This window comes from Streptomyces sp. NPDC046308 (assembly GCF_055588065.1).
Genome location: NZ_JBVJFB010000009.1, coordinates 225,295 through 338,009 on the forward strand (window position 1 = coordinate 225,295; position 112,715 = coordinate 338,009).

Consider the following 112,715-nt stretch of genomic DNA (forward strand, 5'->3'; position numbering starts at 1 on the left):
CTGCGCCGCCCGCGGCGACCAGAGCGCCGACGACGGCACCTCCCGGGGGACAGAACGGGAAGCGGCGGTCTGGGGCGCCATCCGCCAGTTCTCGATGGCCTTCTTCGTTCCCGTGTTCTTCGTCCTGGTCGGCATGCGCCTCGACCTGGTGCGCGCCTTCGACCCGTTGTTCTTCCTGTGGTTCCTGACGCTCGCCTGCGCCGTCAAGACGGCCGGCATCTGGGCGGGGGCGCGCCTGGCGGGGGAGGACCGGGTGTTCTCCTCGTCCCTCGCGTTCGCCCTCAACGCCCGGGGCACCATCGGCATCGTCCTGGCGGGCGTCACCCGTCAGGCGGAACTCATCAACGACCGCTTCTTCGTGGTGCTGGTCCTCGTCTCCCTCGTCACCTGCCAGATCGCGGGGTTCCGGCTGGCGAGGGCGGCGGACCGGCTCCGGGACACGGCCGGGCCGGACCCTACCGGCCCCCGCCGGCAGCGGGGGAGGCCGACGCGCTCAGGAACGCGCGCAGGTCGATGACCTCGTAGCCGTCGGCCTGCGCCGCGTCGACGATCAGCGGCAGGGCTTCGGCGTCGAGGACGACGCCGTCGCCGTCGCTGCCCACGTGCATCTGGATGATCGCTCCGGGGGTGAAGGCGTCGACGGCCCGCTCGACCGCCTCGTCCACCGTCATGCCGCCGTCCGGCCCGAGGTAGCCGTTGGTGTCCGCGGTGAACTCGATCGCCGCGTAGCCCAGGTCGTTGACGTCGGCTACGGACTGCCGGGTGGTGGAGCTGTAGGGGAAACGGAAGAACGGCAGCGGCTCGGTCCCCGACGCCGTCCGGATCGCCGCGTCGGCGCGGCGCACCTCCTCGGCCCGTTCCGCCGTACTGATCTCGTCGAAGTACGGGTGGCTGTACGAGTGGTTGCCGAGGCCGTGCGCGGCGCCCATGGCCCGCACCGCCGCGGGATGCGCCTGCGCGAACCGTCCGGTCGGGAAGAAGGTGGCGGGCAGTTTCCGCCACCGCAGTTCGGCGAGCACGGTGTCGATCCCGGCCTCGTCCCACGCGGCGTTGAAGGTGAGCGCGATGACCTTGCGCGAGGTGGGCAGCCGGCGGATCTCGCTGCCGAGGAGCGAGGCGGGCGGGCGCGGACCGGCCCCCCGATCACCCGCGGCCGGCGCGGTGGGCTGAGCGCCGGTCCGCGCCGCCGCGGAGCCGGAGCCGGGTACGAGTCCTGCGGCCAGCAGCGCCGCCAGCGCGGCGCGACGTCCGAGCTCCACCACCATCACTCCTCCGGTACGCCGCCGCCGTCACGGGGCCTGCCACGACTATGCGACGGCGCGTACGGGAGCACCCGCAGCCCGTGCCGGGCACGCGGGTGATCTCGCGGCGGGTTTCCGGGCCGTGCGCCGGACTCAGCGGTCCCGGGAGGGGCGTCGGCGCAGGTGCGTCGTGAGGTGGTGCTGCAGCGGCTGCCCCACCGCGGCCATGTCGTGGAGGACCGTCATCTCCTCGCCCTCGACGGTGTAGTGGCGCCGCGTGCCGGTGACCTCCTTGGCCAGCGGGGTCAGCGACACGTCCTTGGTCTCGATCTCGATCTCCGAACCCGACACCCGGCCCACGTAGGTCTCGACGATCCCGGTGGGGTGGGCGAGCACGACCTCCAGGGAGGCGTCGGGCGTCACCCGCCACCACCCCGCCTCGCGTCCCGCCGGACGGATCGGGGCCCCGGAGTCGTCGACCAGCCACGCCCGTGCCTCGTACCGCAGGAAAGGGCGGCCGTCGTGGCTGAAGGTGATCTCCTGCTCGTAGCGGAAGTCCCTCTCCAGCGTCGGGTACTCGCCCCGCCCCTGACCGTGCCAGCGCCCGAGCAGGGGCAGCACGGGCCGCAGCAGCGGGTGCGGCTCCGGGCCCTCGCCCAGGACGTCGCTGTCAGGGTAGGGATTCTCCTGCACCGGCTCGAACATGTTCACCTTGCCTGTCTGCGTGGACCCGAGGGGGTCCACGCAGACTAGCGCGAGGCGGTCAGCGGGCCGGCAGGGTCGCCGCCACCGAGGCCGGGACCGGTGCGAGACCGGCCGGCCGGGTGGTGAACGTGCCCCGGCCCCGGGTGCGGCCGCGCAGCCGCGACGCGTAGCCGAACAGCTCGGCCAGCGGCACGGTGGCCGTGATCACCGCGGTCCCGGACCCCGCCGTGGACCCCGATACCCGGCCGCGGCGAACCGCCAGATCACCGAGCACACCGCCCACCCCGTCCTCCGGAACGGTCACCGTCACCTCCACGACGGGCTCCAGCAGTTCCACCGCGCTCAGCCGCAGTGCCTCGCGCAGCGCGAACCGGCCCGCCGCCCGGAACGCCATCTCCGAGGAGTCCTTGGAGTGGGTCGCCCCGTCGGTGAGCGTGACCCGGAGCCCCGTCACCGGATGGCCGCCCAGCGGGCCCTCGGCGAGGGCGTCGCGGCAGCCGGCCTCGACGGCGCGCGCGTACTCCTGCGGCACGCGCCCGCCGACGACCGTCGACCGGAACTCGAAGGCGGCCTCCTCCAGCGGCTCGACATCGACGACGACGTGCGCGAACTGGCCCGCCCCGCCGTCCTGTTTGACGTGCCGGTAGACCAGGCCCGTCACCCCGCGCACGACGGTCTCCCGGTAGGAGACCTGCGGCCGGCCGACGACGACCTCCACCCCGTGGCCGCTGCGGATCTTCTCCGCCGCGACCTCAAGGTGCAGTTCACCCAGCCCCGACAGCACCGTCTGCCCGGTCTCCGGGTCGGACCGGACCACCAGCGACGGGTCCTCCTCGGCGAGCCGCGCGAGGGCCGCCGAGAGCCGCCCGGTGTCGCCGGCGAACCGCGCCTCGACCGCCACCGACACCACCGGCTCGGCCACCGAGGGCGGTTCGAGGACCAGCCCGGCCCCCGGCGCGCACAGGGTCGTGCCCGCGCGCGCGGCCTTGAGCCCGATCACGGCGACGATGTCACCGGCCACCGCCTCCTCCCGTTCCTCGTGCCGGTCCGCCTGGACCCGCAGGATCCGGCCGACCCGCTCCGTCCGGCCCGTGGCCGCGTCCAGTACGGTCGCGCCCTTGCGCAAGGTGCCCGCGTACACCCGCAGGTAGGTGAGCCGCCCCGTCGGGGTCGCCGTCACCTTGAAGGCGAGGGCCGTGAACGGCCCCGCCGGATCGGGCGCGCGCTCCTGCTCCGCGCCGTCCGCCATCCCCCGTACGGGCGGCATGTCGGCGGGCGAGGGCAGGTACGCCAGGACCGCGTCCAGCAACGGCTCGATCCCGCGGTTGCGGTACGCCGAGCCGCACAGCACCACGACACCGTCCCCGCGCAGCGTCAGCTCGCGCAGGGCGCGGGCCAGCGTCGGCCCGGCCAGCGCCGAGGTGGCGCAGAACTCCTCCAGCGCGTCGGCGTGCAGCTCCGCCACCGTCTCCTCCAGGAGCCGGCGCCGCCGGTCGGCCTCCTCGCGCAGCGGCTCGGGGACCGGCCCCGTCTCGTACGTGCCGGAGCCGGCGTGCCAGTGCAGCGCGCGCATCGCCAGCAGGTCGACGACGCCGGTGAACGCGTCCTCCCGTCCGATGGGCAGCTGCACCACGAGGGGTACGGCGCCCAGCCGTTCGCGGATCGACGCGACCGCCGTGTCGAGGTCGGCGCCGGCCCGGTCCAGCTTGTTGACGAACGCGATCCGCGGCACACCGTGCCGGTCGGCCTGCCGCCACACCGACTCGCTCTGCGGCTCGACCCCGGCGACGGCGTCGAACACCGCGACCGCCCCGTCCAGCACCCGCAGGGACCGCTCGACCTCGTCGGAGAAGTCGACGTGCCCCGGGGTGTCGATCAGGTTGACGCGATGTCCGTCCCAGGTGCAGCTCACGGCCGCGGCGAAGATGGTGATGCCGCGGTCGCGTTCCTGGGGGTCGTAGTCGGTGATGGTCGTTCCGGCATGGACCTCGCCCCGTTTGTGGGTGGCACCGGTCGCGAACAGGACGCGTTCGGTGAGCGTGGTCTTGCCGGCGTCGACGTGGGCGAGGATGCCCAGATTGCGGACGGCGTCGAGGGAAGTGGTGGTGAGGGGACGCCCGTTGGCGCGCATGGCCCTAGGCCTTTCGAGTGAGGAGAGAAAGGGGCGGCGCGATTCCCGTACGCGGTCCTCGGGGCCCCGCAGGCGGCCGCCGCGTCGGCGCCGCCGCGCCCGGAGGAGGTCCGGGCAGGCGGCGGCGTACGGGAAGCGGCGAGCGGGAAGCGGAGGGATCCCGAAAGGATCTAGAAGTGCGTCACGGGGGTACGGTGACGGCCGCGCGGCCGGCACCGCGCGCCGAGAGACACCGGGATCACGTCGTACCGGGACGGGGGAGCGAAGACGGCGGTGCGGTGCGTACGCATGGCCGGACTCCCCTTCTCTTCACTCGGCATGAGGCGCGCGGTGCCCTTTCGGCAGCGCGTACGGCGAGTCTAGATCGCGGGCCCGCCCGGGGGCACCGCATTTTCCGCTTGCCGCGTACCGCATGTACGAACTGCTGCTGAAACTGCGGCAGTTGTTCCTGGTCGGAGGCCCCGTGCCGGGCGGGGAGCGGATCGGTCAGGGCCGGCGCGTCACCGGCAGCCGCAGCACCAGCCGTGCCCCGCGCAGGGAGCCCTCGGCCGTCAGCGTGCCGCCGTGGTGGGCGCTCAGGTCGCGCGCGATCGCCAGCCCCAGCCCCGCCCCGCCGTGGTCACGGCTGCGCGAGTCATCGAGCCGGGTGAAGCGCTCGAAGACCCGCTCCCGGTCCGCCGCGGGGATGCCGGGACCGTCGTCGACGACCTCCAGCACCGCACCGCTCGCGGTGGTGCGCAGGGTGACGTCCACGCTCTGGTCGGCGAAGCGCTGCGCGTTGTCGACGAGGTTGGTGACCACCCGGCCGAGCCACAGCGCGCTCGCGGTGACCTCGACGTCCGCTTCGAGGTCCGTCCGTACGGGCACCCGGTCACCGAGGCGGCCCTCCACCACCTCGCGCACCAGCGCGGTCAGGTCCAGCGGGACGGCCGCCACGGGCTGGGCCGCGTCGATGCGCGCGAGCAGCAGCAGATCGGCGGCGAGGTGCTGGAGCCGTTCGATGTCCTCCAGGGCTCCGCCGATCAGCTCGGGCCACAGCTCCGGGTCCCGGACGGCCAGGGCCACTTCCAGCTGCGTACGCAGGACGGTGATGGGACTGCGCAGTTCGTGGGAGGCGTCGGCGATGAACTGCCGCTGGCGGATGCCGGAGGCCTCCAGCCGGTCGAGGGTGGCGTTCATCGTCTCCGCCAGGCGTGCGACCTCGTCGCGGGTGCCCGGCACCGGCACCCTGCGGTGCAGGTCGCGGTCGGAGATCGCGGCGACCTCGGCGCGGATCTCCTCCACCGGCCTCAGCGCGTGACCGGTGACCCTCCAGGTCACCAGGGCGACCATGGCCAGCAGCAGGGGCATGCCGATGACGAGGGCGGCGGTCGTGGTGTCGTCGGCCGCGTCCGCGTCCCGCAGCGAGGCGCCGGCGTAGACGGTGGCCGGCCCGTCCGGGGTGTCCGTGATGACCTGGGCGACCCGCTGACGGTGTTCGCCGCCGAACGGGCGGACCTTCCAGGTGTGGACGCGCGGCCCCGGCAGCCCGGGGACGGCCGGCGGGAGCGGGGGCGCGTCCAGCAGGTTCGGGCTGGCGAACAGCACCCGCCCGTCGGCGCTCACCACCTGGACGAACTCGACGCCGCGGGCGGGCGCGCGGACGCGCCCCAGCTTGCCGGTGGCGGCGAGCTGGGCCACCGTCTCCGCCTGCCGCCGGGCGTCGTTCTCCGCGTTGCGCAGCAGGTTGGCCTCGAGCAGCCCGAGCAGGGCGAACGAGGCGAGTGACAGCGCCGCGGCCACCACCACGCTGGCGCCCACGGTGGCCCGGGCCCGCACGGTGGTGGGCCACAACCGCCGCAGCGCCGGCCAACGCCCCACGGCCGCGGCCGACAGCGCCCGCAGGGCGCCGCCCGCCCGGCGGCGGAGGCGGGGAAGCGGTCGGGGGCGTGCCCCGGGGCGCTCAGCCACCGTCGACCGCCAGCCGGTACCCGGCTCCGCGTACGGTCTCCAGCGCGGCGCGACCGAACGGAGCGTCGATCTTGCGGCGCACGGCGCTGACGTGGACCTCCACGACATTGGGATCGCCGTCGAAGGCGCTGTCCCACACCTGTTCCAGAATGTCCCGCTTGGGCACCACCTCGCCGGAGCGCCGGGCCAGGTACTCCAGCACCGCGAACTCCCGCGCGGTCAGCCGGATCTCCGCCGCGCCACGGGCACAGGAGTGCCGGGCCGGGTCGATCACCAGGTCGCCGAAGCGCATCACCTGGGGGCGCCTGCGCCCCGTGCGCCGCCCGAGCGCGCGCAGCCGGGCGACCAGGACGAGGTAGGAGAACGGCTTGGACAGGAAGTCGTCGGCGCCGGTGTCCAGGGCCTCCGCCTCGTCGTACTCGCCGTCCTTCGCCGTGAGCATCAGGATCCCCGACTCGTTGCCGGCGGCGCGCAGCTTCGAGCAGACCCGGTAGCCGTTCAGCCCGGGCAGCATGATGTCGAGCACGATCAGGTCGTAATCGTGCTCGGTGGCCATCCACAGGCCCTGGGGCCCGTCGTGGGCCACGTCCACCGAGAACCCCTCCGACTGGAGCCCCCGCTGCAGGGCCACGGCCAGCCGTCGTTCGTCCTCCACCACCAGTACGCGCATGCGGGACAGGATCTCAGGCGCTGTCCACCGCAGGCTGAAGAGGTCTTCAGGTGGCTTCAGCGGGGCTTCAGCAAGCGCTCAGCATGCTCGGGACCGAGCCGGGCGTGGTGCCCGGTTGTTCTGAGGAGTGCCTGTATGTCTGATTCTGTCCCGCCGCCGTCCCAGCAGCCCGAGACCGCGCCGGAGACCGGAGCCCGCAAGCGAGCGGCTCTGGGCCGCCTGGTGCCGCGTACCACGACCGCCCGCTGGGTGGCGGCGGGCGCGGCCGTGGTGGTCGTCGGCGGGGGATTGGCGGCCGTCGCCGTGGCCGAACACCACGACGGGCCCGGGGGCCGGGGTCCGCGCCTGGTGTGGGCCGAGCCCGGGGAGAAGGGCGGGTTCAAGCACGGCCCGCAGGGCGTGGAACCGCCCCACGAGCGCAAGGGCGGCCGCGGCGGTCCCGAGGCGTCCGAGCGCCGCGCGGAGCTCTTCGGCCCCGGCGCGCCGGACGCACCCGGGGTTCCCGGGGTTCCCGGTGGTCCCGGTGGAAAGGGGGGACCGCACAAGGCCGCCCCGGCGCCCCTGCCCTCCCTGGCCATCGGGGAGGCGGCCGACAAGGCCGCCGCGGCCGTGACGGGCGGGAAGGTGGAGAGCCTGCGCGTGATCGCGCAGGAAGGCGGCGGCAGCGCCTGGCTGGCCGTGGTCCTCGGACCGGACGGCGTCCGCCACGCGGTCACGGTCTCCGGTGCGGACGGCGCGATCACCGGCAACACCGTCATCAACGGCCGGTAACCGGTTGGCGGTTGGCGGTCGGCGGTCGGCGGCGGGCGGCCGGTGGCCGAGCCCGGCCGGGTCTACGGAGCCATCGCCCGGCCCCCGATGCCCGGCGCCCCCGCCAGCTGGCCCTGCCACCACGCCGCCATCCCGCCGCCGTCCATGGCCGCCCAGGCCGGGGTCTCCTCGACCTGGGCCCGCCCCAGCCGGCGGGCCAGCGCGACCAGTTCCCGTCCGGCCGTGCCGCGGGACGCCTCGTAGCCGTGCAGCAGCTCCTCGAAGGACCCGGCGCGGCGCCACCCCTCGGCGAGGGCGGTGGCGTCCTGCAGGGCCTTGGCGGCCCCGCTCGTGTTGTGCGGACGTACGACGGTGGCCGCGTCGCCCGCGAGCAGCAGCCGGCCCGCGGCGGTGCGGGCCGTCTCCAGGTCGTAGATGGGCTGCACGAAGGTGTCCGCCGCAGGAGTCAGCGCCAGCGCCCGCCCCCAGTACGGCGGGAACTCCCGGTCGAGCAGCGTGCCGAGGTGCTCCGCCAGTTCGGGTGTCAGCCCACCCGGCGGGAAACTCGTCGGGTCGTCGAAGCGCAGCCCGCCGCCGCGCGGCGGCGGGGCGTAGAGCACCCAGTTCACCCGCGGCCCGTCCGGCCCGGGGATGCGGTAGACCACGCAGGTGCCGCCCGCGAAGCAGACGGTGGTCACCGCCTCCGGCACCGGGTCCGCACCGCTGCCGAGCCCCGCGAGCAGCGCCGCGTCGACGTTCCCGCGCCAGCACACGTACCCGGCGTAGTGCGGCCGGGAGCGAGGGCAGAGGGCTTCGCGCACCACCGAGCGGTACCCGTCGGCGCCGACGACCAGGTCGTACCGCTCGACGGAGCCGCCCGCGAGCCGCACCTCGGCGCCCCCGGTCCCGGCAGCCGCCCCCACGCCCGTCACCGTGTCGCCCTGCCGGTAGACCACCGAGGCCGGAACCGACTCCCGGAGCCCGCGCCACAGCAGACCCCAGTGGTAGGAGTGGAAGGGGAACGGCTGCTCCCACACCACCCTCCCGCCCGGGCCGGCCGCGTCGTCCCGCACCACCCACCGGCGCCGCTCCAGCCGGTGCGCCGCGATCCCCGCGGGCAGCGCCCCGCTCGCGCCGAGCTCCCCGGCCCGCTCGTCGTGGATGCACAGGCCCACGCCCCGGTCCTCGAGCCGCCCGCGCGTGCGCTCCAGCACCACGACCTCGCCGGCACCCGCCCGCGCCGCCGCCGTGGCGACGGCGCAGCCCGCGATGCTCCCGCCGACCACCGCAACCGTTCCGCCCCGCATGTCCGCCTCCCGACGAAGCACCCTGCGCGTGAACCGCGTTCAGAGGCGCATCACGTTACTGAATCCGGGGCGGCGCCACCGGCTCCGTGCGTCGGATTCCCGCCAAGCCCGCCGCCGCCCCGGACCGACCGCGCCGGAGGGGCCGGCGGGGTCGGCTGCGGAGATCCCTGCAGGGCCAGCGCGACCAACACGACCAGCGAGTCCGTCCAGCCCAGGGGCGCGACCGAGGACGGCAGGCCGGCACCGTTCACCGTTTCGGGGAGCTCGCCCAGCCCGTTGCGCTTGGACAGCACCCAGTCGAGCACCCGGCCGGCCCTGGCCTGCTCGCCCGTACCGGACCAGGCGAGGGCGAAGAAGGAGGTGCTGGCCGTCCACGCGTACGACCCCCAGCTGAAGGAGGGGTCGTTGCCGGGCGAGACGCCGCCGTTGGGCAGCAGCAGCGCCCGGTACGTGGAGTCCAGAGCGTCACCGAGACCGGGCGGGGCGGTATTGAATGGGGGCGCCATGAAGGCCACCGCGCTGTCCCGGCCGTGCCGGCCGTCCACGGTCCGCTGGTACCCCAGCGGGGCGAAGCGGGCGGCGATCCCGGCGGACAGCCGCCGCGCCGCGTCCCTCCAGCGCTCCGCGTCCCCGGCCGTGCCCAGCCGGGCGGCCAGGTCGGCGGCGGCGTTGAGACCGGCCAGCAGGGGCGCGGCCGTACCGATATTGGCGGTCGTCGTGTCCAGTTCCCAGTAGTCCGGGGACGCCGGGGGCAGCCCGTCCGGTCCCAGGGAGCCCGCCGCGTAGTCGGCCGCCTTCCGCACCATCGGGTAGAGCCGGCGCAGCCGTTCGTCCCGGTCGCCGGCCGGCGCGGCCCGGTACCACTGCCACGTCGCCCACGGCACCCAGCCGTTGCCGTCCAACTGCCACTTCCGCCCGTCCGGCGGCCCGCTGCCGTCCAGCTTGGTACGGGCCTCCCAGGTCCCGTCGGCCCGCTGGGTGAGCGCGTCGTAGTCCAGGATCCGGTACGCCTCCTCGTCGTGCCCGGTCGCGGCGAAGGCGGCCGCGGCGAAGGCGCCGTCACGCGGCCAGGAGTACTCCCACGGCGGCGACCAGCCCGCCGCGAACGCGCCGTTGGGCTTCAGCAGCGCCCGCATCGACAGCAGGGCGCGCTGCGCCGCGGCCCGCTGTGCGGCGGTGGTTCCCGGCACCTTGCCCGCGGCCAGCCACGCGCGGCTCTCGGTGACCTGCGCGACGGCGCCCGGGTCGTCGGCCTCCACGACCGCCGACGCCGTGGCCCCGTCGGGCAGGTACCGCCACCGGCCGGAGGGCAGGCGCAGCACGTTGCTCCCGTCGACGTACGAGGCGCCCACGGCGAAGGAGGGCGGGACGGCCTCGGTGTCCACCCGATTGGTCAGCAGGCCCGAGGTGCGGGCCGCGAGCGCGGAGGTCGGTACGTAGCAGGGCTCGGTCTCGCCGCACCGCTCGTTGCCGACGGGATTGACGTGGAAGGCCAGCCGGGAGGTGTAGGCGTGCCAGCCGCCCCAGTACGCCCGGTCGTAGTTCCAGCTGGTCAGCGAGCCGGGCACGGAACGCGTGGTGCCGTACCAGGCGATCGGCTTGTTCTCCGTGGTGGTCGCCTGGAGGAACAGGTAGTAGGTGGTGCCCGGGGTGACGGCCGCGTCGACCGGGAATTCGACCCACCCGGCGCCGGCGCCGCCGAGGGCGGAGAGGTTCAGGGTCCGTGAGGCGATGGCCGACCCCGCGTCGGAGCGCACCCGGCGGATCTGGGCGGTCACGGTGCCCGTCGCCGCCCCGCTGCCCAGCCAGACGCTCACCCGGGAGAGCCGGCTGCCGGTCACCGTGAACTCCTGGGCGGCCGCGTTGGTGGTGGCCTTCACGCTGAACAGCGCGGTCTCGTGGCGGACCTGACCGTCGTACAGCGCGGCGGCCGCGGCTTGCGCGGTCTCCGGGAGCGCGGCCGGCAGACCGGTCAGCGCCAGGGAGAGCACGGTGGGCAGCAGACTCCTCGCGAACGCCATGCGGATGCGGGCCCTTCCTCTTCGACGGGCGCGCGGGGAGTGCCGGCGCGCCGGGAGCCTCACCATGCAGGTATCCGGCCCCGGTGACGGGGTAGTCGGGACGTGTCCCACCGGATGGGGCCGCAGCAACATCCGATCGTGTGAAAGAAACAGCGGCGGAGCCCGTACGGGCGCACGTCGGCGGAGGCGGCGCGGCCGGGTGTGCCGGGGGCGTGCGCGGGCAGGCCGGGGCGTGCGGCGAGGCGGATGCGCTTCCTTCCGAAGATTTTCCGGGACCGGCTTGCACGATCCGGCTCGTTTTTCGATGGGGTGGTGAGTGGGAGCGCGTCTGGCGTTCCGCGGCTGCTGGTCCGGGGGCAGGCACGCCGGTTTCGCATGGTCCATTTGGAAGGTTTCGCGCCGAAGTGAATGTTCCCGAGACGGTCGCCCTCGCGCTGTTAGCCGCCATCGCGGTCCGTCGTCGTGAGTTTTCCGTAGTCGATTGTCCCGTAGTCGCCGCGGCCGATGTGGCCGCCCCCGCCGCCCCGGCGGGGAGCGATGAACAGCCGTGGGGGAGCGTATGAGCGAAGGCGAATTCGATCCATCGGGGGACCAGGCGGTCTCCAGCGAGCTGGCCGGAGTGCTTCCGGTGGAGTTCACCGCGTTCCACTCCCAGCAGCACCGCGCCTATCTGCGCTACGCACACCTGCAGCTCGGGAACCCCAAGGACGCCGAGGAAGTCGTCGACGACGTGTTCACCTTCCTGCTGAAGGTGTGGCGCCAGGCGCTGAAGGAGGCGAGCCTGCACGGCTTCGCGTGGGCGGTGCTGCGGGAGCACGTCGAACGGCGGCTGGCGGTCCTGGGCCGTCAGGTGGCCATGGTGGAGACGGCGTGGTTCGCCGCCCTGCGCCGGTCCTCGAGAGAGCGGCTGGAACTGCTGGAGTCGAAGCTCGGACTGTACGCGGCGATCGCGGGCCTCTCCGAACGACAGTACGACGTCGTGCTGTTGGCCTTCCTCCTCGGCAACGACTCCGACACCGTCGCCCGGATGATGGGGATCACTCCCGCGACGGTCCGCTCGCACATCCGCGGCGCGCGCCGAACCCTGTCCCGCAAGCTCGGGGTGGACTGGATCCCCGGAGAGGAGAAGGACCAGTGAGCGACATGCCCTGCAACCGTGACATGCCGCTGTGCGACCTGGACGCGGCCCTGGAGGACGCGACGGTACTCGCGGAGGAGTACGCCGGATACGACGAGGGAGCGGCGCGGCGCCGGATCGCCCGCCGGATCGTCGCCGACCGTGCCCGCTCGGCGAGCGGTGCCACCGCCGGCGGCGCCCTGCCCGCCCGGGGGCAGCCGGCCCGGGCCGCCACCGACGACCTCGTACTGGACGCCGCCTGCCACGTGCGGGCCGCCCGCGGCCTGGACGACCTCACGTGGTCGCTCGTGGAGAGCCGGGACTTCGCCGAACTCGCCCTGGACGCCGGCTCCTGGCCGTACGGCGCGGACTCGGCGCTGCTCTTCGGGTGCCTGCTGCACCTGGCCGACCGGACGGACGGGGCGCAGTTCTGGTTCCAGTACGCGGCCGGGGCGGGCTCGCAGACCGCGGCCCGCTGCCTCTACCTCCACCACCTCGCCCGCGCCGAGGTCGCGACCGCCCGCTACTGGAACCGCCAAGCCCAGACCCTGCCCCCCGACGCACACCTGCCGACCCTGCCGCCGGCCCCGGAACACCTCGAAGAGGCCCTCGAAGCCTCGGTCATCTGGACCTCACCACCCATCACCACCCAGGACCTCACCACCCTCACCGCCGGCCCGGGCCGGGCGGGCCGGCCTCCGCTGCGGCTGCCCGCCCGACTGCGCCAGGCCCTCATGGCCCGCCCGTACGAGGAGCACCCGGACCTGGGCGAGGTCTTCACCCCCGGCCCACAGGTCGCGGTCGCCGTCGCCCAGAACGCCCGGCTCAACCCCCTCCACCTGACGGAGGAAGCGAACGCATGGGCCCTCGAAGCACTCAAACAGCCACACCTGACCCACGCGGCCCGTGGGACCCGCGAAGGGCGCCCGGCGCCCGCCGCACTGGAATCCGTCCACCAGGCGCTGCGCGTCCTGGAAGTCGTCAACCGCTATTCGGGCGGCGTGAACCTGACCCAGATCGCCCGCGAGACGAAGCTGCCGCAGCTGGTCCTCGCCCGGGCCGTGGAGCAACTGATCCGCGCCGACCTGGCCACACCGATCGGACCGGACGCCTACCTCGCCGGCCACGCCCTGCTGCTGGCCGACTCGGTCGACGGTGAGGGCCGCGGGCATCTGCGCGAGACCCTCGCATGGGTGCGGGACGCCGTCGGCGCCGCCGTCTACGTCGCCCGCTACACCGACGGGGAGGTCTCCATCACCCAGTACGCCGACGGCCCCGGCACCCCCGTCGTCGACGAGTGGGTCGACTTCCGCGCCGCCGCCCACGCCTCCGCGGTGGGCAAGGCCCTGCTGACCCAGCTCGACTACGACGACAGGAAGGACCACCTGGCCCGCCACCGGCTCACCCGGTTCACCGCCCACACCCTCACCAGCCAGCAGGCCCTCTTCCACCAGCTCGACGCCCGCCCGCCCAACGCCCCCCTCCTCGACCTGCAGGAGTACGCGCTCGGCACGGTGTGCGCGGCCGTACCGATCACCGCGGGCCCGAACGCGGAGTGCGTGGCCCTGTCCATCCCGGTCCCCGACCCCGGCCGGCTGAAGCAGGCCGCCCGGATCCTGCAGAGCGAGGCGGCCGCGGTCTTACTCGCGCTGATCGTCGCCGGGAGCACCCAGCCCACGGCACGCAAACCGGAGGACACCGTCCTCTCCCCGACCGCCTAGCGGCGCAGGACGCGGGCCCGCCGCCCGACGGGGGCGGCGGGCCCGTTCATTGCGCCGAGCCCGGCCACCCTCCACGGCGCGCCGGACCGTTGCGCCCGGCCCGCCCCCGCTCTGTTCGCGCGCCTCTGTTCGCGCGCCGTCCCCACCGGTTGACCACCAGCGGCTACCTATCGGTAACTTCAGGGTGGCCCAGGAGAGTCGACCGAAGGAGCAGGCACGTGCCAGACCACGACCTGACCGGCTTCACCCCGTCCACGTTCACCCACGACGGCGCCACCCGCCGGGTCCTGCGCAAGGGCACGGGCCCCGCGGTGATCATCATGGCGGAGATCCCGGGCATCACCCCCAAGGTCCTCGAGTTCGCGGAACGCGTGGCGGCGACCGGCTGCACGGCCGTGCTCCCCGTCCTGTTCGGCGTGCCCGGCCGGGAGGCGAGCCCCGGCGCCGCCGGCTGGCCGACCGTGGGCCGCGCCATGGCCTCGGCGTTCTGGCAGGTGTGCGTGAGCCGTGAGTTCACCCTGCTGGCCACGGGACGCAGTTCACGCGTCGTACGGTGGCTGCGGGCCCTGGCCGCCGCCGAGCACGAGCGCTGTGGCGGCCCCGGGGTCGGCGCCGTCGGCATGTGCCTGACCGGCGGATTCGCCCTGGCCATGGCCACGGACGAGCGGCTGGTCGCCCCGGTGCTGTCCCAGCCGTCGCTTCCGCTGGCGTGCACCGCGAGCCGGGCCGGCTCCATCGACATCAGCCCTGAGGAGCTCGCGGTCGTCCGCGGACGCTGCGAGCGCGAGGGGCTGCGGGTGCTGGGCCTGCGCTTCCGCGGGGACCGGCTCGTTCCGGGCGACCGCTTCGCGTACCTGCGGCGCGAGCTCGGCGACGCCTTCGTTGCCGTCGAACTCGAAGACGCCGCCGCGAATCCGGACAGCGCCCTGCCCCCGCACTCCGTCCTGACGGAGCACCTCGTCGACGAGCCGGGACAGCCCACACGGCAGGCGCTCGACACCGTCCTCGACCTGTTCCGCGCCCGGCTGCTCGGTGAGGAGCCCGCCGTCACGAAGTGACGTTCCCCCCAGGACCGCCGGGCCGGGGGCCTCTTGCCCACCCGTCACCGCGTCGAGCTCCGCCTCGACGGCGTGTGGGGCCCTCGGGTGGGGGCCCGCGGCCGGTGGGCGCGGCGCGTAGGCCCACGGCGCACCCGGTGGCAATCTGGTCGATATCGCTAAAATGCCCACACTTTCGGACCCTCCGTACTCGGTCCTGTACGAGAGCAAGGAAGCTCATGCCGCACACGGATCTCTCCGCAGTCGAGGCGGACGCCAGGGCCTGGTTCGACCAGTACGTCAGTACCTTCATCGGCCTGGCCGCCGCCGGCCGTACCGACCCGGCGCCGCTGCTCGACTACTTCGCCGTACCGATCACGATGACCACCGACGCCGTGCACGTGGTGCTCGCCTCCGACGACACGCTCGCGGCGGCGCTCACCAACGAGTTGCAGATGCTGCGCGACGCCGACTACGGCGGCAGTACGGCGCTCGATCCCCAAGTCCGGCCCCTGAACGAGCGGTCGGTCCTCATCGAGGTGACCTGGGTGCGCAACGACAGGGCCGGACGCGAGTTCCAGCGCGTGCGCGTGCTGTACCTCGCGGCCAGGACGGTCGCCGGGTGGCGGACCACGGCCTCGGCGATCCTCTCTCCCTGACCGCACGGATACGGAGTGCTCATGGCCACCAGGAAGAACCTCACCGCCAACCGGGAGTCCCTCGTCCACAAGGTCCGCTACGCGGCGAGCCGCCCCCACCGCATCGCGCCGTACCTGAAGCGGGCCGCCCGAGACCGGTGGCTGGCCTTCAGGCACCCCGACCACGTGAGCTACTACCGGGCCGTGATGGCCTCGGACACCCGCCGCAACCCGGAGGCGGCCGTCGGCAGCCGGACGCACGAACGCTGGCTCGCGCTCGGCCAGATGCAGTTCGACTACCTGCTCGGGCACGGTCTGAAGCCCGGATCGCGCATGCTGGACATCGGCTGCGGAAACCTCCGCGCCGGCTGGCGTTTCATCGACTACCTCGATGCGGGCCACTACTACGGCATCGACATCTCGCCGGACATCCTCATCGCGGCGAAGCGCACCGTGACCGAACGCGGGCTCCAGGCCAAACTTCCGTACCTGACGATCACCAGGAACCTGACACTGGACTTCCTGCCCGAGGGGTACTTCGACGTCGTCCACGCCCACAGCGTGTTCTCGCACTCACCGATCGAGGTCATCGACGAATGCCTCGCCCACGTGGGCCGCGTCCTGGCGCCCGGGGGCCACTTCGACTTCACCTTCGACCGCACGACCGGCGTCGAACACCAGGTGCTGCGCGAGGACTTCTACTACCGCACCCAGACCCTCGTCGACCTCGCCGCCCGGCACGGGCTGGCGGCACGCTTCATGGACGACTGGGAGGAGCTCGGCCACGGCCAGTCCAAGATCCGCGTCAACGTGAGCACGATCGACGCCTGACGGCCGCCGCCCCGCCGTCACGCCGCCCCGGCCCGCCTGACGCCGTCACGCCGAGGGCTCAGGAAATCGCGTACCACTGGCTGGCCCAGCCGGTGTTGATGGTGCTCGTGGACTGCTCGGCTAGGTTCACGGCGGCCGGCAGCGAGGTCTGCCCGGTCAGGAGGGTGCTGTAGCGGAGGCTGGGCGGTGTCAGACCGGCATTGACCGAGATCCCGGCGCCCGTGGACTTCAGGGTGAGGGCGTTGGTCGCCCAGTTCCCGTTGAGGAGGAGCGCGATGAAATAGGTGCCGGGCGCGGCGGTGAACGGCTTGGCGAGGGCCAGCGGCTTGGCGATGGCGTCGGTCATCAGCTGGGGCGAGATGTCCGGGGTGGCCGCGACGAGCTTGCCGGTGGCGTCGTACACGCCGAGGTAGCAGTTGGAGAGCTGGGCGTTCGGGTCGATGCCGGCCAGGCCGAGCCAGATGTTCGACCAGGTGATCTGCTCGCGCAGGACGATCCGCACCAGGGTGATCCGCCCGCCGACCCCGGCGGCCGACTGGGCGGTGACGTGACCCGCGTCGTTGGGATCACCGGTCCACGCCAGGAGGTTCTGATCCTGCGGCCGGGGCCCCTCGAACCCGGCCCCCGCCCCCGTACCCGACCCGGCCGCGGACCCCGACGTGCTGCTCTGCGGGGGGACGGGGGCCGCGGAGCTCACCGCCGTGCCGCGGTTCTCCTTCGGCGCGGTGCAGCCGCCCAGGACGAGCAGCGCCGCGAGCGCGGCGACGAGGCCGGTCGTGGCCGTGGTGGTGCGGGTGCGCATGGTCCCCCCATGAGGTGCGTATGTGCGGACGGACATGATCACACGGTCCACGATCCGGAGCGCACCGCACCGGCCTTGACCGAGGCACCCGGCTGGGGGGGCGAAAAACACAAAGGCGAGGAGAAAACTCTCCTCGCCACTCTCAACTTATAGCGCACCGGGGGGCTTGCGGCAAGACCCGGGGCGTGCCGCAGAATCGGCGGCTCACAGCCTGAAACGGCGGAAACGGGGAGTGCGAAGTGCGTGTGTTGTTGTCGACCTGGGGGTCGCGCGGGGATGTGGAACCGCTGGCGGGACTGGCGGTGGCGGTACGGGAACTCGGCGCGGAGGCGGTGGTGTGCGCGCCGCCGGACGAGGAGTTCGCGACACTGCTGACACGCGTCGGCGTACCGCTGGTGCCGCTCGGCCCGACGGTGCACTCGGTGGTGGCCGGTGCGAAGCCACCCACGGCGCAGGACGCGTTCCGGCTCGCCCCCGAGCTGGTCGCGGCCCGGTTCGACACGCTCACCGCGGCGGCCGAGGAATGTGACGTCCTGCTCGCGACCGGGCTGATGCCGGCCGGCGCACGGGACGTGGCCGAGAAACTGGGCATCCCGTACGTCTACGCGTGCTTCCACGTCTTCGGACTGCCGTCGCGGCACTTCCCGCCGGGCGCGCGGCCGGGCGATCCGTCCCCGCAGGGCGAGACCGACCACCGGGTGCTGTGGGAGCAGGACGCCCGGCGGGTGGACGCGTTGTACGGGGACGCGCTGGCCGGCCACCGGGCGGCGATCGGCCTGCCGCCGGTGGACGGCGTCCGCGACCACGTCTTCACCGGCCGGCCGTGGCTGGCGGCCGACGCGACGCTGTGCCCCTCGCAGGGCATGACGGAGCTCGACCTGGTGCAGACCGGGGCGTGGATCCTGCCCGACGACCGCCCGCTGCCGGACGAGTTGGAGGCGTTCCTGGACGCGGGCACCCCGCCGGTGTACGTGGGCTTCGGCAGCATGGCCGCGCACGCCCCGAAGGACATCGCCCGCGTGGCCATCGAGGCGAGCCGCGCGCAAGGCCGCCGCGTACTCCTCGCCCGCGGCTGGGCGGGCCTGGTCCCGATCGACGACGGCGACGACTGCTTCGTCGTCGGTGAGGTCAACCAGCAGGCGTTGTTCCCCCGGGTGGCCGCCGTGGTGCACCACGGCGGCGCGGGCACCACGACCACGGCGGCGCGGGCCGGCGCGCCCCAGGTGGTGGTCCCCCGGATCGCGGACCAGCCCTACTGGGCCGCCCGCGTGGCCGAGCTCGGCATCGGCGCGGCGCACTACGGGCCGACGCCGACCTTCGACTCCGTGTCCGCCGCGCTCGCCACGGCCCTGAGCCCGCAGACGGCAGCGCGGGCGCACACCGTGGCCGGCGCGATCCGCACCGACGGGGCGACGGTGGCCGCGAAACTGCTGCTCGCCACGGCCGGCCGGCCACAGGACTAGGGGGCCACCGGCCCGGGGCGCCTGCGGCACCGACCAGAACGGGTGGAACCGGTCCGGTTCCGGAACCCCTTGTGGCGGCCTCAGCGAGGCCTCCGTACGCCGGCGATCCGCTGACCGGCGGGAGACGAGTCACGGCGCCGCCGGCTGTTCCTCGCAGGCGGGGATGTCGTGGATCGCGCGGAGGGAGAGGACGGGCGTTCCGCTCGGGGTCTCGGCGGTGACGACCAGGTTCCGGGCGCCCTTGTGGAGTGCCACCGCCGCCGGGGCCCTCCGGCGCTGGGTGACGCGCCAGCCGCGGTCGGCCGGCCGGTCCACGATCACGGTCATCCGGGTGCCGGTCGCCTCGACGGAGTGATTCCGGGCGGCGACGCACCCGGACGCGTTCACCACGCCGTCTCCGGCCATCGCGGCCCACACCTGCCGACTCGGTCGCGGCCCCGAGGTCCTGGAGCACCTCCGCCCGGACGGGTTCCGGACCCGTGTACCCCGGCCCGCGCCCGGCCCCGGGGTATTCGAAGGCGGCCCCGTCGTGCGGATGCGTAGGCTCCCCTCATGTCCGGATCGGAACTTCAGCAGATCAACACCTTTCTGACGGCCTTCGCCCGTCGCCAAGCGGCGCGCTCCGTCGAGCTGCCGGGCGGGTTCGCCGTGTACGACGACGCCCTCGCACACTCCCGCGCGAACAACCAGGTGGTCATCGACGCGCCCGTCGGCGAGGTCGGCTCCGAGGCGCTGCCCGCCATCGCGGAGGAGGCGCTGGGGCACCTGCCGCACCGGCTGGTCTCCGTCCTGGACGACGCCGCCGGAAGGGCGTGCGCCGAGCCGCTGATCCGGGCCGGGTACACGCATTCCACGTACCTGGTCATGCTGCACACCGGACCGGTGCCACCCGTCGCCGGCACCGCGGAGGAAGTGGACCTCGACGCCCTGCGCATCCCGCTCACCCGGCGCTGGCGGAGCTTCCTCCCGACCGTCGACGACGAGGTCCTGCTCCACCTCGTCGACCGACGGGAGGTGCGCCGCCGCGGGGCCGACGCGGTCCACTTCATCGGTGCCCGCGCGGCGGACGGCGAGGTCGCCTCGTGGGCCGACCTCTACCTCGACAGGACGACCGGCACGGCCCAGATCGAGGACCTGATGACCTCGGAGGCCCACCTCGGGCAGGGCCACGCCGACGCCGTCCTCCGCACCGCCCTGCGCCTCGCAGCCGACCAGGGCTGCGCCACCCGCTTCCTGACGGCCGACGCGACGGACTGGCCGCGCCACTGGTACGAGCGCCGGGGCTTCTCCGTGATCGGCCACGCGCACGGATTCGAACGCGGCTGAGCGCGAAACGGCTCGGCCGCCCGACGCGTGGCCGGAATGGTCGCGGCCCCGTCCGGGAAGCGGCCATCCGGAATGCGCCATCGACCGCCGCGCCGATTCCGTCCCCCCTTTGCCGGCAGGGTGGGGGCCGGTGTCAACAAGGCGTGATCGGGCCATTGGTGAGGGAACCGCTTGGCGGTGCCACGCAATACCTCGAGAATCCTTTGCATGACAATTCTGCGTAGCACTACACGTGTCGCCGCTGTTGCCGCAGCGGCCGCCGGCATGTTCGTCTTCGCGGCGTCCCCCGCGAGTGCCTTCTCGCAGTCCTGGGGGGCGGGCTCCTATCACGCGAGCGCGGATTTCGTGCCCTCCTCCGGCAGTATCCGGATCGGTGGCAGCGGCTGCTCGGGCGGCGCCGCCCGCAGCTTCTACACCCAGCTCGTCAAGACCAACGGAAGCACGAAGGTCTTCTCCAGCTACAGCTACGGGGCGGACGGGCAGACCCAGACCGATCCGCGCGGCATCGGCGTGAGCACCAGCACGGCCTACTACCTGCGCTGGTACGGGAAGAACAACAGCGGCGGCGACGCCTCGGCCCCCTGCGCCTCGGCCCACACCGCCTAGCCAGGCACAACGGGCAGCGTTCGGCCGGCCGGTCCCGGGCCGCCGCCCGGGGCCGGCCGTGCCCCACGGATACGGGAGGGTACGCAGTGACTCCGCAGTGGCGCCGCCTCGCCGGCTCGCTCTGTCTCGTGACGGCCCTCACGGGATGCGCGGACGCCGGGCCGGCATCCGACCGGCCCCCCTCCCGCACGGCCTTGGACCAGCGGCACGTCGCCGTCATCGGCCAGGGCGCGATGGAGGGCACCAGCTGGCGGGTGGACCTCGTCTCCGCGGACGGGAAACTGTGCACGCGGGCCACCGTCGGGGGTAACCCGGCCGGCAGCGGCTGCGAACCTCCGGTTTCGAAGGAGGTTCCCGTCAACATTGCCCTGGACGGACTGAATTCCCATGTGCTCTTGGTTTATGGAGCGGCGGATCCCAGTGTCACCCGCCTCGTGGCGCGCACCACGTCGGGTGAAACTCGGGCCATCGACATCGCCGCGCACGAGGGGAAATCGTTCTTCGCCTATGCGATGAAGCCGGGGACCGCGGAAGACCTGATGGCTTTTGACTCCGGCGGGCAACAGGTATTCTCCGCCGCCGAAAAGATTCGCGAGTTCCACACCCCGGCGGGGTGACCCGACCCCCGGTGCACCGGGGGGTTGTCCCTACCAGGGGCCGGGCAGGTAGCAGGATCGTCTTGGGCGTCCGTGCCGGACAGGCTGGGGACCGGTAGAGACCACTGGTTCCCCGGCGATTCCACAGGAGTTGACTCGTGCACGACGCATCAAGGCCCAGGATCCGTTTCTCCGGCCGGCGGCGGAGCGGCCGGCGCAGAGCCGTCGCGGCCGCGATGGTCGTCGGTGTCCTGGCGACCGGTGTCCTGGTGCCGCCCGCGGCCTCCGCCGCCGCCGGACCGGACACCGTCCAGCAGGGTATGAACGCGTTGGTGCGCTCCGACGGCCTGCCCGCCGCGCTGGCGAGCGTCAAGGACGCGGAGGGCCACACCCGCACCTACACGGCAGGAGTGGGCGATCTCGCCACGGGTGCGAAGGTGCCCCGAGACGGTCAGGTGCGGATCGGCAGCAGCACCAAGACGTTCACCGCCGTGGTCGCGCTGCAACTGGTCGGCGAAGGGAGGATCGACCTCGACGCCACGGTCGACACGTACCTGCCGGGGGTCGTCCGCGGCGAGGGCATCGACGGGGGCCGCATCAAGGTCCGCGAACTCCTCCAGCACACCAGCGGACTTCCCGACTACGAACACCTCGTCGAGAACGACATCCTCGCGCGCCGGTACTTCGAACCCCGCGATCTCCTCGACATCGCCTTCCGGCAGGCGTCCGCCTTCGACCCCGGGACGAAGTGGGCGTACAGCAACACGAACTACGTCGTCGCCGGACTGATCATCCAGAAGGTCACCGGCCGACCCCTCGCCGAGGTAATCGACCAGCGCGTCCTCAAGCCCATCGGGCTGCGCCACACCTACTTCCCCGCCTCCGGCGACATGTCCATCCGAGAAGCCCACCCGAAGGGCTACCACCGGGACTCGGCGGACGCCCCGCTGCGCGACATGACGGAGATCGACCCCTCCGTGGCCTGGGCGGCGGGCCAGATGATCTCCACCAACTCCGACCTCAACCGGTTCCTCACCGCGCTCCTCGAAGGGCGCCTCCTCCCCGAGGCCCAGCTCGCCCAGATGCGTACCACCGTCCCCATCGGGGACACCGGCGCCGGCTACGGACTGGGGATCATGAGCAGGCCGCTGTCGTGCGGCGGTGTCTACTGGGGCCACGGCGGTGACATCCCGGGGTACGAGTCCCGGGGCGGGGTCACCGACGACGGCCGCGCCGTCAGCATCGCGGTGACCGCCGTCCCGACCGGCGGGGCGGGTACCCGGCATCTCGAGAGCCTCGTGGACACGGCCCTCTGCCGCTGACGTCCCCTCCCGGGGGCCGTCAGCTCGTCATCGAGGCGGATGGAGGGCGAGGGTCCAGTGGTGGGCCGTGTACTTGCCGGGTCGGTCGGGGTGTCGTTCGGTCAGGGACACCGTGAGCTTGTCACCGGCCTGGTGGAGCCGGCCGTGGTAGCGCCACGTCTCTTCGGGGGCCACCGGCAGCAGTTCGGCGAGCACGGTGTCCTCCAGCCGCCGGCTGACGGCCCGTAGCACCCCGGCGTCGAGGAGCAGGATGGTGCCGTCCGACAGGACGAGCGGCCGCGGGGTCAGCGGGTCGGTGAGCCGTGGTCCGCGTTCGACGGTGCCACCCGGCAGGAGCCTGACCACCCGGCTGTGGGTGGGCAGCCGGCGGTCGGTCTCGACGACGCGGATGCCCGTACCGATGACGTAGTGGCCGTAGCTGCGCCACGAGTCGACCAGGGTGCCGTCGCGGTCGTACTCCCAGGTGTCGTAGACGTCGTAGCCCTCCAGCCCGAGGAGGAAACGGCCGCCGCCCAAGGCCGCGCCGCGTTCCCCGCGCAGCTCGGTGATGATCGTGCCGTCCGCGAGGTCGAGCAGCAGGGCGGGGCCGAGGTTGCCCCACGCGGTGTACGCCAGGGAGTCCGTGGTGACCAGGACCCGGCCGCGGGATATGTGGGCGGCGTTGGGCCTGCCGGAACAGGACGTGGTCCAGAGGGTGCGGCCCGAGGCGTCGATGCAGCTGATCTTGCCCGCGGTGCCGTGGACGCGGAGGTCGTCCCGGCGGGCGAGCGGCTGACCCGGGCGCTGCGAAGGCTCGTACGCCGGCGGGCCCGCCTTGCGCCGTTCCTGCTTCAGCACCGTGACGCGCCAGGCGCCGGAAGCCGCCCCTGGGGTACGGCCGTTCTCCTCGGGTCTCACCATGGACGCAGATGCTAGTGCTGTGACCGGAAAGGTTCACCGGCTCGCGACGCCCGGCAAACCTTCCCGGCCACAGCACTGGCCCGCGCCGGAGGCGGGACGCGCCGGGGCGATCGTGGTGGACTCGGCAAGACACCGTCACCAAGCTGTGAAGGTTCTGCGGGACGCTGGTGCTCGGCTCGGCTCCTCAAGCCCGGCCCACACCCAGCCCAGCCCGGCGCACTTCGCGCGCCTCTCATCGGGGGGACCACACCATGAGCACCGTACGCAGAGCCGCAGTCGTCCTCGTCTCCGTGTCCGCACTGGCCGCACTGACCGCCTGCGGGCCCACCGAAGACGGCGCGGGCGGCGGGGCCGGCGGGTCGAGCGCGAGCCCGGCGAAGTCCGCGACGCCGTCCGCACCGTCGACGCCGACCACGCCGGCCGCTTCGGCCAAGCCGTCGTCGACCTCGAAGCCGACGAAGCCGACGAAGCCGCCGAAGCTCTCCACCGACCCCGACTTCGACGTCTTCCCGTGCAGCACCTTCGACGTGAAGTTCACCGCGAGCCTGGCGGAGCCCACGACGAGCAGCTACCTGCTGAAGATCACCAACAAGGGCACCAAGGCGTGCAGGGCGCTGGGGCACCCGATCGTGACCTTCGGGGACCTGGACGGCCAGGCCACGGAGCGCGGAACGGCTCCCGGAATCGAGGACGCGATCAGGCTCGAACCGGGGGAGTCGGCGTACGCCGGACTGATGGGCGGCGCCAACGACGGCAAGGGGAAGACCGTCAACTCGATCGAGCTGACCATGAACACTGAGTCGGACCTGAAGCAGACCCCGCTGAAGGCGTCGACTCCCGGCCTGTACGTCTCGCCCGACAAGAACTCCGTGACGGCCTGGATGAACAACGCCGAGGACGCCCTCAGCCTCTGATCCGCGTATCGCCCGCGCCCCGTCCGGCCCGCCCCGGCACCTGACCTCAGGCGAAGCGCCAGCGGGTCTGGCTGTACGGGGCCTTGCCGAAGCCGAAGACCGTGCGCGGGGCGACGGCGAAGACCACCGCCTCCCCGGCGCCGGGGTTGACGAAGACGCCGTCGCGGACGTCGAAGCGCCATTGCGCGCCGTACTTCGCCTCCCAGGTCTCGGCGAGCGCACGCAGCCGCCCGGCGTCGGTCACCCGCACCGCCTCGCCCTCGACGACCAGGTCCAGGCCCCCGTGAAGGGAGTTGCTGCCGGTGGTGAGCACGACGTTCGGATTGCCGCGGAGGTTCTCGGCCTTGCGCTCGTGCGGACCCGTGCAGAAGTGCAGCGCGCCGTCCGCCCAGACGCCGATGAGCGGCGTGACGTGCGGGCGCCCGTCGGGACGTACGGTCGTGAGCCAGAACAGCTCGGCCGTGGTCAGCTCCGCCACGGCCGTCGGCCACGGGACGGCGGCCGCCTCCTCGTCGCTGTAGCGCTCGTCCAACCGGGTGCGGGGCATGGGTGACGTGTCCATGGTCCTCCAGCCTCGGCCGCGGGCGCCGGGAGTGCACGGCCGACACACCCCTGTCTCCGGACGTCACCCGATCGGTCAAGCGGGCGCCGGCCGGCGGCCGCGACCGCGGAATCGGGTGGGAGGGATGGCCCCGAGGAGCGGCTTCGGACGATGATCGGTCCGTGAACGCCTTCCACGACGCCGCCCCCCTGCGGCCCGCCCACGGCAGGCTGCACCACGTCGAGCTGTGGGTCCCGGACCTCGACCGCGCGGTCGCCTCGTTCGGCTGGCTCCTCGGGGCACTGGGACACACGCCCCACCAGCACTGGAGCACCGGACGCAGCTGGCGGCTCGGGCCGACCTACCTGGTCATCGAGCGGTCGCCGGCCCTCACCGCCGACGAGCACGACCGCTGCCGGCCGGGACTGAACCACCTGGCCTTTCACGTCGAGGACGACACCGAGGTCGAGCGGCTGGCTCGGGAAGCGCCCCGGCACGGCTGGCGGCTCATGTTCCCGGACCGGCATCCGCACGCGGGCGGCCCCGGGCAGCACGCCGCCTACCTGGAGAACGAGGACGGTTTCGAGGTCGAACTCGTCGCGATCGAGGCAGCGGCCCGCACCTGAGAAGGCGATCTCCGCGGGTACGTCCGGCTCGCCGGGGCGAGGCCCTTGAGCGGCTCGCGGACCTGCGGACTCACCGGCCGTCCGCCCGCGCCTTCACCTTCGTCTCCTCCTGCACCGCCGCGGCGGCCGACGGGGTCCGAACGGCCCAAGCCCGGGGGCCGTGACAGGCCCGCCCCACCCGCTCGCGCCTATCGTGGGAACAGGCCCACGAGGGTACGGACGCGTGCGGACAGGTGGATCGTGAAGGGACCCGGGATCGACTACGAGGCGGTCTTCCAAGCGCTGCCCGGCGCGGTCGCGCTGCTGACCCCCGATCTCGTCTACGTGGACGCCAACGACGCCTTCCTGGCCATGTCCGGCCGCACCCGCGAGCAGCTGATCGGCCGCTACCTGTTCGACGTCTTCCCCGACAACCCCGCCGATCCGGCCGCCACCGGCATGCGGAACCTGCGGGCCTCCCTGGAGCGGGTCGCCACCACCGGGGAACGCGACACCATGGCGCTGCAGCGCTACGACGTGGAGCCCGCCGGCCGGCCCGGGGTGTGGGAGGAGCGGTACTGGAGCCCCGTCAACGTCCCCGTCCTCGCCCCCGACGGCAGCGTGGCGCTCCTCCTCCACCGTGTGGAGGAGGTCACCGAACTCATCCGGGCCCGCGGTGGCACCCGTACCGACACGGTCCGGTCCCAGAAGGTGGCGGCCGACCTCTACATGCGCGCCCGGGAGCTGCAGGAGATCAACGCACGCCTGCGGCAGGCCCACGCCCGCGAACGCGAGGTGGCCCTGCACCTCCAGGAGGCGATGCTGCCCGCGCCCCGGCCCCTCGGCCACCACGTGGCCGCCGTCCGCTACCGGCCCGCCACCGCCGCCCTGAACGTGTGCGGCGACTGGTACGACCTCGTCGACCTGCCCGGCCGCACCGCCGTCGCGGTGGGGGACGTCGTCGGCCACGGACTCCGGGCCGCCGGGGTCATGGGGCAGCTCCGCAGCGCCCTGTCGGCCGCCTCCCGCGTCGTCGGCGGTCCCGCCCAGGCCCTCGAAGTCCTCGGGCTGTACGCCCGCTCCGTCGACGGCGCCGAATCCACCACCGTGGTGTCCGTCTTCATCGACTGGAGCGACCGCGTCCTCACCTACAGCAGCGCCGGACACCCGCCGCCCGCGCTCTGCCACCCCGACGGCACGGTCGCCTTCCTCGACCAGGCGACCGACCCCCCGCTCGGCGCCCGGCCCGAACACACCCGCCGCCCCGAGGCCCGGACCGCCTTCGCCGAAGGATCGGTCCTCGTCCTCTACACCGACGGCCTCATCGAACGCCGCCGCGAGGACATCGACATCGGCCTCCAACGGCTCGCCGACGCCCTCGCCCGCCACCGCGCCGCCGACCCCGAGACCCTCGCGGACGCCCTGTTGAGCGATCTGGTCCCGCCGGTGGGCGTCACCGACGACGCGGCGCTGGTCATCATCCGCCTCTGACGCGGCCGGCCCGCGCCGCCCCCGCCTGTCGCCGCCCCCGCTCCTCGCCGCGGCGCGAGGCCTCGCCGGTCAGCGCGGGAGCTCGACCGACACGTACGGGGACAGCGCCCGGAGGAAGTCCGCCGCGTCGAACATCGCACCGGCCGAAGCCACGCCCGTGGTCCGCGTCCGCCCGGCCAGGATGCGCTCGACCGCCTCCACGGCCAGTGGAGCGGTGACCGCGTAGATGTCCCGGCCACGGGCCGAGGCCCGGCGCTCGACGCCACCCGCGCTCACCACGACCTCGACGACGAAGGTCTGGTCCGACCGCCCCAGGGCGTCGGCCGGCTCCGGCGCCGGCGTCTCCTCGTCGGCGAGGTCCCGCGCGGCCTCGACCGTCATGTAGGTACGGACCTCGGGCACGGCCACATGGCTGGGAACGGTGACCACATCGGCCATCGTGAACTCGGCGATCACCGCCCGCCGGCCCACGGGCTCCGGGAAGACCCAGTCCTGCTCCCACGGCTTGTCGTCGTGGTACCGCAGCGCGCCCTCCGCGAACCGCACCCGGCGGCCCGCTCGCCGCTCCTGGGACACCCGGCCCGCCACCCGGGTGCCCGGCGTGGGATGCCAGCCGTTGAGTCCGTACGCGACGTGCACCGCGTCCGCGGCGGTCCACTCGCCCATCGCCGCGGTCACCAACAGGTCGCCCAGCCCACCGTAGAACGCCATCGCCGGCACCACGGGCGTGTCCGCGGCGCGCGCCGCCTCCGCACGGTCGGCGAACATCGAGGCGTTCGCCTCGATCTCCGCCGCGACGTCGACGTACGGGATCCCCGCGCGCAGGGCCGCCTCGACGACCGGACCCGCCGTCACCGCGAACGGTCCCGCGCAGTTGACGACGGCCGCCGCGCCGGCGAGGGCCCGGTCCAGCGCGCCCGGGTCGTCCACGGTGGCCGGCCGCACCTCCACGTCCCCCCATTCGGCGGCCAGCGCCTCCAACCGGGCCGCGTCACGGCCGGAGACAACGGTGGCGAAACCACGCCTCCGCAGTTCCGCGACGACGAACCGGCCCGTGTGCCCCGTCGCCCCGAAAACCACCACTGCTGCTGTCGCGCCCATCGTTCCCCGCTCTCGACGTCCTGGTGGATCCAGTCTCGGTGCGGCCGCCACCCGACCGTGATGGTCCGGAACGACGTCATGCGTACACTTTCGGACATGCCCACTGTCGCGCTGCCGGCCGCCGGACACCTGCTGCACTTCGAACTGGCCGTGGCCTACGAGATCTTCGGCAATCCCCCGCGCGAGGCCATGGAGGGGTGGTACGACGTACTGCTCTGCGGGCCCGGGCCGGTGCGGGTCGGACCGTTCACGGTCGAGCCCGACCACGGGCTGGAGCGCCTGGCCGAGGCGGACACCGTGATCGTGCCCGCCTGCGCCGACATCGACGAACCGCCGCCGCCGGAGCTCGTCGAGGCGGTGCGCGCGGCCCACGTGGCGGGCGCCCGGGTCGCCTCCCTGTGCACCGGAGCCTTCGTACTCGGCGCCGCGGGCCTGCTGGACGGGCGGCGGGCCACCACCCACTGGGCGCACGCCGAGGAGTTGAGGGCACGTCACCCGCTGGCCGTCGTCGACCCGGACGTGCTCTACACGGACAACGGCAGCGTCCTGACGGCAGCGGGCAAGGCCGCCGCCGTGGACCTCTGCCTCCACCTGATCCACCTCGACCACGGCGCCACCATCGCCAACTCCGTCGCCCGGCGTCTCGTCATGCCACCCCATCGGCCGGGCGGCCAGGCCCAGTTCGTGGCCACGCCGGTGCAGGCCGGGGGAGACCACGCACTGGCGCACCTGCTCGCCTGGGCGCGTCAGCGGCTGGACCAGCCGCTGACGGTCACCGACATGGCGCGCAAGGCGAACACGAGCCCGCGCCATCTCGGACGGCAGTTCCGGTCGGTGATCGGCCAGACACCGCTCCAGTGGCTCCTGATCCAGCGCGTACGCCGCGCCCAGGAACTGCTGGAGGCCACCGACGAGACCATCGAGGCCGTCGCCCTCGCCACCGGCATGGGGACCGCCACGACGCTTCGGCGCCAGTTCAAACGGATCGTGGGGGTACCACCGGACAGCTACCGCCGCTCGTTCCGCAGCGCGGCCCCCGGTCCGGTCTAATGCTGTGACCGGCAAGGTTCACCGGGTTGCGACCCCCGGCACGGCGCCTCGCCGCGTTGTCGGACCGCGCACGTACGTCCAGTACGAGCCGCGGCCCTCCGCCTTGCGATCCACCGCACCGGACGCCGCAACCCGGCAAACCTTTCCGGCCAGAGCACCAGGCCGTCTCTTTCGGATGATGCCGGGGCGCGCGGGGCCCTGCACACCCCGGCCCCCCGGCCGGGGGACCCGGGACTCCGTCACCCACCGGGGCCACTGGCGTTCCGGTACCGAGACGCGGCCAACGGCCGACGTCGGGCGCAGGTCAGCGCCGGCATGTTCCTGCACTTTCACCATCGGCCCGGGCCGTACCGGGCATCCGCGGCAGCCGCCCCGAACGCCGCCACCGCGACCGACCCCGGTCGCCTGGTCTCCACCCAGGCCACGCCCTGACCGCCGGAGACCTGCGGACCCTGCCTGGCCTGCGTACGCGCCGCCCTGGAGCCAGGCGCCACGTCCACGAGCCGGTGCCCGCCGCGGGGGAGGGCGGGACTCGCATGGATGCGCCCGGCCGTCAGCCGGGCGCATCCATTCACTCGGTCGAGCGGGCGCGTGCGCCGCCTCAGTTGCCGATACCGGCGGTGCCCACACCGGAGTTGCCGATGCCGTGGCTGCCGACGCCGGAGTTCGCGATGCCGGCGGTGCCCAGGCCCCAGTTGGCGATACCGGCGTTGCCCACGCCGTGGTTGAAGGCGCCGGCGTTTCCTACACCGTCGTTGAAGACACCGGCGTTCCCGACACCGTGGTTGCCGATACCCGAGCTGCCCACCCCGTCGGCGCCGGCCGCGCCGGCGCCGACGGCGGCCAGCACTGCCGCGCTACCCAGCACGGTCGCCACACGAAGAAGAGTCACACGCATCCTGACATACCTCCTGCTTAGTGGATCTTTTCGCCCATATACCTAACATATGGTCAGGCCTACCGGGGGGACGCCCGAATCCGGCGTGCCATCCCCAGCCTGCGCCCGACGGCGCGGCACGGAGTGGGACGAGAGGGGCGTCGACCGCGCTCCGATGCTGCGAAGGGTGTCCTTCCGCGATACCGCCTGGGCAGGTCCATCCACGGCGGGGCCGTCGCATATCCGCGTGGGCCGGGGATCCGGGTGGTCGCCGCCCGCGGTACGGCCGTACGCCTCGACGGGCTGCACGGGGAAGCCCGGTTTCACGGCGTAGGAGAGGGTCGGGGTCGTGTACCGAGCCGCGCCTGTCGGCTGGCCGGCCGGCCGTCGGGCGGGGACGGCGAGGGCAGTCGCTCGTCGAGCGTGACGGATGACGGACGACAGGTCCACCGCCCAACTGCCGGGCTGGGACGTGTCGAAGACGGGCCGCTTGACGCAGACGGGTGTCCCCGGTCTCACCCGGCGCCGGCTCGCCGGCGCGGTGAGCGGCAGGGGCACCCGGATCGCGACCACGTACGCCATGAGGCATTGGGCACCGGTCAGCGGACGCCGTCAGCGGGTGCACACCGGCGCGGGCCGGCCCCCTCACATGATCGAGGCGTCGGCCGGTTCGTCCCTGCGACCCCATCCGCCCCCGGCTTCACCCCACTTGACCCGCCGGGGTTTCAACTCCCCTCCCCCTGGGGTGCGGTGATCCGGCGCACGGCCTCCACCACTGCCGCCCGGTGCCGGGCGAGCCGGTCGGGGGCCCACTCGGAACCGTTCTCGCCCGCCGCCGTGCCCCCGGGGGCCGTGCCCCCCGCCGCGGGACCGCCGACCGCGCCGAACCAGGCCTGCGACAGGGCCACCACCAGCGTCAGTACGTCGGCGGCGTCCATCCCGGCGTCGATCCGGCCGGCGTCCTGCGCCTGCCGGACGGCCCCGATCTTGCCCTGGTAGGACGCCGCCTCGGTGTCCGTGCTGCCCGGACGCTCCAGCTGCTTCCACAGCACCAGACGCATCAGCGACGGCCGCTCGACCAGGTGGTCGAAGATGGCGCCCGCGTAGCCGGGGAGATCGTCGACGTCGAACGGCACGGACTCCGAGCCCGTCTCCAGCGCCCGCTGGAGCACGGCGTCGAAAAGCTGCTCCTTGTTGCCGTAGTAGACGTAGATGAGCCGTTTGTTCGCCTGTGCGTTCTCGGCGATGCGGTCGATCCGCGCGCCGGCGATGCCGTGCGTCGCGAACTCGGAGAAGGCCGCGTCGAGCAGGCGTGCCTTGGTCGCGCTGGAGTCCCTTGCCATGTCCCGCAGCGTAGCAAGTAACTATCTGGTTATTGACATCCGGCGCAGGTGTGGTGCACGCTCTATCTATCCAGTTAGTTACTTATTGAGGAGAGCACGATGGACACGGCGATGGAGATCCGCGCACTGGGCCGTCAGGGCCTGGAGGTCGGCGCCGAGGGCCTTGGCCTGATGGGGATGAGCGCCCACTACGGAGCCACGGACGAGACCGAGTCACTGGCCACGATCGACCGGGCCCTCGCACTCGGCGTCACCCTGCTCGACACCGCCGAAGGCTACGGCCCCTTCCTCAACGAGCAGCTGCTCGGCAAGGCCCTCGCCGGCCGCCGCGAAGCCGCCGTGATCGCCACGAAGACCGGCATCGAGTTCACCGACGAGGGCGCCTTCCTCGGCCACAACGGGAGCCCCGAGTACATCCGCCGCTCGGCCGACCGCTCCCTGCGCCACCTGGGCACCGACCACATCGACCTCTACTACCTGCACCGCATCGACCCGAACGTGCCCGTCGAGGAGAGCGTCGGCGCCCTGGCCGAGCTCGTGGCCGCCGGCAAGGTCCGCCACATCGGCCTCTGCGAGGCCGCGCCCGCCACCATCGCCCGCGCGCACGCCGTCCACCCGCTGGCCGCCGTGCAGACCGAGTACAGCCTCTTCGAGCGCGGCATCGAGCACGACGGGGTCCTCGACACCCTGCGCGAGCTCGGCATCGGACTCGTCGCGTACTCCCCGCTCGGCCGGGGCTTCCTCTCCGGCGCGATCACCAGCCCGGACGACTTCGCCGCCGACGACTTCCGCCGCACCGACCCCCGCTTCCAGGGCGAGAACTTCGGCCGCAACCTGGCCGTCGTCGACCAGGTACGCCGTCTCGCCGCCGAGAAGGGCGTCACGCCTTCGCAGCTCGCGCTGGCCTGGACCCTGCGCCAGGGCGCGGTGCCGATCCCGGGCACCAAGCGCCGCCGCTACCTGGAGGAGAACATCGCCGCCACCGCGGTGACGATCACCGACGCCGACCTGGCGGCCATCGACGCCGTGGCCCCCCACGGTGTGGCCTCGGGCGACCGCTACGCCCCGGAGCTGATGCGGTCGCTGAACGGCTGAACGGCGGGTGGGTGGGCAAGTGGGCGGATGCCTTGGACACCGTGACCCGCGGCTTCGAGGAGAAGTACGGGTACAGCCCGGGGGAGAACGCGATCCACCCTCCGGAGGCGGCCGACCTGGCCGCAGCCGGGCGGCTCGCAGCGGAATCCGCGGCCTTCGCCGAGCTCGCTCTGTACTACGGCGAGATCGGCGCCGTGCACATGAGCGATGTCGGCAACGCCTACTTCCTGCACTCCGGAGCCGCGGCGCTCGACGAACGCATCCCCCTGCCCGACGCGGGCGGAACCGCACCCGCCGTTCTGATCGGCTCCGACGGCGGCGGAATCCTGTACGCCGTCGGCGCGGACGGGGCCGTCTGGCGCTCGCGCAACGCTTCCGAGGAAGCCGAGTTCGACCGGATCACGAACGGCCTCGCCGAGTTCCTGGACCTCCTGCGACGCTCGGTCCACCGCTTCCACGAGACCGGAGAGCCCGGCTGCGTATAGCCGCCCACGCAGGTCTCGCGGGCGCCCGTCCCGTACGGCAGGGGAGGATGGGGGCGTGCTCCCCTACGTCTACTGCGTCACCGCGTACGATCCCGCCGACCGTGACGAACTCGGCTCCTACACCGGAGCCCAGGACAGCGTCAGCGATCACGGTGTGGTCGAGGCGGCTTACCTCCGGGCGGTCGAGGCGTTCGCCGTCGAGTCCGGGATCGACCGCCTCTCCGTACGCGAGCCGGCCATCCCGTCCTTCGTGCACTTCGGTGCCGAGCCGCCCAGGGACGGGTTCGGGCTGGCCGGACTCTTCCCACGCGACAGCGCCGACAACGCCGACAACGCCAGTACGGTCGACACGGCCACCCCGAAGGGCTTCCACGACGGTGCCGAGGTCTCGCTCGACACGGCGCTCGAACTGGTGCGGATCATGCTGCGTGACGGCGGTGCCTGGTGCCGGCTGGAGGCGGAGGGCGCCTTCGCCGTGCACGTGGGCTGGGACCAGTACCTGTATATCGGCAGCAGCTCGCCGTGCGAGGAGGCGCAGGCCCGGGCCCGCGCGCTCGGGCTGTTCCCGGAACGCGTGGACGCGTCCCCGTACGACATGGAGAACGACGACGCTGAGGTTCAGCGGCCGGGTGACGACGCGTTCTGGGCCCGCTTGCGTTGGGCCGTCGCCGCCCGCCAAGGGGGACTCCTGGAGGAGACGCCCGTCGAAGGCGCTTCCCGCTGGCACCGCCTCGACCCCGAGACCCTGGACGCGGTTCGCGCCGGGCTCGCTCCCCGCGCCCGGCTGGCCATATGGCCGGACCTGTCCTCGGACACCGCCGCCGTCCTCGGCACATTCCCCGCCGACGGCCTCGTCGAGGGGGTCTGGCAGGACGGGGACGGCCGGATCCACAGCGCCGTAGTCGACGAGGACGACTACGCGGAGCTGGCCGCGCGGATCGCCCGCGCCCGGGCGGCAGCACTCTTGCCCGTGTACGCCGACGCACGCGTGCCCTTCATGACCGCCGTCATGCCGGACGCCGACGGAGTGGTACGGGCCCGCTGGCGCACCGAGCCCACCCCGAGCGACCGGAACTGGGCGTTCCTTGAGTCCCAGGCCCTTCGGCGGGGCCAGGTCGTCACCGGCACCGTGATCCACATCGCCCACTTCGGCGTCACGTTCGTGGACATCGGCGGCTTCACCGCGATGATCAACATCCCCGAGCTGTCATGGCTCCCCTTCGACTACCCCTCCGAGGTCGTCTCCGTGGGCCAGGAGGTCACCGCGAAGGTCCTCGACGTGGACCCGGTGCGAGAACGCGTGTCCCTCTCCCTCAAGGCTTTGCAGGAAGATCCGAGGGCGACGGCCGAAGCGGCGGACTAGCCCGGGCGGTCGGATGTGTCGGCCGGGTGCGCCGGGGCGGTCGTGGCCCGGTCGAGTTCCGAGTCGAGGGCGAGCGCCGCCGCGACGAGGGCGAGATGGGTGAAGGCCTGCGGGAAGTTGCCCAGTTGCTCGCCCGTCGGTCCGATCTCCTCGGCGAACAGCCCGACGTGGTTCGCGTAGGTGAGCATCTTGTCGAAGGCGTACCGGGCCTGTCCGACCCGGCCGGCGCGCGCGAGGGCGTAGACGTAGAGGAAGGAGCACAGCGAGAACGTGCCCTCCGAGCCCCGCAGGCCGTCGGGGGAGGCGGCGGGGTCGTAGCGGTAGACGAGGCTGTCGGAGACGAGTTCGGCGTCCATCGCCTCCAGCGTGGACAGCCAGCGCGGGTCCTTGGGCGTGATGAAGTCGACCATCGGCATCATCAGCAGGGAGGCGTCCAGTACGTCGCTGCCGTAGTGCTGGACGAACGCCCGGCGCTCCTCGCTCCACCCGCGCGTCATGATCTGCGTCAGGATGGCGTCGCGGGCGGCGGTCCACCGGGGTACGTCGGCCGGGCGGGCCAGGGCGGTGGCCTGGCGGATGCCGTGGTCGAGGGCGACCCAGCACATGAGGCGGCTGTAGGTGAAGTCCTTCTGGCCGCCGCGAGTTTCCCAGATGCCCTCGTCGGGGCGGTCCCAGTGGTCGCACAGCCAGTCCAGTACGGCGGCGGAGCGCCGCCAGCCGTCGTGGCCCATGAAGTTGTCGACCCGGCCGGTCTGGGCGAGGGCGTAGACGGCTTCCCCGTAGATGTCCAGCTGCAGCTGCCCGGCGGCCCCGTTGCCCGCCCGCACCGGGGCGGAGCCCCGCCAGCCGGTGAGGTGGCCGAGTACCTCCTCGGTCAGGAACGGGTCCCCGTCGACGCGGTACATGATCTGCAAGGGCTCGCCGTTGGGTGCGCCTCCGTCGTGCAGCCGCTGCTGGAGCCAGTTGCGGAAGGCGTCGGCCTCGTCGGTGAAGCCGAGATCGCGCATGGCGCGCACCGAGAGGGAGGCGTCGCGGATCCAGGTGTAGCGGTAGTCCCAGTTGCGCTCGCCGCCCTCCTGCTCGGGCAGGCCCATGGTGGCGGCGGCGATCGGCGCGCCCGTGGGCGCGTACGTCATGAGCTTGAGGGTGATCGCGGAGCGGTTGACGATCTGCTGCCAGCGGCCGCGGTAGGTGCAGTGTCCGATCCATTCGTGCCAGTAGTGGCGTACGGCGCTGAACGCCTCGGCCAGGTCGTCCGCGTTCAGGAGCGGTGGGGGAGCGCTGCGGGCGTCGCACACGGTCAGGACGACGGCAGCCCGCTCGCCCGCCGTCAGGGTCGCCGTGGCGCGCACGTCGTCCCCGTCGGCTTCCAGCGGAAGGGGGCCGAGGGCCTGCAGGTGTGCGGTGATGCCCGGCCCCTCGAAGCGCGCGAGGGCGCCGTCCAGGGCGAGTCGGTGGCGCGCGCGGCCGTAGTCGAAGCGCGGCCGGCACTCCAGGGCGAAGCGCACGGAGCCGCGCACCGCCCGCAGCACCCGCACCACCTGGTGGCGGTCGGTGACGGTGTGCGGATCGTGGACGGGCATGAAGTCGGCGACCTCGCCGACGCCCTCGCGGGTGAGGAACCGGGTGATGAGTACGGCCGTGTCGGCCAGGTAGAGCTGGCGGGTGACGACGCCCGCCCCGTCCGAGGGTCTGCCGGCCCTGGTCCCCGGCCCTCCCGCTCCCGCGGCCTTGCCGTCAGCGACGTCGGGCGCGGCCTCCGCGGTGATGGCGAAGTATCCGCCGTGCTCGTGGTCGAAGAGTCCCGCGAAGACGCTGGGCGAGTCGAAGCGGGGCGAGCAGAACCAGTCCAGCACGCCTTCGGAGGAGACGAGCGCGCACGTCTGCAGGTCTCCGATGAGACCGTGCTCGGCGATCGGCGGATAGGGACGCATCAGCCCTCCACGTCGTGGCGGCAGCTGCCCGGCGGGCAGCGGCGGGCAGCGGCGGGTGCGCGGCCGACGACGATCGGCCGATGCGCCGGGCCCTCCGGGGCCACGGGGCACTCGTCCGGGGACGTCTCATTCTCGGCTCCTGCCCTGGTGATCGCCATGCGGGCAGGGGCGGGCGGTCACCGGGCCTCCCCGGGGGTCCTCGCTCAGGTCTCGACGCCGGAGTGGTACGTGGCGGAGTCGTCGCCGTCGGCTGCGGAGCGCCGCGACGAGGGCTTCGCGGTCGAAGGGCCTGTCCGCGGCCGTGGAGGGGGACCGTCAGGTCAGCGGGCCGTGCGGGTTCGCGCCGATGCGGGCGGCCAGGAGGGCGATGTCGTCGTCCGCGGACGCCGGTACCAGGTGGGTGATGAGGGTGTCGCAGAGGTGGTCCAGGGGCTGCTCCGGTTCGGTGAGCAGGCTGGTGAGTTCGCCCAGGCGTTCGTCGATGTCGCGGCTGCGGGCCTCGATCAGGCCGTCGGTGTAGAGGACGAGCAGGCTGCCCGGGGGGAGGGTGATGTCGGTGGTGGTGAAGGTGACGCCGCCGACGCCCAAGGGGACGCCGGGCGGTGTCCTGACGAGGTACACGGTGCCGTCGGGCTCGGCCACGGCCGGAGGGGGGTGTCCGGCGCGCGTCACGGTGCAGTGGCCGGTGGCGGGGTCGCAGACCACGTAGAGAAAGGTGGCGAGCATCGGTTCGGCGAGGTCGGCGAGGGTCGCCTCCAACTGGTGCAGCAGCGCCGTCGGGGACATGTCCAGGCGCGCGAGGGCGCGTACGGTCGCGGAGAGGCGCCCCATGACCGCCGCGGCCGCGATGCCGTGACCCATGACGTCCCCGATGAGCAGGGCGGCACGGCCTCCCGTGAGGGGGAGGACGTCGTACCAGTCGCCGCCGACCTCGTTGACGTCACTGGCCGCCAGATAGCGGTGGGCGATCTCGATGCCCCGGGGAGGCGTGACGTGCTGGGGGAGCATGCTGCGCTGGAGGACGACGGCGGTCTCGTGCTCGTGGTGGTACAGGCGCGCGTTGTCGATGCTGATGGCGGCCCGGGCGGCCAGTTCGGCGGCGAGCGTGACGTCGTCGGACCCGAAGGGGGCCCCGCCGGGCTGCGCGCGGTAGAACGTGGCGACGCCGAGGACCACGTCCCGCGCGACGAGCGGGATCATCATGAACGAGTGCACGCCCGTTTCGAGCAGTTGGGCCGGCTTGGGCGTGTGGCGGGCGGCCGTGGCGACGACCCGTTCGTCGACGTGGGCGATCAGGAAGGGCTGCCGGGCCGCGAGGGCCTGGGTGTACGGCGCGGCCGCGGGGAAGGTGAGGGTGCGGCCGAGCGGCGCCAGGATCTGGGTGACGGGGGAGCCGGTCAGCGGTGCCTTGCCCAGGCGCCGCAGGCCGACGCCCCCCGCCAGCCCCGGGCCCGGCTCGTTGCCGCTCGCGAGGGAGTCGAGGACGTCGACGGTCACGGCGTTGGCGAGGTGCGGGACGGCGAGGTCGGCCAGCTCCTGGGCCGTGCGCTCCAGATCCAGGCTGGCGCCGATACGGGCGCTGGCCTCGCTCAGCAGCGCGAGCCTGCGGCGGCCCGCCTCGACCTCGGTCTGATCGCGCTGCTGCCGGGTGATGTCGAGCAGGGAGGCGATGACACCGATCGGCCGGCCACCGGGGTCCTCCACGCGCACGTACGAGCACGACCACACGTGGTCGTGCTCCGGGTCGGCCGGGGTCCGGCCGGTGCGGCGCCGGTCGAGGACCGGTGCACCCGTGTCCAGGACCTGGCGCATCGCCTCCTCCATCTGGTCGGCGTTCACCTGGGGCAGGATCTCGGCCAGGCGCCGGCCCACGTGGGCGGATTCCGCGAGCCCGTTCATCTCCTCGAGCGCCGGGTTGACCTGCAGGAACCGCAGCTGTGTGTCGAGTATGGCGATGCCGACGGGGGAGCGGGCGAACAAGCCGTCCCACACCGCCGAGGACCCCCGGATGCGGCGGGCGGCGTGGGCGTCGGCGGCGAAGACCAGAACGGCCGAGGCGCCGTGCCGCCGGTCGGGGACGGGACAGGCCCAGATCTCCAGCTCCAGCGGATGCCCGCTGCGGTGCCAGGCCGTGACCGTACCCATGACCCCGCGCCCGGTGGCGGCCGTCTCCCACAGAGAGCGGCCCAGGCTGCGGTCGGCCCCCGGATGCAGCAGATCGGCGATGTGCCGGCCGAGCACCTGGGGCGGGGTGTAGCCGAGCAGTTCCTGCGCGCCCTGGTTCCAGCGCACGACGACCCCGTCGCTGCTCGTGGCCACCAGTGCCACCGGCAGCGCGCCCAGCCACCCCCCGGCGTCCTGGGCGGCGCCGCTGATCAGGTCCTCGAACGGCATCTCCTCATGCATCGTGTACCCGTTCCTCCCGCGAGGCCCCGGTCCCCGAGGGGTGCCTCGGACAGCGGCAGGCGCCACCGCCGTCCACGGACGCGAAGGGGGCCACGGTCAGCTCCTGCGGCCACCCGCCCGGTGCGTGCCGCGGCTGCGCTTCGTCCACACTCCTCATCGTCGCCCTGGCGGCTCCGCCCCGCCCCCCGGCCGCCCGCTCCTACGGCCGATCGGAGGCCGCCCCGGCCGCCCCGGGCGCGGGCCCGTCGGCGCAGCGGAGGCGGTCGGCGGTCACGGGGGCGCCATCGGCGGTGTTGCGGTCGTAGGTGACGGTCTTCACCACGACGGGCCGCGTGCCCACGGCGACGTCGAAGACCGCGCCGTGATCCGGTCGGGGCTCCAGGCGGGAGCCGGGCAGCGCGGCCGCGAGGGTGGCCGCCTTCTCCTCCTGGCCGGCGGTGAACCGGATGACCGGGGGACCGTCGGGGCGTTCGGCCGGTGCGGACGACGAGGTGTCGACGACGGCGAACCCGTTGCGGCGCAGGGCCGCGGCGACGGCGGCGTCGTCCACGCGGACCGCGATCCCGGCGGGATCGGCCGGCGCCGGGGTCTGCGCGACGGGCTGGATGCGGGAGTCGCCCGTGATGGGGCGGTCCGCGCCCAGGGCCGCCCACAACGCGGCGGAGCGGGCCTCGTCCCACACCAGGCTGGAGCCCACCCCCGGTACGCGGTGGTCGAAGAGCCGGATGGGGACGGTCGCGAACTCGGTCCGGTCCGCCCGGAGGCGGCCGAGCGCCCACGCGATGCGGATCAGGTCGCCCGGCCCGGTCCGGGCGTCGGTGCGTACGGTCTTCAGCAGTGTGTGCACGGTCCGCGCCGTGCGCAGGGGACTGGCCAGGGCGCCTTCCACGGTGAGGCGGGCCAGCAGGTCGTTGACCACGCGCTGCTGGCGGCGGACGCGGCCGAGGTCGCCGGGCCGCAGGTTGACGTGCCGGGCCCGGACGTAGCGCAGTGTTTCGTTGCCGTTGGTGTGGTGGCGGCCGGCGCCGATGTCGAGGCCGGAGTTCTCGTCCGTGAGCGGCCGGTCCGTGCACACGGTCGCGCCGCCGAGGTTGTCGATCGTCCGCTCGAAGCCGCGGAAATCGGTCTCCAGGTAGTGGTCGACGTGGAGGCCGGTGGCCTTCTCGACGGTAGCCACCGTGAGGGCCCCGCCGCCGAGCTTGTACGCGCCGTTGATCTTGCCGCTGCGGGCGGTGGTGGTGTCGCCGGCGTATTCGACGTAGGAGTCGCGCGGGATGGAGACCACGCTCGCCCGCTGCCGGTTCCCCGAGAGGTGTACGAGCATCATGACGTCCGTGCAGTTGCACGCCTGGCCGCCCACGTGGAGCCGGTTCTTCTCGGCGGCGGAGAGGCCGGCCCGGCTGTCGATGCCGACGATCAGGATGTTCGTCCCCCGGCTGCCGCCGCCCCCCGGACCGCTCCCGGAGACGGCCGCCGAGACGGCCTGAGGGCCCAGGAGGGAGCCGCAGGAAAGGGCGGTGAGCAGCGAGAGGGCAACAGTGAGGCGACGCATGCACATCCCCGAAATAGGACGAACCGGCTCAAATTGCGACTCTAAGCGGCCTCCGCACGCCCAGCGGACCTGTACGCGCCGCTTTCACCCCTGCGGTGGGACGTTCCTGCGCCCTGCGGTGAGACGTCGGCGTCGGCCGAACGCACGCGTTGACGTGCGGTCGGCCGACGCTATGGATGAACGGATTACGGACGGGCCCGAAGCCCTACCAGTAATGGCGCCTTCCGCCGACCTCGTGTCCGACGGCCCCGAGGATCCACAGGATGGCGCCGATGACGAGCAGGATGATGCCGATCGTCCAGAGGATCGAGATGCCGAGCAGCCACCCGACGATCAGGAGGATGATTCCGAGCACGATCATGAGGGTCTCCCATCTCCCTTGCCGCCCCTTGCCCGTGTCGGGCGCGCGGTACGTGCACGACTGCGGGTCCAACGGAACGCGGCGCACCAGGCGTCTCACCGATTTCCACCAGCGCAAACCTGGTGGGGTTCGGGTGTTCGCCGAGCAGGAAACCCGCTTGTGGGAGCCGTTCCGGCCGTCTACCTTGCCGATCATGCTGCCCCTGGTGGAAACGGACGAGGAGTGGGACGCGGTCGTCCCCGACGAAACGATCATGCGGCCGGGCGCGGAGGACCTCTGCCGCCGCCTGGGGCTGGGCGGCGCGCCCCTCGTCCGCTTCCCGGACGGTTCCCAACCGGTCTACGCGGTCGGTGACGAACACGTCCTGAAGCTCTTCCCGGCCGCCGCGGCCCGGGACGGCGTCGCCGAAGGACGGGTGCTCGCCCACGTGCAGGGACGGCTGCCGGTGGCGACACCGCGCGTCCGGGAGTCCGGCACCTACGAGAACGGCTGGGGCTATGTCCTGATGTCCAGGCTCGGCGGCGAGAGCCTGGCGCACGCCTGGCCGCGGATACCGCAAGCCGATCGGGAACGGCTGGTGGCCGAGGTCGGCGAGGCGCTGGCGGTCCTGCACGCCCTGGACCCCGAACCGCTCGCGGACGTCCTCGGCCCCGGAGACTGGGGCGCCTTCCTCGACCGTCAGCGGGAGGGGGCCGTGGAACAGCAGCGCGGCCACGGACTGGCCGACGCGTGGCTGGAACAGATCCCCGACTTCCTCGCCTCCGTCCCGCTCCCGCGCGAGCCCCGGCGCGCCCTGCTGCACACCGAGGTGATGCGGCAGCACCTCCTGGTGGACCCCGACGGCTGGCGGCTGACCGGAATCTTCGACTTCGAGCCCGCCATGATCGGTCACCGGGCGTACGACTTCGTCGGCGTCGGACTGTTCGTCACCCGCGCCGACCGCCACCTGCTGCGCGGGCTCCTGGCGTCCTACGGCACCGGATCCGGCCCCGGCACGGGACCGGGCCCCGGGTTCGAGCCGGCCGAACTGCTCGCCTACGCACTGCTGCACGTGTACAGCAACCTGTCCTGGTACCTGCGGGAACTGGGTGCGCCGTCGGACGGGAAACTGACCTCCCTCGCCGACCACTGGTTCGGCCGGGACTGACAGCCGGCCCGCGCACCTCGCTCACTCGCCGTTGGCGGAGAAGTGCTGGTAGTCCCGGTTGGCCCAGCGGCCGCCCCAGCGCCAGCCGGCCTCGCGGAACGCCGCCGTGACGGCGTCGCCCGGGTGGATCTGGCCCGGGCGGGTCAGGGAGCGCCGCAGGTGCGGGCGCGCCTGCGGCGGGTGGACGACGCCGTGGACGTCGACGTACGGGTTCTCGACGGGGTTGATGTCCACCGCGTCGCCCCAGGCGTGCTGCGACAGGCGCCGGGGATCGCCGGTGACCGGGCGACAGTTGAAGGCGGACGTGTTGTCGTCGGCCATGGCCTCGGAGTCGTCGCGGTACTCGGCCATGACCCGCATCCTGCGGATCGGGAACCGGGCGTCGAACGCCCGCTGGAAGACGTGCACGACGGGGCGGACGGCGTCCTCGTGGACGACCATCTCGCCCGTGTGGGTCCGGCCGTCGAAACCCCAGTGGTTCATCCGGATCAGTCTCAGCCGCTCGGGCGGGACCGGGCAGCCCTCGTGGTAGGAGGCGCCCAGCTTCTCCGCCGGTACGGCCGTGACCCGCGCGGAGAGACGGGCCGGCGGCTCGGCCGGCCGGGCCTGGAGGCGCGGTGCACCGGCCTGGGTGGAGCAGGCCAGCGCGGCCACGCACAGTGTGGCCGTCACGGCCGCGGCCGCGGTGGTGTGGCGCACGGGACACACGTTACGGCGATCACCGCAGGCGGGCATGCCGGGCGTGGCCGGTCGGGCGGCGCTGGACCCGGGCCGCCGCCCGGGCCACACCCGGCCGCCCCTGGTCGCGGTCAGGGGAGGGTGGTGACCGGCAGGTCCTGCAGGGCGCGGAATCGGAAGGTGCTGTTCCAGCGGAGCGGGTCCCCGGGCCGGGCGAGCCTGAGGTTCGGGAGCCGTTCGACGAGCGCGCCGAGGGCCAGGGTGAGCTGGAGCCGGGCCAGCGGGGCTCCGAGGCAGTAGTGCATGCCGTGGCCGCGGGCGAGGTGGGCCTTGTCGGCGCGGTCGATGTCGAACCGGTCGGGGTCCGGGTAGCGGGCCGGGTCCCGGTGTGCGGAGGCCAGGGCGAACAGGACCGTGTCCCCGGCCGGTATCCGTACGCCGCCGATCTCGACGGCTTCGGTGGGGAAGCGGCGGATCGCGGTCTGGTTGGGGCAGGTGTACCGCAGGAGTTCCTCGACCGCGTCCGCCATGCGCGCGGGCCGGGCCCGCAGCTCGGCCAGCTGCTCCGGGTGCTCGAGGAGCGTGAGCGCGCCGGCGCTGATGACGTGCTGGACGTTCTCGCCGGCGGCCCCGAGGATCAGGAAGGCGAGCGAGACAAGCTCGTCCTCGGTGAGCCGGTCCTCCTCGTCGCGCGCCGCGATCAGGCTCGACAGCATGTCGTCGCCGGGGGCCGCGCGCCGCAGGGCCACGAGGTCCACGAGGAACCGGTGGATCTCGCCGAGGGCCTCGACGAGCGCCTCGCGGGAGCGCGGGCTCAGCATGGTCGCGACCCAGCCGGAGAAGCGCTCCTGGTCGGCGGCCGGGATGTCGAGCAGGGCGGCGATGACCCGAACCGGCAGCGGTTTGGCGAAGCCGGCGACCAGATCGGTCTCGCCGTCGCTCGCGATCTCCGCGGTGAGCCGCGCGACCAGGGCGTCGACGGCTGCCCCGATGCCGGCGCGGAGCGATTCGACGTGCCGCGGGGTGAACCCCTGCGCGACCAGCCGGCGAAGGCGCAGGTGGTCGTCCGGGTCGATGTTGAGCAGATTGCGGTCGAGCGCGGGCGGGAGCGAGAAGCCGCTGAATCCCGTCGACGAATGCCTCTTGTTGACCGACAGGCGCTGGTCGGTCAATCCCGCGCGCACGTCCGCCTCGTGGGTCACCAGCCACACCGGTGAACCGTCGGGCAGTGCCACCCTGTGCACCGACCCTTCGGCGCGCAGGCCCGCGTAGACCGCGTGTGGGTCGCGCGAGAACGCCTCTCCGAAGGGCTGGGGCAGGGTGACGTCTTGTGAGGTCGGGGTCCGGGTCATGCGCATTCCCTACGTGCTGAGTGGCCGGTCGTCGCCGGGCAGGTGGTCGAGGATGAGGGCAATGGTCCGGGCCGTGCCCGTGGTGTCGTGCAGCAGTCCCTCGGACGTCCGTACGCGGTAGCGGCCGTTCCCGGTCGCCCGGACCATCGGAAGGTCGGTACACAGGGGAGCGGTGGCGCGACGGCTGAAGCGGAGCCAGTCGTGGCTGGTGCGCGGGGCCAGGGCCCGCAGGCGCGGTTCGGCGAAGGCGGCTTCGACGAGCTCGTACAGCGATGCGTACGGCGGGGAGGCAGCCGACGTACGCAGCTGCCGCCACCTGACGGACACCGCGTCGCCGGGGTCATCGGCGCCTGAGGGCTCGCCGGATCCGAGGAAGGGCCAACGGGCGACGAGTCCGGGCACGTCCTGCCCTCGCAGCCAGGACCGCGTCGCGCCGGCGGCCTCGGACAGGTCCGTGGTGCCGCCGTGGGCCGTCCGGGCCCCGTCGTCGCGGCAGTTGACGGCGAAACTGCGCCGGCCGAGGGTCATCGAGACGATCACGGACCGGTCGCCGCTCCGGGCGCGCGCGACCACGTACCGCCGGCGCGGCGGTGGCATCAGTTCGATCGTGAGTCCGGGACCCGTACGGTCCGCTGCCGCCTGCAGCGCGTCCCGCAGGGATCCGGCCCGGACGACGTCGGGATAGAACTCCGCGTACGCGCGCAGCGGTTCCTCCGGTCCTGCGTCGGTGTGTTCCTCGGGCATGGGCCGAGTCTGCCACCGCCCGGAAACGCTCTAGCAGGCGCCCGTCCCCTTGTGCGTCGCCTCGCACTCGGCGGCGCTCCGGGTGAGCTCGGCGCACAGGGAGGACTCCACCTTGCCCAGCAGGCGCGCCAGTTCGGTGCGTTCGGCGTCCTCCAGGCCTTCCAGGGTCTGGTGTTCCAGCTCGCCCCAAGCCCTGCGGACCTCCACCAGGAGCCCGCAACTGGCGTCCGTCGCCTCGACGAGGGAGGCGCGCCGGTCCGACGGGTCGGGACGGCGCCGTACGTGGCCGGACTGTTCGAGGCGCTGGAGCATCTTGGTCACGGTGGACGGGTCGAGGCCGACCGCCTTGATGAGCTCGGACTGGCGCACGGCCCCGCTGTCCCACAGATGCATCATCAGGAACTCCTGTCCCGGGTGCAGGCCCAGGTCGCGCAGGGCGCGGCCGGCCGCGATCCGGTGGAGGCGGGCGACCCGGCTGATCGCATGGCTCACCGGCCCGTCCAGCACGGCGCTGGGCGCCGCCGGGCACTGCCGGGCGGTGCGCGGTTCCTGAGCGGCTTCCGCGGCCATGGCGGCGCTCCTCCTGGGTCGGGTGCGGCGGGTCCCGATGGCGGTCCCGTGGGGGGCCTGTGGGGGTCCCGAGGGTGGATCTTACCCTCCCTCCAGATTTTACCTTGGCCGACCAAGTAATGGGGTACGCTGCATCCCGAAGTCGATGCTTGGCCGACCAATTATCTCAGTGAGGCACATATGACCAGCGCTTTCGAACCGGTGCGCATCGCCGGCTCCACCCTCTCCAACCGGATCGCCCTGGCGCCGATGACACGCAGCCGCGCGGCCGAGGGCGGCATCGCGACCGCCCTCGTCGCCGAGTACTACACCCAGCGCGCCTCGGCCGGTCTGATCATCAGCGAGGGGATCCAGCCCTCCGTCGTCGGCCAGGGCTACCCCTTCACCCCCGGCCTGCACAGCGCCGAGCAGGTCGCGGCCTGGCGTGAGGTCACCGACTCCGTGCACGCGGCCGGCGGCCGGATCTTCGCCCAGCTGATGCACTCCGGCCGGATCGGCCACCCGTCGCTGCTGCCCGACGGTCTCGTCCCGGTGGCCCCGTCGGCCGTCGCCGCCCGGGGGCAGCTGTTCACCGGTGAGGGCATGAAGGACTTCGTGACCCCGCACGAGCTGACCGGAGCCGAGGTGCGCGCGACCGTCGCCGCCTACGCCGAGGCCGCCCGCAACGCGGTGGAGGCCGGCTTCGACGGGGTGGAGCTGCACGGGGCCAACGGTTACCTGATCCACCAGTTCCTGGCCCCCGGCACGAACCTGCGCACCGACGAGTGGGGCGGCCCGGTCGAGAACCGCATCCGCTTCGCGGTGGAGGTGGTCAAGGCCGTCGCCGCCGCGATCGGCGCCGAGCGGACGGCTCTGCGCATCTCGCCCGGCAACACGTACAACGACATCTCCGAGCCCGACCCGCAGCCCGCCTACGAGGCTCTGGTCAAGGAGATCGACGGGCTCGGCCTGGCCTACCTGCACGTCCTGGAGCACGCCCCCGAGGCCCGTGCGACCACCCTCGCCCTGCGCGAGCAGTTCTCCGGGCTGCTCGTCCTGAACCCGGCGACCGAGGGGCCCACCGACCACCGGGCCCTCACCCTGATCGAGGACGGCACCGCCGACGTCCTGGCCTTCGGCGCCCTCTTCCTGGCCAACCCGGACCTGCCGGACCGCCTGCGCACCGAAGGCCCGTACAACACCCCTGACCCGGCCACCTTCTTCGGGGGCGACGCCCGCGGGTACACGGACTACCCGACCCGCTAGGAACCCAGGGGCGAGCCATGTGCGTGTCGGCGCGCTGAGGGTGCGGATCCGGACAAGCTGCGTGGCTGTCGGGTGAACCGCGCGCGGCCGGCGGCAGGTCAGCGGGGGCAAGGGTGCACGTCGTGCCCGCCGCCGCTCCCGCTCCTGGCCGGCCGGGGCGCCGACGCGCCCCCTCTGAGCTGGCCGAACGACCATTCGGTCGCGCGTATGGGCACGCTCTGTCCGTAAATCGGTCATGGACATGCGGTGCGGCCGCATGTCGGACAGTCTGGACTCACCAGGACGCGATCGAAAGTAAATATCGCGTTCAACCTTCGAATCGAAAGGTGAGTCCCGTCGTGCGTCACCGCATCGCAGCTGCCTCCGCCGCTGCAGTCCTCAGCCTGATCGGAGCCACCGGAATCGCGGCGGCTCAGCCCGCCAGCCTGTACGCCCCGTCCGCCATGGTGTTCACCATCGCGCAGGGCGACGACGACGCGTCCACCGTCGTCCGGGCGTCCACCCTCAGCTGCGCGCCGACCGCCCTGGGCACCCACCCCGACCCGGGCTCCGCCTGCGCGGCCCTCAACTCCACCGGCGGGTCGCTCGACCACCTGCTCGCCTCCCCGGACCCGGACCGGGCGTGTCCCATGCACTACGCCCCGGTCACCGTGACGGCGGACGGCGTGTGGCAGGGCAGCCGCGTCACCTGGAAGCACACCTTCTCCAACAGCTGCGTCATGAACGCGACCCTCAACGGCAACGCCGTCTTCGCCTTCTGACGCTCCGCCGCAGCGGCCCCGCCGCCCCCGCACGGTGCCCCGCCCGCCGACCAGCGGGCGGGGCACCGGCACGGGCCTAGCCGGCCCTCTCCCGGGCCGACACCGTGACGTGGTCGACGCGCATCGCGTGGCCCGGTTCGGTGGCCGGCCCGACGGTCCCGCCGTCGGCGCGCGGGAGGTCGCCACCGACGGCCACGTTGAGGATCAGGAACAGCCCGTGGTCCACGGCCCGCTGCCACGTCCCGCCGTCCATCCGGGCGGCCGTCACCCGGTGGTACACACGGCCGTCCAGATACCAGCGCACCTCCTCCGCGCCGGGAGCGAGATCGACCTCGACGGCGTACGAGTGGAACGCGCTCCGGCAGCCGGGGCACGGCTGCGGCCCCGAACCCAGCCCGACCGGCTCCTCGCACGGGCCGCCTTCGAGGACCCCGCAGTGCATCGTGCCGAAGACGGTGTCGCGCCCGTTCACGGACTCCATGACGTCGAGCTCACCGACCCCCGGCCAGCCCGTGTAGCCGTCGCGCAGCGGTGCCCCCAGGGTCCAGAACGCCGGCCAGTACCCCGCCGCCTTCTCGCCCGTCACTTCCGGAAGGGCGATCGACGCCTCGATGCGCAGGATCCCGCCGGGCGGCGGCGCGAAGTCGGAGCGGCGCGTCTCGATGCGCCCCGAACTCCACTGCCCGTCACTGCGGGTGGGGACGATCTCCAGCGCGCCCTTCCCGTCGAGGCGGACGTTGTCGGTCGAGTCCGTCATGGTCTCGACCTCGCCCGTGCCCCACCGCGGGGCCGGGCAGCCCGGATAACAGGTGCCGAGGTCGTGGATCCAGTGGGCGGCCGACGGAGGACTGCCCGCCGGGCCGTCGAAGTCGTCCCGCAGCAGCTGCCTCCACCCGTCCGCGCCGGCCGGCCCCGCGGCCGCGGCCGTGCCCGCGGCGGGCAGGACCCCGGCCTGCGTGAGCAGCCGCTCCAGCCGGTTGGTCAGGACGACGGCCGCCACATTGGTCAGGTGCGCGTCGTCCCGGTAGAGCAGGATCCGGTCGAGCACGGCCGGGCAGGTCGGCCCGTTGCCCGGGCACAGGACCGCGTTCACGCCGACGCTCCGTACGCCGGGCAGCGCACCGGATGCGATCCGCGCCGCCAGCGGATCGGGGCGCAGGGCCCGCGCCCGGCTGAACGCGCAGGCGCCTGCCGACTCGGGACGGCCCGAGACACACGCCGGGACGTCCGTACCGGGTACGGGAGTGTCCTCGACGTAGACGATGGGCGCCCCCAGCGCCCTGAGCTGCCGCAGCGTTCTCTCCCAGCCCTCGGCCAGCAGCCCCGCGTCGGCGGTGTAGCGGTTGAGGGAGGCGATCACGATGAGCCGCGGCTTCGGCTGCTGCCGCAGCCTCTCCAGGGTGTCGGCCCGCCACGTGTCGCACTCCCGGTAGGCCCGGCCGAGCTGGGGGCTGTCCACCGTCAGCTCCGGCAGCGGGCAGCCCTGCTTCACCAGCTCCTGCAACGCCCAGCCCCGCCCGGCGGCCAGCGCCAGCATCGGGGAGAACCACTGCCCCGCGTGCGAGTCGCCGAGCAGCACGATCCGGTCCGGGCTGTCCACCGCACCGAACAGGCAGTCCGGGCTGCGGGTTTCGGCCGGGGCGACCTCGCAGGCCCCGTCCGGCGGGAAGTCCGCGCGCGCCTGCACCGGGCTCGGCACCACCGGACCGTCCACGAGCGGGGTACCGGACGTCCGGGCGAGGAGAGTGGGGCCCGAGGCGGCGCCCGGCGGCAGCCCCTTCGGGTCCACCGGGGCGGCCGGGCCCAGCAGGTGCAGCGTCGTGGTCCCCACCACCAGGGCGAGGGCGACCGGCAGCACGATGGCCGTGACGCCCACCGACAGGCCGCGGCGGGGGAGTTCGGAGACCGTACGGCTGCGGCGCAGCGGCTGCTCGACCCAGCGCAGGGTGGCGAGCGCGGGCAGTACGGCCGCCAGTGTCAGCGCGGTCTTCGCGGGCCAGCCGAGCGGGCCGGTCCGGGCCTCGGCGAGCACGAGCACCGGCCAGTGCCACAGGTACAGGTTGTACGAGAGCCGCCCCACGGCACGGGGCGCCCGCCCCGCCAGCAGCCGTCCGACCTCGTGGACCCCCGGCGCGTTGCGCTCGCCCCGGCCCGGGATCGCGGCGAGGATCACGGCGGCGGTGGCCAGGGTCGGCACGAGCGCCGCGTAGCCGGGGTAGGGGGTGGCGGCGTCGTACGACACCACGCACCAGCCGATCGCCGCGGCCCCGGCCCAGCCGCACAGCAGCCGCAGCGGTCGCGGACCGCGCATCAGGTGCCAGGGCAGCAGCGCGAGCAGCGCACCCACCCCGAACTGCCAGACGCGCGAGGGCGTTGCGAGGTACGCGAGGGACACGGAGTGTCGGGTCCAGTACAGGGACAGGGCGAACGACGCGAGGGTCAGCGGCGCGGCGACCAGCACCACGACGTAGCGGACGGCCCGGCCCCGGCGGACCGCCCGGGCCGCGCAGAGCACGAGCACCGCCAGCATCGGGGCCCAGAACAGGTAGAACTGCTCCTCGACGGCGAGGGACCAGAAGTGGAGCAGCGGGCTCTGGTCGTGCCCGGCGGCGAGGTAGTCGGTCCGCTGCGACACGAACCTCCAGTTGGCGACGGACAGCGCCGCCGCGACGACGTCGTGCTCCACGTCGGTGCGGCGCAGCGGTACGGTCAGCCATGCGCCGGCCACCGCCACCGCGCCGAGCACCACGGCGGCCGAGGGCAGCAGCCGTCGGGCCCGCCGGGAGAAGAAGTCGCCGAGCCGGATCCGGCCGGTGGTGATCGCCTCGCGGACCAGCAGGCCGGTGATCAGGTAGCCGGAGATGACGAAGAAGACGTCCACGCCGACGAAACCGCCGGTCGCCCACGGAATCCCGGCGTGGAAGGCGAGGACCGCGAGGACGGCGACCGCGCGCAGCCCCTCGATGTCGGGCCGGAAGGCGGACCGGTGCGGGCTGGGGCCGGACTCGGCGCCGGAACGCGATCCGGACGGCGGCGCGGCGGGGCCCCGCCGGCCGGGTGTGAGGAGGAAGGACATGGTGACGGCGCCTTTCAGCTCAGCCAGGGAAGCATCGGGTCGACCCACCCCGAGGCCAGCAGGCCGGTGAGCAGGAGCACCGCGGAGGCGGCGACGGTCTCGGGCCAGCGGCGGGGCAGCATGCCGGTACGGGGGCGCAGGGCGGCCCGTACGCGGGCGCGCAGCGGTCCGGCGGCCGGGTACAGCTCGGCCAGCAGGTCCCGGATCAGCGGGACGTTGATCTGGCACTGCACCAGGAGGTAGAGGAGCAGCCCCCAGTTGGGCTCCCAGCCGTTGTGGGCCACGGCCAGAGCGAGTCCGGCGACGGCCGCGCCGTTGGAGAGGACGAGCCAGGCCAGCGAGACGGCCACCACCCGCCGGGCCATCCCGCCGGGAGCCCCCGCACTCCGCGTGCCGGTGGGCACCCAGGCGGCGCTGCGGCCCCGCAGCGTGTGCAGGAACGCCGTCGCGGCCGCGACGCTCGTCAGGACGTTCGCCCGGATCACCTCGACCCGCCAGCGGGTCCGGCTGATCCGCGGCAGCAGGACGTGCCACAGCCACAGCGGGGCGAGCAGCGGCAGCACGTGCCAGGGCCGGATGTGGTCCGGGTACCAGAACATCATCACCAGCGGCGGCAACGGCGCCGCGAAGGTGTTCACCGCCGTGGTCAGGTAACCGACGATCCCCTCGTAGAAGCACAGCCGCATCCGCCAGGGGGCGCGCATCCGCCCCAGTACGGGCGTGCCGAGCAGGTGGAGGTTGCCCATCGCCCACCGGTACTGCTGGTTGACGAAGGAGGTGACGTGGTCGGGCGAGGTGCCCTTGGCGACGAGCACCGGTACGTACAGGGTGCGGAACCCCTGCTCGTGGAGGGCGAGTCCGGTGTAGAGGTCCTCGCTGTGGTCGAGCCGGGCGAAACCGCCGGCCAGATCGATCGCGCTGCGCCGGTAGACGGCGTTGCTGCCGCAGCAGATGGCGGCGTCGCTCGCGTCCCGGGACGGCTGGATCCACCGGAAGAACCACTCCTGGGCGGAGCCGGCGGCGCGTTGGATCCAGCCCATGGTCTCGTCGGTGTCGAAGCACTGCGGGCTCTGCACGATGCCGACGGCGGGGTCGGCCAGGTACGGGACGAGGTGGCGCAGGAAGTCCGGCCTGGGCGCGAAGTCCGCGTCGAGGATCGCGATGAACTCGGCGCCGCTCAGGGTGAGCGCGTGGTTGAGGTTGCCGGCCTTCTTCAGGTGCCCGCGGTCGGGGCGCACCACGTACGCGTAGCCGTACGAGGCGGCCAGCGCGGCGACTTCGGGCCGGTCGGCGTCGTCCAGCACCCAGACGTTCAGCGCGTCGTCCGGCCAGTCGACGGCGGCCACCGCGCGGTAGGCGTTGTCCAGGACGGGGAGCGGCTCGCCGCAGGTCGGCAGGTACAGATCGACGTCGGGCAGGGCGGCGGGCCGCCAGGCGTGGACGAGCACTTCGTGCGACTGCCGGGTGAGCCGGCGCTGGCGCAGGCTGTTGACGGAAGAGAGCGCCAGGGCCACGAGGTTGAGGCCGAGGACGGCGAGGAAGGCCCACAGGGCGGGTGTGCGCAGGGCGAAGGTGAACATGGTCGCCGCCGTGAACACGAAGGCCAGCGAGGTGGTGATCAGGACCCAGCGGCGTTGGGGTCCGAAGTACCAGTAGAGCTCTTCGTCGGACGGTGGTTGCGGAAGATGAGGAAAGGTCACAAAGCCCCCCACGGCTGTGCATGTGCGTGTTTCAGATGACCCACCCTAGTGTTAAAGGTATAGACCACTGTCACGTGGGGATGAACAGTCCTGAAACTCACAGCTGTTGCCGAACCGCGCCGTCGGCCCCGGTGCGCGGACCGGGGCCGACGGCGCAGGTCCGGCGATGGACTACGCGACCGCCCGGTGGCGCGCGTCCACCACCGCGAGGAGCTTGCCGCTGGTCGGGCTCCGGTCCAGCGAGGCACCGTCCACCGCCTCGACCACCAGGTCCAGCAGCCGCTCCGTCACCGCCGAGCGGAGCTCCGGGTAGCCGGCCAGGAACACCTCCCGAAGCCGCTCCGCGTCCGTCGCCCCGGCCCGCTCCACCCGTACGGTCAGCCGCTCGCGCGCGTCCGCGGCGTCGAGCCGGATCTGCAACTCGCCACGGTGCCCGCCCCGTTCCTCCGCCAGGTCCAGGAAGCGGCGGTGGTTCAGGAAGTACGTCGCCACCCGCATCACGTCACCGGTGCGCCCGCGCAGCTCGAAGCGCGGCGCGTGCCGGCCGCACGGGCAGCGGCCCGGCACCTCCCGGCCGAGGTCGCCGATCACGTACCGGCCCAGGTGCTGGCCGTGCCGGGCGTGCGTGGTGAAGACCAGCCGGCCCGTCTCGCCCGGGCGCACCGGCCGGTCCTCGGCCTGGTCCAGGATCTCCATCATGTGGAGGTCGGCGTGCAGGTGGTGGACACCGCCGGAGCTCTCGGTGCACTGGTAGCCCAGCGGCCCGAGGTCGGTGCTCCCATAGGTGATGGAGCGGACGGCCTCGATCCCGAACGTCTCCTTCAGCGTGCGCTGTTGCTCCTCGGTGAAGTGCTCGCCGCCGTAGAAGACCTTGCGCAGCCCGCCGTACGCACGCAGCGCGTCCGCCTCCGCGTGCAGCAGCTGCCACAGATAGGAGGGCATCCCGAAGAGGGTGTCGGCCCCGAGGTCGATCAGCGCCTGAGCCGTCGCCCGGTGGTCCGGCCCCGCGGACAGCGGCAGTTGCACCCCGCCGAGCCGTTCCAGGACGGAGAAGAAGCTGATGAAACTGCCGTACATGGCGCCGCAGTAGAAGAGGTTGGCGGTGCGGTCCCCGACCGGGTCGTAGCCGGCGGCCAGCAGGCCCCGGGCGGCGGCGTGCATCTGGGTGTCGTAGTCGTCGTAACTGAAGATCGACAGTGCGGGCGCACCGGTGCTGCCGCCGCTGCGGAAGTACAGCTCGGCATCGGCCCGCGCCACCCGCGAGCCCGGCTCCCGCACGTCCTCCTTGCCCAGCAGCGGGCCCGCGGGCCGCGGCAGGACGACGGGCCGGGCCAGGTCGTCCAGGCAGGCCGTGGTGGCGAAGCGGACCGGATCGGCCTGGACCGCGACGCGGCGGCTGTAGCGCTGCAGGGCGTAGACGCCGTCGTGCGGCTCACCCGCGTAGCTGGCCAGCATGGCGCCGACGGGTGTGACACGGGTGACGCCCGCCGCGAGGGCGGTGCGGGAGAGCTCGGCGACGTCGGCCGGGCTGCCCGCGAGGCCCGCGGTCTGCAGGTAGCGGCGCATGGGGCGCAGGGTGGCGATCAGCCGCTTGCGGGGCAGCGGTTTGACCCACACGCTGCGGTGCAGCGGCGAGGCGGTGAGGGGGGAGCGGGTGTCGGCCATGACCCGCCACGAACCGTCGGGCGCGGCGAACACCCTCGTCAGACCCAGGTGTTCCTCCAGCCGCGCCATCAGCTCGGTGGTGGTCAGCTCGGCCTCCTCGGCGGGATCCGGCCCGCCCGCCGGGGAGGCGGTCGCGGCCGGCGGGCGGGCGGCGAGCACGGCGGCGAAGCGTTCGGCGAACGCGAACACCTCGCCCTCGTCCTCGGTGTCGAGGTAGACCACCTGGGGGCTGGAACACGCCTGCTGCTCGTGCAGACACACGTCGTCCGCGAGGGCGTCGAGCGTCCCGGCGTCCGACCAGACGTCGGCCGTCAGATACGCGAAGGAGATCCGGTGCCCCCACTCCACCAGCCGGCAGCCGGCCGGCACATGGGCGGCCACGCCCTCGACGGCGCCCTCCCCGCCCCACACGGCGACGGCGTCCGCGGGCGCGCACATCAGGCGCAGCCACTCCTGCCGGGACGACGGGAAGCGCAGCACGATAATCCGCGCGGCCAGCGCACCGCTCGGGTCCAGGGCCGCGAGCTCGGCCATCAGGTGCTGGGTGAGGAGGGTGTCGGCGCTGCTGGTCTTGAGGACGTTGACATTCCCGGCGAGCAGGCCCTCGACGATGCTGAGCGGCGCCACCGTCGAGGCGTTGCCCGGGGCGATGTGCGCGACGAGGCCGACGGGCGCCCAGGCCTCGTAGACCGTCTCGCGCGGATCTGCCCGGTTCAGCCGGCCGGGAGCCGCGCTGCCGAGCTCCCGGCGCAGCTTGCGGGTCAGCTCCCGCCGGCCGAGGAAGACACCCAGCTCGACCAGGACGGCCGGGTCCTCGCCTTCCGGCAGGTGCGGGGCGAGCCGGGCGTGGACCGGGTGGGCGGGGTCGCACAGCGCGCCGGAGAGGGCGTCGCAGGCGGCCAGCACCGTCTCGGTCTCCAGCCCCTCGGCCAGCGCGGCCTCCACGGCGGCCGGCAGACCGGCGAGGAGGCGCCCGGCCTCCTCGTCGCCGACGAAGGCGCCCTGCCAGTAGTGGTGCGCGGCGCCGTCGCCGTGCTGCTCGTACGCGGTCCCGGTCTGCGTCACGCTCACGCCATGCCCTTCATCAGTTCGGCTGCGGCCACCGCGCAGCTGCGGTTGCGGCTCACCCCGGCACGGCCGTGCACGGTGAACCAGGGGGTCTTCAGCTCGCACCCGCAGGCGTCGCCCGGCCGGAGGGAGGCGAGGTCGCCCATGAGCACGCTCTGCGCCGGCACCGAGGTGATGTACGGCGACACGAGGTGCAGGTAGCCCGGCTCCCCGTAGGGCAGCGGCTCGAGCGTGCGCGTGGACCGGATCGTCACCCGGGACCAGACGGGGGCGTGCAGCCGGTGGTGGTCGCACTCGATGTACGGGACGCAGTGCTCCACCGACCCGAAGGTGTCCCGGATCCGCTCACCCGGAACGCCCAGCTGCTCGGTGACGCGGGCGTACAGCTCCTCCTTGGAGATGCGCCGGTCGGCGTGTCCCTTCCAGCCGCCGCCGAGGACGACGAGGGAGCCCTCGGGCAGCCGCAACGGAGGCAGCCCCATGGCCCGCATCCGTTCCAGCGTGAAGAAGAGGAAGGCCGGGAAGCCGAGGATGCGGACCGGGGCGTCCTCGCGCTCGAAGCGGCGCAGCGCGGCGATGCAGCCGAACGGGTCGAACTCGTGGTCGGCGCCGGTGTTGCGCAGGGCGTACGCCACGCTGCGGGCCGGGGCGAAGTCGCACAGGTAGTTGTCGGTGAACGCGGTCCCCAGCTTCAGGGACGGGGCCGGCTCGTAGCTGTAGAGGAGGTAGTTGACCTCCTGGTCGGGGGTGATCCAGCCGTTGCGCTCGAAGATCCGGGCGACCATGCGCTGGGCGGAGCGGATGGTCCACTGGTCGAAGAACATCTGCGACTTCTGGCCCGTGGTACCGGAGGAGGTCAGGTGCAGCTCGACGTCCTCGCGCGGGATGGAGATCACCTCGTGGCGCTTGAAGAAGTTCGCGTGGACGAGCGGCGTGCGGTACGGCTCGGCGGGGGGAGTGGCCTCGTACAGGGAGCGGAAGAACGGGGAGCGCTCGCGGTGCCAGGCGTTGGCCTCGCCCATGGCGGCGGCGAACAGTTCGTCCTCGGCGGGCCCGAAGGCGTACGGATCGGTCAGGTCGCACAGCCGCTGTACGTGGGGCAGCAGGGCCGGGTCGGGTACGGAGACCGGTGCGAGATGGGGGTTCGGGTGGTGCGTGGCGTGCACCGGATACGTGGGAGTCACGGGATCCGTGGGATTCGTGGGATTCATGAGGCGACCTCGGATGATGTGGGCAGATGGGTCGACGCCCAGGCCGACGTGTAGCAGTCCAGATAGGGCTGGAGGGGCGGTTCGACGGCGACGCCGCGGAAGTCGATCCGCTCGCTGGAACGGGACAGCACGGCGTAGTCGTGGAAGCCGTCGCCGTCCGCGCGCATCGCCGGGTAGAGGGCCCCGGCGACGAACCCCTGGGCGAGGAAGGCGGACAGGGCCTCCCCGTGCGCGAGCGGCACCAGGGCCTCGACGTAGCCGGCACCCGCACGGGCCAGGGCCCGGGTGACGGGTTCGAGGTACGCGGCCGCGGCGGCCGGGTCGGGGTGGGCGGTCAGCAGGGAGGCGTAGCCGCCGGCACGGTTGAGGTAGGCGTAGACCTCGAACCGGCCGTCTTCCGGGGTGAGCAGCACGTTCGGGGTGTGCAGCGGGTAGAACCAGCCCTGGGCGCAGGGGAACCGCTCGCGGAAGCGGCGGCGGACGAAGGCCGGCGCCTCGATCATCTCCAGCCGCTCGGCGGCCCCGTGCGGCGCGGGCTCCGGCAGCGGGCCGGCGGCCGCGCGGACCCCGGGGTAGCGGATGCCGAGGGCGGCCTCGGCGGTGCGCAGCAACGGCAGTAGCGGGGCGGGCACTTCGGTGACGGGGATCCGGCGGTCGAGCACCCCCGCGCAGTGACGCGCGTAGAGTGCGAGGGTTTCGCGGCTGCGGAGATCCACCGCGTTGGGCAGGATGCCCAGCGGACGGAAGCCGTTGCGCGCGACCACGCGCTGCGGACCGGAACTGACGGTGCGTACGGTCGCGTACACCGAGTCCAGCCGCCCCGTGTCGAGCATCCCTGCGCACAGTGCCTCGGTCAGGGTGGCGGCCAGGCCCGCCGAGCGGTGCTCGGGGTGGACGGCGATGCCCTCCAGACGGCCGATGCGGCTGCCCGGCTCACCGTGGATGGCGGCCGACGACGTCAGGGCCCCGGTGTCGGGGCAGCGGCCGACGAGCCACAGGGAGCACGGGTCCTCGATGAGCCGGGCCATCTCGGCCGGGTCGGTGCCGAGGGCCACGGGGTAGTGCGGCCCGTAGACCGCGTAGTAGAGCTGGCGCAGCTCGGCGATGTCCGCGCGGACGGCCGGGGTGACGACGGGGTTCACCGGGCGCCTCCTAGGACTCCCGGCGCCCCCGAGGGCTCGGGTTCGGGCGTACGGGACCCCAGCAGGGCCAGCGCGCAGGCCGCGGGCAGCAGGCCGACCCCCTGCACCAGGCACAGGGTCTGCGGGGAGAACAGGTCGCCCGCGAAGCCGAACACCAGGGACGCCACCGGCAGGGAGGCGCCCAGAACGGCCTGCATCACGGCGAAGAAGCCCGGCTTGTCGGCGGTGGGCACCAGCCGCTGGAACAGGGCCACGAAGCGGACGCTGACGGCCCCGGCGCACCAGCCGGCCACGGCCAGGCAGCCCGCGACGACCGGACGGTCGTCGAACAGGCCCGGCAGCGCCAGCGCGAGGGACATCAGGCCCAGGGACCAGGCGCCGGCGACCGTGGGCCGCCCGGGCACGCGGGTGCCGGTGAAGGCGCCGACGAGGGCGCCCGCGCCCAGCGAGGCCTCGAGCAGGGCGACCGTGCCGCCACCGCCGTGCAGGACCGAGCGGGTGTAGAGGGGGATGACGACGAACACGGCGGCGGTGAAGAGGTTCGCCGCGGTGAAGCAGACCAGGATCCGCCGTACGTAGAGCAGTTCACCCAGGATGCGGCCCAGCGGGCGCCGCGCCGGCGGCTCGTCCGAGGGGGCCGTGGACGACGCCGGCCCGCGGAAACGGGCGCTCGCGACGAGGAGGGCGGCGCCGGCGTAGGCGGCCGCGCAGCCCGCGGCCAGCCCGGCCACACCGGCCTGGTCGACCGTCAGGGCGCCGAGCAGCGCTCCGCCGAGACCCGCGAGTGACTGCGTGGACAGCTCGAAGCCGGTGGCCGTCTCGATGTCGGCGTCGTCGACGAGCTCGGGCACCGAGGTGGTCAGGCAGGGGTCGAAGAACGCCTGGCAGGTGGCCAGGGCGAGCGCGGCGGCGTACACCCCGGCGAGCGGCGGTCCGCCACCCTGCGCCCACACCGCGAGGACGCCCGCGGTGGCCGCGGCCAATGCGGCGGCGGACCGCAGCACCGAACGGTGGGCGAATCCGGCCACCGTCCGGGCCACGACAGGAGCGAGCACCACGGCGGGCAGTGTGCAGAGGGCCATGAACAGGCCGGAGGCCAGACCGCGGGCGTCGCGGACGGCGTAGGCGACGATCCACCAGGACACGCCGACCTGGAACATGCGCACCGCGGCCTGGGTGAGGACCTGGCCGAGCCAGACGGCGGCGAAGGCACGGTTGCGCAGGATCAGCGGCGCGCGCCGGCCCGGGGGCGCGGTCGCGGGGGTGCAGGAGGCGGCGGTCATGCGGTCGGCCTCTCGTCGAGGACCCGGACGAGCTTGCCCGAGCGCGGGTTGACGGCGAGGTCGCGGTGGCGCGCCCACTCCACGGAGAGCGGGTGCACGAACCCGGCGCGCACACTGTCCGGATACAGCGGCCGTACGCTCTCCAGCTCGGCGACGACGGCCCCGGCCAGTTCCTCCCGGCCGTGGTCGGGGTCGCCGGGGGCCGTCGCCAGGCGCAGGACGAGCCCGTCGCGGCCGTCCCAGCGGCGGACGACGAGCTGTGTGCCGACCACCCGCCCCGCGGTGTCGGCCGCGGTCACGGCGTCCTGGGCGTCCTGGGTGTAGAGGGAGACGGGTCCGACCCGTACACCCTCCTCGGCGCGCCCGAGGATCCGGAAGTGCCCGGGGCCGGTGCCGGTCCACTCGGCGCGGTCGCCGGCGGGGTAGCGGATGATCGGCATCAGACGGCGGAAGAGGCTGGTCACGACGACGCGGCCGGGCCGCCCCGGTTCGGTGATGGGCTCGTCGGTGGAGTCGTCGAGGATCTCGACGACCGAGTACGGGGTGAAGGCCCGGTGCACCCGGGCGTCGGCACCGGGGACGGGGCGGCCGAGCAGGCCGGCGTCGACGCTCGCGTATCCGACGGAACGGGCCTCGGCGCGCGGGAACGCGGTGGCCAGCAGGCGCCGCTGGTCGTCGAAGAGCGCCTCGCCGCCGAAGAGCAGCAGCTCGACGGAGTCGAGCCGGACACCGGACGAGACGACCTGCTCGGCCAGCCGGCACAGGGTGGTGGGCGTGCCGGTCAGTACCTGGGCGGCGAGATCGCGCAGGGTGGGGATCGTCGTCTCCGGCGGCGCGCCGCCGCCGATGGGCAGGCGGACGTTGTCCACGGGCGCGTGGGCGAGCGAGTCGAGGACGAAGAGGAAGCTGGCGTACAGCTCCCCCGCGTAGAAGAGGTCGGCGACGCGGTGTCCCGGGCGCAGGCCCGCGTCCACCAGTCCCTGGCCGAAGGCGGTGACGAAGGTGCGCCACTCGTCGCGGGTGTAGACGGAGAACTTGGGGGACCCGGTGGTGCCGCCGGTCTTGTAGACCGTGGCCTCGCTGAGCGGACCGGTCAACACGCGGCTGTCGTGCAGCGTGTTGGCCGCCCAGAACTCCTGCTGGTCGACCACCGGCAGGTCGGTGAGGCGGTCGGCGTGCGGCGGCAGGGACGCGTAGAGGTCCCGGTAGAAGGGAGAGTTGTGACGGGCGAAACGTATGAGGTCCGAGAGTTGCTGGGCGGACATGGGCCTTTGCCTTGGTGACGGAAATGGGACGGGAGCCCCGGCGGCGCACGGCGACGAAGAGACCTCGCCTGCGGCTTCGACCGGTGTGAACGGGGGACCCCCCCGGTGCCCCCGGCTCCTCGACGCACGCCAAGAGCTGACGTGCTGTCACGATGATGAAACATCAGTGCGCTCGTCACCAAATTGGCCGAAGATTTCCGGCCAGCGTGGCCGCATTCGGCAATATCTTCGCCACCGCCTCCGGACCGTCAGGAGGCCGTGGCGCAGGTCGGTGCAGACGCGAACGCGCGCGGCGCCCCGTCCATCACGGTTCAGGCCAGCAGTGCGGCGGCCTGCCGACGTGCCTCGGCGAGCCACGCCGCACGTTCCCCGTCGGCCGAGTCGGTGACGGTACGGAAGACGACGCGGCGCACGTCGGCGACTCCCACGTACGGCAGGACGCATGCCGACCAGATGCTGTGCAGCGGGTCGCCGAACTCGGACTCCTCGCGATAGGCCGGAGTGTCGGACGTGTTCAGGACGAGCGCCCGGCCGGCCTTCAGGAGCCCCGCGGGCTCCCCGTTCGCGGTGCCCAGCTTGTAGGCGACGCCGGGTGCCAGTACGCGCTGCACCCAGCCGGCCAGGACGGCCGGTGGCATGCCCCACCAGTTCGGGTGGACGAACACCAGGGCGTCGAGCGTGCCCACCTCGGCCCGGTGAAGCGCCACCTGCGCGTCACGGGCCGGTGCCGCCGCCCGGACCGTCTCCGTCTCCCCGGCGGAGAGGGACGGCGCGAATCCCTCGGCGCACAGATCGTGCGCCACCACCTGGCACCCCCGCCCGTGCAACTCCTCCACCACCGCGTCGAACAGCGCGTGATTGAAGCTTCCCGGCCGCGGATGTGCGAGATACACCCCTACGCGCATGACTCTCCCCCAGTCGACACGAGCCGCCCTTGCGGCTGATCGTCATTATCAGCCGGCGCCGCCTGGCCGGCCGAGCAGGTCGGCCGGCCGGTGATCGGGCCGCCGTACCACTGAAGGCCGTCGGAGGAGGGCCGCCCGGTCGACGTGCGAAGGGCTCCCGGGCGGACCTCCCACCCCAGGCTGCCCCGTCACCGGCCGGTGCGGGGTGAACACGGCCGCAGCCTGCGCCGAACGGGACTCACCCGGATCGGGTGACACGACTGGTGATCACCGTTGATCACGGTTTGAGTGGGGAGCGCGGACGGGCCACGGCCCGCACCCCGCACCCTCTGGCCCGAACCGAACCGAACCGAACCGAGCCGAGCCGACGACGACACCGGTGACCGCATGGAGAACCCCGCAGGGCCCGAGTCCCCCGTGGGCCCGCCACCGTCCGGGAGCCCGGCACCGTCCGGGGACCCGATGCTCACCGCGCGCTTCGCCGTCCCGGCCGTACCGCGGCTCCTCGTGCACCGGCCCGAGCTGCTGAAACGCATGACGGCCGGGGCACGGGGCCCACTCACCCTCGTCAACGGTCCGGCCGGCTCGGGCAAGACGGTGCTCGCCGCCCACTGGGCGGCCGGCGGGCTCGCGCCGCGTCCCCCCGTATGGCTGACCGTCGAGCCGGGCGACGCCCCCGGCGCCCTCTGGGCGTACGTCCTGGAGGCCCTGCGCCGGGGCGGGGTGGCGCTGCCGGCCGCCGTGGGCAGACCCACGAGGGCCGAGGGAGTGACCCGGTCGTTCCTGGTACGTCTGGCGGAGGGGCTCGCCGCTTCGGCGCAGCCCGCCGTCCTCGTGCTCGACCAGTTCGACACGGCCCAGCCGCCCGCGGCGATGACGGAAGGACTGGACTTCGTGCTCCGGCACGCGGCCGGGGGCCTGCGCATCGTGCTCACCAGCCGCACGGACTCGCTCCTGCCGCTGCACCGCTACCGCGCGGCCGGTGAGATCACCGAGATCCGCCAGGCGGACCTGAGGTTCACCCCGGAGGACGCCGGGGCGCTGCTGGCCGAGCACCGGCTGGAGGTCTCCCAGGAGGGGATCCGGCTGCTGGTGGAGCGGACCGAGGGGTGGGCGGCCGGAGTACGCCTGTGCGCCCTGGCGATGCAGCACAGCGCCGACCCCGAGACGTTCCTCCGCCAGTTCGCCGCCGACCGCACGATCATCGCCGACTACCTGCTCAGGGAAGTGCTCGACGCCCAGCCACCGCCCACGCAGGACCTGCTGCTGCGGGTCTGCGTCACCGACCACGTGCACCCGGACCTCGCGGACGAACTGACCGGCCGCGACGACGCCGCCCGGACCCTCGCCGGACTGGCCCGCGACAACGCCTTCCTCGAACGGATCGACGCATCGGCCTGGTACCGGCTGCACCCGCTGTTCGCCGAGGTCCTGCGCGCCCACCTCCGACAGCGCCGCCCCGGCCTGGAGCCGCGGCTGCACGGGCGGGCGGCGCGCTGGCTGGCCCGGACGGGCCGGCTCACCGAAGCGGTCCTCCAGGGCGCCGCGGCCGGTGACTGGCCGTTCGCGGCGGCACAACTGGTCGACAACCTGGCCCTCGGCCGGCTCTTCACCGGCCTGGAGGCGGATCGGCTGGGCCGGGCGTTCGCCGACATGCCGGCCGATCAGCCGGGCGCGGCTCCCGCACTGGTCGGCGCGGCCTGCCGGCTGGCCGAACGGGACCCGGCCGGATGCGAGGCCGGGCTGCGGCGGGCCGACGCGCACCTGGGCCCGGACTCCTCCCCGGCGGCGAGGCTCGGCCGCGCCTTCCTCGGCGTACTCGCGGGGCGACTGGCGGACGACCTGACGGCCACCGAACGGGCGGCGGCCGACTTCGGCCGGCTGCTCCCCGAGCTGCCGCCGCACCTGCTCGCCGAGCGCCCCGAGATCCGCGCCCTGGTACCGGCGGCCCTCGGCGCCGCCGAGCTCGGCGCCGGACACCTCGACCGCGCCGCTTGCGCCCTCACGTCCGCCGTCGACGCCTGCGGGGACCCCGGCACCGAGTACCCGCTCTGTGACGCGCTCGGCTCACTGGCCCTGACCGAGCTGATGCGCGGCCGGCTGCGGCAGGCTGCCGCGCGTGCCCGCGCCTCGCTCGCCGTGGCCGAGCAGTACGCGCTGCCGACCGAGCGCCGGACCGGTGTCGGCCACCTCGCCCTCGCGGGCGTCGCCGCGGAACAGGACGACCTGGCGGCCGCCCGGCGCCACCTCGACCTGGCGACCGCGGAGGCCGGGACCCGTCCGGAGCCCGTGGCCGCCGTGGTGGCCGCCGTCATCCGTGCCGGGATCTCGGCGGCCGAGGGCGACGCGGAGGCGGCGCTCGCGGCCCTCGGCGCCCTGCGGACGGCCGGGGCGCCGGTACGGGCCCACGCCTGGACCGTGTCCGAGCTGGCCGTGGCCGAGTCGGCCGCCCACCTGGTGCGCGGTGACACGGCCGCGGCCCTGCGGGTCCTGGACGCGGTGGAGGCCGGGGACGGAGAGCGCCCGGCGTACCTGGTGGCCCGGGCCCGCGCCCTGCTGGCGGCCGGCCGCGGCGAGCACGCGGCGCAGGCGCTGGCGGGCCTGCCGGAAGACGACGGCGCGCCCGTCGCCGTACGGGCCCGCGCGCGCCTGCTCCAGGCGCAGATCGCCGCCGCGGACGGCGACGCCGAAAAGGCCCGCCGACGGCTGGGGGAGGCGCTGGGGCTCGCCAGGCCGGAGGAACTGCGCCGGATGTTCACGGAGAGCGGCCCCTGGGTGCGCCGGATCCTGAGCCGGGACCCGCAACTGGCACGGCTGCACGGCTGGCTGCCCTCTCGCACCCCGGTCCGTGCGCCGGCGTCGACGGCCGGTGGGCGGCAGCCATCCGTCGTGGAGCCGCTGAGCGAGCGGGAGACCGAGGTGCTGCGCAAGGCCGCCGAGTTGCTGTCCACCGAGGAGATCGCGGCTGAGCTGTACCTGTCGCCCAACACCGTCAAGACCCACCTGAAGAGCATCTACCGCAAGCTCTCCGTCACCCGGCGCAGCGAGGCCGTCCACCGGGCGCAGGACCTCGGGATGCTGTGAGCCGTTCCGGACGCCGCAGCCGTTCCGGACCGTTCCGGACGCCGCAGGCGCGGCCTTCTCGCCCGTACCGGGCGATGCCGAGCCACCGGGCGAGGACCGACGATGAGGAGCGACGAAGGCCAGGAGCGGGCAGTACGCCGGCTCCGTTCCCCGGCCCGCGTCCCGTCCCGTCCCCAGAGGAGTGAGTGCTCTCATGCGCTACGAATTCCGCATCTCGGGCGTCGTGCCGGACACCCTCGCCGCGAACTTCCCCGAGCTCGACCGGATCCCCGTCCGGGAGCAGACGCTCCTGCACGGCAGCGTGAGCGACGACGCCCACCTGTACGGCCTGCTCACGCGCTTCCAGTCCCTCGGCCTGCGGGTGCTCGAAATGCGCCGGCTGCCCGCCTGACACCCCGGGCGCTCCCGGCGGAGCCAAGACCACCCGCTTCGGGTGATCACAGGCACTCCCGCCCCGGACGACACTGCGATGTGGGTGCCGATGCCTGTGAACCGGCCGAGCCGGAGCAGGACGGTCCGGCGCCGTACCGCCATCTGTGAGGTGAATTCCATGGGTCAGCCGACACCGACCGGGGGGAACTGGAACACCGGCCCCGCGCCGGGCAACGCACCACCGTTCCCCGGCAGCCAGAACGACGGTGCGGGGAGCGTGGGCACGCTGTTCGCAGCGGTGCTCCTCATCGTGACCGGATGCCTCGCGATCTTCCAGGGCATCGCGGCCATCTCCAAGGACGACGTCTACTCGCGCATCGGCAACTACGTCTTCGAGTTCGACCTGACGGCATGGGGCTGGATCCATCTCGTCATCGGCATCATCGCCGTGCTCACCGGCGTGGGCCTGATCGCCGGCTCGAACGTGGCCAGGGGCGCGGGCATCGCACTCGCCAGCCTCAGCATCCTCGCCAACTTCATGTGGCTCCCCTACCAGCCCTGGTGGTCCGTCATCATCATCGCGATCGACGTGTTCATCATCTGGTCCCTGTGCACGAGTTGGACGCACAGGCCCGCCACCGAGTGACGCACGGCCATCGCGCCCGGCGCGCCTCGGCGACCCTGATCCGCAGGGTTCGCGGGGCGCGCCAGTGCGTCGTGGAACAGCCGGCCGGCGGCCTATCCGGCCGGCTGGCGACGGCTGCTCGGGTCCCCCGGGTCCGGTCCGGGACCTGCCCGCTCCAGCGGCTGCCCTTCCCACGGCAGGACTTCCCGCGCGAGGGCGTCCACCACGTCGCTCAGCCTCCCGTGGCGCCGGTGGGCGGCGCGCTGTGCGGCGGCGCCGCCGCCCGTGGCGCGCAGGTGATCGAGCAGGGTGTCGACGAGGAGCAGGTCGCCCGAGGCGCCGAGCCCGGGTGCGGCCCGCTCGCGCAGCCGGTCCACCAGATCCCAGGCCGGAAGGCGTGCCCCACCGCACGGATCCAGTCCGTCACCGTCCAGGCCGTGCAGGGCGGCGAGCCGGTGCGCCTCCCGTAGCCTTCCCCCCTCGACGCACGGGGCCGGCCGGCCTTCGTCGATCTCCGGCAGCACGGTGGCCGCGAGCCCCCGCACGAGTGCGGCCAGAAGGACGACGGTGTCCAGGTCCGCGTTCACGTCCGCGACCCGGACCTCGAGCGTCGGCACGTGCTCGGAGGGCCGTGCGTACCAGTAGATCATCCGCCGGTCCAGGAGGGCGCCACACCGTACGAGGTCGTCGGCGATGCGCTCGTAGGCCGCTTCGTCCAGGACGGGGGTGGGCCCCACCGTGGGCCAGCGGCCGTGCTCGACCGCCCGCCAGCTCGCGTAGCCGGTGTCCCGGCCGCGGTCGAAGGGGGAGTTGGCAGCGAGCGCCTGGAGGACCGGCAGCCAAGGGCGGATCCGGTTCGAGAACTCCAGGGCCTGGGCCCGGTCCGCCACGCCGATGTGCACATGGCAGCCGCACACCACCTGGTCGCGGGCCCCGATGACCCACGGGAAGCGGGTGGCCATCCGCTGGTAGCGCTCGTCGGGTGTGATGGTCAGCGGACCCTCCGGAGGGATCACGGGGGTTCCGGAGGCGAGGAGCAGGCACTGCTCGCCCTCCGCGGCCCTCCCGAGCTCGCGGCGCAGTCCGGCCAGGTCGGCGGCGAGCGCGGCCGTGCTGGACGTCGGTCGGGTGCACACCTCCACCTGCGCGGTGAAGAACTCGTGCTGGACCAGTGCGCCCAGCCTGCGCGCCGCCTCCGCGATGACCAGCGGTCCGCGGCCCACCGGGGCACGGCTGCGGCGGTCGACGAGGATGAACTCCTCCTCGACCCCCATGGTCAGCTTCGGCGTCTGCGCGCAGGGGGCCACGGTCACGGGGATTTCGGGCTGAAGGGAAAGTAGTCCGTGTGCCGGTCGGAGGGGAGCACCGAATAGCTGGCCTCCGGCAGCTCGTTCCAGAGACCGGGCAGGTTCCCCAGGGGTTCCGACACCACGATCCGCGTCTCGTCGGAGACCTCGCGCAGGTAGTCCAGTTCCGGATAGAGGTGTCGTACGGTGTCGGCCCGGCTGCTGTAGTACAGCGACCGGGAGCAGCCCTGGCTCGAATACCTGAACGCCCAGACCTGCTCGCCGTCACTCACCGCGATCGTCATCTGCAACGGATTCGGCACCCCGTGCTGCCGTCCGAGATCCTCGACGAGGCCCGCCATCCTGGCCACGGCGCCCGGGACGTCCTGGTCGAGGCCGAAGGTGACCGCGAGGTAGAACATCACCTCGGAGTCCGTGGAGCCCTCGATGGACGGGAACAGCGCGGGGTCGACCGCCATGCAGAGGTCCCGCTGGAGCCGGTGGAAGTCCGTGATCGCCCCGTTGTGCATCCACAGCCAGCGGCCGTGACGGAACGGGTGGCAGTTCGTCTGCTGGATCGCCGAGCCCGTCGAGGCACGGACGTGCGCGAAGAACAGGCTGGAACGTACGTGGGCGGCGAGCTCGCGCAGGTTGCGGTTGTTCCACGCGGGTCCGATGTCGCGGAACACTGCCGGCGTGCCGTCGTCGTTCCCGCTGTACCAGCCGATGCCGAAACCGTCCCCGTTGGTCGTTTCGACGCCCTCCCGCGAGCGGAGGCTCTGGTTGATCAGCGAGTGCTCCGGCCGGTAGAGCACGGCATCGAGCAGCATCGGCGAACCCAGGTACGCGAGCCAGCGACACATGCCACATCTCCTTCTCGGCTTCCTCCGAGCCTAATCCCGCCGGTGTCGCGGTTCGCGCCGACGGACCGCCCGCAGGGCGGTGCGCGACCCGTCGGGGCGCGGACACGGGGAGGAGCGCTCCGCTCGCCCACGGCCACGGATGGTGGCGTAAGGGTGATGCCGGTCGGTCGGCGGCGGCGTCGGCATGCGCGCGGCGGCTCCAGTGCCCAGGATGGTGGGATCCGACCCGCGTGCCCGTTAGGAGCCCCCGATGCTGGAGCGCAAGCTGCGCAAGGACCGTACCCAGGTGACGTTCGTCCTCCCCGCGGACAGTCCGGCCGGGACGGTGAGTGTGGTGGGCGACTTCAACAACTGGCAGCCCGGGGTCCACACCCTGCGGCCGCGCAAGGACGGCAAGCGCGCCGTCACCGTCGAGCTGCCCAACGAGAGCACGCACTGCTTCCGGTACCTGGCGGCCGGTGACTACTGGTTCAACGACGAGAGCGCCGGAGACCAGGAGGGCTGCAACAGCCGCCTGCACACCTGACCGGATCGGTCAGGATTCGAGAAGCACCGGCGGCGCGGCGGCGCCTAGCGTCAGAGGCATGACCTCTCTCGCATCCGTCACCCTCGAGGTGGCCGACCTCGCCGCCGCCGACCGCTTCTACACCGCCTTCGGTCTGGGCACGCAGGTGCGCCTGCGTGCCTCGGACGCGCCGACGACCGGCTTCCGCGGTTTCGCGCTGGCGCTCACGGTGTCCCAGCCGGCCGACGTCAGGGCCTTCGTCGACGCCGCCCTCGATGCGGGCGCGACGACGCTGAAGCCCGCCACCAAGTCGTTCTGGGGCTACGGCGGCGTCGTACGGGCCCCGGACGGGACGATCCTGAAGGTCGCGAGCTCCGCGAAGAAGGACTCCGGCCCGGCCACCCGGGAGATCGAGCAGCTCGTCCTCCTGCTGGGGGCCTCGGACGTGACCGCCACCAGGCAGTTTTACGTCGCTCAGGGCCTCGTGGTGGCCAAGGGCTTCGGCAGCAAGTACGTCGAGTTCGCCGCCGGGCCGGGTCCCGTCAAGCTGGCGCTGTACGGGCGGCGCGCCCTCGCCAAGGAGGTCGGCGTCCCCGTCGACGGCACCGGATCCCACCGTCTCGTCCTCGGAAGCCCTGCCGGGTCCTTCACCGACCCGGACGGTTACGGCTGGGAGCCGGTCGAGGCCCCGGCGCCCACCGCCTGATCGCCCCCACCGCAGCGGACGGCCGGGGGGACGGGCGGTCACCGGGCCTGTGCCGGCTCCGGCGCCGCGTCGGTCCCGGGGCCGGGCTCGCGCCACATCGTCCAGAGGGTCGGCCCGCCGTCCGGCAGCAGGAGCTCGTGCGTGACGCGGAAGCCGAACCGCTCGTAGAAGGGGACGTTCGAGGGCTTACCGGACTCCAGATAGGCGCACTGCCCCAGCCGGTCGCAGTGGGCCAGCTGTTCCCGCACCAGGGCCGTACCGACGCCCGTACCCTGCAGCGCGGGGTCGGTGCCCAGGGTCGACAGGTACCAGTGCGGGGCGTCCGGGTGGGCCTCGTGCAGGGCGTTCTGGACGTCCGCGGCCCGGTGCAGGCCCCGGGCGCCGAAGACGCGCGCGTAGTGCGGCAGGGCCGCCAGTTCCTGGACCGCGGAGGCCTTCCAGCGGCCGGGCCCCGACCAGAGCGCGGCGGCCAGGAGCCGGCCGCCGCTGGTCGCGGCCAGCCGGACACCGCCGGCCCGCGGCCGCTGCTGCCGCTGGGCCAGCCTGAAGTAGGCGGCAGTAGGCGGCGATCCTGCGCTCCCGGCCGGCGGGGCCGGGAACCATCCACGTCATGACCGGGTCGTCGGCGAAGGCGCGGGCCAGGAGCGCGGCGACGGCGCGCGCTTCGGCCGGCCGCGCGCACCTGATCCCGTAACCGCAGGACGGCGCCGCTGTGCGTGCGTTCATGGGGCCACGGTAGGCAGCGGGACCGGTCCGCCCCTGCCGTCCACCGGCGGACACGCCGCACGGATCACCCGCCGACGTGCGGGTATTCGTTGGCCCCCGCCCGGGCCGCCTGCTTGGATGCGGGCATGAACAGTGCCCTTCCACCCGGTTATGACATCTCCACCGCCCCCGAGCGCCTCGACCGCGCGCTGATACACCAGTGGCTGTCGCAGGACGCGTACTGGGCCCTCGGCCGACCGCGCGAGAAGCAGGACCTGGCCATTGCCGAGTCCCTGAACTTCGGCGTCTACGACAGTACGTCCGGTGCGCAGGTCGGCTACGCCCGCGTGGTCACCGACCAGGCCACTTTCGCCTGGCTCTGCGACGTCTACATCGACCCCACCGTCCGCGGCAAGGGCCTGGGCACCGCCCTGGTCGGCGCCGTCAAGGATCACCTCGCCCCGCACGGACTGCGCCGCATCCTGCTGGCCACGGCGGACGCCCACGGGGTCTACGCCGAGGTGGGCTTCGAACCGCTGGGAGAACCGGGCAAGTGGATGGTGCTGGGCGAGCAGTGAGCGCACGGGCTTGAGGGCGGGCCGTCGGGCACCCCGCTCGCGGACCGGGCGGCTGACGGTGTCGTCGCCGGCTGTGACAAATGTAATGGGTTGTCAAGGTGTCTCTGCATCCGAAGGTTGACGCCTGGTTCGTCCCGGAGGAGGAGGCCGCGGGTCGGGTACGGGGCGAAGAATCGAGGTGTCCCCGGACCGCCGGACCCACCGGACCACCGGACTACCGGACCCACCGGGTCACCGGGTTACCGACGAGGAGCTGACGTGCCCCACACCAGTCCCGACTCCAGCCCTGCCCACCGCCCCGCTGCGGCCCCCGCGCCGCGACCGCGCAGCACTGCCTCCGTCCCCGTCATCGTCACCGTCACCGCCGTCGCCATGGCCCTGCTGGCGGGCCTCGCGCCGGCCGCCAACGCCGCGGGCGAAGGGCCCCCGGCCGCCCACGCCGCGGCCACGGGACGGCATCCCGACCGTGCCGAACTGCAGAGGAGGCTGAACGCGATCCACGAGGCGGGCATCTACGGCGTCTACTCCGCGGTCCGCGACGGCCGCGCCCGCTTCGACGGCGCCGCCGGACTCGCGGACGTCTCCGCCGGGTTACCGGCCCGCCCCGACCTCCGGCACCGCGTCGGCAGCGTCACCAAGACCTTCACCGCCGTCGCCGTACTGCAGCAGTCGGCGAAGGGCCGGGTGGGCCTGGACCGGCCGGTCGGCGACTACGTGCCCGAACTCCTTCCCGGCGAGCGCGGCCGCAAGGTGACCGTCCGCATGCTCCTCAACCACGCGAGCGGAATCGACGACTACATCGTGGGCGCGTTCCCCTCACTCCGGACGGGCACCACCGAAAGCCTGGACGACCACCGGTTCCGCACGGTGCGACCCGCCGAGCTGATCGGGTACGGGGTGGACCGGCCCCAGCTGTTCGAACCCGGTGCCGGCTGGTCCTACTCCAACACCAACTACGTGCTGCTGGGCGAAGTGCTTCGCAAGGTGACCGGACAGGACCCGGAGCGACTGATCACCCAGGACGTCATCCGGCCGACAGGCCTGCGCGACACCTATTTCCCGGGCACCGACCCGTACATCCGCGGCCCCCACGCGCGCATGTACGAGAACTTCCTCGGGCTCATCGACCCGCCGCGCGACTACAGCGCCTACAACATGACCTGGGCCGGCACCGCGGGAGCCCTCGTCTCCACCGCGCAGGACCTCAACACCTTCTACCGCGCCCTGCTGAGCGGCGACCTGCTGAGCGGCGACCTGCTGCCGCGCCGCCAGCTGGACGAGATGCGCACCACCATCGACGTCAAGGACGAAACGGGAGCCGTCGCCCTGCGCTACGGCCTCGGCATCTACGCCCTGGACACGCCCTGCGGGCCCGCCTGGGGCCATGACGGGGGCGTCTGGGGCGCCGGGACGTGGGCACTGTCCAGTCCGGACGGCGCACGGCAGTTCGCCATCGGGTACAACCTGACGAAGTACCAGCGCCTCAGCGAGGACGGCACGGTCCTCCTCCCGCACCCGGCCGACGCCGCCCTGATCGCCTACGAGGACCGGGCCCTCTGCGGCACCACCGCGCCGCTCACATCGAGCCCGGCCGCGGGCGACGGTCCCGCAGAGGGCCCGGCCGCGGACACCCGTGGCCTGCCGGTACCCCGCGCACTGCCCCGGGTCGACGCGATGCCGGCCCGCCTGTGGGCGGGCTCCGGCCGCTGAACCGCCCCGTCCGCGTGACGCGGTCGTTCCGTGCGGTTCGCTCCCCGCACCTGCGGGGCCGAGCCCGGCAGGCGCGGGGGAGGCGGGTCTCAGCGTTCGGCGAGCTCCGAGGGGGCTTCCTGGACCACCCAGCCGTTCCCGTCGGGATCGCTGAAGGTGAGGAAGGAGTTCCAGGTCCCGCCCTTGCCGTCCTCCCAGCCCGTCGCGCCGACGTGACGGACGGGGGACACGTCCACCCCACGGTCCGTCAGGTCCCTGTGGGCCGCCTCGATGTCGACGACGCACAGCTGAAGGCCGTGGAGTGTGCCGGGCGCCATCGTGCGGGTGCCCGGCGCTGCCGGCATCCCCTGGAGCATGGCGATGGAGCAGCGGGAGCCGCGCGGCGTCATCTGGATGATGCGCACGCCGGGCGCGACTTCGTCGTCGAGGTCGACCTTGAAGCCGACCTTTTCGGCATAGAACGCCTTCGCGCGATCCATGTCGGTGACGGGGACGGGGACCACTTCGAGTGTCCAGTCCATGGGTGTCTCCTCGGGGGTGTCCGGGCGTGAGTGCCGAGCTGGGTCCACGGTCGCCCACGCGGGCGCGTCGGGCACGTCGAAACGCCCGTAAGCCTCGCGTTGCCCGCGCCCGGGCACTGCACGACGCCTGCGAAACGGGCTGCGGCATGCACCTGCTGGCCGCTCGGCGACTGGGCGCCGAGCCGTGGGACTGCCTCGTGATCGAGGCGCCCCCACCGGCGTACTGTCCGGCCTGCGCGCCGGCATGACGGTATGGGGGGCAACGCGACCGAGCCGGTGGACGGCGTACACCGGCACTACGCGACTCCGGGCGAGGCTGTCCTTGGACCCGGCCGGACAGGGCGGCCCCCAAATCACTTCGTCGGTGCGGGCCTCGGCCGGTACGGTGACGGGATCGTCCATGCCGGTGCCCGTGAGGTTCGCGCGGCACGGTAACTCCCAAGGTGAGAGCAGGTTTGGCTTATGGCGTGTCGTATCAGTGAGCTCGTGCTCGATTGCCGGGACCCCGAGACGCTGGCGCGGTTCTGGTGCGAGGTCCTCGACTTCGTCGTGCTCGATCGCGGGGAAGGCTATCTGGAGATCGGGCCGCGCGAAGGCTTCGGCGGTCCGCAGCCGACGATCATCCTCAGTCACAGGGATGAGCCGGAGCCGGGGAAGAGCCGACTGCACATCGACGTCAACGCCACCGACCGCGACCAGGACGCCGAGCTCGAGCGCCTGCTGGCGCTCGGTGCGCGCCCGGCCGACATCGGTCAGACGGGGGAGGAGCCGTGGCACGTCCTGGCCGACCCCGAAGGCAATGAGTTCTGCCTGCTCAAGGCCCGCCTCAATCCACTCTGATGCCCCTCGGGCACGCCTGACCTTCCCTCTGGTCCGCCCGGTGGCTCGAAGTGACAGGAACGGGCAGGGCGGCCTCGGCCACGCCGTGGCGAGCACCCCCGTGGTTCGCCACGGCGTGTGCGAGGCCGTCCTGAGTGGGTCAGTCGGTGGGGGGCGGTGAGGCGGGTCTCGGGGTGCCGGTGGGGCGGAAGCGGGTGATGCGCTCTGGCGGGACGATGGTGGGGAGGAGGAAGCTCCACAGGTCCGTGACGCGCGTGTGCAGGTCCTCGCGGCGGGTGCGGACGTGTGAGGTCACCTGGATGCCGGTGAAGGCGCCGACGAGGAGGGTGGACAGGGCCCGGACGTCGAGCGTGGGGTGTATGTCGCCCTGTTCCTGAGCCGGTGTCAGGCAGCTGCGGCAGGTGGCGATCCAGGTGTCGTACGGCGTGGGGTCGGGGTTCGTGAACGCGCCGAACTCGATGACCAGCCGGATGCCGGCGCGGATGCGGACGTTGGTGCGCAGCCCGTGTGCCATCTGGTGGGTGAGGTCGATGACGGTCTGCAGGCCGGGGTTCTCGATCGCGGGGACGTGTTCGGAGACCTGGAAGTGTTCGTCCATCAGGGCGCGCGCGAGGGCTTCCTTGGACGGGAAGTGGAAGTACAGGGCGCCCTTGGTGACTCCGGCGTACTTGACGACGTCGCTGAGGCTGGTGCCGTCGAACCCGCAGAGGTCGAAGGCCGTGGCCGCGCCGTCGAGTATGGCTTGGCGGGTGATCTCGGCCCGCTCCTGTCTGACCCTCGTCACGTGCTCGCCCCCAGGACGCTGTCGTCGAGCGCTGTTCGCTGTGGTGTGTCGCCAATGTAGTCCGGCCGCCCGAAAGAAAACCAGTCGACAGGTACTGGTTTCGCGGGGTGGGTGAGCGGTTCGGGGAGTTGTGAGGTTTTTGTGTAACGGCATTGCGGACCAGGTGAGTTGAGCCCGTCTCCGTGCGGGGTGCGGGGTGCGGGCAGGTGCGGCAGTACAGGAGCGTCTTCGACCACCTCCTTCGCCTGCTCGCCACCCCTCCCGGTTCCGAGACGCCGCCCAGGCGCCGCGGCCGGTCTCCTCGAAAACGGCCACCAGCGGGAAGCCGGACCGTTTCACGGCCCCGTTGCTCGCCTCCGGCCGACAGGCCCCATACCTGGCCGCCGCTTACCGCTTGGATGGCAACGTTGACCGTTCCGCCCGCCGACATTGCCGTTGCTCGTCGTGACGTAGACGATTCCCCATAGGCGAAGCCGGCGGTCGAAGCGACGTTGATCGTCGTCGTCTGGGGCAGGGACCGTCCGCCGGAGCCTGCGGCGATCTCCGTGCTGGCGAGGGCAACCGCTCCACCCGGGCCGCCCCGACCATCCGCCGCCATCACTCCCCTACCTCCGGTGCAGTCGGCGAAAGACTTCTCAATGCCGTTGTCAAGCCGCGTCAGGTGCCGTCCGGACGAAATCACCCGGCTGGTGCGACGGTCACTTCGACGGCACGTCTCCGAAGGCGAAGCGCCAGGACCTCCATCTCGACGAGCGTGCCGGTGAGACCGTTCTGGGCGAGTTGATTGGCCTGTGCTCGTGCTTCGCCAAGGGATAGTTCCCGTGCGTCCCGGAGGGCCTGCAGCACGGGAACAAGGCTGGGCACGTCTCCAGACAGACGAAGCCGCGCGGGCCCGTGTGCCTGTAGCAGAGCTTGTCGAATGTTCTCGGGCGTAACCGGGCCGCTGTCTTGCTCGCACCACGCATTCGGGCAATCTGCGCATCGTCCTTCGGTGCCCCAGCGGAGCAGGCCACGGTGGAAGAACTGACCGACATCACAGGTCGCCGTGCCTCCGCAGGCACTGCACCGGCCTGTGACCTGCACTCCTTGTGTGATCACAGAGGTCTCCTCGGCCTTTGGGTCAATGCTGAGGGGATTCTCCCTCAGAGGTCGGCCTTGGTCGATCAGGTTTGCGATGGGCGAGGAGTCCTACTGAGCAGCTGCCGCTGGTGGTGTGAGTTCGTAAGGCCGTTGGTCTCGGAGAAGTGCCCACAGGATGTTGACTCGTCGCCTGGCCAGCGCCAGGACCGCTTGGGAGTGCCTCTTGCCCTCGGCTCGTTTGCGTGCGTAGTACCGGCGTGAATCCGAGCAGCAGGTGAGGCTGCTCATGGCTGCCAGGAACAGGGCCCGTTGAAGACGCCGGTGGTAGCGCTTGGGGCGGTGACGATTGCCGCTGACTATGGCTGAGTCCCGGGGCGCCGGTGCCAGGCCGGCGTACGTCGCCAAGCGGTCAGGGCTGCCCAAGAGATCCATGCTGGTGTGCTGCCGTTCGGCGGCCTCCATAGCTGTGCGGGCCAGGTCTCCGCACCAGCGCAGCTTCCGGTTCCGCAGCCACTGCTCGAGGCGGCTGGCGCCGAGGCGGCGGATCGCAGCTGGTGTCTGGTAGCCGGTGAGGAGAACCAAGGACCGTGGTTGCCCAGGTCGAGGGCGCGCTCGAATGCAGGGAAGATGCCAGTCAGGAGGCCGCGAAGGCGGTTGACGGCTCGAGTGCGGTCGCAGACCAGGTCGGTAGCCGGCCGTCGCCCGATTCACCGTCCGGCCTGGGATGTAAAGAACCTGCTGGTCGTGATTGAGCAGGAGAGCAATGGCCAGCCCAGCCCCGCCGTCGGCCAGGTCGATAGCCCAGATCACCTCGTGGCCCAGGGCGAGAACGTCGGTGATCAGCTGCAAGAGGTCAGGCTCGTCGTTGACCACCCGCCTCGATAACAGCTTGGTGCCCTCTCCGTCGATGACGAAGCAGTGGTGGTGGCCCTTGCCAGCATCGATGCCGGCCCAGATGCGATTCATTCGTGATTCCGGGTGAGTCGTACGGATTCTCTCGTGCAGACGACCTCGCCGGCGTTGTCCTACTCAGCGATCTACTCGCACCTCTCAATGAGCGGCCCCGGCCGTCAGTGGGGTCCCAGGCGACAGGACCCTACGAATGGCCCGATCAACCCGCCTAGAAGGTAGGACATCTCATGCAGTGAAGCCGTCAAGCCGTAGGGTGTTCGCCAGCCCATCGCGTCCGTTGCACCTCGGCTCTGTCCCCCGGCTCCGACCTCGCTGACACACCAGGACCGCCTGCGAAGCCAGTCACACTTCGCCCAGGAAACCTGGATCGGACGGCCCCATCTGCCGGGCGAAGTCCGCTGCGACTCCGAGCACCTCGGCCATCGCCACAGGTCGCCGGGTCGTAGCCGCGAGATCGGCGTGAGCTTCCTCGGACCACAGGAACGGATACACGGAAAGACCCTGCTCGAAAGCCAGGGCCGCGGCCTCCTCGCGCCAGCCGGGCCAGCGCATTCCGTCGTAGAACGTCTCCAGCCTGCCCGAGAGCAGCCAGGAGACCCACCCGGAGTGGCCCATCTCCATCGCCTCCCACTCCAGAGTGTCGGGAGCGAAATACGTCATCTGACCGGGTGCCCCAGGGCGGCTCGCTGCGGCGGGATCGCCACCGTTCAACGCGAAGACCCCTCCGACAATGTCGTGGCCGACGACAAGGCCTGTCGCGGGCTGCCAGGCAGGGTCGAAGTCCGCGGGAAAGCGGTTGACCTGCGCCAGACTCGGGAGTCGCCCGTCCGCGACCGAACCAGAGCCCCCGCCGAACACTCGCAGCCACCCGTTGTCCACGAGGAGTCCGCCGGTGTGCAGCGCCAGTGCACCGAGCACCGATCGCCCGGTGACCTGCATCTGTAGTAGGCATCGGCGGCCCTCATTGACGTCTCCGGGCAGCACTTGAACCGGCACGGTGCTCGTCCTGAGAACCTCCTGAAGCTCCGGCCACGCCGGATCGCCCACATTGACCAGCTCATCGATGCCTCGCATCCGACGATGGTCGCACCCTTCGGCATCGGCTCATCGTGTGGGCTGGACCGCGCTCCCCGGAGGCTGGGGTGATGGGCCGGGCAGCGGTTGTCTCCACTGGCGTCTCGTGGGCGTAGTAGTCGTTACTGTCGCTTCGGGATGAGCCGTCCCGTTCCGTTCACATGGCGGCTGTGTGTGCTGGTAGCGACTCCGTTGCGCGGCCCGGATTTCCTGCGAGCGGGCGCGCGCCGACCACTTCCGGCAACTGCGGCCGGCCCGGCAACTCGCCGGAGCGGAGCCGTCCCTGGGACGGTCGGACGGCCGGGGCGGGTGTCCGGCATGTGAAATGGTCGAGGGCCGGGCCGGTCCGGCTGTGATGATCACCTGGTGATCGATGAGCAGAGAACACGGCCCGTCCTGGTGGGTGACGAACGCGCCACCTTGACCAGCATCCTGCAGTGGCAGCGGGACACCCTTATGATGAAGTGCGCAGGCCTGAGCGAGGAGCAGTTGCGGATGAGGGCGGTGCCCCCGTCGGGGCTGAGCCTGCTCGGGTTGGTGCGCCACCTCGCGGAGGTCGAGCGCGGCTGGTTCCGCAACGTCCTGGGCGGCGAGGACGTACGCGGCTACTTCCCGAAAAACGAGGCCGGGGAGGGGACGGAGTTCCACGTCGACGACGCGGACGTGGCCCGATCGTTCCGGATCTGGGAAGAGACCTGCCGGCGATCGCGGGAGATCGTGGAAGCCGCCGAATCCCTCGACGTGACGGGGCACTTCGGCGACCAGACGTACTCGCTGCACTACATACTCACCCACATGATCGAGGAGTACGCCCGCCACAACGGGCACGCGGACCTGCTGCGCGAGGCGATCGACGGGACGACGGGGGAGTAGCCCCCGCCGCCGCGGTACGACCCCGCCTAGAGCCGGGTGGCGGTGATGCGGTCCACGGCGTCCAGGGCGGCCGGCCACGGGAAGTGGGCCGGGGCGTCGGGGCCGGCCGGGCCGGGGACGAAGCCGTTGTCGCCGTAGAGGAGTTCGACACCGGCGCCGCGCAGGGTGGCCAGCGAGGTGTCGAACTGGGGGTGGGCGGCGAGCGCGGTGTTCGTACAGGGCATGGCGACCGTCGGGGTGTTCTTGCCGAGGGCCTCGGCGGCGACGCCGACGGCGAAGCGGTCGGTGAGGCCCAGGGCCCAGGCGTTGATGGTGTTGAACGTCGCCGGGGCGAAGAGGAGGGCGTCGGCCGCCGGCCATACGTCGGCCTCGCCCGGGAACTTGTACTGCCAGCGCACCGGATGACCGGTGAGGGCGGCGAGTCCGTCCAGGCTTTCCGAGACCCAGTGTGCGGCGGTGGGGGTCAGCCCCAGGCAAACGTCCCAGCCGCGGGTCTGGGCGTCTTCGACGACGTGGGCGACGTCGAAGACGGGCGGGGCGGCCGAGCAGAGCAGGTACAGGGTCTTCGTGGTCATGGGGCCAATATGATCATATTGCTTGACCTCAAGTAAGGTTGAGGCGGCATGATCAAGCCCATGGACATCGAAAGCGACATCGCAAGCGACGTCGAGAACGACGTCGAATCGGACATCAAGGCGATCGAAGAGGTCGTCGCCACGGTCGAGCGCACGCAGCGGGCCAAGGACGCCGAGGGCTTCCTGGCCCTGTTCCATCCGGACGCGCTGTGGACGACGGCGCACGGTAAGGTCCTCATCGGTTTCGAGGAGATCGCCGCGTTCACGCGGGCCGTGTTGCCGACGGCGAGTTGGGACGGGGACGTCACCTATGAGGCGGTCCACATCCAGTTCCTGCGGCCGGATGTCGCTGCGGTGAAGGTGCGTCAGATCTACCGCGGATCCGACGGCGTCGGCAGCGAGGGCGCTCCGCTGTACGTGATGACCCGCGAGGCGGACGGCCCCTGGCTGCTGACCGCCTGCCAGAACACGCAGGTCGCGGCGGATCCGGCCTGAGTCCCGCTCCCGGGCGCGGTGCCTCAGGCGTCCTTGCGCTCATCGCGCTGCCGCACGAGCTCCTCGACCGCGCTCGGGAGGGTCGTCTCGAAGTCGATCAGCTTCGCCCAGGTGGGGAGCACGACGATCCGGACCATGCCGTCGTAGAGCGAGCGGATCTCGGACTCCCACGCGACCCGCTGCTCGGCCGTCATCTGGTACGTGCTGTTCGACTGGAGGAACTCCTCCGGGATGCCCTCGACGACGTCCAGCCCGGCCCGACCGCGGATGAGCAGGATCTTCGGCGGGTGCACCTCGGTGTCGATCGTCAGGGCGACCGCCGGGTTGTTGCGCAGGGCCGGCAGCTTCGGTGCGTTCTTCGGTGTGCACATGACGATTTCCGCGCCGTTCCAGACGAACGCGATCGGAACGACCCGCGGCGTGCCGTCCTCGGCCACGTACGCCAGACGGGTCAGGTCACGGGCCAGCAGCTCCCGGCTGAGCGGACGGTTCAGGACCTCGCTGATCTCGCTCGGCTGCACGGTCGGACCCACCTTCCAGTGATCGTCGGCACGCACCACCCGGACCAGGAGATCCGGGATGTTTCACCATGTAGGGGGCGGGGAGGGAGCGGCCAAGATATCTCCGGTGCCCCGCTCTGTCACGCGTGACGGGCGGGTGCGCGCGTCCCACCGGCGGGTGCGCGCCGAAACCTCGCCGGTGGGGGAGAGTAGTGCTGTGGTCGACGTCGACGCGGTGGCAAGCGAGCTGTACGGGCTCAGGCCGGAGGAGTTCACGGCAGCCCGGGACGCGCACGTCGCCGAGGCGCGCAAGGCCGGGGAACGGGACGCGGCGAAGCGCATCGCCGCCCTGCGCAAACCCACCCTTGCCGTCTGGGCAGTGAACCTGCTCGCCCGCGCCGACGCGGAACAGGCCCGGCGCCTCCTGCAGCTCGGCGGGGAGTTGCGCGAGGCGCACCGGACCCTGGCGGGGGAGGAGCTGCGGAAGCTCTCGCACCAGCAGCACGTGGTGGTCGCGGCGATGGCCGGCGAAGCCCGCCGGCTGGCCGGCGACGCGGGGCAGGAGGTCTCCGAGGGCGTCCAGCGCGAGGTCGAGCAGATCCTCCGCACCGTCCTCGCCGATCCCGACGCCGCCGAAGCCTGGGCACGGGGTGTGCTGGCGAAGGCGCCGTCCCAGGTCGTCGGCTTCGCCGAGCTGGCACCCGTGGGCGTACCCGGTACGGCGCCACCACGGAAGCGACGAAAAGCCGAAGCCGAAGCGGAGGCCGAAGCGGAGGTCGAGGTCGCGGCCGCGACCGAGACCAAGTCGGAAACAGGTACCCGGGCCGCGCAGGCGCAGGCGCAGGCGCAGGCGCGTGCCCGTGCCGAGGCCGACCGGACGCACCGGGAGGCGGAGCAGGCCGAGGAAGCGCTCGCGACGGCGGAGTCGGAGCGGGCACAGGCCCGTGCCGGGCTCGGCGCGCTCGACGAGCGGATCACGGAGCTGCGGGCGCAGCTGGAGCGCGCCCGGAAGGAACGCGCCGGCCTCGCCGCCGCCGCGGAAGAAGCCGACCGCCGTCAGCGTCAGGCCGCCCGGGAGGCGAAGGCTGCGCGAGCGGAGGCCCGGAAGGCCCAGCGCGCCCTCGACGCCGCTGCGGACGGCGCGCCGCGGACGCGGCGCTGAACGCGTACCTGGCGGAGGGTCCTGGGAGGGCGGATCTTGAGGCCTGCGGCTGACCGGGCGGAGAGGAAGGGGTCCGGCCGACCATCAGGTGTCCTCTTCCCGATCGTGAGAAAGGCACCTGCCACGGGCGCTGTCGGCGGCGACCCTGTTCACACGGGGCGCGCGGGCTCCGCTGCAGCGCCGGATTCCAGGCCCGCAACACCACCACTCACGCCGTGATCTACAAGGCGCTGGGGGGTGACGGCGCCGCGGCCCTCGTCGTGACCGGCGCGGGAACCGCAGTCCTGGCGCGGATCCCCGACTACGCGGACGGCTCCGGCCCCGGCCAGGAGGGGCTCATGCTCGCGATCGGGCGGGGTGGCACCATCGAGGCGGCGCGCTTGCGGCGCCTCGCGCCGTCGCTGCCGGCGCCGTGGGACGGGCACGGCCGCCCGCGCGCAGCCCTCGCCTGAGCGCCACCCGCACCCCTGCCGTGTCAGCCGGTGGGCGCGGCAGGGGAGGCGACGGCATGCGGCGTACGGAGACGGAGGCGGGCGGCGAGCACGGCGACCTCGTCCTCGGCGCGCTGTGCGTCGAGCGCACGAACGGCCGCGCGACGGCCTCGTACCCGCCGATGCCCGTGCTCAGCGGAGAAGACGGCAGTCGGGAGTGCGGGCGGGATCCATGCGAACGATCGGGCAGGGCGCGGGGTGGCGGCTGTCGTCCGCCGGGGGCAGCGCGTCCAGGTGGCGGAGCACGCGGTGCGGGTGAGATCGGTGGAGGCGAGGTCCCGCAGCAGGGAGCGGTGGGCGTTCATGTCGACGGGGCTTCCATGACGTCCAGCCCATGACGTCCCCGACCACCAGCAGGGTCCGGCCGAGATGCAGGCGCATCGTCTCGAACCGGTCGCCGCCGACGAGGGCGCGGGCACCGGCTAGCAGGATCGGGTGGGGCCGACCGAAGTGCAGCGTCGCCGTCTCCTGGTCGCCGAGGCCGCCGTACGCCCGGGCCGCGCGGAGCCTTCCGTACAGCTCGCCCCGGCCGCTGTACGCGTGTACGGGATGCCCCCCGTCCAGTGCCCGGACCGCGGGGGCGATCTCGGTGGCGGGGCCGTCCAGGAGGGCCGCCGGCCGCGGCGTCGCACCGGGTCCGGAACACGAATCCGGCGAGCTCGCCCAGGTGGCCATCCCGTTCAGTGCCTTTCACCAGCCCGGCGTATTGCCTGACCTTGGGAAAGAAGGGTGACGGCGTCGTGATCGGCGTCCGAACCGCCGGGCAGCCCGCACGAGTGCGCCGCAACCGGGTGCTCGTGCGACCTGCGGCGCGCTCACGCCCCGTCCGGCGCGGTCGTACGCGCGACGATCGGAGCGGTCCGCGCCGCGGACGGGCTCCGGTCGCCGGACCCCGCCTTGGGGGCGCACCGGCAGACGGTGCCCTCGGGTGCGGACGCCAGCGCCCGCTGCCGTCGGACGTGGCGGGCGCGCAGTACGGCGTACAGCGCGGCGGTGGCGACACCGGCGGCGCACCAGGCACCGAGGATCACGGCGATCGTGGTGAGGACGGCCACGGGTACTCCTCGGGTGGGAGTCGGCGGGAGCAGCGGCGGGGGGAGACGGCCGCCGGCGGAGGCGTGCGGGGCGGGGGCACCGGGTTCGACCGCGGCCGCCGGACGGTGGGGTGAACTCATCACGTGGCGCGATGCGTTGCCCGTGCCGCCGGTGCCGAGGTGCGCACACGCGCGGGAGAACGCCGATACATCTGCGACGAGAAGGGTCACCGTGAACCGCCTTCGGGCAACGTTCGTGAGCGGCGCGGCTGTTGGTGGCCGCGGACGCCATGCCCCGGCAAGCGTCACTCGGCAGCGGAGTGTCGAAGCCGGCCGGGCCGTGTGGTGCTCACCGTGAAGGACAAGTACCCCGTGTGCGTGGACTTCACGCTGCCAACTGCCCCCCAGGAGGGAGCATCGGAGTGTTCCTCCTCTGCCGCCGAGGCCGTGGCGGCAGCACTGCCAGGTGAAGCGCGCCTCCTCGAAGCGGCCTGCCGTCAGGTCGGCCCGGGCTTATCAGCCAGTACAGGGTGCGGACGTCCCAACACATCTTGTCCGCCTCGTGACCGGTGTCGATCCGGGCGGGGATCACCCACCCGGCGGCCTCGTCGGCGTCGCCACCCCGCGCGCGGTCCGTCACCCGTGTGCACCAGACGGAGACCCGGGTGCGAGCATCCGCTCGCACCCGGGTCCGCCGACGCGTCGCCCGTTCGGCTCAGCAGGTGCGTCCGACGTAGTGGGCGTTGCTGACCTTGCTGCGCGAGCCGAGCCACGTCCTGCCGGGGGCCACGCACTTCTCGTAGTTGGGCCCGAAGACCTCGACCTCGATGATGACCCGGGAACCGTCGTTCGTGCAGTGGTTGTAGAAGGAATCGGAGCCCGTGGCGAAGTACCCGCACGGATCGGCCGTCGCGGGCGTGGCGGTGACCAGCCCGCCTGCGATCATCAGGCCGGCGGACAGCAGGGCGGTGGCAAGGCGACGAGCGTGCACGGAAACTCCTCGGAATTCGGTTACTGACAACAATGCGATCACCCTAGGCGCCACCCACCTGGCCGAATCGATTCAGCGGTGACCCGACACACCGATCGTGTGAAGCCGGAACGGCTGCGTCCACTCGGCGGTAGACGCGCCGCCATATCGCGTGACGTGGGCGTCGGCATGGAACGATCTCCGCATGACAGAGAGCTCGAGCCCGTACATCTCCGCGCCGAGGGTCACAGTGCTGGCAGTGCAGCCCGGCGATCCGCCTTTTCGGATCGTGGAGATCGACGGGGAGATGGTCCGTATGGCGGAGTCCATGACCGACGTGATCCTGGCTGCCGCGGCCGCGGGAATCACGATCCACGACCTCGACGATCCGGACGCGGTCCGTTGGGTGGGCGGCGGGAAACTCACCTGGCGGCTGCACTAGAGGTCCGGCTGCCCCGCGGGAAGATCTCGGGGGGCTTCGGGGTTTCGGGGCTTCGGGGCTCAGGGGTTTCGGGGCCGGGCGCCGGTTCAGGTGGGCCGGCCGTAGCGGACCTCTGTGCTCCAGATCCGCTCCAGACGGACGAAGGTGCCAGGGCGTGGAGCGTGCCAGATCCTGTCCTCGCCCGCGTAGATGCCCACGTGGCCCATGGTCGCGCCGCTGGGGAAGAAGACCAGGTCACCGGTCACGCGATCGGACTTCGGGATGTGGCGGGTGTGCTCGTACTGCTGCTCGGCGGTGCGCGGAAGGCGTTTGCCGGCCTTCTTGAAGGCGTAGAGGGTGAGCCCCGAGCAGTCGAAGCGTTTGGGTCCGGTGGCGCCGTAGGCGTACGGCGAGCCCTGTTTGGAGGCGGCCACCTCCACGGCTCTCACGCCGTAAGGAGCGGCCGCTTCGGCCGGCTCCGCGTAGCCGGTCAGTGCGACGGCGGCGAGCAGCAGTATGGAGAAGACGGCACGCGCTCGGGGGCAACAGCCCGTGAGGAGAGAGCCCTTGGGGGCCTTTCGGAAGTCGGTCCTGATGCAGGACAATCGTGATACCTCCGCAATCGGTTGTCAGGCGGCAGTTCGGCTCAGATCAGCGGTCCGGTCCTGTTCTCGGTGGAATACGTCGTGGCTTGGCTCTGACGGCGGACCAGTTTTCTCCGACACGCTGCGTCCGGCGGTCTCGGACACGGCGCGAATTGTCACGAATTTCCATTCGATTCGAGATAATAGTTATGCATGACTTCCGGCCGCCGTTCAAACACCGTCCGAATCCGTCACCTTCGGAACCGGTCCTTCAACTCCCCGGCACATACGACTGAACCGCGCCGCGACGAGGCATCGGGCCACCGCCGAACGGGAACTCAGCTCCGGTGACCTCGACCGAACTGCTCCCGGCGCCACCGCCTCGCGCCGCTGCCCGTCGGGCGCTGCTCGCCGGTTCGGCCGGCAATCTCGTCGAGTGGTACGAGTTCGGCGTCTACGGCTGCTTCGCCACCGTCATCGCGGCAAACTTCTTCACCCCGCCCACGGACGCGGCAACGGGCACCGGCGCGGGACCGGGAAGCGGTGTCGAGGCGCTGGTCGTCACGTACGCCTCGTTCGCCCTCGCCTTCTTCTTCCGCCCCGTCGGCGCGCTGCTCTTCGGCCGCCTCGGCGACCGTCTCGGCCGACGGCCCACCCTCGTCCTCGTCGTCGGCCTCATGACGCTCGCCACCACCCTGATCGGCCTCCTCCCCACCCGGGAGGCCATCGGTCCGGCCGCTCCCTGGCTCCTCACGTTCCTGCGCGTACTGCAAGGCCTCTCCGCGGGCGGGGAGTTCGGCGGTGCGGTGTCCCTGCTGGCGGAGTACGCGCCACCGGGCCGGCGGGGCCTCTACGGTGCGTGGCAGTCCTTCACCGTCGCCCTCGGCCTGCTGGCCGGCGCCGGCACGGCCGCCGCCCTGGCAACGGTCCTGCCCGCCCCGGCGCTGTACGCGTGGGGATGGCGGATCCCGTTCCTGCTGGCCCTGCCGCTCGGGGCGGTCGCGCTGTGGCTGCGCACCGCGCTGGAGGAACCCCCCACGGAGCCCGCGGCCAAGACCCCGCCCGGGGCCCGCGGCGGCCAAGTACCGCCCGGCGGCGGGGTGCAGGCCCGGGCCGTCGTCCTCGGCATCGGGCGCATCATGGGCTGGTCGGCGGCCGGGTACACCTTCCTCGTCGTGCTGCCGTCCTACCTCCAGTCCACCCGGGGGGCCTCCTTCCGGAGCGCCCTCCTGGCCACCACGCTCGTCAATCTGGGGTTCGCCGCCTCGATCCTGCCCGCGGGGCTGCTCAGCGACCGGTACGGGCGGCGCCCGGTCATGCTCGGCGGCGCGCTCGGGATCGCCCTGCTCGCCTTCCCGCTGCTGCACCTGCTCCAGTCCCCGGACGCCTCCCCGCAGGCCCGGGCCGCGGCCGTGCTGACGGCGGGCGCGCTCGTCGGACTGCTGGCCGGACCGGGGCCGGCCATGCTGGCCGAGATGTTCCCGCGACGAGTGCGCTGCACCGGCCTCGGGCTGGCCTACGCCCTCGCCAACGCGGTGTTCTCCGGCTGCGCGGGGCTCGTCATCACCGCATTGACCGCCCGGACAGGAGACACCGACATCCCCGCCTACTACGCCGCCGGCGCCTGCGCCATCAGCTCACTCGCAGTCCTGACCTTGCGCGGGAACGACCACCGGGAGCCCCTGCGATGAGGGTGGTCGGCCTGATGTCGGGCACCTCGTACGACGCCGTCGACGCCGCGGCCTGCGACCTGGAGGTCCCGGCCGGGGACGACACCCTGCACCTCACCCCGCTGGGCATGGTGAGCGAGCCGTACCCGGCCGGGCTGCGGAACGCGCTCGCGGCGGCCCTGCCGCCCTCCGTCACCACGCTCGCCGACGTCTGCCGCCTCGACACGCACATCGGACAGGCCTTCGGCCGGCTCGCCGTCCGCGCTGACCGGGAACTATGCGACGCACGGGCCGAGTTGATCGCCTCGCACGGCCAGACCGTGTACCACTGGGTGGCGGACGGGCGGGTCCACGGCACTCTCCAGCTCGGCGAACCGGCGTGGATCGCCGAGGCCACCGGCCGCACCGTCGTCTCCGGCTTCCGGCCGCGGGACGTCGCCGCCGGCGGCCAGGGCGCGCCGCTGGTGAGCCTGATCGACCTGATGCTGCTGCGCGGCCGGCCCGGTGTGCCGGCCGCCCTGAACATCGGGGGCATCGCCAACGTCACCGTGGTGCCGCGGTACGGCGACCCCGTCGCGTTCGACACCGGCCCGGGCAACGCGCTGATCGACGCGGCGGTGCGTCAGGTGACCGGCGGGCGGCTCGCCTACGACGAGGACGGTGCGCTCGCGGCCGCCGGACGAGTGCACGAGGCGCTGCTGGAACGGCTGCTCACGGAGCCGTACTACCGGTTGCCCGCGCCGCGCACCACGGGCAAGGAGCTGTTCCACGGGGGCTACCTGCGCTCCCGGCTGACCGGCTTCGGGACGCTCCCGCCGCAGGACCTGGTCGCCACGCTCACGCGCCTCACCGCCCGGACCGTCGCCGACGCGCTGCGGCCGCTGGGCGCCACCGAGGTCTACGCGTCGGGCGGCGGCGTGCGCAACCCGACGCTGACGGGCATGCTCCGCGCCGAACTGGGCGGCACGGCGCTGCGCACCTCGGAGGAGCTCGGGCTGCCGGCCGCGGCGAAGGAGGCGTACGCGTTCGCCGTCCTCGGGTACCTCACCCTGCACGGCCTCCCGGGCAACGCTCCCGGATGCACCGGAGCCGACGGCCCCCGCGTGCTCGGTTCGATCACCCCGGGCGCCCGTCCGCTCCGGCTCCCCGCGGAGCCGGCCGCCGCTCCGCGCTCCCTGTCCGTACGGGCCGCCCCGGCGCCGCACTGACACCACGGGCCAGTTCTGGCGTCCTGCGGTCGTGCGCGCTCCCGTCGAGCCCTTCGACAACGCGGTACCGGCCCCCGACTGCCTCGCGCATCAGCCCGTCCCGCCCGGGGCCGAAGCGGTCCGGCGCTGGGCCGGGCACGTCCCCGCCGAGCACATCGCCGGCACCGGCGCCCCGCTAACCGCGGTCCGGGCGGAGCTCGATGTGGTCCGGTGCCAGGTCGACCGCCAGGCGGTGCTCCATGCCCAGGGCCTCCAGGAACTTCGGGGGCAGCTGGACGCGGCCGGAACGGTCCAGGACGACGTACTCGCGTTCGCTGATCGACTCCTCGCCGTGCTCGTCGGTGACCAGGCGGCGCAGGACCTCGCTGCTGGTGCGGCCGTCACGGATCGCCACGGTGCGCCGGACCTCGCCCGCCACCATGGGGTCGTGCGTCACGATGACCACGGTGACGCCGAGCTCCTTGTTCACCGTACGGAAGGCCTCGAAGACCGCCGCGGCCGTCTCCGAGTCCAGTTCGCCCGTGGGTTCGTCGGCCAGCAGCACCCGTGGGTCGTTCGCCATCGCCACGGCGATCGCGACGCGCTGCTGCTGGCCGCCGGACAGTTCCGCCGGGCGCCGGTGCGCCAGGTCACCGATACCGAGGGCGTCGAGGATCTCCGCGACCCGGGCGGCGCGGCGCGCGCCCGCACCGCGCCGGGACCCGCCACCCTTCAACTGCATCGGCAGCGCGACGTTCTGTGCCGCCGTCAGGAACGGCAGCAGGTTGCGGGCCGTCTGCTGGAAGACGAAGCCGACCGCTTCGCGCCGGTAGCGCAGCCGGTCCCGCGCCGAGAGTTCCAGCAGGTCGTAGCCGGCGACCGCCGCGCTGCCCGCCGTCGGGACGTCCAGGCCCGCCAGGATGTTCAGGAGGGTGGACTTGCCGCTGCCCGAGGCGCCCACGAGCGCCACCAGGTCGCCCTGGGCGACCGTCAGCTCCAGCCCCTGCAGGGCCTGCACCTCGATGCCGTCCGTGCTGAAGATCCGGACCAGACGGTCGCAGGCGATCGCGGCGTCCACCGCCGGGGTGCGCGGCTCCGCGGCGGCCGTCGCCCGGCGGCGCAGCTCCTCGTACGTCGGCTGGTCGGTGTTCAACGCTGGTCTCCCGCTCTCAACTCGGTGGTGATCTGCCGTCGCCCGGATGTCGCCGCCTCGACGAGCACGGCCGCGGCCACCAGGGCGGCCAGGCCCAGGGCCTGGGTCAGTACGGGCGCCGCGGTGAGCCGTACCCCGGTCGGCACGCTCGCTCCGACCAACGTGGACAGGTCCATCGCCGGGCCCAGCAACGCCACCGCGGCCGCCGCCACCAGGGCCCCGCCCAGCGTCGCGGCCAGGGTCTGCGGCAGGGTTTCGGCGAGGATCAGCGCCACGCCCTGGCGGCGGCGCAGCCCCATGGTGCGCAGCCGGGCCAGCAGCGCCGCACGTTCGGGGACGGTCCGCATCAGCGTCAACAGAACGGCCAGCAGCGCGAAGCCGGCGGCTCCCGCCACGGACGCCCAGAAGAGGCGCTCGGCCGACCGCTGCAGCGGATCGGCCCCCAGCTCGGCGACGGCCTCCGCACTGGTGCGTACGGGATACACGTCGTCGGCGGTTTGTGCCGGGGCTGCCGGATCCTGACCCGCGGCGCCTGCCGGGGACGGCGGCGGCGACGGGGACGAGGACGAGGACGAGGTCTGGGCCGGGGACGAGGTCTGGGCCGAGGACGTCGGCGGGAGCGCTGCCCGGACCAGCTCACGCAGCCGGTCCCCGTCCACGGAACCGAGGGCCAGCCACTGGTTCGGCTGGTCGGCGCCGACGAGGGCCGTCGCCGGGCCCGCCGGCAGGACGACGGTCGCGGCGTCCCGGGCGGGACGGGCCGGGGTGCAGTCGATCACGCCGACGACCTGTGCCTTCACCTCTCCGCCGTTGCCGGGCCGCACCGTGAAGGTGCCCGGGCCCGCCAGCCGTGCCAGCCCGGCGCTGAACAGCGCGGGCACGGGCGCGTCGGCGGACCGCGAGCCGCCCGCGGCCAGCAGGGCGGGGTCGAAGGAGCCGCAGCCGAGGACGCGCGACAGTTCCGCGTAGGCGGCCGGTTCCGCGACGATCACGGAGGTCTGGCTGGAGCGCAGCGTCATGCCGAGGATCGAGGAGTCGTGGTCGGTCCACAGCGGCACCGAGGTGCGTACGCCCGGCAGTTCGCCGGCGGCCTTCGCGAGTCCGGCCGGCAGCGAGGCCTTCCCGAACGCGGTGATCGCCGCGTCGCCCCCGACCGCCAGCCGGGCGACGCCCAGCCGGTTCGCGTCCACCGAGTCCAGGACCGCGGCCCCGAATCCGCCGGTGGTGATGGCGAGGAGCAGCGCGACCATCGGCAGGACGGAGGGGAAGCCGCGGCCCCGGGACCGCCTGCCGCCCGCCCCCGTACCCCGGGCGGCTCGCGCCAGCCCGAGGAAGCCGATCAGCCCGGAGCGGCGGCCGGCCGCCCGTGCGAGCCAGCCGGTCACGACCGGCTGCAGGCGGGCCAGCAGCAGCCCGCCGCACAGCGCGAGCAGCAGCGGAGCCGCGATCAGCAGCGGGTCCGGGTCGCTGCCGGCCGGGGCCACCCCGCGGCGGCGGACCTCCAGTACGGCGGCGGCCGTGGCGACGAGGACGAGCAGCTCGGCCACGGGCCTGCGCCACCGCCCGGCCGGACGCGCCGGTGTCAGCAGTACGGCCGCCCGTACGGGGAAGGCCAGGAGCGCGAGCACGGCGACCACCGCGGCCGACAGCAGCGCGGGTGCGAGCCGGGGCGTGGGCAACAGGAGTACGGCGAGCGCGGTGGCGGCCGCCGCCGGGAGCACGGTGGCGGCTCCCTCCCCGAGGAGCCGGCCGACGATGCCGGCGCGCGAGCCGCCGCGCGCCAGCAGCAGGCGCAGCTCGGCGTCGCGGCGGTCCCCGGCGAGCGCGCCGGCCAGGCACAGGACCACGAAGGCGACCCCGCCGACCCCGGCGGGTCCGATCAGGGCGAGCGGCGCCGCGGCCTGTCTGCGGTCGTGGGCCTGCTTGAACAGTTCGGGCAGCCACGAGGTGGTGCGCAGCCGCGGACGGGCGGTCTCCCGCGTGAGGGCGGCGGCGGTGGGCCCGGCCACGTACGAGGCGATCTCCTTCGCCGTGGCGTCGAGGCGGTCCGCCCGCAGGCTGCCGACGTCCACCGGAAGCCGCCAGAAGTCCTCGGCGGTGTCGCCCCAGACGTCCAACCGGCCGAGGTCCCCGGCGCCGATCAGGGCGTCGACGTGCCAGGAGAGGTTTTCCCCGTTGTAGTGCTCACAGGCGCGCGGGAGGCAGTCGAGACCCACCCAGAAGTCCTCGGACGGGTCGGGTACCGCGTAGAGGCCGACGACCTCCACGGACGGCGTGCCGTCGACCAGGGGCGCGCTCCTCAGCACGGATCCGAGACGGGCGCCGAGGGTTTCGGCGGCGCGCTGCGAGAGGGCGACCTGCAGCGGCGGATCGTACGCGGCGGCGCCCTCGGAGGCGCGCGCGGGCGGGCGAGCGTCGCTCGGCCAGCGCCCTTCCACCAGCTTCACGTGGGCCGGGGCCTCCTGCACGTACAGCAGGGACATCGCGGGCGGGAAGCCGGACGGGCGGGAGAGTTCCGGATTCAGCAGCGGCTGCCGCTTGGTGGTCCGCGTGCCGTGGACCACCGCCTCCGGGTCGACGCGGAAGGTGCCTCCGGTGTGGGACAGCAGGCTCTTCAGCGTCCCGTCCAGGACGTCGGCGCTCTGCCCGCCCACCGGGGCCGGCGCGGTCACCTGCAGGCTGGTGTTGGTGTGCCCGCTGCGGTACAGGAACGACCGCAGGGCCTGGTCGGCGCCCCGGTCCTGGGCCCGCGGCAGCGCGGCGGCCAGCAGGACGGCGACGAACGCCAGCGCGGCGGCGAGCAGGGTGCCGAGGGGAGCCGCCCGCAACCGGGTCCTGACCCAGGGCGCGGACCGCGGTCCGGACCGCGGCCCGGACCGCGGGGCGGCTGCCGGCGGCGGGGTGGCGGACGGCGGCAGGGTGGTCACATCTCCTCCACGGGACGCAGCCGGGCGGCGATGTCGCGGCCCCGGGGGCCGCTGAGCAGGGCCGACAGCAGGGGAACGGCGGCGATGGCGGCGGCCGTCAGCACGGTCTGCCAGAACGGCAGGTCCACCCGTACGGGCGGGAACGGCCGCCCGGCTGCGGGCGTCAGCACGACCAGGGGCGCCATCAGGTGGACGAGGGCGACACCCAGTCCGGTCCCGACCGCGGTCCCGACGACGATCAGCACCCCGCCCTCGGCGGCCGACGCCAGGGCCAGCGACCGCCGGGGGGTGCCGAGCGCGAGCAGGACCGAGAACTCCCGTCCGCGCACACGCCGTTCGGCGGCGCTGGACGTCGCGAAACCGATCGCGGCCAGGACCGCGCACGCGGCGGCGAGGGCGGCCAGCGCACTCTGCGGGCCGGCGCTCAGTGAGTCCTCCAGCAGCCGCGCGGTGATTTCCTCACGCAGCTCGACGCGTTCGGTCCTGGACCCCGCGCGCAGCGCGGTCGCCGCGCGGGCCGGACCCGGATCGGCGGCCGAGGCGGCGGGCAGCCACCACTCGGTGGGCGGGGCCGGCACTTGGCCGACGGACTCCACCAGGTACCGGCCGAGCGCGCTCTGGTCCACGGCGAGCCCCGACCGTCCGACCACCGGGAGGGAGTCGACGGCGGCGGTGATCCGCATCGGGACGGTCGCGCCGTCGAGCGTGACGGGGACGGTCGCACCCACGGAGGCGCTGATGGACCGCAGGTAGCCGGTGGTGGCGACCGCCGGGACCGCGGCGGGTGCCGGGGCGGCGGGCGCCGGGAACAGCACGGCGCTGACACCCTTGTCGGTGCCGGCGCCGCCCCAGAACCGCACCTGCAGGTGGTCCGTGGAACCGGCCGGCAGCGGGGAGAGCGCTGGGGCCCGCAGGCTGCGGGGTCCCTGCGGGGGCGCCGACTTCCAGCCTGTGGCGTCGGATCCGGGCGCGGCCACCGGCGTCGCCGCGCCGTCCGCGGTGTCGAAGACGCCGATCCGGCGCACGGTCAGTTCGCTGCCGTCGCCGGCGGGGCCTTCGTCCCCGGCGTACGAGAGCCGTATCCCGGCCAGGGTCAGCGGGGCCGCGGCCGAACCGATCGGCGCACCGGTCAGGGTGTCCAGGGGGAAGGCGAGAGTGGCGTCGCCACCGGTGGGCAGCGTGACCGAGGGCGTCCCGTGGGTCGCTCCGAACCGGTCGCGCAGCAGCAGGCTCACGGCCGCCCAGCTCGTGCCGGCGGACCGTACCGTCACGCCGAGCTCGATCCGGCGGGGGGAGCCGGGCAGCGCGACACCGGGAGCCTGCGCGGGGGCGGCTGCGGCCGCGCCGCCGGCCGCGGACCCCGCCGGGGCGTCCGGGCCCTGCGCGGCGAGCGGGGCGAACAGCTCCCGCATCCCGCGGCCGCCGCGCAGGTCCGCGCGCAGCGGTACGCCTTCGGCCACCTTGGCGGCGTCGACCGCGAGGACATCGGTGGTGCCCCCGCCGGGCAGCGGCTGCGTCCGGCGGACCACCGGAATCAGACGGTCCGCGCCCGGCAGTGCCCCGTAGCGTCCGCCCTGGCCCATCGGGGCCATGCTGCTCCCGGAGATCCGCAGGCCACCCGCCGTCGTGAAGTCGGCCTGGTCGCGCTGGGACTCGGACCATGCGGTGTGCTGGCCGAGGGCCAGGATCCCGCTGGAGACGGCGAGGACGAGCAGCAGCACGGGGCCGGTGGCCCGGCCGGGCCGTCGGGCGAGCTGCCAGCCGAACAGGGCCGGGCCGAGGCTCCGGCCGCGCGCCGCCAGCCGTCCGCCGGCCCGCGCCGCGAACGGCAGCAGCCGCAGGACCAGCAGCGTGCCCCCGCACAGGGCCAGGGTCGGGGCGGCGACCAGGACCGGGTCGACGCCGAGCCCGCCGTCGGCGGGTGCGTCGGCCGCCCGGGTGTCCGTACCTCCGTACTGCGACAGCTGCTGGTAGCCGAGGACCGCGAGGACGATCACGGCGAGGTCCAGGCCCGAGCGGGCGGCGCCCGTCACCAGGGCCTGCCTGCCGCCGGCGCGGCGCAGGACCGCGGCCGAGGCACCACGCAGGACGGAGGGCAGGGTCGTCAGCAGGACGCAGGCGAGGGCGCAGCCGGCCGCGACCGGCCAGACCAGCCAGGTGTCCGGGATCTCCAGGTGGACCTGCGCGAGCGGTCCGAACCGCCCGAACAGGCGCAGCAGTGGCGGTGTGAGCAGCGGCGCCAGGACGGCGGCGGGCAGGGCGAGCAGCAGCGACTCGGCCCCGCCGAGCGCGCCGAGGCGCCGGCGGGAGGCGCCGCGCGCGGTGAGAAGGACGCGCTCCGGCTCCTGGCGCACGGTCAGGATGTGGGAGACGAGGAGCAGTGCCGCGGTGGAGAGGACGGCGAGCTGGAGCGCGCCCACCATCAGGGTGGACCGGGCGACGAGCATCCCGGAGTCCAACTCGGTGAGCAGTTGCGGCAGTTCGGTGGCAGCGCGGAGGGAGGTGGTGCGCTCCAGGCCGGCCGCGGCGGGCTTCGCCGCGGTCCGGACGGCCTCGGCCTCGGAGGCGCGGACCGTGCGCAGGTCCGGGGTCAGCAGCGTGAGGCGGTAGTTCTGCAGGAGGCCACCGGCTGTGAAGGCGCTGTCGTCCACCAGGAGCGGGCCGTAGGTGGCGAGGGAGCCGGACTGGACCTCCCGGCCGCCGAGCGGGTCGAGCCGCCAGTACCCGGCGTCCGGATCGGAGGCCCGGTACACGCCGGTGACCAGCACCGTCAGCGCGGCGCCGTCGAAGCGGTCGTCCAGCCGGACCGGTGCGGGCAGCGCGGACTCGGCCAGGCCGAGCCGGGCCAGTGCCGCGCGCGGGACGGCCACCTGCATCGGTGCGGCCGGGCTCCCGGTGCCGGTGGCGGTGACCGGCGCGGGCCACTGGCCCGCCAGCAGTTGTACGTGTTCCCGGCCGAGCGCGGCGAGCAGCGTCAGGTCGGCGTCGTGGCCTGAAGCGGCCGCACCGGGCAGACCGTAGGAACGGCTGCGGGCCACGCTCTCGGTGGTGACCGGAAGCCGCCCGAACACCTCGTCCGCGTAGGCCCGGAGGGACTCGTCGTCCTTGGCGCGGGAGGAGGCCGGATGGCCACTGGTGACCACGACGGTGGTCCGGGCCCGTTCCGAGCCGGTCAGGGCCTGCCGGAGCCCCTCCTCCTCCACGCCCCGGGTGAATGCCGTCAGCGCGGTCAGAGCGGTCGCGGTGATCAGTACGGTGAGCAGTACGGCGACGGCGAGCGGCCATCGCCCGCGCAGCCGGCGCACGACGAAGCCGAGCACGTGTTGAATTCCCTCCCCCGTCCGGACCTTCGGTACCGGATAGCGGACGATGCTGTCAGATTCGAGCCAGAGAGGGAAGGGGCTTGCGTGATTGGTGCGGCAGGTGCGCAAATGCGATCAGAAAGCTGCAACGGGAGCGGGTGCGGACCGACGGGCCGGGCGCTCCACACGGCCGACGCGGACCACGCGAACAACGCGGATGAAGCGAACGACGCGGACAACTCGACGGGGGAGTACAGACGATGAGTGACCACCAGCAGGAACCGGTGACGACCGCGGTACCGGCGGCCCGGGCAGGCACCACCACCCCGATCGTAGTGGTGGACGACCTCCACCACAGCTTCGGCACCGGCCCCCGGGCCGTCCACGCCCTGCGCGGCGTGTCCTTCGAGGTCCGCCGCGGCGAACTCACCGCCCTCAGGGGCCGTTCGGGCTCCGGCAAGACCACCCTGCTCAACCTCGTCGGCGGCCTCGACGCCCCCACCAGCGGCCGCATCACGCTCGACGGCACCGACCTGGCGTCCCTCGACGAGACGGACCTGCTCGCTCTGCGCCGCGACCGCATCGGCTTCGTCTTCCAGTCCTTCGGCCTGATACCCGTCCTCACCGCCGCGGAGAACGTCGGCGTCCCGATGCGACTGCGCCGGATGCCGGCCAAAGAGCGCGAGGAGCGCGCCCGGACCCTGCTCGCCCTCGTCGGACTCGCGGACCACGCCGAGCAGCGTCCCGGCGAGCTCTCCGGCGGCCAGCAGCAGCGCGTCGCGGTGGCCCGCGCCCTGGCCAACGAGCCCGACCTGATCATCGCGGACGAACCCACGGGCCAGCTCGACTCGGAGACGGGCCGCTCGATCATGGAACTGCTGCGTGCGGTCGTGCGCAGTGAATCGGTCACCATCCTCGTCGCCACCCACGACCCGAACCTGATCGAACTCGCGGACCGCGTCGTGGAACTGCGCGACGGCCGTGTCGTCGGATCCGGCGCGGGCGAGGCGCCCGAGGCGCCCGAGGTGGTCAGCCGGTGATGGTGACGCAGGGCAGCCCCACACTGGCGTCCCCGCGGAAGCCTTCAGCGCAGATCCGGGTGCCCGCGGGGAAGCGCCCCTGTGGGCAGGCCTGGTCCCGGTGGGTCCTGTACGTGGAGACGTCCTCGACCTTGGTGTTGACGCTCCAGCCGTTGCTGCTCCACACGCGGGCGCGGATGCGGTTCGGCTGGTTGGTGAGATGTCCCTCGGGGCCGGCGGCCCCGGGGGACCAACGCCGGACAAGATCGCGGGTTACGCGGCCCGGATCGCCCGTGCGTCCTGGTCAGGCCGCCCGGAGGCCGAGGTCCGGCCCTCGGGGGCCGCGAGCAGACGGTGGCCGGGCGTGAGCAGTGGGGTGGCGGCGGCGCTGGTGAGCGCGAGTCCCAGTCGGAGGGCACCGGTCTCGCGGTCGGGGCGGGCCGGGTAGATCTCGAGACCGTGCCGTCCGCCAGCGTGGCCGCGTAGTGGAGGGGGCCCCGCCCGTGCTGCTCGCTCGCGAAGCGCAGACGGATGCCGATCGGGTCGCTCATGGGGCTTCCGAGGGTCTTGGCCGAGGGGAACCGGCTTCGGGGCGATGCCGCAAGAGCCGTACGGACAGGGCTCGTTGCCGGTCGGCGGCGCTGCCGTGGGGCGATGTCCGAGCCGCGCCGGCATGGTTACCGCGCGGAGCGTCGGACGCCGGAGGGTTCGTCCTGCGGTGCCCGGCCGGCCCGGCGACAAGGCCGCGGCCGGTTCAACTGCCGTTCACACACCGCAGGTCGACGTTGTTGCCGTAGTGGCCGGTGATCCTCTGGATGCGGGCGCCGGTCATGTCGTACCCTTCTCCGTCTCCAACGGCACCGCGGCCGACGACTGCGAGGACACCGACGGCATCGACGCCACCGCGGCCAACCTCGACCCCGCCTTCCCCCAGGGGGTGTTCGTCTGCCAGGACGGCTCCAACGGCGCCCCCGGCACCAGCGGCAACCAGAACTTCAAGTTCGTTCCGCTGCAGCGCATCACCGCGCAGTTCGGCTGATCGCCCCGGGCGCCGACGTCCCCGTCGGCGCCCTTCCGGGCCGGGCCCGCGCACGGAGTCAGCGGCGGAGCACCCTGCGGGACACCACGTTGCCGAGCAGCTGCGCCGACTGGACCAGTGCGATCAGCACGAGCACCGTCACCACCATCACGGAGGTGTCGAAGCGCAGGTAGCCGTAGGTCATCGCCAGGTTGCCGACGCCCCCTCCGCCGACCGTGCCGGCCACCGCCGAGAAGTCGATCAGCGCGACGAGCATGAAGGTGAGTCCGAGCACGAGTGGTCCGAGCGCCTCGGGGACGAGGACCGTGAGCAGGATCCGCAGCGGGCTCGCGCCCATGGAGCGCGCCGCCTCGATCACACCGGGTTCCACGGACAGCAGGTTGGACTCCACGATGCGGGCCACCCCGAACGTCGCGACGACCGTCATCGGGAAGATCGCGGCGTTCGTCCCGATCATCGTGCCGACGACCTCACGCGTGACCGGGGCGAGCGCGACGATCGCGATGATGAAGGGGACGGGCCGGATGATGTTGATGAGCAGACCCAGGACCGTGTGCACGATCCGGTTGGGCAGGACACCGCCCTTGCGGGTGGCGTACAGGGTGAGCCCCACCGCCAGTCCGCCGACGGTCGACAGGGCCAGGGTGATCAGCACCATGTAGACGGTCTCGCCGGTGGCGTCGAGGACCTTGGGCCAGAACGTGCTCCAGTCGGCCTTCACCGGGCACCCGCTTCCGCGAGGTACGGCACCGAGAGCGCGGCGACGACCGCGTCGACAGCGGCCGCCTCGCCGCGCAGTTCCAGGGTCACGCTGCCCAGGGGACGTCCCCGTACCTCGGCGATGCCTCCGTGGACGAACGTGAACTCGACGCCGTGGACGTGCAGGAGCTCCGACAGGCCGTCCAGCGAGGCGCTGCCGTCGGCCACCGGCAGCGTGATCAGCCGGCCGGGGTGGCGGGCGCGCAGCCGTTCCAGGAGTTCCTCGTCCGGCTCGCTGTGACGGGCGGAGCGGACGAAGGCGGCGGTGGTCGCGTGGCGGGGCCGCGCGAAGACCTCGTACACCTCGCCGCTCTCGACGACCTTGCCGTCCTCCATGACCGCGACGCGGTCGCACAGCGTCCGTACGACCTCCATCTCGTGGGTGATGAGCAGGATCGTGACGCCCAGCTCGCGGTTGACGCGGCTCAGCAGGGCCAGTACCTCGCCCGTGGTCTGCGGGTCGAGAGCGGAGGTCGCCTCGTCGCACAGGAGGACCTTCGGCCGGGTGGCGAGCGCGCGGGCGATGCCGACGCGCTGGCGCTGGCCGCCCGAGAGCTGCTCCGGGTAGCGCTTTCCGTGCCCGGCGAGGCCGACGAAGTCCAGCGTCTCCTCGGCGCGGGCCCGGGCCGCCGCACGGTCCATCCCGGCGAGGCGCAGCGGGTAGAGCACGTTGCCCAGGACGGTGCGCGAACGGAAGAGGTTGAACTGCTGGAAGATCATGCCGATGTCACGGCGGACGGGGCGCAGACGGCGCTCGCCGAGGGCGGAGAGGTCCTGCCCGTCGAGCAGGACACTGCCCGAGGTCGGCACCTCCAGGCCGTTGACCAGACGCAGCAGGGTGGACTTGCCCGCACCGCTGTGGCCGACGACCCCGAACACGGTGCCCGCCTCGACGGAGAGGGTGACTCCGTCGACGGCGCGCGCCCCGCCCGGGAACTCCTTGCGGACGTCGCGCAGTTCCACGGCTGCGATCATCGCTTCAGCTGCTTCTGGATGCGGGCGACCTCGGCCTGGAGGTCGGCGGCGGGCAGCTCGACGTGGTGCGCGGTGCCGTTGCTGGTGCGGCGGACCTCGTCCTGTACGGCCTGGGAGGCGTACAGCTCGACGACCTTCCGGTAGTCCGCGTTGTCTTTCTGGTCCGAGCGGGCCGCGATGACGTTCAGGTACGGGACGGACTGCGGGGCGGCGGGGTCGTCCTTGAACAGCGCGGTGTCGGCGGCTATGCCGGCGAGCTCGGCGACGCCGTCGTTGATGATCGCGGCGTCCGTGTCCTTGAGGGTACGGGGGGTCTGCTGGGCGTTCACCGGCGTGAGCTTGACGTGCTTGGGGTTGGCGGTGATGTCGTCGGGCGTGGCGAAGAGGCCGGCGTCCTCGCGCAGCTCGATGAGCTTCGCCTGCTCCAGTACGCGCAGTCCGCGGCCCTGGTTGGCGGGGTCGTTGGGCAGGGCGATCTCGGCCCGGTCGGGGAGGTCCGCGAGCTGCTTGTGCTTGCCGGAGTAGAGACCGAGGGGGACCACGGTGGTCGCGGCGATCGGGGCGATGTCGGTCTTGTTCTCGGTGTTCGACTGCGCGAGGAAGACCAGGTGTTGGAAGGCGTTGAGCTCGATGTCGCCCGCGCTGAGGGCCTTGTTGGGCAGCGAGTAGTCGTCGAACACGACCGTCTCCACGGTCAGGCCCTCCTTCTTGGCCTCCTTGGCGAGGACGTCCCACTCGGGGGAGTCGCCGGAGACGCCGACCCGGATGCGGTGGGCGTCCCCGCCGCCGACGCCGCAGCCGGACACGAGGAGGGCGAGGACGGTGGCGGTGGATGCGGCGAACAGGGTACGTCGGCGCGGGAGTGCAGAAATCATTGTGTGATCCATGTGCAGAGGAAGAGTCGAACAGGCGATGGATGGATCGTAGATTGAACTCCCCTTATGGCCTTCGAATGTGAGGTTCTATTCATGAATTTGCAATGAATAGAAGGGTGCTCGGCTGGGTGTCCGCATGGCCTGCGCCACGCCGGGGCCGGATGGGCCACCGCCGGCCCGTGCCCGGCCGTGTCGCCGCCGCCATCGCCGTCTGCGGCGCGCTGCTCGGCGCCACCGTGCAGCCCGCGCAGGCGGGAGCCGACCGCACCCCCGCGCCCGGATCCTCCCTCAGCCGGGAACTGTCCGCCGACCGGTACGAAGCCCTGCTGCGCGAGCTCGTCTACGAGCCGCTGGGCCTGCGCGACACGAGCCGGCCCCCGGGCTACCGGCTGCCCGTGCCCTTCCTACACGGCTACCAGATCGACCCGCAGACCGGACCCGTCGACGTCAGTGAGGCCATCAGCGCCTCGGGCGCCTGGGCGGCGGGCGGCATCGTCTCGACGCCGAAGGACCTGACCGCCTTCATCCGGGGCTACGCGGGCGGCGCGCTCGTCCCGGAGCGCACCCGCCGGCAGCGGTTCACCTTCATCCCCGGCGCCCTGTCCCAGCCCCCCGGTCCCGGTCGCACCGAGGCGGGCCTGGCGGGCTACACACAGCCGGCGGCGGTCCGCCCCGCCCGCGCCGCCACCCGCGCCGCCGCGCACGGATCGGTCGTCACGTTCCGCACCCGGCCGTTCACCCCGTTCTGTTCGTCCGGAACACTCCGGCAAAGGCGGCGTAACCTGGTCGAACCGCCACAGAATGCGCGTACGAGGAGCAGGGTGCGCCGCCCGCGCCGTGCCCCGTCGCCCACGATCCAGGGAGGCGGCGCGTGACCGATCCGTTCGGCTTCCTGAGGATCCCCCGCGAGGCCGTCCCGGCCCGTCCCGTCGAGGAACGGCTGGGCGACTGGCGCGAGGTCCACGCCGGCCAGGCGTTGCTGCCGCTCGTCTCCCGGCAGGCCGACCGCTGCATGGACTGCGGCATTCCGTTCTGCCACACCGGCTGTCCCCTGGGAAACCTCATACCCGAGTGGAACGCCTACGCGGCCCACGGCGACTGGCGTGCGGCCTACGAGCGGCTCCACGCGACCAACAACTTCCCGGAGGTCACCGGCCGGCTCTGCCCGGCCCCCTGCGAGGACGCCTGCGTCCTCACGATCAACGCGGACCCGGTGACCATCAAGAACGTCGAGCAGGCGATAGCGGACGAGGGCCTGCGGCGCGGCTACCTCACCCCGAGGCCGCCGGAGCGACAGAGCGGCAAGACGGTGGCCGTCATCGGCTCCGGACCGGCCGGACTCGCGGCGGCGCAGCAACTGACCCGGGCCGGGCACGGCGTCACGGTCCACGAACGGGCCGACCGGATCGGCGGACTGCTGCGCTACGGCATCCCCGAGTTCAAGATGGAGAAGATCCACCTGGACCGCCGGATCGAGCAGATGCGGGCCGAGGGCACGGTGTTCGTCACGGGCGCCGACATCGGAGGAGCGGCACAGGGCAGCGGCGCGGCGGCCGCCACCAGCGCCGCCGAACTACGCGACCGGTGCGACGCCGTCATCGTCGCGATCGGCGCCGGCGAGCGCCGGGAACTACCGGTACCCGGCCGCGCACTGCGCGGCATCCACCAGGCCATGGAATACCTGACCTGCGCCAACCGGGTGCGGGAGGGCGACTACGCGGTGTCGCCCGTCACCGCCGAGGGGCGGCACGTCGTCATCGTGGGCGGCGGCGACACGGGCTCCGACTGCCTCGGGACCGCCCTGCGGCAGGGCGCGATCTCCGTGGTCCAGCTCGACATCAACCCAGAGCCCGGCGCGGACCGGACCGAGGGCGAGCCCTGGCCGGTGTACCCGAAGACGTACCGGATCTCCCACGCCCACGAGGAGGCGCGCGGGTGCGAGGGCCGCGACCCCCGGCTGTTCTCCTCCGCCACCCTGCGCTTCGAGGGGGACGCCTCGGGCCGGGTACGGGCGCTGCACCTGACCGCCGTCGAGCCGGTGGCCCGCAGTCCCCTGGCCGGCACCGAGCACGTCATACCGGCGGGCCTGGTGCTGCTGGCCCTCGGCTTCTCGGGCCCCGAGCGGGCCGGCGGCCTGCGCGAGCAGCTGGGGCTGGAGCTCGACGAGCGCGGCAACTTCGCGCGGGACGCCGGTTTCGCGGCGGGCGGCGGAAGGGCGCCGTCAGTGTTCGTCGCCGGCGACGCCGGCCGCGGCCAGTCGCTGGTGGTGTGGGCCATCGCCGAGGGCCGGGCGGTCGCCGCGGCCGTGGACCGTTACCTGACCGGCTCTACGTGCCTCCCGGCCCCGGTCGCCGCCCACGACCGGCCGATGACGGCCCTGGGGCGCATGCGCTACGGGGAGTTCTAGTGCTGTGGCCGGCACACCTTGCCGGTCGCAGCACCGGCGACGCGGACGCGGTACGGGGCCGCCACCGGACGGGTGGCGGCCCCGTACCGCGGCGAACCGTGGTGCCGGCGTCACGCGTGGGGAATCGTCGAATCGCCGGAGTGCGGCAGGCCGGGAAGGTCGGGAACATCCGGGAACCCGGGAACACCGGGGAAGCCCGGGATGTCCGGGACATCCGGGACGGAGGGGGTGTCCGGGGCGGGCTTGGCCCACGGGTCGTCGCAGGGGGCGGCGAAACAGACCCAGGTATGGCCCTTGGACGGTTCGAGGTGGTCGCCCGCGTCAGTGCCCGCCTCCGCATCGGCGGCGTCGCCGAAGAGGGAGGTACCGCCGGTGCGTGCGAGCAGCAGGTTGCCCGTCTTGTCGCTGCCGCCCCGGTCATCGGGGGCTACGACGCGGTCGTCGGACACGGCGGCGTGCGAGGTCGCCGGGGCGGCGGCGAACGCGCTGGTCGGAACCAGCGCGCCGGCCGCGATCACGGCGGTCGAGGCGGCCAGGGCGAAGAAGCGCGGGGTGCGGAGGAGGTGGGTCATGGAAGCTCCCGGGTTCGAGGTGTGAAGGGGGAACGTCCAGTAGGCCCCGCCCCGCCCCGCACGGTCACGTCCCTGAATCCCGTGGCTTGACGCACGCCGGGCACCCCGCTATCAGGCGCGTGCGCCCCTCCGGCCGGCCGCACGCGCGGCCGGCCGGAGCTCCACCCGTGAGTGCTGCCGGCTCAGCGGGTGGCGAGGAGCGTGAGGGTGTCGATCACGCGGTTCGAGAAGCCCCACTCGTTGTCGTACCAGGCGACCACCTTCACGTGGCGGCCGTCGACACGGGTCAGCTCCGAGTCGAAGATCGAAGAGGCCGGGTTGCCCGTGATGTCGGAGGACACCAGCGGGTCGTCCGAGTACTCGAGCACGCCGGCCAGCGGACCCGCCGCTGCGGCGCGGTACGCCTCCAGGATCTCCTCGCGCGTCACGTCACGGGCCACGGTCGTGTTCAGCTCGACGATCGAGCCCACCGGGACCGGGACGCGGATCGAGTCGCCCGAGAGCTTCCCGTCGAGCTGCGGCAGCACCAGGCCGATGGCCTTCGCGGCACCCGTCGAGGTCGGCACGATGTTGACACCGGCGGCGCGGGCACGGCGCGGGTCGCGGTGCGGGCCGTCCTGCAGGTTCTGCTCCTGCGTGTAGGCGTGCACCGTCGTCATGAAGCCGTGCTCGATGCCCGCGAGGTCGTCCAGTACGGCGGCCAGCGGCGCGAGCGCGTTGGTCGTGCACGAGGCGTTCGAGACGATCGTGTGCAGCGCCGGGTCGTAGGTGTCGGAGTTGACCCCGAACGCCAGGGTGACGTCGGCGCCGTCGGACGGCGCGCTGACGAGCACCTTGCGCGCACCCGCTTTGACGTGGGCGCGGGCGGCTTCGGCCGAGGTGAAGCGGCCGGTGGCCTCGAGCACGATGTCGACACCCAGCTCGGCCCACGGCAGCTGCGCCGGCTCCCGCTCGGCGAGCACCTTGATGCGGTGCCCGTCGACGACGAGGACGTCCCCGTCGACCGTCACCGGGCGGCCGAGCCGGCCGGAGGTGGTGTCGTACGCGAGCAGTCGTGCGAGGGTGGCGGGCTCCGTCAGGTCGTTGACGGCGACGACCTCGAGGTCGCTGTCGCGCTCGAGGAGCGCGCGCAGCACGTTGCGCCCGATGCGGCCGAATCCGTTGATGGCAATGCGAGTCATGAGCGATGTCCCTTTCGTTCGCCACCAGATTCGCGCCCGGCGCGCGCCCGCGACAGCGGCGTGATCGCCACGGTTCAAAAGGATCCCGCCACGGCGGTGGCGAGCCCCGCCCGGCTGCTCGCTATTCGCCCCGGGTGAAGGTGCGCCGGTACTCGGTCGGGGTGGTGCCGAGGATGTGCTGGAAGTGCAGGCGCAGGTTCGCCCCGGTGCCGAGACCCACGTCGGCGGCGATCTGCTCGATGCCGCGCTGCGAGCGTTCGAGCAGTTCACGGGCCACGTCGACGCGGGCGCGCATCACCCACTGCATCGGCGTGTAGCCGGTGTCCTCCGCGAAGCGCCGAGAGAACGTGCGGGGCGAGACCCCGGCGTGCCGGGCCAGCGACTCGAGCGTCAGGGGCTCGCCCAGCCGGTGCAGCGCCCACTCGCGGGTGGCCGCGAACCGCTCGCCGAGCGGCTCGGGCACGCTGCGCGGTACGTACTGTGCCTGGCCGCCGCTGCGGTAGGGGGCCGCGACCAGGCGCCGGGCCGCGTGGTTGGAGGCGGACACACCGATGTCGCCCCGCAGGATGTGCAGGCACAGGTCGATGCCGGAGGCGGCGCCGGCCGAGGTGAGCACGCTGCCCTCGTCGACGAAGAGGACGTTCTCGTCGACCCTGACCAGCGGATGCTTCGCCGCGAGCGCCCGGGCGTAGTGCCAGTGCGTCGTGGCGCGCCGGCCGTCGAGCAGGCCCGTGGCGGCCAGCGCGAACGCGCCCGTCGAGATGGCGGCGAGCCGCGCCCCCCGCTCGTGGGCGGCGATCAGCGCGTCGATGACGGCCCGCGGCGGATCTTCCCGGTCCGGGAAGCGGTAACCGGGGACGAAGACGATGTCGGCCCACGCGAGGGCCTCCAGCCCGTGGGTCACGTGGTACGCCAGGCCGTCCCCGCCGGCCACGAGCCCGGGCGCCGCCCCGCACACCCGCACCTCGTACGGCATGCTCGCCCGGGTCGTGAAGACCTGCGCGGGGATGCCGACGTCGAGCGGCTTGGCGCCTTCGAGGACGAGGACGGCGACACGGTGGAGACGGGAGGCTGACACGGCTCGAGGGTACGCGGCGCCGCGTCCCGGGCCCCGGGCCGCCACCGCCCTCGGCGGCCGGCACGGTGCCGCGGAGCGCACCGTGACCGGCGGGCTCCGCAGCACCTCATGTCGTCAGCGGTCCTGGGAGAGTTCGTACAGCTCGCGGAAGCGGCCGCCGTCAAGGGCCACGAGCTGGTCGAAGGGGCCTTGCTCCACGATGCGGCCGCGGTCGAGGACGACGATGCGGTCGGCGAGCCGGCAGTTCTCCATCCGGTGCGTGACGATCACCGTGATGCGGTCCTCCTTCATGTCCCGCAGGCCGGAGAAGACCATGTGCTCCCCGCGGGGATCCATCGCGCTCGTCGGTTCGTCCATGACCAGCAGGCCCGGCCTGCGGTGGAAGGCGCGACCGCAGGCCAGCCGCTGCCACTGGCCGCCCGAGGGCTCGTGGCCGCCCCAGACCGAACGGGCCAGCAGCGTGTCCAGCCCGTTGGGGAACTCCTCGACCGTCGTCCGCATGCCCACGGCGTCCAGCGCCTCCCACACGGCCTCCTCGCCGCGGGGGTCCGGCTGGCCGAGGGTGATGTTCTCCCGCGCGGAGAACGGCCAGTACCCGTAGGACTGGGTGACGAGGCCGACGTGCGCCCAGGCGGATCGCTGGTCCGCGTCGGAGGTGGGCACGCCGTCCCAGGAGACGGTGCCGGAGGTCGGGGCGGTCAGAGAGGTCAGCAGGCGGATGAGGGTGGACTTGCCGGCGCCGTTCTCGCCGATGACGGCGACGACCTCACCACGGGCCAGTGTCAGCGTGACGGGGCCGAGGGCCGGGGCGTCCTTGCCAGGGTAGGTGTAGGAGGCCTCCTCCAGCCGGATCTTCTCCGGGGCGTTCTCCATCACCTGCGGGCCGCGCGGGCCGGACCTCTCGGCGGCCTCCTTGACGAAGGTGGTGTAGTCGCCGAGGTAGAGCGCGTGCTGGAACATGGCCGCCCCGTAGACGACGAGCTGCGACAGGGCGGCGGTGGAGGTCCGCATGGCGACGATGGCCGTGCCGGCGGCGGCGATGGCCATGTAGCCGCCGACGACGAGCCCGGCGAGCGCCCCGTACGTCGCCACGACGAAGACCCCGGACGCGGTGGCGGCGAGCAGGTAGACGACGAGGTAGCGGGGCGCGGAGCTGACCATCTTGGAGTCGATGCGCTCGCAGACCGCCGCGTACCAGTGGTGGGCGTAGGGCCGCATGCTGTTGCCGCGCAGCTCGTCGGCGAGCTTCGGGGTGGTCAGGTGCCAGCGCATCATGTGCTTGATGTTGCGGGAGGCGACCGTCTGGTTGTGGAGGCGGTAGTCGAGGCGGGCGGCATACACGGAGCCCAGGCCGCGGGGGACCACCGACAGCAGGAGCAGCGGCAGCAGTACGGGGTGGACCACGGCGAGGACGGAGGCGACCGCGATCATGTCGATCATCCCGCCGGTGAAGCCGAGGGCGTCCTGGAGGAGCATGGCGGAGCGGGCGGAGCCGGTCTCGGCGGCCTCCGAGCGCTCGGTGAAGTCGGGGGCGTCGTAGGCGGCGAGCTCCACGTCCATGTGGGCGTCGACCATGGCGAGGTCGGCGAGGGTGGCCATGCCGGGGTTGAGGCGGCGGGCGGCGCTGCCGGAGGCGATGGAGGCCAGCGCGCCGAGGGCGGTCATCGCACCGGCGACGACCAGCGGCCAGGCGGCGGCCGAGACGCGTTCCTGGACGCCGTCGCCGGCCAGGAGCGGGACCATCGCCCGGGAGATCGCGGCGAGCGCCGCCGCCGTACAGATCCCGCCGAGGATCTGGGCGGCGACCAGGACGTGGAAGGCGGTGCGGTTGACGGCGACGGCGAGCCGCGCGGTCTGCCGGAGGGCGGACGGGACGCGGCGGGCCATGTGGCCGAGCGACAGCGCCTCCATGGCCTCGTTGTGCTGGCCCCAGGTGTACGTGAACTCGGGGGGCGCGGGTGGAGCGGGTGGGGTGGCCGGAGCGGGTGGGGTGGCGGTCTTCTCGTCCTCGGTCTGCTGCTCGGACATGCTCTGTCTCCTTCAACCGGGTTGCTGTGGAGGCCGGTTCGGCTGTACCCGCGCATGGCGAGGAGGCCCGGGTCCGCGGTGTGCGGAGGGGCCGTCGCGGGGTCGCTGCAACGGGGGGAGTGAGTACAGCGCAGGCCGTCGGCCGGAGCAGCGGGATCTGGCCGACCTCGCGCCGGCGGTGCCCTTGGCGCGGCCGCTGATCGTGTCCGGGTGCCGCCGGGCTCCCGGAGCGTGGGGGAGCGCAGGTTGGCTGGAACCGGCCGGTGCGGGGGTCGGGTCATCGGAAATCGCTTGCGGGCTCCGACGGCGGCCCGCAGCTTCGCGACGGACCTACGGGCCCGCAGCCTCGCGGCGTACCTACGGGCCCGCGCCTCGCGGCGTACCTACGGGCCTGCGGCGTCGCGACGTACCCGCGGCCCGCGCCCTCGCGACGTACCCGCGGCCTGCGCCTTCGCGGCATACCTACGACCCGAGCACGAACGCGCCCGAGCGCGGCCGCCCCGCGCGTGGGGAGCCGGTGCCCGAGGACCGGAGTGGCGGCCGCGTGTCCGGGCAAGGCAGGCTGTACTCATGAGAGCGCCCTTGCGCTCGCCCCCGGGACCGGGAGCCGGCGGTCACCACCACGTCCTTTTCGTGATCGCGGAGTGCGTGCCCTTCGCGATCGCCCTGCTGGTGCTCCTCATCGAGCTCACGCCGCTCCACGTCATCTACACCGGCCCGATGCTGGTCGCCACCCCCGCCCTGGCCGCGGTGACGATGGGCCGTACGGGCACGCTCGCGGCGACGGCGGTGGCCGTCACCGTCAGCGCGATCACCGCCACCCACAACAACGCCTGGGGTGGCCAGCAGGTCTACACCAACTTCCTCGCCCTGTTCCTGGTCGCCGGGGCGAGCCTCATGACGAGCGGCGCCGCGCGCACGCGCCGGGAGGGCGAGCTCAACCAGGTCCGCAGGATCGCCGTCGCGGCCCAGGAGGCCCTGCTGCGGCCGGTCCCGGACAAGCTCGGCCCCGTACGGGCGGCGAGCATGTACCTGGCGGCCGAGACGGGCGCCCTCATCGGCGGCGACCTGTACGACGTGGTCCAGACCCGGTACGGGGTCCGGATGATCGTCGGGGACGTCCGGGGCAAGGGGCTGCCCGCCGTACGGGCCGCCGCGGTCGTGCTGGGCGCGTTCCGGGAGTCGGTGCACTACGAGGAAGACCTGGTGGAGGTCGTCAACCACTGCGGGGCGGCCCTGCGGCGGGACGCCGCCGTCGCGGGCGCGAGCGACAGCGCGGTCGAAGGCGACGACGCGATCCTGGAGGCGTTCGTCACCGCGATCGTGGCCCAGGTCCCGGACGGCCCGCACGTCGAGGTCATCAACCGGGGCCATCCGCCGCCGCTGCTGCTCAGCAACGGCACGGTCGTCTCCTTGATGCCCACCCTCCCCCTGCCGCCGCTCGGTCTCGAGGAGTTCATCAGCGGACCTCCCGGGCGGACGGACCGCTACCCCTTCGCCCCGGGTGACCGGCTGCTGCTCTGCACCGACGGGGTCACCGAGGCCCGGAACGACGACGACGTCTTCTTCGACCTCCCCGAGGCCATGGTGAGCATGCGCGACCACACGCGGGCGGCGTTCCTGGAGGGCCTGCACCAGGCCTTGCTCGACCACACCCAGAGCCGCCTGGCGGACGACGTCGCCATCGTCCTCGTCGACCGCCGCGAAGACGAGACGCACCCTCCGGCCGAGGACCCGCCCTGTCCGACGTAGGGTCCGCGGCCGCTGCCGGCCCTCCTGGTCCTGCCCTTGGGCCGCCCTGCCCTGCTCGCGGGCGGCAAATTCGTTCGCGGCGACGGGCGGGCCCGCGTTACGGTCGGCCGCATGAACGTCACCGGCCCCAGCACCACCGCGACCGCGCGAGCGACCAGCTCGCCGGTTGCCGCCGCCTGACCTTCTCTCTCCCCGGCGACCGGACAACGGTCCGTCGGTAGTGCCGTGGCATCCCCGCCCCCGGCCGGACGACTGAACGGTCCCGTTCTCCGGTGCCTCTCCCACGCTGACGCGAAGGACGCACCCATGCACACAGAACAGCTGGTCAACACGTTCGTCGAGTACTTCGAAGAGCGCGGCCACCGCCGCATCGTCGGATCGACCCTGCTCCCGCCACCCGGCGACCCCGTGCTCTTCACCACCTCCGGCATGCACCCCCTCACCCCGTACCTGGAGGGCCGCCCCCACCCCCTGGGCAGGCGGCTGGTCAACGTACAGCGCTGTCTGCGCACCACGGACCTGGAGGAGGTCGGCGACGCCACCCACCTGACGGTCTTCGAGATGCTGGGCACCTGGTCACTGGGCGACTACGACGGTCCGCTCAGCCTCGACTGGGGCTACGGGCTGCTCACTGAGGGGTTGGGCGTCGATCCCGGCCTGCTGCACGCCACCGTCTTCGCCGGCGACGGCCAGACCGGGCCGGACACCGCCTCCCTCCAGTTGTGGCAGGACCGGGGCGTCCCCGTCGAACTCACCGTGGAGGACAACTGGTGGTCCAACGGACCCGTCGGACCGTGCGGTCCGGACTCGGAGATCTTCCTGTGGACCGGTGACGGCCCGCCCCGGTCGACACCCACCCGCGACGACCGCTGGGTGGAGGTGTGGAACCACGTGACCATGAGCCACCGCCGGCTCGACGACGGTTCCCTCGTGCCCCTTCCCCAGCGCAACGTCGACACCGGACTCGGCCTGGAGCGGCTGGCCTCGCTGCTCCAGGGCAGGTCGTCCGTGTTCGAGTGCGACGTCTTCGACCCCTGGCGCCGCCTCGTGCCGCCCCTGTGGCCCCTGGACGAGACATCGCTGCGGGTGGTCTGCGACCACCTGCGCTCGGCCATCGTCGTACTCGGCGACGGGGTGCGCCCCGCCAACACCGGACAGGGTTACGTGCTGCGCCGCCTCGTGCGACGGGTGCTCACCCTGCTGTGGCGCGACGATTCCACACGTGGACTCGGAGACCTGCCGGAGGAAGTGGTCCGGCACACCCTGGACCACTTCCGGCTCGACATGCGGCCCGGGGACGTGCTCCGGATGTTGATCGAGGAGGAGCGCCGGTTCGGCGGGATCCTGGAACGCGGCCGGAAGGTGCTCGCCCGGCCCCGGTTCCGAGGCCCGCTGACCGGGGAGGACTTCCACTACCTCCACGACACCCACGGGCTGCCGCGCGAGCTGGTCGACGGCCTGCGGCAGGAGTGACGACCCGCGGTGTGCGCGGGCCTCCGGTCAGAGGCTCGCGAGGAGGTCGTCGAGTGGAGCCGGCACCTCGTCGAGGTCGAGGGCCTCGACGAGGAGGCGGCCGTAGCGGATCTTGCGGCCCTTCTTCGTCCCGAGGAAGCGCCGCAACTGCTGCTCCCGTGACCGGCCGTGCTGCGCGGGTTGACGCACGAAGGTCTGCCAGGCGCGCAGGTCCCCCTCGGTCTCGACGACCTCCTCGACCTTCGGTGCGCCCAGCGCCCGGATGAGCTCCTCCTCCAGGTCCGCCACGCACACGAAGATCCCCCGGCGGGGCGCCCGCGCCCGGGTCAGGCCGCGGTCGAAGAATCCCTGCTCGCCCGCGTCGCACAGCCCCGCCAGGCGCAGGCCGAGGCCGGGTGGCCCGAGGAGGCCCGCGTACCGGGCCACGCTCATCGCCCCGCCCATCGGCACGACGCACACCCCCTCGGCGGCCAGGTCGCGGCCACGGCGCGCGGCCAGCGTCTCAACGGCCGCGAGATCACTCGGCCCTTCCAGCAGCACCGCCGTCCGCACCCCCAGCCGCGCGGCCAGCTCACCGGCCGGCCCGCCGGAGCCGCCCCCCGCCGCCCAGCCGCTGACCTCGTCCCGGAACACGCCCATGTCCACCATGAGGCGAGTCTCCTAGGTCGGCCGACGGCACGACACGGAATATCGGTACCGGATGATCGCGCGAAACGATGGAATGGAAGGGTGACCGGCTCCGAGATCGACGACGAACCCCCCGACACCGACGACGAACCGCCCGAGACCGACGACGAACCGCCCGAGCACCGGCGCTACGCCCGCTACCTGGAACTCCTGGAAAACGTCCCGGAGGCGGAGGAGGCCGGCCTGCTGGCCGCCGTCCTGTGCGACGACTGCGTGTCGATGGCGGAAGGCGCGGTGAACCACCACCTGGAGCGCCGGGCCGCCCAGCTGCTGACCGACGCCCGTTTCCCGGACTGGGCCCAGGCGATGGCCGCGGTCATCGGGGACCGGGCCTTCCTCTCCCGCCGCCTGCGCGAGTGGACCCTCCTCAGGGCGATCGCCCTGGCCGAGCCGTGGACGGCCGAGGAGGTCACGGACGCGTCCGACTGGTTCCAGCGCACGGCCGTCATCGCGCAGGTCATCACCTCACCCGAGGCCCTCCGCCTGCTCGCCGAGCGCGGCCGCACCCGCCGCGTCCGCAACGCGGCGAGCCGCCGTCTTCAGTGACCGCGTCCGGGCTCGGGCTGATCACGGGCCGGGCGGTCGGGGGAGGGACGTCACATACCGAGACACTTATGGACCTCTTGCTCCGTATGTCACTCTGGCCGCTGAACCGGGTCACCCGCCTGCCGCAGCCCCGGACGACCGACCGACACGGAAGCGCCCATGCACCTGCCGATCCCTTCCCGTGCCGTCCCCGCCGTACTGGCCGGAGCCGTGGCCGCCCTGCTGGCGGCGTGCGCGCCCTCGGTCGCCGCCGGTACCCCGGCACGCCCGCGGACACCCGCGGTCCCCGCCTCGGCCCCGGCCGCCCCGGCCGCCCCGACCACCCCGGCCGCCGCCGCTCCGGCTGCGTCGCGGCCCGCGCCCGTGGCCCCGGGCACCGGCGTTCCGACCCTGGCCTCGACGCTGTCCATCCCCTCGGTGGGCCTCTCGGGACTGCGCGTGATGCCGTACGAGGGCACCACCGACGACGTACCGGGGACCCGCATCCAGAACCTCGGCGTGGCGGCCAGCCCGTACGGAAAGCTGGGCGGCGTCGGACCCGGTCAGGTGGGCAACTTCCTGATCACCGCGCACCGTCTCTCGGCGGGCGGTCCGCTGCGCGACCTGCCCTCCGTGGACGTGGGCGACACGGTCGTCGTGACCCTCGGGAAGATGGAGTACACCTACGAGATCATCGCGACCCGCAATACGTCCTTCCGCTCGGAGCGCTCGCTCGGCGAACAGCGCGCGGCCGTGCCCGGGGCGCCCGGTGCGGCCCCCACCCAGGCCATGATCACGATCTCGACCTGCGCCACGCCCGAGGATCACGCTGAGGGCAACTTCTGGAGCGACGCCCAGGGCAATCCCGAGCACCGCATCGACAAGATAGGCGTGCTGCGCAAGACCTCCGCGGCCACGCCCGCCTCCTGACGCACCGACAGGGCCGCCGGGTGCCCGGCGGCCCGCTCTTACCGACGGGTAGTTTCCAGCCAAATACGGGTATCGCGCTGACATGCTCCTGACAGTTCACGGTGGCTGTGGGACTCTCCCGGCACGCACTCCGCACCCTCTGAGAGGCCCAGCGCCTCGCCCACCCCCACCAGTACGTGGCATGGAGGAGCGAACCATGAGGCACACCCCGCCCATCAAGCACGGCACCCGCATCTCACGCATCGCCGGAATCGCGGCGCTCGTCGTCGCGTCGGCCTTCACCGGCACCGGCACCGCCCTCGCGCACACCCCCGGCGCCTCGGCCGCCGACCAGAAGGTCGACGGCGTGATCGTGGTCGCCGGCAACAGCTGCAGCTGGACCAACGCGAGCACCAGCGCCGCCGCCCCCGCCGCCCTCACCGTCGACCGCACGACCGTCAACGCGCCGGGAGGCAACCTGGCCTGCGGCGGCGGCATCGCCGCCTCCCTCAACAACAACCCCGCCTTCACCTTCGACGACACCGCCGGCACGGCACGGACCGACCTGATCGACATCACCGGCCGGCAGAGCTTCATCTCCTGCCGCTACAAGGCCACGAACATCGTGTGGGACCGCGACGGGACGAGCCGGAAGTACATCAACCGCGCCTTCACCGCCGCCAAGACCTCGGGCAGCTTCCTCTGTCCGGGCTCGGTCAACACCCCGGCCGGGGACGCGTCCATGCTGTTCCGCTGAGACGGCCCCTGCGGCGGACCCCGGCCCCGGGCTCCGCCGCAGAGCCCCGCCGCGGAGCCCCGCCGAAACCGGGCCACGAGCCCACGAATTGTTCGGCCCCGTGGACGGCCGCGAGCAGCGAAGGGCGCCGCCGCCCGGGGGCACGGCCGGCGAGGTCGAGGACCGCACGGTCGCGGACCTGGTCGCCCCGCGTACGGGGGAGCAGCCGGCGCGGGAACTCCAGGCGGCCCGGGAGCCGTTCGAGCGGAGCGAGAACCCCCCGCAAGTCTCCTTACGCACCACCGAAGCGCGAGCGGCCCTCGCACGGCCCGCAGGACTGTCGAGGCGCCTGCACACCGCCGGACACCACGGCGAACTCTCCGATCCCACGCCGAGGACGGTGCTGGACCGCGTGGGGTCCTCCTCCACGCCGACAACCGTGCGCGCGCTGCTCACCGCCCGCTCCCGCTCCGCGCCGCGCCGAGGGAGGACGGGCCGGTCCCACCGGATGCCCCTCTCGTGACGGGGTGCGGGCCGTCGTCTGTCAAGTCCCGAAAGGTCGCGGCATGACGTGGTTCGGGGAAGCGGGCTTACTCGGGAGACGGACGCACGCGTAGTCGGTGGGTCCCTGTCCAAGGTCCAGATGCCCAGGTTCCCCCTCCGGGACGTGGAGGCGTTGACGGTTCGGAAGGAGTGAGCGCATGCGAGTCACCACGGTCTACCCGCAGCCCTGTGTCCGGGGGCGAGCGTCATGACTTCCCTGCCTCCCTCGTCCGAGCGCCCCACCGGCCCGCCGCCCGGCCCGTTGTCGGGCCGTGGCGCGCCCGTGGAGCCCCCGCCCCCGCCGCCCCCTCCGCAGCCATCGGGGCCGCCGCCTCCCTCAGGACCCCCCTCGGGGCCCCTCCCGGTCCCTTCGGCCGGGTCCCCGCCGCCGGCGGGTCGTGGACGGGTGCGCGGGTGGCGGTCGCGCAGGGCCGTACTGAGCGTGAGTACGGCGGTGGCCGTGGTGTCGGCGGTGGTCCTCGGTTTCGCCGTGCTGGGCGGGAACACCGCGGCGGGCGGCGAGGTCTTCCTCCAGGCCGCTCCGGAGGCCGGGCTCGACCCGTTCACCCCGTCGACGGCCACACAGGCCGAGAGCGTCGCCAAGGTGACGCCCATGACCGCGGGCGAGAAGGCGAAGGAGAGTGCGAGCACGGCGCGTACGGCGCACGCCGCGGGCGGCACGCGCACGCTCGAGGTCGACGGCGGATATCCGGGCCTGTACGGGGGGACACGGAACGTCGTGAGCTGTGACGTCGAGAAGCAGATCCGGTTCCTCACGCGGCATCCGGACAAGGGCAGGGCGTTCTCCGGCTCGCTCGGTATCCGGCAGCCCGAGATTCCCTCGTACCTGCGGTCGCTGACGCCCGTCCGGCTGGGTTGGGACACCCGGGTCACCAATCACGGGTACCGGAACGGCGCGGCCACCAAGAGCCCCGGTAAGCAGTCAGGCCAGGGTCCGGGCGAAGGCCACGGGAGGCCCCCTGCCGAGAACCCTGGCAAGGAGCCTGGCGAAGAGCACGGGAAGGCACCCGGGAAGGAGCCGGAGCAGAAGTCTGGCCGGGAAGCGGGCGCGGACTCGGAGAAGCCGCCGGGCAAGGAACCAGC

The 112,715-nt window shown here is 73.1% G+C and carries 102 protein-coding genes and 1 pseudogene (2 of these 103 only partly in view); 48 read left to right on the forward strand and 55 right to left on the reverse strand.

Annotated elements, in window-relative coordinates:
- Positions 1-517 carry the 3' portion of a cation:proton antiporter gene (locus ACZ6JT_RS30845; protein ID WP_469214784.1) on the forward strand. 860 nt of this gene lie to the left of the window's left edge, so the window shows 517 of its 1,377 coding nt (coding positions 861-1,377); its start codon lies beyond the left edge, outside the window; it ends in the stop codon at positions 515-517.
- Here the strand turns inward: ACZ6JT_RS30845 and ACZ6JT_RS30850 are convergent.
- The 5 genes from ACZ6JT_RS30850 to ACZ6JT_RS30870 form a co-directional block, all read right to left on the reverse strand.
- The gene (locus ACZ6JT_RS30850; protein ID WP_469214786.1) at positions 456-1,265 is read right to left on the reverse strand and encodes a polysaccharide deacetylase family protein; all 810 of its coding nucleotides are present in this window, start codon (positions 1,263-1,265) and stop codon (positions 456-458) included. The two genes, ACZ6JT_RS30845 and ACZ6JT_RS30850, sit on opposite strands and share 62 nt — an antisense overlap.
- A 129-nt stretch (positions 1,266-1,394) precedes the next feature.
- A complete protein-coding gene (locus ACZ6JT_RS30855) occupies positions 1,395-1,946 on the reverse strand; it encodes a nitrobindin family protein (protein ID WP_469214788.1) in 552 nt (183 codons plus the stop codon).
- Positions 1,947-2,004: 58 nt separating this feature from the next.
- A complete protein-coding gene (fusA, locus tag ACZ6JT_RS30860; RefSeq protein WP_469214790.1) occupies positions 2,005-4,077 on the reverse strand; it encodes an elongation factor G in 2,073 nt (690 codons plus the stop codon).
- 486 nt (positions 4,078-4,563) lie between these two features.
- Positions 4,564-5,919 (reverse strand): sensor histidine kinase, encoded by a 1,356-nt coding sequence (locus tag ACZ6JT_RS30865; protein ID WP_469215017.1) that lies wholly within the window; start codon positions 5,917-5,919, stop codon positions 4,564-4,566.
- A 100-nt stretch (positions 5,920-6,019) separates the two neighbouring features.
- Positions 6,020-6,697 carry a response regulator transcription factor gene (locus tag ACZ6JT_RS30870; RefSeq protein ID WP_469214792.1) on the reverse strand — a complete coding sequence of 226 codons (678 nt, stop codon included), beginning with the start codon at positions 6,695-6,697 and terminating at the stop codon, positions 6,020-6,022.
- A 135-nt stretch (positions 6,698-6,832) separates the two neighbouring features.
- Here ACZ6JT_RS30870 and ACZ6JT_RS30875 point away from each other — a divergent pair, with 135 nt between their 5' ends.
- Positions 6,833-7,468, forward strand: a complete 636-nt coding sequence (locus ACZ6JT_RS30875; RefSeq protein WP_469214794.1) for a hypothetical protein — start codon at positions 6,833-6,835, stop codon at positions 7,466-7,468.
- 62 nt (positions 7,469-7,530) lie between these two features.
- On the opposite strand, the gene ACZ6JT_RS30880 is transcribed toward ACZ6JT_RS30875, so the two are convergent.
- Both ACZ6JT_RS30880 and ACZ6JT_RS30885 read right to left on the reverse strand, forming a co-directional pair.
- Positions 7,531-8,754: an FAD-dependent monooxygenase gene (locus tag ACZ6JT_RS30880; RefSeq protein ID WP_469214796.1), complete on the reverse strand. Its 1,224-nt coding sequence runs from the start codon at positions 8,752-8,754 to the stop codon at positions 7,531-7,533.
- 50 nt (positions 8,755-8,804) lie between these two features.
- Positions 8,805-10,775, reverse strand: coding sequence for a hypothetical protein (locus ACZ6JT_RS30885; protein ID WP_469214798.1), 1,971 nt, complete (start codon positions 10,773-10,775; stop codon positions 8,805-8,807).
- A 559-nt stretch (positions 10,776-11,334) separates the two neighbouring features.
- On the opposite strand from ACZ6JT_RS30885, the gene ACZ6JT_RS30890 reads away from it, so the two are divergent.
- The 5 genes from ACZ6JT_RS30890 (at position 11,335) to ACZ6JT_RS30910 (ending at position 16,119) form a co-directional block, all read left to right on the forward strand.
- Entirely contained in the window at positions 11,335-11,913 is a 579-nt protein-coding gene (locus tag ACZ6JT_RS30890; protein ID WP_319732568.1) for an RNA polymerase sigma factor, read from the forward strand.
- Positions 11,914-12,782: 869 nt separating this feature from the next.
- A complete protein-coding gene (locus ACZ6JT_RS30895; RefSeq protein WP_469215019.1) occupies positions 12,783-13,613 on the forward strand; it encodes an IclR family transcriptional regulator in 831 nt (276 codons plus the stop codon).
- Positions 13,614-13,831: 218 nt separating this feature from the next.
- Complete coding sequence (locus ACZ6JT_RS30900; protein WP_469214800.1) at positions 13,832-14,671, forward strand: dienelactone hydrolase family protein; 840 nt, start codon at positions 13,832-13,834, stop codon at positions 14,669-14,671.
- A 218-nt stretch (positions 14,672-14,889) separates the two neighbouring features.
- Positions 14,890-15,309 carry a DUF6841 family protein gene (locus ACZ6JT_RS30905; protein ID WP_469214802.1) on the forward strand — a complete coding sequence of 140 codons (420 nt, stop codon included), beginning with the start codon at positions 14,890-14,892 and terminating at the stop codon, positions 15,307-15,309.
- A 21-nt stretch (positions 15,310-15,330) separates the two neighbouring features.
- Positions 15,331-16,119, forward strand: coding sequence for a class I SAM-dependent methyltransferase (locus ACZ6JT_RS30910; protein WP_469214804.1), 789 nt, complete (start codon positions 15,331-15,333; stop codon positions 16,117-16,119).
- A gap of 58 nt (positions 16,120-16,177) precedes the next feature.
- On the opposite strand, the gene ACZ6JT_RS30915 is transcribed toward ACZ6JT_RS30910, so the two are convergent.
- A complete protein-coding gene (locus ACZ6JT_RS30915) occupies positions 16,178-16,921 on the reverse strand; it encodes a hypothetical protein (RefSeq protein WP_469214806.1) in 744 nt (247 codons plus the stop codon).
- A gap of 239 nt (positions 16,922-17,160) precedes the next feature.
- Here ACZ6JT_RS30915 and ACZ6JT_RS30920 point away from each other — a divergent pair, with 239 nt between their 5' ends.
- Entirely contained in the window at positions 17,161-18,384 is a 1,224-nt protein-coding gene (locus tag ACZ6JT_RS30920) for a glycosyltransferase (RefSeq protein WP_469214807.1), read from the forward strand.
- Between the two features lie 129 nt (positions 18,385-18,513).
- On the opposite strand, the gene ACZ6JT_RS30925 is transcribed toward ACZ6JT_RS30920, so the two are convergent.
- A complete protein-coding gene (locus ACZ6JT_RS30925) occupies positions 18,514-18,789 on the reverse strand; it encodes a hypothetical protein (RefSeq protein WP_469214808.1) in 276 nt (91 codons plus the stop codon).
- Positions 18,790-18,936: 147 nt separating this feature from the next.
- Here ACZ6JT_RS30925 and ACZ6JT_RS30930 point away from each other — a divergent pair, with 147 nt between their 5' ends.
- The 4 genes from ACZ6JT_RS30930 (at position 18,937) to ACZ6JT_RS30945 (ending at position 22,234) form a co-directional block, all read left to right on the forward strand.
- Positions 18,937-19,710 carry a GNAT family N-acetyltransferase gene (locus ACZ6JT_RS30930; RefSeq protein WP_469214810.1) on the forward strand — a complete coding sequence of 258 codons (774 nt, stop codon included), beginning with the start codon at positions 18,937-18,939 and terminating at the stop codon, positions 19,708-19,710.
- Positions 19,711-19,917: 207 nt separating this feature from the next.
- Entirely contained in the window at positions 19,918-20,316 is a 399-nt protein-coding gene (locus ACZ6JT_RS30935) for a hypothetical protein (RefSeq protein WP_469214811.1), read from the forward strand.
- 194 nt (positions 20,317-20,510) lie between these two features.
- The gene (locus ACZ6JT_RS30940) at positions 20,511-20,933 is read left to right on the forward strand and encodes a hypothetical protein (RefSeq protein WP_469214812.1); all 423 of its coding nucleotides are present in this window, start codon (positions 20,511-20,513) and stop codon (positions 20,931-20,933) included.
- A 137-nt stretch (positions 20,934-21,070) separates the two neighbouring features.
- Positions 21,071-22,234 carry a serine hydrolase domain-containing protein gene (locus tag ACZ6JT_RS30945; protein ID WP_469214814.1) on the forward strand — a complete coding sequence of 388 codons (1,164 nt, stop codon included), beginning with the start codon at positions 21,071-21,073 and terminating at the stop codon, positions 22,232-22,234.
- Positions 22,235-22,261: 27 nt separating this feature from the next.
- Here the strand turns inward: ACZ6JT_RS30945 and ACZ6JT_RS30950 are convergent, their stop codons facing one another.
- Positions 22,262-23,134 (reverse strand): hypothetical protein, encoded by an 873-nt coding sequence (locus ACZ6JT_RS30950; RefSeq protein ID WP_469214815.1) that lies wholly within the window; start codon positions 23,132-23,134, stop codon positions 22,262-22,264.
- Positions 23,135-23,385: 251 nt separating this feature from the next.
- Here ACZ6JT_RS30950 and ACZ6JT_RS30955 point away from each other — a divergent pair, with 251 nt between their 5' ends.
- Positions 23,386-24,048: a DUF4232 domain-containing protein gene (locus ACZ6JT_RS30955; RefSeq protein ID WP_469214817.1), complete on the forward strand. Its 663-nt coding sequence runs from the start codon at positions 23,386-23,388 to the stop codon at positions 24,046-24,048.
- Between the two features lie 46 nt (positions 24,049-24,094).
- Here ACZ6JT_RS30955 and ACZ6JT_RS30960 read toward each other — a convergent pair whose 3' ends face one another.
- The gene (locus tag ACZ6JT_RS30960; RefSeq protein ID WP_469214819.1) at positions 24,095-24,610 is read right to left on the reverse strand and encodes a pyridoxamine 5'-phosphate oxidase family protein; all 516 of its coding nucleotides are present in this window, start codon (positions 24,608-24,610) and stop codon (positions 24,095-24,097) included.
- A gap of 161 nt (positions 24,611-24,771) precedes the next feature.
- Between ACZ6JT_RS30960 and ACZ6JT_RS30965 the strand changes: the two genes are divergently transcribed.
- A complete protein-coding gene (locus ACZ6JT_RS30965; protein WP_469214821.1) occupies positions 24,772-25,215 on the forward strand; it encodes a VOC family protein in 444 nt (147 codons plus the stop codon).
- A 240-nt stretch (positions 25,216-25,455) separates the two neighbouring features.
- Positions 25,456-26,685, forward strand: a complete 1,230-nt coding sequence (locus tag ACZ6JT_RS30970) for a PP2C family protein-serine/threonine phosphatase (protein ID WP_469214823.1) — start codon at positions 25,456-25,458, stop codon at positions 26,683-26,685.
- A 69-nt stretch (positions 26,686-26,754) separates the two neighbouring features.
- Here the strand turns inward: ACZ6JT_RS30970 and ACZ6JT_RS30975 are convergent, their stop codons facing one another.
- Positions 26,755-27,786: a saccharopine dehydrogenase NADP-binding domain-containing protein gene (locus tag ACZ6JT_RS30975; RefSeq protein ID WP_469214825.1), complete on the reverse strand. Its 1,032-nt coding sequence runs from the start codon at positions 27,784-27,786 to the stop codon at positions 26,755-26,757.
- Positions 27,787-27,882: 96 nt separating this feature from the next.
- On the opposite strand from ACZ6JT_RS30975, the gene ACZ6JT_RS30980 reads away from it, so the two are divergent.
- The gene (locus tag ACZ6JT_RS30980; RefSeq protein ID WP_469214827.1) at positions 27,883-28,836 is read left to right on the forward strand and encodes a helix-turn-helix domain-containing protein; all 954 of its coding nucleotides are present in this window, start codon (positions 27,883-27,885) and stop codon (positions 28,834-28,836) included.
- Positions 28,837-29,437: 601 nt separating this feature from the next.
- On the opposite strand, the gene ACZ6JT_RS30985 is transcribed toward ACZ6JT_RS30980, so the two are convergent.
- Positions 29,438-29,734 (reverse strand): hypothetical protein, encoded by a 297-nt coding sequence (locus ACZ6JT_RS30985; RefSeq protein ID WP_469214829.1) that lies wholly within the window; start codon positions 29,732-29,734, stop codon positions 29,438-29,440.
- 704 nt (positions 29,735-30,438) lie between these two features.
- Positions 30,439-31,056: a TetR/AcrR family transcriptional regulator gene (locus tag ACZ6JT_RS30990; RefSeq protein WP_469214831.1), complete on the reverse strand. Its 618-nt coding sequence runs from the start codon at positions 31,054-31,056 to the stop codon at positions 30,439-30,441.
- A 111-nt stretch (positions 31,057-31,167) separates the two neighbouring features.
- Between ACZ6JT_RS30990 and ACZ6JT_RS30995 the strand changes: the two genes are divergently transcribed.
- Genes ACZ6JT_RS30995 through ACZ6JT_RS31005 form a run of 3 tightly spaced genes read left to right on the forward strand, consistent with a single transcriptional unit; the run spans position 31,168 to position 33,999 of the window.
- Positions 31,168-32,151, forward strand: coding sequence for an aldo/keto reductase (locus ACZ6JT_RS30995; RefSeq protein ID WP_469215021.1), 984 nt, complete (start codon positions 31,168-31,170; stop codon positions 32,149-32,151).
- Between the two features lie 32 nt (positions 32,152-32,183).
- Positions 32,184-32,636, forward strand: coding sequence for an SMI1/KNR4 family protein (locus ACZ6JT_RS31000; protein ID WP_469214832.1), 453 nt, complete (start codon positions 32,184-32,186; stop codon positions 32,634-32,636).
- Between the two features lie 55 nt (positions 32,637-32,691).
- On the forward strand, positions 32,692-33,999 hold the full coding sequence (locus ACZ6JT_RS31005; protein ID WP_469214834.1) for a S1 RNA-binding domain-containing protein: 1,308 nt from the start codon (positions 32,692-32,694) through the stop codon (positions 33,997-33,999).
- Here ACZ6JT_RS31005 and ACZ6JT_RS31010 read toward each other — a convergent pair.
- The 4 genes from ACZ6JT_RS31010 to ACZ6JT_RS31025 form a co-directional block, all read right to left on the reverse strand.
- Complete coding sequence (locus ACZ6JT_RS31010) at positions 33,996-35,933, reverse strand: glycoside hydrolase family 15 protein (protein ID WP_469214836.1); 1,938 nt, start codon at positions 35,931-35,933, stop codon at positions 33,996-33,998. The genes ACZ6JT_RS31005 and ACZ6JT_RS31010 overlap by 4 nt on opposite strands.
- A gap of 315 nt (positions 35,934-36,248) precedes the next feature.
- Entirely contained in the window at positions 36,249-38,339 is a 2,091-nt protein-coding gene (locus tag ACZ6JT_RS31015) for a SpoIIE family protein phosphatase (RefSeq protein ID WP_469214838.1), read from the reverse strand.
- A gap of 199 nt (positions 38,340-38,538) precedes the next feature.
- The gene (locus tag ACZ6JT_RS31020) at positions 38,539-39,891 is read right to left on the reverse strand and encodes an LCP family protein (protein WP_469214839.1); all 1,353 of its coding nucleotides are present in this window, start codon (positions 39,889-39,891) and stop codon (positions 38,539-38,541) included.
- Between the two features lie 205 nt (positions 39,892-40,096).
- Positions 40,097-40,252, reverse strand: coding sequence for a DUF6131 family protein (locus ACZ6JT_RS31025; RefSeq protein WP_469214841.1), 156 nt, complete (start codon positions 40,250-40,252; stop codon positions 40,097-40,099).
- 193 nt (positions 40,253-40,445) lie between these two features.
- Between ACZ6JT_RS31025 and ACZ6JT_RS31030 the strand changes: the two genes are divergently transcribed.
- The gene (locus ACZ6JT_RS31030; protein ID WP_469214843.1) at positions 40,446-41,399 is read left to right on the forward strand and encodes a phosphotransferase family protein; all 954 of its coding nucleotides are present in this window, start codon (positions 40,446-40,448) and stop codon (positions 41,397-41,399) included.
- Positions 41,400-41,420: 21 nt separating this feature from the next.
- On the opposite strand, the gene ACZ6JT_RS31035 is transcribed toward ACZ6JT_RS31030, so the two are convergent.
- The 4 genes from ACZ6JT_RS31035 to ACZ6JT_RS31050 form a co-directional block, all read right to left on the reverse strand.
- The gene (locus ACZ6JT_RS31035; RefSeq protein ID WP_469214845.1) at positions 41,421-42,098 is read right to left on the reverse strand and encodes a M15 family metallopeptidase; all 678 of its coding nucleotides are present in this window, start codon (positions 42,096-42,098) and stop codon (positions 41,421-41,423) included.
- A 110-nt stretch (positions 42,099-42,208) separates the two neighbouring features.
- A complete protein-coding gene (locus ACZ6JT_RS31040; protein ID WP_469214847.1) occupies positions 42,209-43,429 on the reverse strand; it encodes a cytochrome P450 family protein in 1,221 nt (406 codons plus the stop codon).
- Positions 43,430-43,438: 9 nt separating this feature from the next.
- Positions 43,439-44,173, reverse strand: coding sequence for a DUF6193 family natural product biosynthesis protein (locus tag ACZ6JT_RS31045; protein WP_469214849.1), 735 nt, complete (start codon positions 44,171-44,173; stop codon positions 43,439-43,441).
- Positions 44,174-44,203: 30 nt separating this feature from the next.
- The gene (locus ACZ6JT_RS31050) at positions 44,204-44,743 is read right to left on the reverse strand and encodes a MarR family winged helix-turn-helix transcriptional regulator (protein ID WP_469214851.1); all 540 of its coding nucleotides are present in this window, start codon (positions 44,741-44,743) and stop codon (positions 44,204-44,206) included.
- A 180-nt stretch (positions 44,744-44,923) separates the two neighbouring features.
- Between ACZ6JT_RS31050 and ACZ6JT_RS31055 the strand changes: the two genes are divergently transcribed.
- The gene (locus ACZ6JT_RS31055; RefSeq protein WP_469214853.1) at positions 44,924-45,988 is read left to right on the forward strand and encodes an alkene reductase; all 1,065 of its coding nucleotides are present in this window, start codon (positions 44,924-44,926) and stop codon (positions 45,986-45,988) included.
- A gap of 338 nt (positions 45,989-46,326) precedes the next feature.
- Positions 46,327-46,749: a subtilase-type protease inhibitor gene (locus ACZ6JT_RS31060; protein ID WP_362857145.1), complete on the forward strand. Its 423-nt coding sequence runs from the start codon at positions 46,327-46,329 to the stop codon at positions 46,747-46,749.
- A gap of 76 nt (positions 46,750-46,825) precedes the next feature.
- On the opposite strand, the gene ACZ6JT_RS31065 is transcribed toward ACZ6JT_RS31060, so the two are convergent.
- From ACZ6JT_RS31065 to ACZ6JT_RS31100, 8 genes are all read right to left on the reverse strand, one after another.
- Positions 46,826-49,825, reverse strand: coding sequence for an SGNH hydrolase domain-containing protein (locus tag ACZ6JT_RS31065; RefSeq protein ID WP_469214856.1), 3,000 nt, complete (start codon positions 49,823-49,825; stop codon positions 46,826-46,828).
- 14 nt (positions 49,826-49,839) lie between these two features.
- Complete coding sequence (locus tag ACZ6JT_RS31070; protein ID WP_469214858.1) at positions 49,840-51,525, reverse strand: glycosyltransferase family 2 protein; 1,686 nt, start codon at positions 51,523-51,525, stop codon at positions 49,840-49,842.
- A gap of 171 nt (positions 51,526-51,696) precedes the next feature.
- Positions 51,697-54,261, reverse strand: a complete 2,565-nt coding sequence (locus ACZ6JT_RS31075) for an acyl-CoA reductase (protein WP_469214859.1) — start codon at positions 54,259-54,261, stop codon at positions 51,697-51,699.
- Positions 54,258-55,469: a LuxE/PaaK family acyltransferase gene (locus ACZ6JT_RS31080; protein ID WP_469214861.1), complete on the reverse strand. Its 1,212-nt coding sequence runs from the start codon at positions 55,467-55,469 to the stop codon at positions 54,258-54,260. The genes ACZ6JT_RS31075 and ACZ6JT_RS31080 overlap by 4 nt, the downstream gene beginning before the upstream one ends.
- Positions 55,466-56,611: a GNAT family N-acetyltransferase gene (locus tag ACZ6JT_RS31085; RefSeq protein ID WP_469214862.1), complete on the reverse strand. Its 1,146-nt coding sequence runs from the start codon at positions 56,609-56,611 to the stop codon at positions 55,466-55,468. Before ACZ6JT_RS31085 ends, ACZ6JT_RS31080 begins: the two co-directional genes overlap by 4 nt.
- Positions 56,608-57,894, reverse strand: coding sequence for an MFS transporter (locus tag ACZ6JT_RS31090; protein WP_469214863.1), 1,287 nt, complete (start codon positions 57,892-57,894; stop codon positions 56,608-56,610). The genes ACZ6JT_RS31085 and ACZ6JT_RS31090 overlap by 4 nt, the downstream gene beginning before the upstream one ends.
- Positions 57,891-59,159 carry a phenylacetate--CoA ligase family protein gene (locus ACZ6JT_RS31095; protein ID WP_469214865.1) on the reverse strand — a complete coding sequence of 423 codons (1,269 nt, stop codon included), beginning with the start codon at positions 59,157-59,159 and terminating at the stop codon, positions 57,891-57,893. The genes ACZ6JT_RS31090 and ACZ6JT_RS31095 overlap by 4 nt, the downstream gene beginning before the upstream one ends.
- A gap of 311 nt (positions 59,160-59,470) precedes the next feature.
- Positions 59,471-60,064 (reverse strand): NAD(P)H-dependent oxidoreductase, encoded by a 594-nt coding sequence (locus ACZ6JT_RS31100; RefSeq protein WP_469214867.1) that lies wholly within the window; start codon positions 60,062-60,064, stop codon positions 59,471-59,473.
- Positions 60,065-60,526: 462 nt separating this feature from the next.
- Between ACZ6JT_RS31100 and ACZ6JT_RS31105 the strand changes: the two genes are divergently transcribed.
- The 3 genes from ACZ6JT_RS31105 to ACZ6JT_RS31115 all read left to right on the forward strand — a co-directional run bounded on the left by ACZ6JT_RS31105 (position 60,527) and on the right by ACZ6JT_RS31115 (position 64,166).
- A complete protein-coding gene (locus tag ACZ6JT_RS31105) occupies positions 60,527-63,148 on the forward strand; it encodes a winged helix-turn-helix domain-containing protein (RefSeq protein ID WP_469214869.1) in 2,622 nt (873 codons plus the stop codon).
- A 193-nt stretch (positions 63,149-63,341) separates the two neighbouring features.
- Positions 63,342-63,539, forward strand: a complete 198-nt coding sequence (locus ACZ6JT_RS31110; RefSeq protein WP_365476779.1) for a hypothetical protein — start codon at positions 63,342-63,344, stop codon at positions 63,537-63,539.
- Positions 63,540-63,698: 159 nt separating this feature from the next.
- Complete coding sequence (locus ACZ6JT_RS31115) at positions 63,699-64,166, forward strand: DUF7144 family membrane protein (protein WP_469214871.1); 468 nt, start codon at positions 63,699-63,701, stop codon at positions 64,164-64,166.
- Positions 64,167-64,258: 92 nt separating this feature from the next.
- On the opposite strand, the gene ACZ6JT_RS31120 is transcribed toward ACZ6JT_RS31115, so the two are convergent.
- Together ACZ6JT_RS31120 and ACZ6JT_RS31125 are read right to left on the reverse strand one after the other, a co-directional pair.
- Positions 64,259-65,458 (reverse strand): carboxylate-amine ligase, encoded by a 1,200-nt coding sequence (locus ACZ6JT_RS31120; protein WP_469214873.1) that lies wholly within the window; start codon positions 65,456-65,458, stop codon positions 64,259-64,261.
- Positions 65,455-66,294, reverse strand: a complete 840-nt coding sequence (locus ACZ6JT_RS31125) for a class II glutamine amidotransferase (protein WP_469214874.1) — start codon at positions 66,292-66,294, stop codon at positions 65,455-65,457. The genes ACZ6JT_RS31120 and ACZ6JT_RS31125 overlap by 4 nt, the downstream gene beginning before the upstream one ends.
- Before the next feature lie 250 nt (positions 66,295-66,544).
- Here ACZ6JT_RS31125 and ACZ6JT_RS31130 point away from each other — a divergent pair, with 250 nt between their 5' ends.
- Positions 66,545-66,820, forward strand: a complete 276-nt coding sequence (locus ACZ6JT_RS31130; RefSeq protein ID WP_030721582.1) for an isoamylase early set domain-containing protein — start codon at positions 66,545-66,547, stop codon at positions 66,818-66,820.
- A 58-nt stretch (positions 66,821-66,878) separates the two neighbouring features.
- On the forward strand, positions 66,879-67,505 hold the full coding sequence (locus tag ACZ6JT_RS31135) for a glyoxalase (RefSeq protein WP_469214876.1): 627 nt from the start codon (positions 66,879-66,881) through the stop codon (positions 67,503-67,505).
- A gap of 38 nt (positions 67,506-67,543) precedes the next feature.
- Here the strand turns inward: ACZ6JT_RS31135 and ACZ6JT_RS31140 are convergent, their stop codons facing one another.
- Positions 67,544-68,047 carry a GNAT family N-acetyltransferase gene (locus ACZ6JT_RS31140; RefSeq protein ID WP_469215023.1) on the reverse strand — a complete coding sequence of 168 codons (504 nt, stop codon included), beginning with the start codon at positions 68,045-68,047 and terminating at the stop codon, positions 67,544-67,546.
- Between the two features lie 309 nt (positions 68,048-68,356).
- Here ACZ6JT_RS31140 and ACZ6JT_RS31145 point away from each other — a divergent pair, with 309 nt between their 5' ends.
- Positions 68,357-68,788: a GNAT family N-acetyltransferase gene (locus ACZ6JT_RS31145; RefSeq protein WP_469214878.1), complete on the forward strand. Its 432-nt coding sequence runs from the start codon at positions 68,357-68,359 to the stop codon at positions 68,786-68,788.
- A 372-nt stretch (positions 68,789-69,160) separates the two neighbouring features.
- A complete protein-coding gene (locus ACZ6JT_RS31150; RefSeq protein ID WP_469215025.1) occupies positions 69,161-70,498 on the forward strand; it encodes a serine hydrolase domain-containing protein in 1,338 nt (445 codons plus the stop codon).
- Between the two features lie 89 nt (positions 70,499-70,587).
- Here ACZ6JT_RS31150 and ACZ6JT_RS31155 read toward each other — a convergent pair whose 3' ends face one another.
- Complete coding sequence (locus tag ACZ6JT_RS31155; RefSeq protein WP_385811706.1) at positions 70,588-71,019, reverse strand: VOC family protein; 432 nt, start codon at positions 71,017-71,019, stop codon at positions 70,588-70,590.
- A gap of 462 nt (positions 71,020-71,481) precedes the next feature.
- On the opposite strand from ACZ6JT_RS31155, the gene ACZ6JT_RS31160 reads away from it, so the two are divergent.
- Positions 71,482-71,859, forward strand: a complete 378-nt coding sequence (locus ACZ6JT_RS31160) for a VOC family protein (RefSeq protein WP_469214880.1) — start codon at positions 71,482-71,484, stop codon at positions 71,857-71,859.
- Between the two features lie 139 nt (positions 71,860-71,998).
- On the opposite strand, the gene ACZ6JT_RS31165 is transcribed toward ACZ6JT_RS31160, so the two are convergent.
- From ACZ6JT_RS31165 to ACZ6JT_RS31175, 3 genes and pseudogenes are all read right to left on the reverse strand, one after another.
- Positions 71,999-72,643 (reverse strand): ScbR family autoregulator-binding transcription factor, encoded by a 645-nt coding sequence (locus ACZ6JT_RS31165; protein WP_469214882.1) that lies wholly within the window; start codon positions 72,641-72,643, stop codon positions 71,999-72,001.
- A 1,188-nt stretch (positions 72,644-73,831) separates the two neighbouring features.
- A pseudogene (locus ACZ6JT_RS31170) lies at positions 73,832-74,689 on the reverse strand (IS110 family transposase).
- 288 nt (positions 74,690-74,977) lie between these two features.
- A complete protein-coding gene (locus tag ACZ6JT_RS31175; protein ID WP_469214884.1) occupies positions 74,978-75,709 on the reverse strand; it encodes a DUF2625 domain-containing protein in 732 nt (243 codons plus the stop codon).
- Positions 75,710-76,075: 366 nt separating this feature from the next.
- On the opposite strand from ACZ6JT_RS31175, the gene ACZ6JT_RS31180 reads away from it, so the two are divergent.
- Entirely contained in the window at positions 76,076-76,582 is a 507-nt protein-coding gene (locus ACZ6JT_RS31180; protein ID WP_469214886.1) for a DinB family protein, read from the forward strand.
- Between the two features lie 26 nt (positions 76,583-76,608).
- Here the strand turns inward: ACZ6JT_RS31180 and ACZ6JT_RS31185 are convergent, their stop codons facing one another.
- Positions 76,609-77,157, reverse strand: a complete 549-nt coding sequence (locus tag ACZ6JT_RS31185) for a flavoprotein (RefSeq protein WP_469214888.1) — start codon at positions 77,155-77,157, stop codon at positions 76,609-76,611.
- Positions 77,158-77,217: 60 nt separating this feature from the next.
- On the opposite strand from ACZ6JT_RS31185, the gene ACZ6JT_RS31190 reads away from it, so the two are divergent.
- Positions 77,218-77,652 carry an SgcJ/EcaC family oxidoreductase gene (locus ACZ6JT_RS31190; RefSeq protein WP_469215027.1) on the forward strand — a complete coding sequence of 145 codons (435 nt, stop codon included), beginning with the start codon at positions 77,218-77,220 and terminating at the stop codon, positions 77,650-77,652.
- A 23-nt stretch (positions 77,653-77,675) separates the two neighbouring features.
- On the opposite strand, the gene ACZ6JT_RS31195 is transcribed toward ACZ6JT_RS31190, so the two are convergent.
- Complete coding sequence (locus ACZ6JT_RS31195; protein ID WP_469214890.1) at positions 77,676-78,173, reverse strand: pyridoxamine 5'-phosphate oxidase family protein; 498 nt, start codon at positions 78,171-78,173, stop codon at positions 77,676-77,678.
- Positions 78,174-78,369: 196 nt separating this feature from the next.
- On the opposite strand from ACZ6JT_RS31195, the gene ACZ6JT_RS31200 reads away from it, so the two are divergent.
- On the forward strand, positions 78,370-79,314 hold the full coding sequence (locus tag ACZ6JT_RS31200; protein WP_469214892.1) for a hypothetical protein: 945 nt from the start codon (positions 78,370-78,372) through the stop codon (positions 79,312-79,314).
- A gap of 215 nt (positions 79,315-79,529) precedes the next feature.
- Positions 79,530-79,766 carry a hypothetical protein gene (locus ACZ6JT_RS31205; protein ID WP_469214894.1) on the forward strand — a complete coding sequence of 79 codons (237 nt, stop codon included), beginning with the start codon at positions 79,530-79,532 and terminating at the stop codon, positions 79,764-79,766.
- A gap of 171 nt (positions 79,767-79,937) precedes the next feature.
- Here ACZ6JT_RS31205 and ACZ6JT_RS31210 read toward each other — a convergent pair whose 3' ends face one another.
- The 3 genes from ACZ6JT_RS31210 to ACZ6JT_RS31220 form a co-directional block, all read right to left on the reverse strand.
- The gene (locus ACZ6JT_RS31210; RefSeq protein WP_469214896.1) at positions 79,938-80,480 is read right to left on the reverse strand and encodes a hypothetical protein; all 543 of its coding nucleotides are present in this window, start codon (positions 80,478-80,480) and stop codon (positions 79,938-79,940) included.
- A 140-nt stretch (positions 80,481-80,620) separates the two neighbouring features.
- Positions 80,621-80,860, reverse strand: a complete 240-nt coding sequence (locus tag ACZ6JT_RS31215; RefSeq protein ID WP_469214898.1) for a hypothetical protein — start codon at positions 80,858-80,860, stop codon at positions 80,621-80,623.
- A gap of 694 nt (positions 80,861-81,554) precedes the next feature.
- The gene (locus ACZ6JT_RS31220; RefSeq protein WP_365476823.1) at positions 81,555-81,830 is read right to left on the reverse strand and encodes a DUF6355 family natural product biosynthesis protein; all 276 of its coding nucleotides are present in this window, start codon (positions 81,828-81,830) and stop codon (positions 81,555-81,557) included.
- A gap of 184 nt (positions 81,831-82,014) precedes the next feature.
- Here ACZ6JT_RS31220 and ACZ6JT_RS31225 point away from each other — a divergent pair, with 184 nt between their 5' ends.
- Entirely contained in the window at positions 82,015-82,251 is a 237-nt protein-coding gene (locus ACZ6JT_RS31225; protein ID WP_469214899.1) for a hypothetical protein, read from the forward strand.
- Positions 82,252-82,337: 86 nt separating this feature from the next.
- On the opposite strand, the gene ACZ6JT_RS31230 is transcribed toward ACZ6JT_RS31225, so the two are convergent.
- Positions 82,338-82,748, reverse strand: coding sequence for a C40 family peptidase (locus ACZ6JT_RS31230; RefSeq protein ID WP_469215029.1), 411 nt, complete (start codon positions 82,746-82,748; stop codon positions 82,338-82,340).
- A 413-nt stretch (positions 82,749-83,161) separates the two neighbouring features.
- Between ACZ6JT_RS31230 and ACZ6JT_RS31235 the strand changes: the two genes are divergently transcribed.
- The gene (locus ACZ6JT_RS31235; protein WP_469214901.1) at positions 83,162-84,505 is read left to right on the forward strand and encodes an MFS transporter; all 1,344 of its coding nucleotides are present in this window, start codon (positions 83,162-83,164) and stop codon (positions 84,503-84,505) included.
- Complete coding sequence (locus tag ACZ6JT_RS31240) at positions 84,502-85,692, forward strand: anhydro-N-acetylmuramic acid kinase (protein ID WP_469214903.1); 1,191 nt, start codon at positions 84,502-84,504, stop codon at positions 85,690-85,692. Before ACZ6JT_RS31235 ends, ACZ6JT_RS31240 begins: the two co-directional genes overlap by 4 nt.
- Before the next feature lie 175 nt (positions 85,693-85,867).
- Here the strand turns inward: ACZ6JT_RS31240 and ACZ6JT_RS31245 are convergent, their stop codons facing one another.
- Genes ACZ6JT_RS31245 through ACZ6JT_RS31255 form a run of 3 tightly spaced genes read right to left on the reverse strand, consistent with a single transcriptional unit; the run spans position 85,868 to position 93,071 of the window.
- Positions 85,868-86,824: an ABC transporter ATP-binding protein gene (locus tag ACZ6JT_RS31245; protein WP_469214905.1), complete on the reverse strand. Its 957-nt coding sequence runs from the start codon at positions 86,822-86,824 to the stop codon at positions 85,868-85,870.
- Entirely contained in the window at positions 86,821-89,751 is a 2,931-nt protein-coding gene (locus tag ACZ6JT_RS31250) for a hypothetical protein (protein WP_469214907.1), read from the reverse strand. Before ACZ6JT_RS31250 ends, ACZ6JT_RS31245 begins: the two co-directional genes overlap by 4 nt.
- A complete protein-coding gene (locus ACZ6JT_RS31255) occupies positions 89,748-93,071 on the reverse strand; it encodes an FtsX-like permease family protein (protein WP_469214909.1) in 3,324 nt (1,107 codons plus the stop codon). The genes ACZ6JT_RS31250 and ACZ6JT_RS31255 overlap by 4 nt, the downstream gene beginning before the upstream one ends.
- Positions 93,072-93,313: 242 nt before the next feature.
- Here ACZ6JT_RS31255 and ACZ6JT_RS31260 point away from each other — a divergent pair, with 242 nt between their 5' ends.
- Entirely contained in the window at positions 93,314-94,093 is a 780-nt protein-coding gene (locus tag ACZ6JT_RS31260; RefSeq protein WP_469214911.1) for an ABC transporter ATP-binding protein, read from the forward strand.
- Here ACZ6JT_RS31260 and ACZ6JT_RS31265 read toward each other — a convergent pair.
- The gene (locus tag ACZ6JT_RS31265) at positions 94,083-94,259 is read right to left on the reverse strand and encodes a hypothetical protein (RefSeq protein ID WP_469214913.1); all 177 of its coding nucleotides are present in this window, start codon (positions 94,257-94,259) and stop codon (positions 94,083-94,085) included. The genes ACZ6JT_RS31260 and ACZ6JT_RS31265 overlap by 11 nt on opposite strands.
- Before the next feature lie 609 nt (positions 94,260-94,868).
- Here ACZ6JT_RS31265 and ACZ6JT_RS31270 point away from each other — a divergent pair.
- Positions 94,869-95,111 (forward strand): phytase, encoded by a 243-nt coding sequence (locus tag ACZ6JT_RS31270; protein ID WP_469214915.1) that lies wholly within the window; start codon positions 94,869-94,871, stop codon positions 95,109-95,111.
- A gap of 58 nt (positions 95,112-95,169) precedes the next feature.
- Here ACZ6JT_RS31270 and ACZ6JT_RS31275 read toward each other — a convergent pair whose 3' ends face one another.
- From ACZ6JT_RS31275 to ACZ6JT_RS31285, 3 genes are read right to left on the reverse strand one after another with little or no spacing between them, the layout of a single operon-like run.
- On the reverse strand, positions 95,170-95,832 hold the full coding sequence (locus ACZ6JT_RS31275) for a methionine ABC transporter permease (RefSeq protein WP_469214917.1): 663 nt from the start codon (positions 95,830-95,832) through the stop codon (positions 95,170-95,172).
- Positions 95,829-96,845 carry a methionine ABC transporter ATP-binding protein gene (locus ACZ6JT_RS31280; RefSeq protein WP_469214919.1) on the reverse strand — a complete coding sequence of 339 codons (1,017 nt, stop codon included), beginning with the start codon at positions 96,843-96,845 and terminating at the stop codon, positions 95,829-95,831. The genes ACZ6JT_RS31275 and ACZ6JT_RS31280 overlap by 4 nt, the downstream gene beginning before the upstream one ends.
- Complete coding sequence (locus ACZ6JT_RS31285) at positions 96,842-97,720, reverse strand: MetQ/NlpA family ABC transporter substrate-binding protein (protein ID WP_469214921.1); 879 nt, start codon at positions 97,718-97,720, stop codon at positions 96,842-96,844. The genes ACZ6JT_RS31280 and ACZ6JT_RS31285 overlap by 4 nt, the downstream gene beginning before the upstream one ends.
- A 179-nt stretch (positions 97,721-97,899) precedes the next feature.
- Between ACZ6JT_RS31285 and ACZ6JT_RS31290 the strand changes: the two genes are divergently transcribed.
- Both ACZ6JT_RS31290 and ACZ6JT_RS31295 read left to right on the forward strand, forming a co-directional pair.
- Entirely contained in the window at positions 97,900-98,595 is a 696-nt protein-coding gene (locus tag ACZ6JT_RS31290) for a serine hydrolase domain-containing protein (protein WP_469214922.1), read from the forward strand.
- On the forward strand, positions 98,592-100,127 hold the full coding sequence (locus ACZ6JT_RS31295; protein WP_469214924.1) for a glutamate synthase subunit beta: 1,536 nt from the start codon (positions 98,592-98,594) through the stop codon (positions 100,125-100,127). Before ACZ6JT_RS31290 ends, ACZ6JT_RS31295 begins: the two co-directional genes overlap by 4 nt.
- A 110-nt stretch (positions 100,128-100,237) precedes the next feature.
- Here the strand turns inward: ACZ6JT_RS31295 and ACZ6JT_RS31300 are convergent, their stop codons facing one another.
- From ACZ6JT_RS31300 to ACZ6JT_RS31315, 4 genes are all read right to left on the reverse strand, one after another.
- Positions 100,238-100,699: a hypothetical protein gene (locus tag ACZ6JT_RS31300; RefSeq protein WP_469214926.1), complete on the reverse strand. Its 462-nt coding sequence runs from the start codon at positions 100,697-100,699 to the stop codon at positions 100,238-100,240.
- A 182-nt stretch (positions 100,700-100,881) separates the two neighbouring features.
- The gene (gap, locus tag ACZ6JT_RS31305) at positions 100,882-101,880 is read right to left on the reverse strand and encodes a type I glyceraldehyde-3-phosphate dehydrogenase (protein WP_469214928.1); all 999 of its coding nucleotides are present in this window, start codon (positions 101,878-101,880) and stop codon (positions 100,882-100,884) included.
- 121 nt (positions 101,881-102,001) lie between these two features.
- Entirely contained in the window at positions 102,002-102,958 is a 957-nt protein-coding gene (locus ACZ6JT_RS31310) for a GlxA family transcriptional regulator (protein WP_376619574.1), read from the reverse strand.
- A gap of 114 nt (positions 102,959-103,072) precedes the next feature.
- Positions 103,073-104,986 (reverse strand): ATP-binding cassette domain-containing protein, encoded by a 1,914-nt coding sequence (locus tag ACZ6JT_RS31315; protein ID WP_469214930.1) that lies wholly within the window; start codon positions 104,984-104,986, stop codon positions 103,073-103,075.
- A 570-nt stretch (positions 104,987-105,556) separates the two neighbouring features.
- On the opposite strand from ACZ6JT_RS31315, the gene ACZ6JT_RS31320 reads away from it, so the two are divergent.
- Complete coding sequence (locus ACZ6JT_RS31320) at positions 105,557-106,738, forward strand: PP2C family protein-serine/threonine phosphatase (protein ID WP_469214931.1); 1,182 nt, start codon at positions 105,557-105,559, stop codon at positions 106,736-106,738.
- A gap of 306 nt (positions 106,739-107,044) precedes the next feature.
- Entirely contained in the window at positions 107,045-108,211 is a 1,167-nt protein-coding gene (locus ACZ6JT_RS31325; RefSeq protein ID WP_469214933.1) for an alanine--tRNA ligase-related protein, read from the forward strand.
- A gap of 27 nt (positions 108,212-108,238) precedes the next feature.
- Here ACZ6JT_RS31325 and ACZ6JT_RS31330 read toward each other — a convergent pair whose 3' ends face one another.
- Positions 108,239-108,859 (reverse strand): TOPRIM nucleotidyl transferase/hydrolase domain-containing protein, encoded by a 621-nt coding sequence (locus tag ACZ6JT_RS31330; protein WP_469214935.1) that lies wholly within the window; start codon positions 108,857-108,859, stop codon positions 108,239-108,241.
- An 81-nt stretch (positions 108,860-108,940) separates the two neighbouring features.
- Here ACZ6JT_RS31330 and ACZ6JT_RS31335 point away from each other — a divergent pair, with 81 nt between their 5' ends.
- The 5 genes from ACZ6JT_RS31335 to ACZ6JT_RS31355 form a co-directional block, all read left to right on the forward strand.
- The gene (locus ACZ6JT_RS31335) at positions 108,941-109,444 is read left to right on the forward strand and encodes a hypothetical protein (protein ID WP_469214937.1); all 504 of its coding nucleotides are present in this window, start codon (positions 108,941-108,943) and stop codon (positions 109,442-109,444) included.
- A 159-nt stretch (positions 109,445-109,603) separates the two neighbouring features.
- Complete coding sequence (locus ACZ6JT_RS31340) at positions 109,604-110,353, forward strand: sortase domain-containing protein (protein WP_469214939.1); 750 nt, start codon at positions 109,604-109,606, stop codon at positions 110,351-110,353.
- A 196-nt stretch (positions 110,354-110,549) separates the two neighbouring features.
- Positions 110,550-111,089 carry a hypothetical protein gene (locus tag ACZ6JT_RS31345; protein ID WP_469214941.1) on the forward strand — a complete coding sequence of 180 codons (540 nt, stop codon included), beginning with the start codon at positions 110,550-110,552 and terminating at the stop codon, positions 111,087-111,089.
- A gap of 100 nt (positions 111,090-111,189) precedes the next feature.
- Entirely contained in the window at positions 111,190-111,591 is a 402-nt protein-coding gene (locus ACZ6JT_RS31350) for a hypothetical protein (RefSeq protein ID WP_469214943.1), read from the forward strand.
- 462 nt (positions 111,592-112,053) lie between these two features.
- Positions 112,054-112,715, forward strand: the 5' portion of a protein-coding gene (locus ACZ6JT_RS31355) for a DUF6777 domain-containing protein (protein ID WP_469214945.1). It continues 523 nt past the right edge of the window; the window shows 662 of its 1,185 coding nt (coding positions 1-662); the start codon lies at positions 112,054-112,056; the stop codon falls past the right edge of the window.

What these genes read in the sequence shown, in the direction of transcription:
- ACZ6JT_RS30850 (WP_469214786.1), bottom strand. Translation starts at nt 1,265, where the DNA reads ATGGTGGTGGAGCTCGGACGTCGCGCCGCGCTGGCGGCGCTGCTGGCC.
- ACZ6JT_RS30855 (WP_469214788.1), bottom strand. Translation starts at nt 1,946, where the DNA reads ATGTTCGAGCCGGTGCAGGAGAATCCCTACCCTGACAGCGACGTCCTG.
- fusA (WP_469214790.1), bottom strand. Translation starts at nt 4,077, where the DNA reads ATGCGCGCCAACGGGCGTCCCCTCACCACCACTTCCCTCGACGCCGTC.
- ACZ6JT_RS30870 (WP_469214792.1), bottom strand. Translation starts at nt 6,697, where the DNA reads ATGCGCGTACTGGTGGTGGAGGACGAACGACGGCTGGCCGTGGCCCTG.
- ACZ6JT_RS30875 (WP_469214794.1), top strand. Translation starts at nt 6,833, where the DNA reads ATGTCTGATTCTGTCCCGCCGCCGTCCCAGCAGCCCGAGACCGCGCCG.
- ACZ6JT_RS30880 (WP_469214796.1), bottom strand. Translation starts at nt 8,754, where the DNA reads ATGCGGGGCGGAACGGTTGCGGTGGTCGGCGGGAGCATCGCGGGCTGC.
- ACZ6JT_RS30885 (WP_469214798.1), bottom strand. Translation starts at nt 10,775, where the DNA reads ATGGCGTTCGCGAGGAGTCTGCTGCCCACCGTGCTCTCCCTGGCGCTG.
- ACZ6JT_RS30890 (WP_319732568.1), top strand. Translation starts at nt 11,335, where the DNA reads ATGAGCGAAGGCGAATTCGATCCATCGGGGGACCAGGCGGTCTCCAGC.
- ACZ6JT_RS30905 (WP_469214802.1), top strand. Translation starts at nt 14,890, where the DNA reads ATGCCGCACACGGATCTCTCCGCAGTCGAGGCGGACGCCAGGGCCTGG.
- ACZ6JT_RS30910 (WP_469214804.1), top strand. Translation starts at nt 15,331, where the DNA reads ATGGCCACCAGGAAGAACCTCACCGCCAACCGGGAGTCCCTCGTCCAC.
- ACZ6JT_RS30915 (WP_469214806.1), bottom strand. Translation starts at nt 16,921, where the DNA reads ATGCGCACCCGCACCACCACGGCCACGACCGGCCTCGTCGCCGCGCTC.
- ACZ6JT_RS30925 (WP_469214808.1), bottom strand. Translation starts at nt 18,789, where the DNA reads ATGGCCGGAGACGGCGTGGTGAACGCGTCCGGGTGCGTCGCCGCCCGG.
- ACZ6JT_RS30930 (WP_469214810.1), top strand. Translation starts at nt 18,937, where the DNA reads ATGTCCGGATCGGAACTTCAGCAGATCAACACCTTTCTGACGGCCTTC.
- ACZ6JT_RS30935 (WP_469214811.1), top strand. Translation starts at nt 19,918, where the DNA reads ATGACAATTCTGCGTAGCACTACACGTGTCGCCGCTGTTGCCGCAGCG.
- ACZ6JT_RS30950 (WP_469214815.1), bottom strand. Translation starts at nt 23,134, where the DNA reads ATGGTGAGACCCGAGGAGAACGGCCGTACCCCAGGGGCGGCTTCCGGC.
- ACZ6JT_RS30955 (WP_469214817.1), top strand. Translation starts at nt 23,386, where the DNA reads ATGAGCACCGTACGCAGAGCCGCAGTCGTCCTCGTCTCCGTGTCCGCA.
- ACZ6JT_RS30960 (WP_469214819.1), bottom strand. Translation starts at nt 24,610, where the DNA reads ATGGACACGTCACCCATGCCCCGCACCCGGTTGGACGAGCGCTACAGC.
- ACZ6JT_RS30975 (WP_469214825.1), bottom strand. Translation starts at nt 27,786, where the DNA reads ATGGGCGCGACAGCAGCAGTGGTGGTTTTCGGGGCGACGGGGCACACG.
- ACZ6JT_RS30980 (WP_469214827.1), top strand. Translation starts at nt 27,883, where the DNA reads ATGCCCACTGTCGCGCTGCCGGCCGCCGGACACCTGCTGCACTTCGAA.
- ACZ6JT_RS30985 (WP_469214829.1), bottom strand. Translation starts at nt 29,734, where the DNA reads ATGCGTGTGACTCTTCTTCGTGTGGCGACCGTGCTGGGTAGCGCGGCA.
- ACZ6JT_RS30990 (WP_469214831.1), bottom strand. Translation starts at nt 31,056, where the DNA reads ATGGCAAGGGACTCCAGCGCGACCAAGGCACGCCTGCTCGACGCGGCC.
- ACZ6JT_RS30995 (WP_469215021.1), top strand. Translation starts at nt 31,168, where the DNA reads ATGGAGATCCGCGCACTGGGCCGTCAGGGCCTGGAGGTCGGCGCCGAG.
- ACZ6JT_RS31010 (WP_469214836.1), bottom strand. Translation starts at nt 35,933, where the DNA reads ATGCGTCCCTATCCGCCGATCGCCGAGCACGGTCTCATCGGAGACCTG.
- ACZ6JT_RS31015 (WP_469214838.1), bottom strand. Translation starts at nt 38,339, where the DNA reads ATGCATGAGGAGATGCCGTTCGAGGACCTGATCAGCGGCGCCGCCCAG.
- ACZ6JT_RS31020 (WP_469214839.1), bottom strand. Translation starts at nt 39,891, where the DNA reads ATGCGTCGCCTCACTGTTGCCCTCTCGCTGCTCACCGCCCTTTCCTGC.
- ACZ6JT_RS31025 (WP_469214841.1), bottom strand. Translation starts at nt 40,252, where the DNA reads ATGATCGTGCTCGGAATCATCCTCCTGATCGTCGGGTGGCTGCTCGGC.
- ACZ6JT_RS31030 (WP_469214843.1), top strand. Translation starts at nt 40,446, where the DNA reads ATGCTGCCCCTGGTGGAAACGGACGAGGAGTGGGACGCGGTCGTCCCC.
- ACZ6JT_RS31040 (WP_469214847.1), bottom strand. Translation starts at nt 43,429, where the DNA reads ATGACCCGGACCCCGACCTCACAAGACGTCACCCTGCCCCAGCCCTTC.
- ACZ6JT_RS31045 (WP_469214849.1), bottom strand. Translation starts at nt 44,173, where the DNA reads ATGCCCGAGGAACACACCGACGCAGGACCGGAGGAACCGCTGCGCGCG.
- ACZ6JT_RS31050 (WP_469214851.1), bottom strand. Translation starts at nt 44,743, where the DNA reads ATGGCCGCGGAAGCCGCTCAGGAACCGCGCACCGCCCGGCAGTGCCCG.
- ACZ6JT_RS31055 (WP_469214853.1), top strand. Translation starts at nt 44,924, where the DNA reads ATGACCAGCGCTTTCGAACCGGTGCGCATCGCCGGCTCCACCCTCTCC.
- ACZ6JT_RS31065 (WP_469214856.1), bottom strand. Translation starts at nt 49,825, where the DNA reads ATGTCCTTCCTCCTCACACCCGGCCGGCGGGGCCCCGCCGCGCCGCCG.
- ACZ6JT_RS31080 (WP_469214861.1), bottom strand. Translation starts at nt 55,469, where the DNA reads ATGAATCCCACGAATCCCACGGATCCCGTGACTCCCACGTATCCGGTG.
- ACZ6JT_RS31090 (WP_469214863.1), bottom strand. Translation starts at nt 57,894, where the DNA reads ATGACCGCCGCCTCCTGCACCCCCGCGACCGCGCCCCCGGGCCGGCGC.
- ACZ6JT_RS31095 (WP_469214865.1), bottom strand. Translation starts at nt 59,159, where the DNA reads ATGTCCGCCCAGCAACTCTCGGACCTCATACGTTTCGCCCGTCACAAC.
- ACZ6JT_RS31100 (WP_469214867.1), bottom strand. Translation starts at nt 60,064, where the DNA reads ATGCGCGTAGGGGTGTATCTCGCACATCCGCGGCCGGGAAGCTTCAAT.
- ACZ6JT_RS31105 (WP_469214869.1), top strand. Translation starts at nt 60,527, where the DNA reads ATGCTCACCGCGCGCTTCGCCGTCCCGGCCGTACCGCGGCTCCTCGTG.
- ACZ6JT_RS31110 (WP_365476779.1), top strand. Translation starts at nt 63,342, where the DNA reads ATGCGCTACGAATTCCGCATCTCGGGCGTCGTGCCGGACACCCTCGCC.
- ACZ6JT_RS31115 (WP_469214871.1), top strand. Translation starts at nt 63,699, where the DNA reads ATGGGTCAGCCGACACCGACCGGGGGGAACTGGAACACCGGCCCCGCG.
- ACZ6JT_RS31125 (WP_469214874.1), bottom strand. Translation starts at nt 66,294, where the DNA reads ATGTGTCGCTGGCTCGCGTACCTGGGTTCGCCGATGCTGCTCGATGCC.
- ACZ6JT_RS31130 (WP_030721582.1), top strand. Translation starts at nt 66,545, where the DNA reads ATGCTGGAGCGCAAGCTGCGCAAGGACCGTACCCAGGTGACGTTCGTC.
- ACZ6JT_RS31135 (WP_469214876.1), top strand. Translation starts at nt 66,879, where the DNA reads ATGACCTCTCTCGCATCCGTCACCCTCGAGGTGGCCGACCTCGCCGCC.
- ACZ6JT_RS31145 (WP_469214878.1), top strand. Translation starts at nt 68,357, where the DNA reads ATGAACAGTGCCCTTCCACCCGGTTATGACATCTCCACCGCCCCCGAG.
- ACZ6JT_RS31150 (WP_469215025.1), top strand. Translation starts at nt 69,161, where the DNA reads ATGGCCCTGCTGGCGGGCCTCGCGCCGGCCGCCAACGCCGCGGGCGAA.
- ACZ6JT_RS31155 (WP_385811706.1), bottom strand. Translation starts at nt 71,019, where the DNA reads ATGGACTGGACACTCGAAGTGGTCCCCGTCCCCGTCACCGACATGGAT.
- ACZ6JT_RS31160 (WP_469214880.1), top strand. Translation starts at nt 71,482, where the DNA reads ATGGCGTGTCGTATCAGTGAGCTCGTGCTCGATTGCCGGGACCCCGAG.
- ACZ6JT_RS31175 (WP_469214884.1), bottom strand. Translation starts at nt 75,709, where the DNA reads ATGCGAGGCATCGATGAGCTGGTCAATGTGGGCGATCCGGCGTGGCCG.
- ACZ6JT_RS31185 (WP_469214888.1), bottom strand. Translation starts at nt 77,157, where the DNA reads ATGACCACGAAGACCCTGTACCTGCTCTGCTCGGCCGCCCCGCCCGTC.
- ACZ6JT_RS31190 (WP_469215027.1), top strand. Translation starts at nt 77,218, where the DNA reads ATGGACATCGAAAGCGACATCGCAAGCGACGTCGAGAACGACGTCGAA.
- ACZ6JT_RS31210 (WP_469214896.1), bottom strand. Translation starts at nt 80,480, where the DNA reads ATGGCCACCTGGGCGAGCTCGCCGGATTCGTGTTCCGGACCCGGTGCG.
- ACZ6JT_RS31225 (WP_469214899.1), top strand. Translation starts at nt 82,015, where the DNA reads ATGACAGAGAGCTCGAGCCCGTACATCTCCGCGCCGAGGGTCACAGTG.
- ACZ6JT_RS31240 (WP_469214903.1), top strand. Translation starts at nt 84,502, where the DNA reads ATGAGGGTGGTCGGCCTGATGTCGGGCACCTCGTACGACGCCGTCGAC.
- ACZ6JT_RS31260 (WP_469214911.1), top strand. Translation starts at nt 93,314, where the DNA reads ATGAGTGACCACCAGCAGGAACCGGTGACGACCGCGGTACCGGCGGCC.
- ACZ6JT_RS31280 (WP_469214919.1), bottom strand. Translation starts at nt 96,845, where the DNA reads ATGATCGCAGCCGTGGAACTGCGCGACGTCCGCAAGGAGTTCCCGGGC.
- ACZ6JT_RS31285 (WP_469214921.1), bottom strand. Translation starts at nt 97,720, where the DNA reads ATGATTTCTGCACTCCCGCGCCGACGTACCCTGTTCGCCGCATCCACC.
- ACZ6JT_RS31300 (WP_469214926.1), bottom strand. Translation starts at nt 100,699, where the DNA reads ATGACCCACCTCCTCCGCACCCCGCGCTTCTTCGCCCTGGCCGCCTCG.
- gap (WP_469214928.1), bottom strand. Translation starts at nt 101,880, where the DNA reads ATGACTCGCATTGCCATCAACGGATTCGGCCGCATCGGGCGCAACGTG.
- ACZ6JT_RS31315 (WP_469214930.1), bottom strand. Translation starts at nt 104,986, where the DNA reads ATGTCCGAGCAGCAGACCGAGGACGAGAAGACCGCCACCCCACCCGCT.
- ACZ6JT_RS31320 (WP_469214931.1), top strand. Translation starts at nt 105,557, where the DNA reads ATGAGAGCGCCCTTGCGCTCGCCCCCGGGACCGGGAGCCGGCGGTCAC.
- ACZ6JT_RS31325 (WP_469214933.1), top strand. Translation starts at nt 107,045, where the DNA reads ATGCACACAGAACAGCTGGTCAACACGTTCGTCGAGTACTTCGAAGAG.
- ACZ6JT_RS31330 (WP_469214935.1), bottom strand. Translation starts at nt 108,859, where the DNA reads ATGGTGGACATGGGCGTGTTCCGGGACGAGGTCAGCGGCTGGGCGGCG.
- ACZ6JT_RS31340 (WP_469214939.1), top strand. Translation starts at nt 109,604, where the DNA reads ATGCACCTGCCGATCCCTTCCCGTGCCGTCCCCGCCGTACTGGCCGGA.
- ACZ6JT_RS31345 (WP_469214941.1), top strand. Translation starts at nt 110,550, where the DNA reads ATGAGGCACACCCCGCCCATCAAGCACGGCACCCGCATCTCACGCATC.